108 protein-coding genes and 1 other RNA gene are annotated in these 112,426 nt (G+C 64.1%); 72 read left to right on the forward strand and 37 right to left on the reverse strand.

What is annotated here, in order from left to right; all coding sequences use genetic code 11:
- Nucleotides 1–1,998: Ig-like domain-containing protein (locus SJI00_RS19805; protein ID WP_322463371.1), on the reverse strand; the 1,998-nt coding region annotated here is incomplete at its 3' end.
- Between the two features lie 199 nt (nt 1,999–2,197).
- Nucleotides 2,198–3,748, reverse strand: a complete 1,551-nt coding sequence (gene norR / locus SJI00_RS19810; RefSeq protein WP_322463372.1) for a nitric oxide reductase transcriptional regulator NorR — start codon at nt 3,746–3,748, stop codon at nt 2,198–2,200.
- Nucleotides 3,749–3,904: 156 nt separating this feature from the next.
- On the opposite strand from norR, the gene hmpA reads away from it, so the two are divergent.
- Complete coding sequence (gene hmpA / locus SJI00_RS19815) at nt 3,905–5,083, forward strand: NO-inducible flavohemoprotein (RefSeq protein ID WP_322463373.1); 1,179 nt, start codon at nt 3,905–3,907, stop codon at nt 5,081–5,083.
- Nucleotides 5,084–5,486: 403 nt separating this feature from the next.
- Here hmpA and SJI00_RS19820 read toward each other — a convergent pair whose 3' ends face one another.
- Both SJI00_RS19820 and SJI00_RS19825 read right to left on the reverse strand, forming a co-directional pair.
- Nucleotides 5,487–6,443, reverse strand: coding sequence for an arsenic resistance protein (locus tag SJI00_RS19820; RefSeq protein ID WP_322463374.1), 957 nt, complete (start codon nt 6,441–6,443; stop codon nt 5,487–5,489).
- A 375-nt stretch (nt 6,444–6,818) separates the two neighbouring features.
- Nucleotides 6,819–7,997, reverse strand: coding sequence for an acetyl-CoA C-acetyltransferase (locus tag SJI00_RS19825; protein ID WP_322463375.1), 1,179 nt, complete (start codon nt 7,995–7,997; stop codon nt 6,819–6,821).
- Nucleotides 7,998–8,265: 268 nt separating this feature from the next.
- On the opposite strand from SJI00_RS19825, the gene fabV reads away from it, so the two are divergent.
- Nucleotides 8,266–9,477 carry an enoyl-ACP reductase FabV gene (fabV, locus tag SJI00_RS19830; protein WP_322463516.1) on the forward strand — a complete coding sequence of 404 codons (1,212 nt, stop codon included), beginning with the start codon at nt 8,266–8,268 and terminating at the stop codon, nt 9,475–9,477.
- A gap of 282 nt (nt 9,478–9,759) precedes the next feature.
- Here the strand turns inward: fabV and SJI00_RS19835 are convergent, their stop codons facing one another.
- From SJI00_RS19835 to folM, 3 genes are read right to left on the reverse strand one after another with little or no spacing between them, the layout of a single operon-like run.
- Complete coding sequence (locus SJI00_RS19835; protein WP_322463376.1) at nt 9,760–10,101, reverse strand: HopJ type III effector protein; 342 nt, start codon at nt 10,099–10,101, stop codon at nt 9,760–9,762.
- Nucleotides 10,098–10,391 carry a DUF1244 domain-containing protein gene (locus SJI00_RS19840; protein WP_322463377.1) on the reverse strand — a complete coding sequence of 98 codons (294 nt, stop codon included), beginning with the start codon at nt 10,389–10,391 and terminating at the stop codon, nt 10,098–10,100. Before SJI00_RS19840 ends, SJI00_RS19835 begins: the two co-directional genes overlap by 4 nt.
- 10 nt (nt 10,392–10,401) lie before the next feature.
- Nucleotides 10,402–11,088, reverse strand: coding sequence for a dihydromonapterin reductase (folM, locus tag SJI00_RS19845; protein WP_322463378.1), 687 nt, complete (start codon nt 11,086–11,088; stop codon nt 10,402–10,404).
- 220 nt (nt 11,089–11,308) lie between these two features.
- Between folM and SJI00_RS19850 the strand changes: the two genes are divergently transcribed.
- The gene (locus SJI00_RS19850; protein ID WP_322463379.1) at nt 11,309–12,238 is read left to right on the forward strand and encodes a MerR family transcriptional regulator; all 930 of its coding nucleotides are present in this window, start codon (nt 11,309–11,311) and stop codon (nt 12,236–12,238) included.
- Here SJI00_RS19850 and SJI00_RS19855 read toward each other — a convergent pair.
- Both SJI00_RS19855 and SJI00_RS19860 read right to left on the reverse strand, forming a co-directional pair.
- Nucleotides 12,223–12,840, reverse strand: coding sequence for a hypothetical protein (locus tag SJI00_RS19855; RefSeq protein WP_322463380.1), 618 nt, complete (start codon nt 12,838–12,840; stop codon nt 12,223–12,225). The genes SJI00_RS19850 and SJI00_RS19855 overlap by 16 nt on opposite strands.
- A gap of 54 nt (nt 12,841–12,894) precedes the next feature.
- Entirely contained in the window at nt 12,895–13,323 is a 429-nt protein-coding gene (locus SJI00_RS19860; protein ID WP_322463381.1) for a PAS domain S-box protein, read from the reverse strand.
- Nucleotides 13,324–13,428: 105 nt separating this feature from the next.
- On the opposite strand from SJI00_RS19860, the gene SJI00_RS19865 reads away from it, so the two are divergent.
- Both SJI00_RS19865 and SJI00_RS19870 read left to right on the forward strand, forming a co-directional pair.
- Complete coding sequence (locus SJI00_RS19865) at nt 13,429–13,884, forward strand: flavodoxin (RefSeq protein ID WP_322463382.1); 456 nt, start codon at nt 13,429–13,431, stop codon at nt 13,882–13,884.
- A gap of 191 nt (nt 13,885–14,075) precedes the next feature.
- A complete protein-coding gene (locus SJI00_RS19870) occupies nt 14,076–15,002 on the forward strand; it encodes an alpha/beta fold hydrolase (RefSeq protein WP_322463383.1) in 927 nt (308 codons plus the stop codon).
- 199 nt (nt 15,003–15,201) lie between these two features.
- On the opposite strand, the gene SJI00_RS19875 is transcribed toward SJI00_RS19870, so the two are convergent.
- Nucleotides 15,202–15,981 carry an IclR family transcriptional regulator gene (locus SJI00_RS19875; RefSeq protein WP_322463384.1) on the reverse strand — a complete coding sequence of 260 codons (780 nt, stop codon included), beginning with the start codon at nt 15,979–15,981 and terminating at the stop codon, nt 15,202–15,204.
- A 153-nt stretch (nt 15,982–16,134) separates the two neighbouring features.
- Here SJI00_RS19875 and hmgA point away from each other — a divergent pair, with 153 nt between their 5' ends.
- From hmgA to maiA, 3 genes are read left to right on the forward strand one after another with little or no spacing between them, the layout of a single operon-like run.
- Nucleotides 16,135–17,436 carry a homogentisate 1,2-dioxygenase gene (gene hmgA / locus SJI00_RS19880; protein WP_322463385.1) on the forward strand — a complete coding sequence of 434 codons (1,302 nt, stop codon included), beginning with the start codon at nt 16,135–16,137 and terminating at the stop codon, nt 17,434–17,436.
- A 3-nt stretch (nt 17,437–17,439) separates the two neighbouring features.
- Nucleotides 17,440–18,729, forward strand: coding sequence for a fumarylacetoacetase (gene fahA / locus SJI00_RS19885; protein WP_322463386.1), 1,290 nt, complete (start codon nt 17,440–17,442; stop codon nt 18,727–18,729).
- A gap of 14 nt (nt 18,730–18,743) precedes the next feature.
- Nucleotides 18,744–19,376: a maleylacetoacetate isomerase gene (gene maiA / locus SJI00_RS19890; protein WP_322463387.1), complete on the forward strand. Its 633-nt coding sequence runs from the start codon at nt 18,744–18,746 to the stop codon at nt 19,374–19,376.
- Here maiA and SJI00_RS19895 read toward each other — a convergent pair.
- Nucleotides 19,370–20,176, reverse strand: coding sequence for a SirB1 family protein (locus SJI00_RS19895; protein ID WP_322463388.1), 807 nt, complete (start codon nt 20,174–20,176; stop codon nt 19,370–19,372). The genes maiA and SJI00_RS19895 overlap by 7 nt on opposite strands.
- Before the next feature lie 137 nt (nt 20,177–20,313).
- On the opposite strand from SJI00_RS19895, the gene SJI00_RS19900 reads away from it, so the two are divergent.
- Nucleotides 20,314–21,345 (forward strand): Leu/Phe/Val dehydrogenase, encoded by a 1,032-nt coding sequence (locus tag SJI00_RS19900; RefSeq protein ID WP_322463389.1) that lies wholly within the window; start codon nt 20,314–20,316, stop codon nt 21,343–21,345.
- Nucleotides 21,346–21,592: 247 nt separating this feature from the next.
- On the forward strand, nt 21,593–22,792 hold the full coding sequence (locus tag SJI00_RS19905) for an MFS transporter (RefSeq protein ID WP_322463390.1): 1,200 nt from the start codon (nt 21,593–21,595) through the stop codon (nt 22,790–22,792).
- 53 nt (nt 22,793–22,845) lie between these two features.
- On the opposite strand, the gene SJI00_RS19910 is transcribed toward SJI00_RS19905, so the two are convergent.
- Complete coding sequence (locus SJI00_RS19910) at nt 22,846–23,106, reverse strand: YebG family protein (protein WP_322463391.1); 261 nt, start codon at nt 23,104–23,106, stop codon at nt 22,846–22,848.
- Nucleotides 23,107–23,438: 332 nt separating this feature from the next.
- On the opposite strand from SJI00_RS19910, the gene SJI00_RS19915 reads away from it, so the two are divergent.
- Together SJI00_RS19915 and SJI00_RS19920 are read left to right on the forward strand one after the other, a co-directional pair.
- Nucleotides 23,439–23,909, forward strand: coding sequence for a phosphate-starvation-inducible protein PsiE (locus tag SJI00_RS19915; RefSeq protein ID WP_322463392.1), 471 nt, complete (start codon nt 23,439–23,441; stop codon nt 23,907–23,909).
- 151 nt (nt 23,910–24,060) lie between these two features.
- Nucleotides 24,061–24,369 carry a hypothetical protein gene (locus SJI00_RS19920; protein WP_322463393.1) on the forward strand — a complete coding sequence of 103 codons (309 nt, stop codon included), beginning with the start codon at nt 24,061–24,063 and terminating at the stop codon, nt 24,367–24,369.
- Here the strand turns inward: SJI00_RS19920 and SJI00_RS19925 are convergent.
- Entirely contained in the window at nt 24,358–24,648 is a 291-nt protein-coding gene (locus SJI00_RS19925) for a DUF3509 domain-containing protein (RefSeq protein ID WP_322463394.1), read from the reverse strand. The two genes, SJI00_RS19920 and SJI00_RS19925, sit on opposite strands and share 12 nt — an antisense overlap.
- 134 nt (nt 24,649–24,782) lie before the next feature.
- The gene (locus SJI00_RS19930) at nt 24,783–25,133 is read right to left on the reverse strand and encodes an HPF/RaiA family ribosome-associated protein (RefSeq protein ID WP_322463395.1); all 351 of its coding nucleotides are present in this window, start codon (nt 25,131–25,133) and stop codon (nt 24,783–24,785) included.
- Nucleotides 25,134–25,415: 282 nt separating this feature from the next.
- On the opposite strand from SJI00_RS19930, the gene SJI00_RS19935 reads away from it, so the two are divergent.
- The 3 genes from SJI00_RS19935 to SJI00_RS19945 are packed head-to-tail and all read left to right on the forward strand — an operon-like array spanning nt 25,416 to nt 27,627.
- Nucleotides 25,416–25,721, forward strand: a complete 306-nt coding sequence (locus tag SJI00_RS19935) for a DUF3649 domain-containing protein (protein WP_322463396.1) — start codon at nt 25,416–25,418, stop codon at nt 25,719–25,721.
- Complete coding sequence (locus SJI00_RS19940) at nt 25,718–27,301, forward strand: PepSY-associated TM helix domain-containing protein (RefSeq protein ID WP_322463397.1); 1,584 nt, start codon at nt 25,718–25,720, stop codon at nt 27,299–27,301. The genes SJI00_RS19935 and SJI00_RS19940 overlap by 4 nt, the downstream gene beginning before the upstream one ends.
- Nucleotides 27,301–27,627, forward strand: coding sequence for a DUF3325 domain-containing protein (locus SJI00_RS19945; RefSeq protein WP_322463398.1), 327 nt, complete (start codon nt 27,301–27,303; stop codon nt 27,625–27,627). Before SJI00_RS19940 ends, SJI00_RS19945 begins: the two co-directional genes overlap by 1 nt.
- On the opposite strand, the gene SJI00_RS19950 is transcribed toward SJI00_RS19945, so the two are convergent.
- Nucleotides 27,624–28,499 carry an AraC family transcriptional regulator gene (locus tag SJI00_RS19950; protein ID WP_322463399.1) on the reverse strand — a complete coding sequence of 292 codons (876 nt, stop codon included), beginning with the start codon at nt 28,497–28,499 and terminating at the stop codon, nt 27,624–27,626. The two genes, SJI00_RS19945 and SJI00_RS19950, sit on opposite strands and share 4 nt — an antisense overlap.
- Nucleotides 28,500–28,643: 144 nt before the next feature.
- Between SJI00_RS19950 and SJI00_RS19955 the strand changes: the two genes are divergently transcribed.
- Complete coding sequence (locus tag SJI00_RS19955; protein ID WP_322463400.1) at nt 28,644–29,621, forward strand: DMT family transporter; 978 nt, start codon at nt 28,644–28,646, stop codon at nt 29,619–29,621.
- Here SJI00_RS19955 and SJI00_RS19960 read toward each other — a convergent pair.
- Together SJI00_RS19960 and SJI00_RS19965 are read right to left on the reverse strand one after the other, a co-directional pair.
- Complete coding sequence (locus SJI00_RS19960) at nt 29,509–30,483, reverse strand: 2-hydroxyacid dehydrogenase (protein WP_322463401.1); 975 nt, start codon at nt 30,481–30,483, stop codon at nt 29,509–29,511. The genes SJI00_RS19955 and SJI00_RS19960 overlap by 113 nt on opposite strands.
- Before the next feature lie 74 nt (nt 30,484–30,557).
- Complete coding sequence (locus SJI00_RS19965; protein ID WP_322463402.1) at nt 30,558–31,505, reverse strand: LysR family transcriptional regulator; 948 nt, start codon at nt 31,503–31,505, stop codon at nt 30,558–30,560.
- A gap of 139 nt (nt 31,506–31,644) precedes the next feature.
- Here SJI00_RS19965 and SJI00_RS19970 point away from each other — a divergent pair, with 139 nt between their 5' ends.
- From SJI00_RS19970 to SJI00_RS19985, 4 genes are all read left to right on the forward strand, one after another.
- The gene (locus SJI00_RS19970; RefSeq protein ID WP_322463403.1) at nt 31,645–33,213 is read left to right on the forward strand and encodes an efflux transporter outer membrane subunit; all 1,569 of its coding nucleotides are present in this window, start codon (nt 31,645–31,647) and stop codon (nt 33,211–33,213) included.
- Between the two features lie 217 nt (nt 33,214–33,430).
- A complete protein-coding gene (locus tag SJI00_RS19975; RefSeq protein WP_322463404.1) occupies nt 33,431–35,608 on the forward strand; it encodes an FUSC family protein in 2,178 nt (725 codons plus the stop codon).
- Nucleotides 35,598–35,798 carry a DUF1656 domain-containing protein gene (locus tag SJI00_RS19980; protein ID WP_322463405.1) on the forward strand — a complete coding sequence of 67 codons (201 nt, stop codon included), beginning with the start codon at nt 35,598–35,600 and terminating at the stop codon, nt 35,796–35,798. Before SJI00_RS19975 ends, SJI00_RS19980 begins: the two co-directional genes overlap by 11 nt.
- Nucleotides 35,799–35,808: 10 nt before the next feature.
- Complete coding sequence (locus tag SJI00_RS19985) at nt 35,809–36,669, forward strand: HlyD family secretion protein (RefSeq protein ID WP_322463406.1); 861 nt, start codon at nt 35,809–35,811, stop codon at nt 36,667–36,669.
- Between the two features lie 205 nt (nt 36,670–36,874).
- On the opposite strand, the gene SJI00_RS19990 is transcribed toward SJI00_RS19985, so the two are convergent.
- Nucleotides 36,875–37,330, reverse strand: a complete 456-nt coding sequence (locus tag SJI00_RS19990; RefSeq protein ID WP_322463407.1) for a universal stress protein — start codon at nt 37,328–37,330, stop codon at nt 36,875–36,877.
- A gap of 149 nt (nt 37,331–37,479) precedes the next feature.
- Here SJI00_RS19990 and SJI00_RS19995 point away from each other — a divergent pair, with 149 nt between their 5' ends.
- The 4 genes from SJI00_RS19995 (at nt 37,480) to SJI00_RS20010 (ending at nt 42,734) form a co-directional block, all read left to right on the forward strand.
- Entirely contained in the window at nt 37,480–38,403 is a 924-nt protein-coding gene (locus tag SJI00_RS19995) for a LysR family transcriptional regulator (RefSeq protein ID WP_322463408.1), read from the forward strand.
- 227 nt (nt 38,404–38,630) lie between these two features.
- Entirely contained in the window at nt 38,631–40,172 is a 1,542-nt protein-coding gene (locus SJI00_RS20000) for an MFS transporter (protein WP_322463409.1), read from the forward strand.
- Between the two features lie 22 nt (nt 40,173–40,194).
- Nucleotides 40,195–41,280 carry an HlyD family secretion protein gene (locus SJI00_RS20005; RefSeq protein WP_322463517.1) on the forward strand — a complete coding sequence of 362 codons (1,086 nt, stop codon included), beginning with the start codon at nt 40,195–40,197 and terminating at the stop codon, nt 41,278–41,280.
- Nucleotides 41,277–42,734, forward strand: a complete 1,458-nt coding sequence (locus tag SJI00_RS20010) for an efflux transporter outer membrane subunit (protein WP_322463410.1) — start codon at nt 41,277–41,279, stop codon at nt 42,732–42,734. Before SJI00_RS20005 ends, SJI00_RS20010 begins: the two co-directional genes overlap by 4 nt.
- 108 nt (nt 42,735–42,842) lie before the next feature.
- Here SJI00_RS20010 and SJI00_RS20015 read toward each other — a convergent pair whose 3' ends face one another.
- Nucleotides 42,843–43,667, reverse strand: a complete 825-nt coding sequence (locus SJI00_RS20015; RefSeq protein ID WP_322463411.1) for an SDR family oxidoreductase — start codon at nt 43,665–43,667, stop codon at nt 42,843–42,845.
- Between the two features lie 295 nt (nt 43,668–43,962).
- Between SJI00_RS20015 and ptaA the strand changes: the two genes are divergently transcribed.
- Nucleotides 43,963–45,066 carry a pyoverdine biosynthesis transaminase PtaA gene (gene ptaA / locus SJI00_RS20020; RefSeq protein ID WP_322463412.1) on the forward strand — a complete coding sequence of 368 codons (1,104 nt, stop codon included), beginning with the start codon at nt 43,963–43,965 and terminating at the stop codon, nt 45,064–45,066.
- 62 nt (nt 45,067–45,128) lie between these two features.
- Here ptaA and SJI00_RS20025 read toward each other — a convergent pair whose 3' ends face one another.
- Nucleotides 45,129–45,593, reverse strand: a complete 465-nt coding sequence (locus SJI00_RS20025; protein ID WP_322463413.1) for a multidrug transporter — start codon at nt 45,591–45,593, stop codon at nt 45,129–45,131.
- Between the two features lie 114 nt (nt 45,594–45,707).
- Entirely contained in the window at nt 45,708–46,487 is a 780-nt protein-coding gene (gene yaaA / locus SJI00_RS20030; RefSeq protein ID WP_322463414.1) for a peroxide stress protein YaaA, read from the reverse strand.
- Between the two features lie 136 nt (nt 46,488–46,623).
- Between yaaA and SJI00_RS20035 the strand changes: the two genes are divergently transcribed.
- The 5 genes from SJI00_RS20035 (at nt 46,624) to moaE (ending at nt 50,804) form a co-directional block, all read left to right on the forward strand.
- Nucleotides 46,624–47,757, forward strand: coding sequence for a polysaccharide deacetylase family protein (locus SJI00_RS20035; RefSeq protein WP_322463415.1), 1,134 nt, complete (start codon nt 46,624–46,626; stop codon nt 47,755–47,757).
- A 308-nt stretch (nt 47,758–48,065) separates the two neighbouring features.
- Complete coding sequence (locus SJI00_RS20040; RefSeq protein WP_322463416.1) at nt 48,066–49,460, forward strand: PhoH family protein; 1,395 nt, start codon at nt 48,066–48,068, stop codon at nt 49,458–49,460.
- A gap of 93 nt (nt 49,461–49,553) precedes the next feature.
- Complete coding sequence (moaC, locus tag SJI00_RS20045; protein WP_322463417.1) at nt 49,554–50,027, forward strand: cyclic pyranopterin monophosphate synthase MoaC; 474 nt, start codon at nt 49,554–49,556, stop codon at nt 50,025–50,027.
- Nucleotides 50,028–50,109: 82 nt separating this feature from the next.
- A complete protein-coding gene (locus SJI00_RS20050; RefSeq protein WP_322463418.1) occupies nt 50,110–50,355 on the forward strand; it encodes a MoaD/ThiS family protein in 246 nt (81 codons plus the stop codon).
- Between the two features lie 2 nt (nt 50,356–50,357).
- Entirely contained in the window at nt 50,358–50,804 is a 447-nt protein-coding gene (moaE, locus tag SJI00_RS20055; RefSeq protein ID WP_322463419.1) for a molybdopterin synthase catalytic subunit MoaE, read from the forward strand.
- A 51-nt stretch (nt 50,805–50,855) separates the two neighbouring features.
- Here the strand turns inward: moaE and rhlB are convergent, their stop codons facing one another.
- The 3 genes from rhlB to algW form a co-directional block, all read right to left on the reverse strand.
- The gene (gene rhlB / locus SJI00_RS20060) at nt 50,856–52,322 is read right to left on the reverse strand and encodes an ATP-dependent RNA helicase RhlB (protein ID WP_322463420.1); all 1,467 of its coding nucleotides are present in this window, start codon (nt 52,320–52,322) and stop codon (nt 50,856–50,858) included.
- A gap of 164 nt (nt 52,323–52,486) precedes the next feature.
- The gene (locus SJI00_RS20065) at nt 52,487–53,143 is read right to left on the reverse strand and encodes an alpha/beta hydrolase (protein WP_322463421.1); all 657 of its coding nucleotides are present in this window, start codon (nt 53,141–53,143) and stop codon (nt 52,487–52,489) included.
- 138 nt (nt 53,144–53,281) lie between these two features.
- A complete protein-coding gene (gene algW / locus SJI00_RS20070; protein WP_322463422.1) occupies nt 53,282–54,445 on the reverse strand; it encodes a Do family serine endopeptidase AlgW in 1,164 nt (387 codons plus the stop codon).
- 180 nt (nt 54,446–54,625) lie between these two features.
- On the opposite strand from algW, the gene SJI00_RS20075 reads away from it, so the two are divergent.
- The 5 genes from SJI00_RS20075 (at nt 54,626) to SJI00_RS20095 (ending at nt 60,413) form a co-directional block, all read left to right on the forward strand.
- Complete coding sequence (locus tag SJI00_RS20075; RefSeq protein ID WP_322463423.1) at nt 54,626–55,384, forward strand: Nif3-like dinuclear metal center hexameric protein; 759 nt, start codon at nt 54,626–54,628, stop codon at nt 55,382–55,384.
- A 167-nt stretch (nt 55,385–55,551) separates the two neighbouring features.
- On the forward strand, nt 55,552–56,469 hold the full coding sequence (cysD, locus tag SJI00_RS20080) for a sulfate adenylyltransferase subunit CysD (RefSeq protein ID WP_322463424.1): 918 nt from the start codon (nt 55,552–55,554) through the stop codon (nt 56,467–56,469).
- 16 nt (nt 56,470–56,485) lie between these two features.
- Nucleotides 56,486–58,387 (forward strand): sulfate adenylyltransferase subunit CysN, encoded by a 1,902-nt coding sequence (cysN, locus tag SJI00_RS20085; RefSeq protein ID WP_322463425.1) that lies wholly within the window; start codon nt 56,486–56,488, stop codon nt 58,385–58,387.
- A 333-nt stretch (nt 58,388–58,720) separates the two neighbouring features.
- Nucleotides 58,721–59,101, forward strand: coding sequence for a tail fiber domain-containing protein (locus tag SJI00_RS20090; protein ID WP_322463426.1), 381 nt, complete (start codon nt 58,721–58,723; stop codon nt 59,099–59,101).
- 115 nt (nt 59,102–59,216) lie between these two features.
- Entirely contained in the window at nt 59,217–60,413 is a 1,197-nt protein-coding gene (locus tag SJI00_RS20095; protein ID WP_322463427.1) for a methionine gamma-lyase, read from the forward strand.
- Between the two features lie 53 nt (nt 60,414–60,466).
- Here SJI00_RS20095 and SJI00_RS20100 read toward each other — a convergent pair whose 3' ends face one another.
- On the reverse strand, nt 60,467–60,904 hold the full coding sequence (locus SJI00_RS20100) for a Z-ring associated ZapG family protein (protein ID WP_322463428.1): 438 nt from the start codon (nt 60,902–60,904) through the stop codon (nt 60,467–60,469).
- A gap of 140 nt (nt 60,905–61,044) precedes the next feature.
- On the opposite strand from SJI00_RS20100, the gene SJI00_RS20105 reads away from it, so the two are divergent.
- The 3 genes from SJI00_RS20105 to zapE all read left to right on the forward strand — a co-directional run bounded on the left by SJI00_RS20105 (nt 61,045) and on the right by zapE (nt 64,233).
- Nucleotides 61,045–61,680: an alpha/beta hydrolase gene (locus tag SJI00_RS20105; protein WP_322463429.1), complete on the forward strand. Its 636-nt coding sequence runs from the start codon at nt 61,045–61,047 to the stop codon at nt 61,678–61,680.
- A gap of 25 nt (nt 61,681–61,705) precedes the next feature.
- Nucleotides 61,706–63,055 carry a tryptophan--tRNA ligase gene (locus SJI00_RS20110; protein ID WP_322463430.1) on the forward strand — a complete coding sequence of 450 codons (1,350 nt, stop codon included), beginning with the start codon at nt 61,706–61,708 and terminating at the stop codon, nt 63,053–63,055.
- 83 nt (nt 63,056–63,138) lie between these two features.
- Entirely contained in the window at nt 63,139–64,233 is a 1,095-nt protein-coding gene (gene zapE / locus SJI00_RS20115; RefSeq protein ID WP_322463431.1) for a cell division protein ZapE, read from the forward strand.
- Nucleotides 64,234–64,301: 68 nt separating this feature from the next.
- Here zapE and SJI00_RS20120 read toward each other — a convergent pair whose 3' ends face one another.
- Nucleotides 64,302–65,225 (reverse strand): GlxA family transcriptional regulator, encoded by a 924-nt coding sequence (locus SJI00_RS20120; protein ID WP_322463518.1) that lies wholly within the window; start codon nt 65,223–65,225, stop codon nt 64,302–64,304.
- Between the two features lie 217 nt (nt 65,226–65,442).
- The gene (locus tag SJI00_RS20125; protein WP_322463432.1) at nt 65,443–66,483 is read right to left on the reverse strand and encodes an NADP(H)-dependent aldo-keto reductase; all 1,041 of its coding nucleotides are present in this window, start codon (nt 66,481–66,483) and stop codon (nt 65,443–65,445) included.
- A gap of 258 nt (nt 66,484–66,741) precedes the next feature.
- Here SJI00_RS20125 and rplM point away from each other — a divergent pair, with 258 nt between their 5' ends.
- The 7 genes from rplM (at nt 66,742) to SJI00_RS20160 (ending at nt 71,617) form a co-directional block, all read left to right on the forward strand.
- Nucleotides 66,742–67,170, forward strand: coding sequence for a 50S ribosomal protein L13 (gene rplM, locus SJI00_RS20130; protein WP_312935517.1), 429 nt, complete (start codon nt 66,742–66,744; stop codon nt 67,168–67,170).
- A gap of 14 nt (nt 67,171–67,184) precedes the next feature.
- A complete protein-coding gene (gene rpsI / locus SJI00_RS20135) occupies nt 67,185–67,577 on the forward strand; it encodes a 30S ribosomal protein S9 (protein ID WP_312935518.1) in 393 nt (130 codons plus the stop codon).
- 263 nt (nt 67,578–67,840) lie between these two features.
- The gene (gene petA, locus SJI00_RS20140; protein ID WP_322463433.1) at nt 67,841–68,434 is read left to right on the forward strand and encodes a ubiquinol-cytochrome c reductase iron-sulfur subunit; all 594 of its coding nucleotides are present in this window, start codon (nt 67,841–67,843) and stop codon (nt 68,432–68,434) included.
- A complete protein-coding gene (locus SJI00_RS20145) occupies nt 68,434–69,645 on the forward strand; it encodes a cytochrome b (protein WP_322463434.1) in 1,212 nt (403 codons plus the stop codon). The genes petA and SJI00_RS20145 overlap by 1 nt, the downstream gene beginning before the upstream one ends.
- Nucleotides 69,645–70,424 (forward strand): cytochrome c1, encoded by a 780-nt coding sequence (locus tag SJI00_RS20150; protein ID WP_322463435.1) that lies wholly within the window; start codon nt 69,645–69,647, stop codon nt 70,422–70,424. Before SJI00_RS20145 ends, SJI00_RS20150 begins: the two co-directional genes overlap by 1 nt.
- 121 nt (nt 70,425–70,545) lie before the next feature.
- Nucleotides 70,546–71,169 (forward strand): glutathione S-transferase N-terminal domain-containing protein, encoded by a 624-nt coding sequence (locus SJI00_RS20155; RefSeq protein WP_322463436.1) that lies wholly within the window; start codon nt 70,546–70,548, stop codon nt 71,167–71,169.
- A gap of 10 nt (nt 71,170–71,179) precedes the next feature.
- Entirely contained in the window at nt 71,180–71,617 is a 438-nt protein-coding gene (locus SJI00_RS20160) for a ClpXP protease specificity-enhancing factor (RefSeq protein WP_322463437.1), read from the forward strand.
- Nucleotides 71,618–71,687: 70 nt separating this feature from the next.
- On the opposite strand, the gene SJI00_RS20165 is transcribed toward SJI00_RS20160, so the two are convergent.
- The 4 genes from SJI00_RS20165 to SJI00_RS20180 all read right to left on the reverse strand — a co-directional run bounded on the left by SJI00_RS20165 (nt 71,688) and on the right by SJI00_RS20180 (nt 75,130).
- Nucleotides 71,688–72,266, reverse strand: coding sequence for a BON domain-containing protein (locus SJI00_RS20165; protein ID WP_322463438.1), 579 nt, complete (start codon nt 72,264–72,266; stop codon nt 71,688–71,690).
- On the reverse strand, nt 72,263–72,856 hold the full coding sequence (locus SJI00_RS20170; RefSeq protein WP_312933092.1) for a phosphoheptose isomerase: 594 nt from the start codon (nt 72,854–72,856) through the stop codon (nt 72,263–72,265). The genes SJI00_RS20165 and SJI00_RS20170 overlap by 4 nt, the downstream gene beginning before the upstream one ends.
- Nucleotides 72,857–72,944: 88 nt before the next feature.
- The gene (locus SJI00_RS20175; protein WP_322463439.1) at nt 72,945–73,316 is read right to left on the reverse strand and encodes a YraN family protein; all 372 of its coding nucleotides are present in this window, start codon (nt 73,314–73,316) and stop codon (nt 72,945–72,947) included.
- The gene (locus SJI00_RS20180) at nt 73,316–75,130 is read right to left on the reverse strand and encodes a penicillin-binding protein activator (RefSeq protein WP_322463440.1); all 1,815 of its coding nucleotides are present in this window, start codon (nt 75,128–75,130) and stop codon (nt 73,316–73,318) included. Before SJI00_RS20180 ends, SJI00_RS20175 begins: the two co-directional genes overlap by 1 nt.
- Before the next feature lie 189 nt (nt 75,131–75,319).
- Between SJI00_RS20180 and rsmI the strand changes: the two genes are divergently transcribed.
- The 18 genes from rsmI (at nt 75,320) to lpxC (ending at nt 94,741) form a co-directional block, all read left to right on the forward strand.
- Entirely contained in the window at nt 75,320–76,195 is an 876-nt protein-coding gene (gene rsmI, locus SJI00_RS20185) for a 16S rRNA (cytidine(1402)-2'-O)-methyltransferase (protein WP_322463441.1), read from the forward strand.
- Between the two features lie 67 nt (nt 76,196–76,262).
- Nucleotides 76,263–76,622, forward strand: an RNA gene (rnpB, locus tag SJI00_RS20190) — RNase P RNA component class A.
- 308 nt (nt 76,623–76,930) lie between these two features.
- The gene (gene mraZ, locus SJI00_RS20195; protein ID WP_322463442.1) at nt 76,931–77,386 is read left to right on the forward strand and encodes a division/cell wall cluster transcriptional repressor MraZ; all 456 of its coding nucleotides are present in this window, start codon (nt 76,931–76,933) and stop codon (nt 77,384–77,386) included.
- A complete protein-coding gene (gene rsmH, locus SJI00_RS20200) occupies nt 77,383–78,330 on the forward strand; it encodes a 16S rRNA (cytosine(1402)-N(4))-methyltransferase RsmH (protein WP_416221070.1) in 948 nt (315 codons plus the stop codon). The genes mraZ and rsmH overlap by 4 nt, the downstream gene beginning before the upstream one ends.
- Nucleotides 78,327–78,620 (forward strand): cell division protein FtsL, encoded by a 294-nt coding sequence (gene ftsL, locus SJI00_RS20205; protein WP_312933082.1) that lies wholly within the window; start codon nt 78,327–78,329, stop codon nt 78,618–78,620. The genes rsmH and ftsL overlap by 4 nt, the downstream gene beginning before the upstream one ends.
- A complete protein-coding gene (locus SJI00_RS20210; RefSeq protein WP_322463520.1) occupies nt 78,620–80,353 on the forward strand; it encodes a peptidoglycan D,D-transpeptidase FtsI family protein in 1,734 nt (577 codons plus the stop codon). The genes ftsL and SJI00_RS20210 overlap by 1 nt, the downstream gene beginning before the upstream one ends.
- Complete coding sequence (locus SJI00_RS20215) at nt 80,350–81,837, forward strand: UDP-N-acetylmuramoyl-L-alanyl-D-glutamate--2,6-diaminopimelate ligase (protein WP_322463443.1); 1,488 nt, start codon at nt 80,350–80,352, stop codon at nt 81,835–81,837. The genes SJI00_RS20210 and SJI00_RS20215 overlap by 4 nt, the downstream gene beginning before the upstream one ends.
- Complete coding sequence (locus SJI00_RS20220; RefSeq protein ID WP_322463444.1) at nt 81,830–83,197, forward strand: UDP-N-acetylmuramoyl-tripeptide--D-alanyl-D-alanine ligase; 1,368 nt, start codon at nt 81,830–81,832, stop codon at nt 83,195–83,197. The genes SJI00_RS20215 and SJI00_RS20220 overlap by 8 nt, the downstream gene beginning before the upstream one ends.
- Nucleotides 83,197–84,279 (forward strand): phospho-N-acetylmuramoyl-pentapeptide-transferase, encoded by a 1,083-nt coding sequence (mraY, locus tag SJI00_RS20225; RefSeq protein WP_322463445.1) that lies wholly within the window; start codon nt 83,197–83,199, stop codon nt 84,277–84,279. The genes SJI00_RS20220 and mraY overlap by 1 nt, the downstream gene beginning before the upstream one ends.
- Nucleotides 84,280–84,285: 6 nt before the next feature.
- Complete coding sequence (gene murD / locus SJI00_RS20230; RefSeq protein ID WP_322463446.1) at nt 84,286–85,632, forward strand: UDP-N-acetylmuramoyl-L-alanine--D-glutamate ligase; 1,347 nt, start codon at nt 84,286–84,288, stop codon at nt 85,630–85,632.
- Complete coding sequence (ftsW, locus tag SJI00_RS20235; protein WP_409567166.1) at nt 85,629–86,843, forward strand: putative lipid II flippase FtsW; 1,215 nt, start codon at nt 85,629–85,631, stop codon at nt 86,841–86,843. The genes murD and ftsW overlap by 4 nt, the downstream gene beginning before the upstream one ends.
- Nucleotides 86,833–87,915: an undecaprenyldiphospho-muramoylpentapeptide beta-N-acetylglucosaminyltransferase gene (gene murG / locus SJI00_RS20240; RefSeq protein WP_322463447.1), complete on the forward strand. Its 1,083-nt coding sequence runs from the start codon at nt 86,833–86,835 to the stop codon at nt 87,913–87,915. Before ftsW ends, murG begins: the two co-directional genes overlap by 11 nt.
- On the forward strand, nt 87,905–89,359 hold the full coding sequence (gene murC, locus SJI00_RS20245; protein WP_322463448.1) for a UDP-N-acetylmuramate--L-alanine ligase: 1,455 nt from the start codon (nt 87,905–87,907) through the stop codon (nt 89,357–89,359). Before murG ends, murC begins: the two co-directional genes overlap by 11 nt.
- The gene (locus SJI00_RS20250; RefSeq protein ID WP_322463449.1) at nt 89,356–90,312 is read left to right on the forward strand and encodes a D-alanine--D-alanine ligase; all 957 of its coding nucleotides are present in this window, start codon (nt 89,356–89,358) and stop codon (nt 90,310–90,312) included. Before murC ends, SJI00_RS20250 begins: the two co-directional genes overlap by 4 nt.
- Before the next feature lie 6 nt (nt 90,313–90,318).
- Complete coding sequence (locus tag SJI00_RS20255) at nt 90,319–91,188, forward strand: cell division protein FtsQ/DivIB (RefSeq protein ID WP_322463450.1); 870 nt, start codon at nt 90,319–90,321, stop codon at nt 91,186–91,188.
- Nucleotides 91,189–91,202: 14 nt separating this feature from the next.
- A complete protein-coding gene (ftsA, locus tag SJI00_RS20260) occupies nt 91,203–92,459 on the forward strand; it encodes a cell division protein FtsA (RefSeq protein WP_322463451.1) in 1,257 nt (418 codons plus the stop codon).
- A gap of 55 nt (nt 92,460–92,514) precedes the next feature.
- Nucleotides 92,515–93,717: a cell division protein FtsZ gene (ftsZ, locus tag SJI00_RS20265; RefSeq protein ID WP_322463452.1), complete on the forward strand. Its 1,203-nt coding sequence runs from the start codon at nt 92,515–92,517 to the stop codon at nt 93,715–93,717.
- Nucleotides 93,718–93,829: 112 nt separating this feature from the next.
- Nucleotides 93,830–94,741 (forward strand): UDP-3-O-acyl-N-acetylglucosamine deacetylase, encoded by a 912-nt coding sequence (lpxC, locus tag SJI00_RS20270; RefSeq protein WP_322463453.1) that lies wholly within the window; start codon nt 93,830–93,832, stop codon nt 94,739–94,741.
- A 98-nt stretch (nt 94,742–94,839) separates the two neighbouring features.
- Here the strand turns inward: lpxC and SJI00_RS20275 are convergent, their stop codons facing one another.
- A complete protein-coding gene (locus tag SJI00_RS20275) occupies nt 94,840–95,295 on the reverse strand; it encodes a DUF721 domain-containing protein (RefSeq protein ID WP_322463454.1) in 456 nt (151 codons plus the stop codon).
- 334 nt (nt 95,296–95,629) lie between these two features.
- On the opposite strand from SJI00_RS20275, the gene secA reads away from it, so the two are divergent.
- The 4 genes from secA (at nt 95,630) to SJI00_RS20295 (ending at nt 101,422) form a co-directional block, all read left to right on the forward strand.
- Nucleotides 95,630–98,368 (forward strand): preprotein translocase subunit SecA, encoded by a 2,739-nt coding sequence (gene secA, locus SJI00_RS20280; protein WP_322463455.1) that lies wholly within the window; start codon nt 95,630–95,632, stop codon nt 98,366–98,368.
- A 150-nt stretch (nt 98,369–98,518) separates the two neighbouring features.
- A complete protein-coding gene (argJ, locus tag SJI00_RS20285; protein WP_322463456.1) occupies nt 98,519–99,736 on the forward strand; it encodes a bifunctional glutamate N-acetyltransferase/amino-acid acetyltransferase ArgJ in 1,218 nt (405 codons plus the stop codon).
- Between the two features lie 109 nt (nt 99,737–99,845).
- Nucleotides 99,846–100,478 carry a glutathione S-transferase gene (locus SJI00_RS20290; protein WP_322463457.1) on the forward strand — a complete coding sequence of 211 codons (633 nt, stop codon included), beginning with the start codon at nt 99,846–99,848 and terminating at the stop codon, nt 100,476–100,478.
- A complete protein-coding gene (locus SJI00_RS20295; protein ID WP_322463458.1) occupies nt 100,475–101,422 on the forward strand; it encodes a Nudix family hydrolase in 948 nt (315 codons plus the stop codon). The genes SJI00_RS20290 and SJI00_RS20295 overlap by 4 nt, the downstream gene beginning before the upstream one ends.
- A gap of 399 nt (nt 101,423–101,821) precedes the next feature.
- On the opposite strand, the gene SJI00_RS20300 is transcribed toward SJI00_RS20295, so the two are convergent.
- From SJI00_RS20300 to SJI00_RS20310, 3 genes are read right to left on the reverse strand one after another with little or no spacing between them, the layout of a single operon-like run.
- Complete coding sequence (locus SJI00_RS20300; RefSeq protein WP_322463459.1) at nt 101,822–102,385, reverse strand: cob(I)yrinic acid a,c-diamide adenosyltransferase; 564 nt, start codon at nt 102,383–102,385, stop codon at nt 101,822–101,824.
- A gap of 2 nt (nt 102,386–102,387) precedes the next feature.
- A complete protein-coding gene (locus SJI00_RS20305; protein WP_322463460.1) occupies nt 102,388–104,415 on the reverse strand; it encodes an ATP-binding protein in 2,028 nt (675 codons plus the stop codon).
- Between the two features lie 32 nt (nt 104,416–104,447).
- Nucleotides 104,448–105,365, reverse strand: a complete 918-nt coding sequence (locus tag SJI00_RS20310) for a putative 2-dehydropantoate 2-reductase (RefSeq protein WP_322463461.1) — start codon at nt 105,363–105,365, stop codon at nt 104,448–104,450.
- A gap of 123 nt (nt 105,366–105,488) precedes the next feature.
- Here SJI00_RS20310 and SJI00_RS20315 point away from each other — a divergent pair, with 123 nt between their 5' ends.
- The 3 genes from SJI00_RS20315 to SJI00_RS20325 all read left to right on the forward strand — a co-directional run bounded on the left by SJI00_RS20315 (nt 105,489) and on the right by SJI00_RS20325 (nt 108,318).
- The gene (locus SJI00_RS20315) at nt 105,489–105,974 is read left to right on the forward strand and encodes a YajQ family cyclic di-GMP-binding protein (protein ID WP_322463462.1); all 486 of its coding nucleotides are present in this window, start codon (nt 105,489–105,491) and stop codon (nt 105,972–105,974) included.
- 111 nt (nt 105,975–106,085) lie between these two features.
- Nucleotides 106,086–106,925, forward strand: coding sequence for a mechanosensitive ion channel family protein (locus tag SJI00_RS20320; RefSeq protein WP_322463463.1), 840 nt, complete (start codon nt 106,086–106,088; stop codon nt 106,923–106,925).
- Nucleotides 106,926–107,073: 148 nt separating this feature from the next.
- The gene (locus SJI00_RS20325) at nt 107,074–108,318 is read left to right on the forward strand and encodes an MFS transporter (RefSeq protein WP_322463464.1); all 1,245 of its coding nucleotides are present in this window, start codon (nt 107,074–107,076) and stop codon (nt 108,316–108,318) included.
- Between the two features lie 39 nt (nt 108,319–108,357).
- Here SJI00_RS20325 and SJI00_RS20330 read toward each other — a convergent pair whose 3' ends face one another.
- Complete coding sequence (locus SJI00_RS20330; protein WP_322463465.1) at nt 108,358–109,905, reverse strand: AmpG family muropeptide MFS transporter; 1,548 nt, start codon at nt 109,903–109,905, stop codon at nt 108,358–108,360.
- Nucleotides 109,906–109,948: 43 nt separating this feature from the next.
- Nucleotides 109,949–110,302 carry an MGMT family protein gene (locus SJI00_RS20335; RefSeq protein ID WP_322463466.1) on the reverse strand — a complete coding sequence of 118 codons (354 nt, stop codon included), beginning with the start codon at nt 110,300–110,302 and terminating at the stop codon, nt 109,949–109,951.
- A gap of 152 nt (nt 110,303–110,454) precedes the next feature.
- On the opposite strand from SJI00_RS20335, the gene SJI00_RS20340 reads away from it, so the two are divergent.
- Both SJI00_RS20340 and SJI00_RS20345 read left to right on the forward strand, forming a co-directional pair.
- Nucleotides 110,455–111,462, forward strand: coding sequence for a DUF481 domain-containing protein (locus tag SJI00_RS20340; protein WP_322463467.1), 1,008 nt, complete (start codon nt 110,455–110,457; stop codon nt 111,460–111,462).
- Between the two features lie 179 nt (nt 111,463–111,641).
- Nucleotides 111,642–112,373 (forward strand): HugZ family pyridoxamine 5'-phosphate oxidase, encoded by a 732-nt coding sequence (locus SJI00_RS20345; RefSeq protein ID WP_322463468.1) that lies wholly within the window; start codon nt 111,642–111,644, stop codon nt 112,371–112,373.
- Nucleotides 112,374–112,426: the final 53 nt, after the last annotated feature.

Here is a 112,426-nt window from a genome sequence, read left to right on the forward strand (position 1 = left end):
CGTTGGAATCGAGCTCTGGTTAGCGGCATCGATGGCGACTGCGTCGATAGTTTCGCCGTTGGCTTGTGTTGGTTGCAGTGTGATGGTGAACGAGCCGTCTGCGGCGGCGATAGCGCTACCTAGCAAGGTGCCGTCAGCCCCTCGGGCTTCAACGCGGTTTCCAGGCGTGGCAAGGCCGCTCAATTCCGAGCCATCGGCGTTCAGCGTCAACCCGGTCGGGCTAGCGGGCGCAGGGGTGGCCGGTACGGTGAAGTCGAAGCCAACCGAAGCATTACCGGCGGCATCGGTCTGGGTCAGGTTGATGGTTTCGCCAGCGATGAGCGCCGAATCGAGCGACAGCACGAAGGTCCCGTTGGCCGCGACGACCCCAGCGCCAATGACGGTGCCGTTTGCATCGCGCACCTCGACCGCCGCCCCGGCTTCGCCACGGCCTGAAACGCTCAGGCCATCGGCGCTCACGACTACACCTTGGATGGCATCGGGTGCGGTGATATCGGGCACTTGGAACGCGAGTGGCGAAGACGTATTCCCCGCCGCATCGGTCTGGCGAACATCGATGAACTCACCATTGGCCTGCGCCGGATCCAACGTCACGGTGAACCCACCGTCCGCACGAACCTGGCCTGTACCAATCACATTCCCAGCCGCATCACGAACCTGCACCGTGGCGCCTGGTTCGCCTGTACCCGTCAGCGTCACGCCATCGGCAACCGCCAGATCCGTCGGCTGAGCCGGCGCCGTGAGGTCCGGCGTCAGCACCGACGCTGCTGCAGAAACATTCCCCGCCGCATCGGTCAGGTCGACCTGCAGCGCGCTGCCATCGATCACCGCAGGGTTCAGTGAAACGCTGAAGTTGCCGTCTGCCCCTACCACTGCGGTGCCAATCACCGCCCCCTGGGCATCGCGCACCGTCACAGTCGTGCCCGGCTCACCGCGTCCGCCCAGTGCTCGCCCGCCTGCGCTCACCAGCAGGTCGGTCGGCGCATCAGGCGCCGTGGTGTCGGGTGGCGAAGCGGCGTCCGGCGCGGTCAAGGTCGTGGACGTAGAGGTATTGCCCGCCGCATCGGTGGCGCTGACCTGCAGGGGCTGTCCGGCGCTCTGCGGCGGCTGCAAGGTGACACTGAAGCTACCGTCAGTGCCGGCTACGGCGCTGCCCAGCAGCGTACCGTCGGGGCCGCGCACCTGCACGGTCGAACCGGCCTCTGCGGTCCCGGACAGCACATCACCCTGGGGCGTGATGCGCAGGTCGGTGGGCGGTTGCGGGGCGGTGACGTCCGGGGCCGTGACACTGGCCGGATCGGAAGTGTTGCCGGCTGCATCCGTCAAGCTGACGTCCAGTGGCTCGCCATTGAGCTGTGGTGGCTCGAGCGGCACCTGGAACACGCCGTCGCTGCCCACCGTACCGCTGCCGAGCACGTTGCCTGCCGCATCGCGCACGTTCACCGTAGCGCCGGCCTCGCCACGGCCACTGACACTACGCCCGTCGGCGCTTACCAGCAGGTCGGTTGCGCTGGCAGGCGCAGTGACATCCGGGTCGTTGCTACCGCCACCACCACCACCACCACCTCCGCCTGCGCCCGCCGCAGCGGCCGCGCCGCCTGCGCCGAGCAGGCTCAAGCCGGCAATGGCGAAGGTCGGCGTGGCGTTGCCGGCTTCGCCCAGCCCGGCCATCAGCTCATCGAGCGAGGCAACATCATCGAAGGTGAATCCGGTAAAGGCATCGGCATCGTAGATGGCGTGCCAAAGGGTGCCGTCGTCGCCGACGAAGACCAAATCGTTGCCCACACCGTCCTGATCGACGACGAAGAAGTTGCCAAGGGAGATCTTCTCCCCGGACCTTAGCGTCACCACCAGGTTTTGCCCGTCACGAACCACGTTTGCGACCTGATCGGGAGGAACAGGCAACTGCACCAGGCTGGCCTGCTTCAGGCTCAGGTCACCCCAGGCGGTTTGCGACAGTTGTGCGGTGGCTTTATCGGCGACGACGATGTTGTCCATACATGCTCCCTGCTGGATGAGGGGCCGACACCGTGCGTAGGTGCCAGCCAATCCTGCTTCCCCGTGCGCAGATCACTCCGCGCGCGCCGGGAAGCCCGTAACAGCCCTGTTACAGATCGTCTGGGAGGTATAGGCAGTGTTGACCGAACGGACCAGTTTGCGTGGCGCGCCAAATAATGGTGAGTCAGACTGTTGGCGTTCAGTCCAACTCGAGCCGCTTGGCCAGCCGGCTCAGGTTGGCGCGATCAATACCCAGCTCGCGCGCTACAGCGGCGCGGTTTTGCCCATGGCGAGCAAGCGATTGCAGCAGCAGTTGGCGCTGAAACTCGTCCACCGCCTGGCGCAAGCCGCCTTCGATCAAACCGACCGGTGGTAGTGCCGGATCAACGGCGCGGGGCTCGCTGGCAAGGCCGAGGGCGAGGTCCAGGTCCTTGGCCGTCAGGGTGAGGATGCGTGGGCGCGCGGGCTGTTTGCCCAGCGCTTTGAGTGCGCTGCGGCCGATCAAGTGCTCCAGCTCGCGCACGTTGCCCGGCCAGTCGTAGTGCAGCAGGGCGGTCTGCGCATCGGCGCTCAGGCGCAGGCTGTTCAAGCCCAGACGCGAGCGGTTCTGTTCGAGGAAATACCCAGCCAGTAGCAACACATCGCGGCCCCGCTCGCGCAGCGGCGGCACGTGCAGCGGATAGACACTGAGGCGGTGGTAGAAATCGGCGCGAAAGCGACCCTGGCGCACCTCCTCGCTCAAGTCGCGGTTGGTCGCGGCGATCAGGCGCACATCCACATGGTGCTCGCGGTCCGAGCCCAGGCGCTGCAACTGGCCGCTCTGCAGCACACGCAGCAGCTTGGCCTGCATCGCCAGCGGCAGTTCGCCCACTTCATCGAGGAACAAGGTGCCGCCGTGGGCCACCTCGAATTTGCCGCGTCGCTCCGCATGGGCACCGGTAAAGGCGCCGCGTACATGGCCGAACAACTCGCTTTCTACCAAGGTATTGGGAAGCGCTGCGCAATTGAGGCTGATCAGTGGTTTGTCAGCGCGGTGACTGGCCTGATGCAGCGCCTGGGCGACCAGCTCCTTGCCCACACCGGTTTCGCCGGTGATCAGCACGCTCAGTTCACTGTTCGCTACCAGGCGCACTTCTTCGAGCAACTGGCGGTGTACGTCGCTTTGGCCGATCAACTGCGGGGCTTGGTGCGTGGCCTGGCGATAGGTTTCGGCGCGTTGGCGCTCATGCTCGGCACGCAGGGCCAGGTGCTCGATGCGCTCGGCGGCGGTGACCGTGGCCGCTGCCAGGCTGGCGAACGCTTGCAGCGCGTCGAGCTCGACGCTGTGGAACTGCTCGGGGCGCAATGCATCAAGGGTCAGCAGGCCCCAGGGGCGCTCATCGATCATCAGCGGGCAGCCCATGCAGTCGTGCACGTGCAGGTCGACATCGGGAGCATTGACCAACCCGTCGTAGGGGTCGGGCAGGTCGCTGTCGCTGGCAAAGCGCGTTGGGGTGGGCTGGCTCAGCAAGATCTCGAAGCGCGGGTGTTCACTGACCCGGAAACGCCGACCCAAGGTGTCGGGGGTCAAGCCGTCCACCGCCAGCGGGACCAGCCACTCGCCGTCCAGGCGCAGCAGCGCCGCCGCATCACATGGCAGCAGCCCGCGCATGGCCTGCAGCAGGCGACGGTAACGTTCGTGGTCAGGCAGCTCGCGAGACAGATCGCTGACCAGCGGCCGGAGGGCGGTCAGCAGTGCGGTGGCGGTCATAAAGACTCCCCATGGTCATCATGACTAGACCGAACTGTAGGTCATTTCGACACGAAACGTAAGACGGTGCCCGAATTGCCTGGGTTTCAGGGTTGGCACGCTTCGTGAAATAGCACGGGGTATCTCGTTCAGAACCGTTGCCCAGGAGTTGCCTGCATGCTCACCGCCGACCAACGCGCCATCATCAAAGCCACCGTCCCGCTGCTCGAAAGCGGCGGTGAGACGCTGACCACGCATTTCTATCAGATGATGCTCAACGAGCACCCCGAAGTGCGGCCGCTGTTCAACCAGGCCCACCAGGCCAGTGGCGATCAGCCGCGGGCGCTGGCCAATGGGGTGTTGATGTACGCCCGGCACATCGATCAGCTCGAACAACTGGGTGGGTTGGTGGCGCAGATCATCAACAAGCATGTGGCCCTGCAGATCTTGCCCGAGCATTACCCGATCGTTGGCGGCTGCCTGCTGCGGGCAATCAAGGAAGTGCTGGGGGAAGACATCGCCACACCCGCGGTGATCGACGCCTGGGGCGCCGCGTACGGGCAACTGGCCGACATCCTCATTGGCGCTGAAGAAAGCCTTTACCAGGCCAAGGAGCACGCCACCGGTGGCTGGCGTGGCACGCGCGCTTTCCGGCTGGCGCGCCGCGAGCAGGAGAGTGCGGAAATCGTGTCGTTCTACTTCGCCCCGGCCGATGGTCAGCCGGTGCTCAAGGCCGAGCCCGGCCAGTACATTGGCCTGCAACTGTTCATCGACGGTAGCGAGCAGCGCCGCAACTATTCCTTGTCGGCGCTTTGCGATGGCCGTGAGTACCGCATCAGCGTCAAGCGCGAGGTGGGTGGCAAGGTGTCCAACTACCTGCACGATACCTTGCAGGTAGGCGATACCTTGCAACTGTTCCCGCCGGCGGGCGACTTCACCCTGACCGCGGGCGACAAGCCGCTGGTGTTGATCAGCGGTGGGGTTGGCATCACGCCGACCCTGGCGATGTTGCAGGCCGCGCTGCAAGGCGGCCGGCCCGTGCATTTCATCCATTGCGCACGCAACGGTGGGGTGCATGCCTTTCGCGACAGCGTGGATGCGCTGGCCGCCGCTCACCCGCAGCTCAAGCGTTTCTACTGCTACGCCGAAGACGATGGCAGCGCCCATGCCCATGCGCTCGGCCTGATGAGCCAGGACCTGCTCGGTGAGTGGTTGCCCGGTGAGCGGGACGTGGATGTGTATTTCCTTGGGCCCAAGCCGTTCATGGCGGCGATCAAGCGCCAGTTGAAGGGGCTGGGGGTGCCCGAGGAGCAAAGCCGGTTCGAGTTCTTTGGCCCGGCGGCGGCGCTGGAGTGAAAAAGAGGCGGTCTGCGTACTGCCCGATGGCTTGGCCAGGCAATGCACGCTGAGCGCGACGGGCTCGCCCATCCCGACCCGCCCTCCTGGCCGGGCAAGCCGCGCTGCTGCGATGAGCCCATGTTTGCCCGCCGTCAGCGCGAGCCCGCTCGCGAAAAATGACCAGGCATCGTGAGCGCTCGGCCAGGTAGGGTTTCGGTGGCCCTCTTGGCGAGCAGGCTCGCTGTCCTGGCACTCAACGGAACCTGTTGCCTGGGCAGGGCCCTGGGGCGCGGCGTCGTCCGGCGCTGCCGTTAGCCGCGATGGGCGGCAGGTTGGCGTTGCTCGTCAGCCGCGCGAAGCGTGGCGTGAACAACTGCGAGTGGTCTACCTGGCATAGCCCGGGGTCGCTTTACGGCAACCATCACCGGCGTATCAGCTTGGGCACCCAACGGACGTAGATCAGTTCGGCCACCAGTTCCACCAAGGTCTGGGTCATCACGGCAGCAGCCGCGTGGGTGCGCCATTGCGGCGGCAAGGCCAAGGCCAGAGGCAGCACCACCAATGAGTTGCGTGTGGCGGTGCTGAAAGCCAGCGAGCGGACCTGCGCGAGCGGCAGGCGCCACAGACGCGCCGTGAGCATGCCCACACACGGCGCCAGCAAGGCGAAACCGATGTACACCGGCAGCACCGGCACCCATCGCTGCACATCGCGCAGCACCTCGCCGATCTGTGAACCCACCACCAGCACCAACACCAGCGCCATGGCGGGCACCGGCAGCCAGGCGCAGGCATGGTTCCAGGCCGCCATCGCGGGCAGGCGCCTGGCGCTGGCGCAGCTCAGCACCGCGAGCAACAGCGGCAGGGCAATCAAGCTCAGAAACGCCTCGATGAACGGCGCCAGCGTCAGTTGCACGGTCAGGTCGTCGCCCATCATCAACGGCAGGTACACCGGCAACAGCAGCAACTGCGCGAGCAGCAGCACGGGTGTTGCGGCAAGGGTCGCTCGGGCATCGCCTTTGCCCAGGTGGGTGAACACCACCACGTAGTCGATGCACGGCGTCAACAGCACCAGCAGCGCGCCCAGCAGTAACCCCGGGTGCTCGACCAGGCCGCGCGTTCCTAGCCAGACCAGCGGGGGGATGAAGACGAAGTTGGCCAGCAGCAGCGCGCCCATGAAACGGCGCTTGGGCAGCGATGTACGCCTATCGAGAAAAGGCATTTGCAGAAACATCGCGTACATCAGCACGGCGATGGCGGGGCTGATCAGAACGGCCAGGCCAGCGCTGGCGGTGGGCGCCAGCAGGCCGCTGACGACCGCGATGGCCACTGCGGCGAAGTAGAGTGGGATCTGCTGCTGTTCGAGCTGGTCGCGGGTCAAGGTCGGGGCTGCCTGGCGTTGTGCATGGGGGCGAGTTTTGCGCCAGGTTCAGCAGGCGTCTGGCTGAAGGCGGCTGGCAGTATGCCTGAGGCTGGCGTGGGGAGGGGCTGGGCTGATCACGCTCGCAACGGCTCAGATGGCGTGTCGTCAGTGAGTCGGCGGGGGAATGGGTGGGGCGGCTTTGCCGCCCATCGCGACCCAGGTCGCTCCTGCAGGTGCCGATTGCATCAAGACGTTGCGTGTCGTTCCAGGTGGGTGTTGAGGGGGCATGGCCCCGACCTACCGTCAGGCCTCGATCGGGGTGTGTGCGCTCTGACGCCCCGCCGACCTTGGCCCGGCAGGGGCCGGGTATCAGCTCGAGCCATCGACCCGGCCCTAGCGCTCGATCGCCAAGGCCACCCCTTGGCCACCGCCAATGCACAAGGTCGCCAGCCCTTTGTGCGCATCGCGCTTGAGCATCTCGTGCAGCAGCGTCACCAGCACGCGGCAGCCCGATGCGCCGATGGGATGGCCGAGGGCGATGGCGCCGCCGTTGACGTTGACCCGCGCCGGGTCCCACTGCAGCTCCTTGCCCACGGCCAGCGCCTGGGCGGCGAAGGCTTCGTTGGCTTCGATCAGGTCGAGGTCCTGCAACTGCCAGCCGGCCTTGTCGAGGCAGCGGCGGGTGGCCGAGACCGGGCCGATGCCCATGATCGCCGGGTCCACGCCAGCGCTGGCATAGGCGGCGATGCGCGCGAGAATCGGCAGGCCAAGGGCCTGGGCCTTGCTCACGCTCATCAGCAGGACGGCGGCGGCGCCATCGTTGAGCGTCGAGGCGTTGCCGGCGGTCACGCTGCCGTCCTTGCGGAAGGCCGGGCGCAGCTTGCCCAGGGTTTGCGCCGTGGTGCCGGCGCGCGGCTGCTCGTCGGTGGCAAATACGGTGGGTTCGCCTTTTTTCTGCGGGATGTGGATCGGTGTGATTTCAGCGCTGAAGCGCGCGCTTTCGATAGCGGCCAATGCCTTGCGCTGGGAGTCGGCGGCGAACGCGTCTTGCTGTTCGCGGCTCAAACCATAGGCCTCGACCAGGTTCTCGGCCGTGATCCCCATGTGGTAGTCGTTGAAGGCGTCCCACAGGCCATCGGTGATCATGCTGTCGAGCATTTGCCCATGGCCCATGCGCTGGCCGGTACGGGCACTGGGCAAGACGTAGGGCGCCAGGCTCATGTTCTCCTGGCCACCGGCAATCACCACCTCGGCGTCACCGCAACGAATCGCCTGGGCCGCCAGGTGGATGGCCTTGAGCCCCGAGCCACAGACCTTGTTCAGGGTCATGGCCGGCACCGCGTGCGGCAAGCCGGCCTTGACCGCACTCTGGCGCGCTGGGTTCTGCCCGCTGCCGGCGGTCAGTACCTGGCCGAGAATCACCTCATCGACCTGGGACGGGTCGAGGCCGGTCTGTTCCAGCAGGCGGCGGATCACCGCGGCGCCCAGCTCAACGGCAGACACGTTGGCCAGCGCCCCCTGAAAACTGCCGATGGCGGTGCGGGTGGCGGCGACGATGGCGACTTCGTTCATTGCAGTGCTCCCTGGACAGGCTCTAAAGCCTGACAGCATCCACAGCCTGAGCCACATTGAGAAGTTTGTTTTTCTCGCCGATTGATCGCCTTTTCAAATCAATCATGGCGATTGAGGCTGATTGCCTGCGTGGTTGAAACCTCGGGCGCAGCCCTTAAGATGTGTCGCGACGCGCACGGGTGTAGTCTCACCTTCCCAGAAATCCCAGAAATGCATGAAGTCGCCACCGGGCGACTTACACCTGCTCAAACCTGACGAGGTACAGACATTGGCCATCATTCATCCTAAGGTTCGCGGTTTCATCTGCACCACGACCCACCCGAAGGGCTGCGAGCTCAACGTCCGTGACCAGATCGAAGCCACCCGCAAACAGGGTGTGCGCGACGATGGTCCGAAGAAGGTTCTGGTCATCGGTGCTTCCAGCGGCTACGGCCTGGCCGCACGCATCACCGCCGCCTTCGGTTTCAAGGCCGACACCCTTGGCGTGTTCTTCGAAAAGCCCGGCACTGAAACCAAGGCTGGCACTGCAGGCTGGTACAACTCCGCTGCATTCGACCAATTCGCCAAGGCTGAAGGCTTGTACAGCAAGTCGATCAATGGCGATGCGTTCTCCGATGAAGCCCGCGCCAAGGTCATCGAGCTGATCAAGCAGGACATGGGCGGCAAGGTCGATCTGGTCATCTATTCCCTGGCCTCCCCGGTGCGCAAGCTGCCCCAGAGCGGTGAAGTGATTCGTTCGGCGCTCAAGCCCATTGGCCAGCCGTACCAGTCGACCGCGATCGACACCAACAAGGACACCATCATCCAAGCCAGCATCGAGCCGGCTTCGGAGCAGGAAATCGCCGACACCGTGACCGTCATGGGCGGTCAGGACTGGCAGCTGTGGATAGACGCCCTGGCCGGTGCCGACGTATTGGCCGAAGGCGCGCGCAGTGTGGCGTTCAGCTACATCGGCACCGAAATCACCTGGCCGATCTACTGGGATGGTGCGCTTGGCCAGGCCAAGAAGGACCTCGATGCAACCGCCCGGCGCCTGGACCAGAAACTGGCCGCTACCGTGAAAGGCGGTGCCAACGTGGCGGTGCTCAAGTCGGTGGTCACCCAGGCCAGCTCGGCCATTCCGGTGATGCCGCTGTACCTGTCGATGGTGTTCAAGATCATGCAGGAAAAAGGCGTGCACGAAGGCACCGGTGACCAGCTCAACCGCCTGTTCCGCGATCGTCTGTACCGCGCCGACGGCCAGCCGGCCGAGGTCGATGAGCAGAGCCGTCTGCGTGTGGACGACTGGGAGCTGCGTGACGACGTGCAGAACGCCTGCAAGGCGCTGTGGCCGCAGGTCACTACCGAAAATCTGTTCGAGTTGACCGACTACGCCGATTACAAGAAAGAGTTTCTCAATCTGTTCGGCTTCGAGCGCAGCGATGTCGATTACAACGCCGATGTGGCCACCGATGTGAAGTTCGACTGCATCGAGCTCTGAGCCAATGCCGGGGGGCACTCGATTGACGAGAGTGCGCCCACCGCAAGACACCTGTCGCGTTGTCAGCGCTGGCGTGGGGTGCAGGTGTCGTTCGGCCAACTGCGATTTGCGCGGGGCTGGATGGGCAGGTTCGGCCCACTGAACCATTGCCGTCTGCGTCAGGCCGGTGCAGCCGGGCTGACGCAGACGCTGCGCACTGGCAGGGAAATGGTGGTGGCAGTGTTGGGCCGGCTTTGCCGGCCATCGCGGCTGATCGGGTTACCGGACCAGCCGCCACAGGCCTTACCCCAACCGCTGTAGCGGTTGCTCTGCGAACGTTACCGCCGTCAAACCCTCTTTCATCAGCGCGCGGATATTGCCGTGGTCGCTGCCTTCTGGCGTGTCCAACACACTGCGGTAATGCTCGCCGAAGGCCAGCAGGGCTTCTTCTTGGGTGAAGTTTTCCAGCAGCGCCAGGCCGAGGGTCTTGCACGAGCCTTCGTTCTGCCCGGCGATGCTCACCAGCCCGCCGTTGTCGAAGCCTTGCGGCGTGTAAGTGTAGTGCTCGGCAACAAAGGCGAGGGTGGTGGCGAAAGCGTGTTCGCCGCTGGTCAGCGACTGACGGAAATTCGCGAGGTCGGTCATGGTTGTTTCCCTTGGTCGAACGCCGCCTGTTGTTCGGCGCTGGCTTCTTTCTGGTACTGGGCTTTCCACTCGGCGTAGGGCATGCCGTACACCGCTTCGCGGGCGTCGTCGAGGCTGAGGTCGATGTGCTGCTCGTCGGCGGCGGCCTTGTACCACTTGGACAGGCAGTTGCGGCAGAAGCCGGAGAGGTTCATCAGGTCGATGTTCTGCACGTCGGTGCGCTGCTGCAGATGGCTGACCAAGCGGCGAAACGCGGCGGCTTCGAGTTCGAGCTGTTGTTGTGGCGTCATGGTTGGGGTCTCAGAGGATACGGTTTTTCAGGTGTCGGCCGCCGTTGATGGTGATCTGGCTACCGGTGCTGTACTGGCTCTGCAGCAAAAACAGCACGGCCTCGATCAGCGGCTCGGCGCCGGGTTCGAATTCCAGCAGGGCCTTCTGCAGGGCCTGCTGGCGATAGGCTTCGTCGCCTTCGGGCTTGAACATCAACAGGCCGGGCAGGATGCCGTTGACGCGCACGTGCGGGGCATATTTCTCGGCGAACGACAGCACCATGTTCTGCAACGCGGCCTTGGTGGCGGCATAGCCGATGTGGCTCTTGCTGCCGCGCGATGAGGTTTCATCGCAGATGTGGATGATGTCGGCCTTGCCGGCGTTCTTGAGCAGTTCGCCCAGGGCCAGGTTCAGGTGGTAGGGCGCTTCGACGTGCAGGCGGAACATCGTGTCGAGGTTGCCGGGGCTGTCATCGAGCCACAAGGACGCGTTGTGGATCACCGCGCGCAGGCGGGTACAGGTGCGCTGCAGGTGGTCGATCAGCGCTTCGCGGTCGGCGGCCTGGCACAGGTCTGCCTCGAAATGCTGGATGTTCGGGTGCGCCGGTGGCTGGCTGCGGCTGGCGCTGATCACGCTATGGCCGGCCTGCGCCAAGGCCTGTGCCAAGGCCAGCCCGACACGCTGGCTGGCGCCGGTGAGAAGGATTGGGCTGTTCATGTTCGGGCGGTCAACTTGTCTGTCCTTGCGAGAGGGCCAGCATACCCGAAGTGTTTCCTCCTGTGCTGCCACTGCCGGTTATCGCCGGGCAGCGCTCGATGCTGCGCCACGGCAGGTTGAATCGACGTCCAGCGCCCTGCAGCGCAAGGGGCTTTTTTTCTGATCGCCCGGGCGTACCCCACGTACACTGGCGCTTCATTTCAAGGCGGGCGTCGGGCACATGAATCAGCAGCACGAGGATTTGCAGGCCAGCGCACCCACGTACCATTCGATTGGTGAGGTGGCCCGCGACACCGGTGTCAACGCCGTCACCCTGCGCGCCTGGGAGCGCCGCCACGGCCTGTTGCAACCGACCCGCACCGACACGGGCCATCGCCTGTACAGCCAGGCGGACATCGACACCGTGCAGAGCATTCTCGGCTGGCTCGAACGCGGCGTACCGGTGAGCCGTGTGGCCCGCATTCTGGCGCGTGGCACAGCGGCTGCGCAGGTTCAGGCCGCGGCTGAGACGGCCCAGGCGCCGCGCTGGTGGCAAGCACGGGCGCGCGAGGCGCTGGCCGATTTCGATGACCAGCGCCTGGTCCAGCTGCATGAGCAGGCGGTCGCGGCCGTGGGCCTTGACGCGGTGTTCGAGCAGGTGTGGATGCCATTGTGGACGTCGCTGCACGGCGCCAGCGCGTTGTACGGCCAGGTCAGCGAACGCCTGTTTCTCGATCAGTTCCTGTGCCACCTGGTGTCGGGGTTGCTGCGCGGGCCTGGTGCAACCTGCGCTGCGCAGGTCTTGGTGGCGCCGCTCAATGAGGACGTGCGCATGCTCGAACTGCTGGTCGCTGGCCTGCTGCTGAGCAGCGCTGAAATGTCGGTCACGGTACTGCCGGTGGGCCAGCCTCTGGCCGAGCTGGCCTTGATCTGCGAGCGGCGTGCGGCCGATGCCCTGGTGCTGGTGTCGCATCACCATCCGCCGGCCGAGCTGGGCCGGCGTCTGGCTCAGGTGGCACGCGGCTTGGGCTGTCCGCTGGCGCTGGCGGGGGAAATGGCCGACTTGGCCGACACGCTGCTCGCGGGGAGCCCGGTGGCCTGCCTGGGCGCGCAGGCGGTGGGGATGCGCCAGCGCCTGCAGCGGTTTCTCGCCGGTCAGCTCGATACCTGAGTATGCAGCTCTGGATGGGCCTGGCGGTGGGCCTGCAGCACGTAATCGCGCAGCCGATCGATCTCGTCGCGGTCGCTGCCGCTGAGGTCATACGCGGCCAGGTCCGGGCCGATGCGCCGGCGCAGCTCGCCATGCAGCGTCATGGCGGCAATGCCCGTCGGGGCAAAGTCCAGATCGAACTGCGCCGGTGCCGGATGTTGCCCGCGCACTTCGACCAGCATGCCGTTGAACGAGAGGTCGCGTACCCACAGGGTACTGAGCTTGCCAAGCGGGTCGCGCAACGGGCTCGGCTGCTCGAGCGACAACCGCCAGGCGCGCAGCATGGGGCCGTCTTCATAGATTTCCGGTGAGCCCAGGTGCAGGTGCAGGGTATGGAATTCATCCTCGACCAGCTGCAGCGGAAAACTGATCTGCTGGTTGTCCACGGTGGCCTGCAAGGTCACCTGTTCCTGGCCGATCAGGTGCGTGAGCAACTCGCGGGTCACCTGCTGCCCTTGCACCCGCAGGCCCGCGGACGGTCCGCTGAGGTCCGTCTGCAGGCCCTGTTGCAGGTCCTGGATGAAGTCCAGTTCAGCCTGGCTGAGGAGTGGGTCTGGTTGCATGGCAATGCTCGTACGGGCTCGGGTGGTGACAGGGTGGCGGCGGCGCTGAGCGACTCAGCAACGCTCCCGTTCGGCCAGCGCCGCCTGGGCTTGGACCAACTGGCGCTCCAGCTCGACCTGGCGGGTGACGTCTTTCTGGATACCGATGTAATAGGTGCGCTGGGAAATCGGATCGTGCAGCGGCGTGATCGACAGCTCGTTCCAGAACACTTGGCCGTCCTTGCGGTAGTTGCGCAACACTTCGCGGCACGGTTGGTGCTCTGCCAGCGCGCGGCGGATGCGCGCGCGGGCCAGTTGGTCGCGGTCATCGCCTTGCAGAAAGCGGCAGTCCTGATACAGCACTTCAGTGGGCGAGTAGCCCGTGAGGCGCGCAAAGGCCGCGTTCATGTAAATCAGAATGGTGTCTTCACCTTCGCGTTCGGCGACCACGATGCCGTCGTTGGAGGCATCGACCATCGATTGCAGCAAATAGGCATTGATCATCGGCAGGACCTGGGGCGATGGAGGCGGCATTGGGGCGGGCTGCGCTTTCGTGCGCGGCGAAAGTGAGTATCCTACGTTTTCACTCAGCTTCGGAAATCTTTCCCGATGAAAATCGCCATCCTTTGCGGCTCGGTCTACGGTGCGGCCGAAGACGTCGCCCGCCACGCCGAAGCGGTACTCAACGCCGCGGGCTTTGAGGCCTGGCATGCGCTGCGGGCCGGTTGTGAAGACATCCAGCGCTTCGCGCCAGAGGCCGTACTGGCCATCACCTCGACCACCGGCATGGGCGAATTGCCCGACAACCTCATGACCGTGTACAGCGAACTCAAAGACACCTTGCCCGCTACCTGGCGCGGCCTGCCCGGCGGCGTCATCGGCCTGGGCGATTCGAGCTACGACACGTTTTGCGGCGGCGGCGAACTGATGGGTGAGCTGTTCGATGAGCTGGGGGTCCGGGCGCTGCTGCCGATGCTGCGCCTGGACGCCAGCGAAACCGTGACCCCCGAGACCGATGCCGAGCCGTGGCTGGCTCAGTTCGCGGCGGCATTGAAGGCCCGTTAAGCCTTGCCGCTGACCGTCCGGGCCAGTGTCCCGCACGGCCATCAAGCTGGCTGCCAACGCAACTTACCGCCTGTGGCGGGGTGGCTAGACTCACCTTGAGACCAAGAGCACACCCATGTGCCGAGAGGTGAATCCGCCATGTTCGCAGCCCTGATGACCCATCGTTGCGCACCCCGGCAGGGGCGCAGCTGATGCCCCTCGCCGAAATCCCGTTGTGTGTGTGGCGTACCCGGGGTCAACCCTTCACCTTCCGTGGCCAGAGCATTCGCTACTGGACGGCCGGGCAGGGCGAGCCGCTGCTGTTGCTGCACGGCTTTCCCACCGCCAGTTGGGACTGGCACTACCTGTGGGCGCCCCTGGCCCAGCGCTTTCAGCTGGTGGCCTGCGACATGCTCGGCTTTGGCGATTCGGCCAAACCGCTGGACGACAGCTACAGCTTGCTGAACCAGGCCGACCTGCAACAGGCGCTGTTGCAGCACCTGGGTATCGACCAGCCGGTGCACCTGCTCGCCCACGACTATGGCGGCAATGTGGCTCAGGAACTACTGGCCCGGCACCACGAAGGCCTCGCCGAGGTGGCCAGTTGCGTATTCCTCAACACTGGCCTGTTGCCTGAATGCCACCCGTTGCAGCTGGCGCACAAGCTCTTGCTCAGCCCGTTGGGCTGGCTAGTGGGGCGTGCCTTCGGGCGTGAAGATCTGGTGCGCAACCTGTCGCAACTCAACCGCCTCGACAGCCACCTCAACGAAAGTGCGCTGGACGACTACTGGAGCCTGATTCTGTCCAATCGCGGCACGCGCATCCTGCACAAGCTGATGGGCTTTGTGCGCGAGCGGCGTGTCCACCGCCCGCGCTGGCTGGAGGCGTTGCAGCGCGGCGGGGTGCCGGTGAGGCTGATCAATGGCGCGCAGGACCCACTGTGCAGCGCGCACGTGCTCGAACGCTACCGACAGTTGCTTCCCGAGGCCGAGATCATCTTGTTGCCGGATATCGGACATTTTCCGCATACCGAAGCGCCGGTACAGGTATTGGGTGAGTACCTGGCCTTTCGCGAGCAACCCTTGACGTACCTGCCGCAAAAGCCCACCTGGGGCGAGCTGCACGCGGCGCAGCCATAAAAAAAGGCCGCTGCATGCGCAGCGGCCAATGAAGACGGCAGATCAAGGAGCTTCAAAATCGGCCAGGGTACCTGGGCCGGCACCGGTCACTGGGGGTTCGCGCTGCCAAGGCCAGGGACGCCGAGCATAAGCCGTTGATCGCTTTGGAAATATACGACCTTCAGACAATCACTGTTACGCGTCCGGCAACAGTGCTGCCTCATCCCGCTTCATAGCCCATGCGCCAACTGGCCGCTTGCGTCGCCGCGCGCAGCCGCTCGGCCGCTGGGCCTTGGCTGTCGGCGTTGAACATCGAGGTCGGGCCAACCACGGTCATCACCGCAGCGACCTGGCCCAACGCGTTGAAGATCGGCGCCGACACGGCATCTACCCCCGGCATCAACAGCCCATGCACCGCATGCAGCCCCTCGGCGCGGATCGCTGCGAACGCCGCGCTGTAGTCACCGGCCTGGTGCTGCAGGCGTGCCAGCTCCTGATCGCGCAGGTCGCTGGTTTCACGCTCCGGCAGGTAAGCGGCGAACACCAGCCCGGTGGACGAACTGAGCAGCGGCAGCACCGAGCCGATCTGGGTCACCACCGTGACCGCGCGCACCGCAGGTTCGATGCTCACCACCGTCGCGCCCTGGTTGCCCCAGACCGCAAGAAAGCAACTTTCATTGAGCGTGTCGCGCAGCTGCGAGAGCGGCGCCGCCGCGACCTTCAGCACATCGATGCTGCCCAGCGCGGCCAAGCCTACCCGCAGCGCTTCGCGGCCCAGGCCGTAGTGGTTGGTGGCCGGGTTCTGCTCGGCGAAGCCGCTGGCGATCAAGGCCTGCAGGTAGCGGTGCACCTTGCTTGCGGGCATGTCGACGAACTCGGCCAGGCGCGACAGCGACGTGGAGGGTGCCAGTTGTGCCAGGGCCTTGAGAATGTCGGTGCCGACTTCCGCCGACCGGACCTTCTGCTTGCCGCTGTCGGCGGGCGAATTGACCTGGGTCATTGAGCTGTGATTCCGGAGGAGATGGCGACCTTATAGCTTGACGACCGCCATTGAGCAAATTACGTTAAGCGTAATCTGATTACGATAAATACAACTCGGCGAGGTTGCCGCAGCCACGACTGCCGGTGACCCGCGATCAGCCCGGAGGCCTCGATGCAGCGCACCCCTTGCGAAGACCTGCAGTACCTGAGCGGTTTTGCCAACGAATTTGCCAGCCAAGCCTTGCCGGGCAGCCTGCCGCAGGGGTGCAATTCCCCGCAGCAAGTGCCCTACGGGCTGTATGCCGAGCAACTGTCCGGCACGGCGTTCACCGTCCCGCGCCACGAGCAGCGGCGCAGTTGGCTGTACCGCATTCGCCCCAGTGCGCTGCACCCGCGTTTCGAACGCCTGGCGCGGCAACCGCTGACGGCCGCCGGGGCGGTGCCCACCCCCAATCGCTTGCGCTGGAACCCGCAGCCCATGCCCGCCGAGCCAACCGATTTCATCGACGGTTGGCTGCCCATGGCTGCCAACGCGCCGGCCGACGCGCCCAGTGGCGTGAGCATTTACCTGTACGCCGCCAACCGCTCGATGCAGCGGGCGTTCTTCAACGCCGATGGCGAGCTGCTGCTGGTGCCCCAACAGGGCAGGCTGCGCCTGGTCACCGAACTGGGCGTGCTGGAACTCGGCCCACTGGAAATTGCGGTGGTGCCGCGCGGCATGAAGTTTCGTGTCGAGTTGCCCGATGGCGAGGCGCGCGGCTATTTGGCCGAGAACCATGGCGCCTCGTTGCGCATTCCGGATCTGGGCCCGATCGGCAGCAATGGCCTGGCCAACCCGCGCGATTTCCTCACCCCGGTGGCCCACTACGAAGACATCACCGGACCTGTGCAGCTGGTGCAGAAATACCTGGGCCAGCTTTGGGGCTGCGAGCTGAATCATTCGCCGCTGGACGTGGTGGCCTGGCACGGCAACAACGTGCCTTACAAATACGACCTGCGCACCTTCAACACCCTCGGTACGGTCAGCTATGACCATCCGGACCCCTCGATCTTCACCGTGCTCACCTCGCCCAGCAGCGTGCCGGGCATGGCCAACATCGACTTCGTGATCTTCCCGCCGCGCTGGATGGTGGCCGAGAACACCTTCCGGCCACCGTGGTTCCACCGCAACCTGATGAACGAGTTCATGGGCCTGATTGCCGGCGCCTACGACGCCAAGGCCGAAGGCTTCCTGCCCGGGGGCGCTTCATTGCACCCGTGCATGAGCGCCCACGGCCCTGATGCCGAAACCTGCGAAAAAGCCATCGCCGCCCACCTGACGCCGCACAAGATCGACGGCACCATGGCCTTCATGTTCGAGACCAGCCAAGTGCTGCGTCCCAGCCAGCAGGCGATGAGCAGCCCGCAGCTGCAGGACCGTTATGACCAGTGCTGGGCAACGCTCGCCACCACCTTCAATCCGCAGCGGAGCTGACCGATGAACGCATCCACCCTGGCCCGCAGTTGGGTCGAACACGCCAACGGGCACGCCGATTTCCCATTGCAAAACCTGCCCCTGGGCATCTTCAGCCGGCCCGGTGAAGCACGGCGCTGCGGGGTCGCCATTGGCGATGCGATTCTCGACCTGCCGGCGGTGCTGGACGCCGGGCTGTTGGAGGGGCAGGCCAAGGTGGCCGCCGAGGCCGCCAGTGACGCCTTGAATGCCCTGTTCGCACTCGGCCGGCCGGCCCGCCTCGCCTTGCGCGAGCGCCTGCTGGCCCTGCTCGCCGAGGGCAGTGAACACCAGGCCGCGTTGCGCCCACTGCTCTATCCGGCGCACGCATGCCAGATGCACCTGCCGGCGCAGGTTGGCGACTACACCGATTTCTATGTCGGCATCCAGCACGCCAGCAACGTCGGCAAGCTGTTCCGCCCCGACAACCCGCTGCTGCCCAACTACAAATACGTGCCTATCGGCTACCACGGGCGTGCTTCCACCTTGCGCCCGAGCGGTGTCGAGGTGCGCCGCCCCAAGGGCCAGACCCTGCCGGCCGGCCACAGTGAACCGCGCTTTGGCCCTTGCGCGCGCCTGGACTACGAACTGGAACTGGGTATCTGGATCGGCCAGGGCAACGCCATGGGCGAGGCCATCGACATCCGTGAAGCCGGCGAGCATGTCGCTGGCCTGTGTTTGCTCAACGACTGGTCGGCGCGCGATATCCAGGCCTGGGAATACCAGCCGCTCGGGCCGTTTCTGTCGAAAAGCTTCATCACCACCGTGTCGCCGTGGGTGATCACTGCCGAAGCACTGGCGCCGTTTCGCTGCACGCAGCCGGCTCGTCCCGAGGGTGACCCGCAACCGCTGCCGTATCTGCTCGATGCGCAGGATCAAGCCCAGGGCGCCTTCGACATCGAACTGGAAGTGCTGCTGCTGACCCCCCAGATGCGTGAAGCGGGGGCGGCGCCTGAGCGCCTGGCCCTGAGCAACAGCCTGAGCATGTACTGGACCGTCGCGCAGTTGGTCGCCCACCACAGCGTCAACGGCTGCCAGTTGCAGCCTGGCGACCTGTTCGGCTCAGGCACGTTGTCTGGGGCGGGGCAGGGTGCCTACGGCAGCCTGCTGGAGATCACAGAGGGCGGCAAGCATCCGCTGCAACTGGCCAATGGCGAGCAGCGCAGCTTCCTCGAAGATGGTGACGAGATCATCCTGCGCGGTCGGTGCGTACGTGAGGGTGTGGCCAGCATCGGCTTTGGCGAGTGCCGCGGCAGGGTCGTGGCCGCCAATTGAGGAGGGCCGTGGTGATGGAACTGTTCACCTACTATCGCTCCACCGCTTCCTACCGGGTGCGTATCGCACTGGCGCTCAAGGGCCTGGAATACCAGGCCATTGCCGTCAATCTGCTGGGGGGCGAGCAGCTCAAGGCCGATTATCGCGCCCTCAATCCACAGGCGCGAGTGCCGACCTTGCGTACCGACGACGGCGAGCGGCTGATGCAGTCGTTGGCGATCATCGAGTACCTGGAGGAGGTGTACCCCACGCCGGCCCTGCTACCCGCCGATGCGCCGATGCGGGCAAGGGTGCGGGCGATTGCGGCATTGATCGCCTGCGACGTGCACCCGCTGCACAACCTCAGTGTGCTCAACCGGCTGCGTGGATTGGGGCACGACGAGGCCCACGTGACGGAGTGGACCTGCCATTGGATCACCCAGGGACTGGCGGCGGTCGAGCCGTTGATTGGCGATACGGGCTATTGCCTGGGCGCCGAACCTGGACTGGCGGACATCTACCTGGTGGGTCAGCTCTACGCAGCGCAGCGCTTCAACGTCGATCTCTCGTGTTATCCGCGCATTGCCCGGGTGGCGGCACTGGCCGCACAACACCCGGCGTTCATTGCAGCGCATCCCGCCAATCAGCCGGACACGCCTGTTCAATGAAGCGAGCGGGACGCGCTCGGTAGCTGGCCCAGGCGTTCGGTCAGCTTCAGGCGTTGCAGCGGATCGTCGCTGAGCAACAGCGCGTGTTGCAGGTCGAAACGCTCGGCCTGCGGGCAGCTCAGGCGCCCATACAGCGTGGCCCGGGCCAAGTAGTCGGCACTGCTCACCGGGCCCAGTTGCATGACCCGTTCTGCATCGATCAGGGCGGCCAGGTCGTTGTCGTGATGGGTGTGCAGTTGCCGCAGATTGCGGGACAGGCGCTGCAGCATCTGCGCCGGCGAAGCCACCGCGAAGTGCTCGGCGTTCAGCGCGGCATTGGCGCCGTACTGCCGGTGCAGCAGCTCGCGGCAGTCAGCGGGATACAGGCGGCGGCCGCCGCACGGGTCGAGCAGGTAGTCGGCGCCGGGCACGCGCAGCAGGAAATGGCCTGGAAAGTTCACCCCCTCCAACGGAATGTGCAAACGGTGCGCCAGCTCCAGCGCGAGGATGGCCAGCGCCAACGGCTGCCCGCGTCGACGCTGCAGGACGTGGTCGAGCAGTGCCGCCTGGGGGCGAATGGGTTGGTACTCGTCCTGCTGGAAACCCAGGGTGTTGAGCACGCGCAATAGAGGCTGGGCCAGTTCTCGAGGGGGCAATACCGGCAGGCTGTGGGCGATGTCCAGTTGCAGCGGGTGCAGCTGCGCCAGGGCGCTGGCAGGCACGACCGTGGGGTCATGTTCAGCGGCGATCCACAGCGCCGCTTCCAGCAGCGAGGCGGGGGTGCGTTGCAGGCACAGCAGGCAGTGTTGGCGTGGGTTCATCAGGGCCTCCACACAACGGTATCGTCCAGTCTAGACGTCCAGGCTCGGCGTGCGCGTTCGTCCAGTGGTCCGGCCGCAGCTCATGGCGCCGGGCGCTGCCTATACTGGGAATCTGCACCATTATCGGGAGCCCGTCGATGTTCGCGCTCATGCACGCTACGCGTACCCAATCGCTGCACCTGTGGCAAGACCCCGACACCGGCCTGCGCGCCGTGGCGGCCATCCACAGCGAGCAGTTGGGCCCGGCCATGGGCGGCTGCCGCTACCTGCCTTATGCGGATGACGAAGCGGCCATCACCGATGCGCTGCACCTGGCCCAGGCCATGAGCTACAAGGCTGCCTTGGCCGGCCTGCCTGTGGGGGGCGGCAAGGCGGTGATCCTGCGCAACGCTCAGGTCGAGGACCGAGCGGCGATGTTCGAGGCCTTTGGTCGCTTCATCGAAAGCCTGCGCGGCCGGCTGGTGATCGCGGTGGACAGCGGTACATCCCTCGCAGACATGGACTGCATCGCCCGCAGCACCGCACATGTCAGCAGCACCAGCGTAACGGGTGACCCTTCGCCGTTCGCCGCTCAAGGCGTGTTCGCTGGCTTGCGCGCCACGGCCCATGCGCGCTTGGGCAGCAGCAACCTGGAAGGTTTGCGGGTGGCCGTGCAGGGGTTGGGCAACGTGGGCTACGCGTTGGCCGAGCAGTTGCATGCCGCAGGGGCCGAGCTGTTGGTCAGCGACCTGGATGCTGACCGTGTGCGGCGCGCGGTGGAGCAGCTCAATGCCTGGCCGGTGGCGCACGATGCGCTGTTGAGTACCCCGTGCGACCTGTTCGTACCCTGTGGGGTCGGGCCCGTGCTCAATGCCCAGAGCGTGATGCAGCTGCGCTGCGCGGCGGTGGCAGGTTCGGCGAACAATCCGCTCACCACCCTGCAGGTGGCCGATCAACTACAAGGCCGCGGCATTCTTTATGCACCCGACACCATCATCAATGCAGGCAGCCTCATTTATGCCGCACTGACCCACCACGGCGAGACCGCAGGCACTATCGGCGCCCACCTTTCACGTATCCCCGCGCGGCTGACTGAAGTGTTCGCCCACGCCCAAGCGGAAAATCGTTCGCCCGCGCGGGTGGCGTTGATGCTCGCTGAGCGGATGCTGTATGGAGAAACGGGAACCTGAGCGCCGCGCCGGGCTCTGAGATGTGGTCCGGACAGCCCTGGGCGGGTTATAGGTGCGTTGAAAACCGCCTCGGCCGATCGCCGTCCAAGGCCGTCCAGACTGAGCCCGCAGAGCAATGGTCTTCGGTCAGGCACCACGGTTGCACGGCGCTAGGCGCCGCGCCTCAGCGCTCTGGCGCATGCGCTGGGTCACGCTTGCTCGACCGCGCCGCTGCAGGCAGCGCATCCTTCAAACGATAAGGTTTTCCATGACTTCACAACACACTGCACCTCACGCGGGCACGGCGTTGGTGCTGTTCGCGTTGGCTGTCGGTGGCTTTGCCATCGGCACCACGGAATTTGCCACCATGAGCCTGTTGCCGTTCTTCGCCCCGGACCTTGGCATCGACGCGCCCACGGCGGGGCATGTGATCAGCGCCTACGCCCTGGGCGTGGTGGTCGGCGCACCGTTACTGGCGGTGCTCGGCGCGCGCCTGTCGCGGCGCACCTTGCTGATCGGCCTGATGGCTTTGTTCGCGCTAGGCAACGGGCTGTCTGCGCTGGCGCCGGATTACCACTGGATGCTGGTATTCCGCTTCATTGCAGGCCTGCCTCACGGCGCCTATTTCGGCATCGCCTCATTGGTGGCAGCTTCTCTGGTGCCACCGAATCGCCGCACCTGGGCCGTGGGGCGGATGTTCTTCGGCCTGACCATCGCTACCATCGTGGGCGTGCCCCTGGCCAACTGGCTGGGGCAGCTGTTCGGCTGGCGCTACAGCTTTGCCCTGGTGGCCGTACTGGGCATGGGCACCATGCTCGCCCTGGCCCTGTACGCACCGCGCGACGCCGCCAACCCTGCGGCCAGCCCGCTGCGTGAACTCAGTGCACTGCGCAACACACAGGTGTGGCTCACCCTGGCCATCGGTGCCATCGGCTTTGGTGGGCTGTTCGCGGTGTATACCTACCTGGCCGACATCCTCGGCGCGGTGACGGGGGTGGGCCACGGCACCGTGCCGCTGATCCTGGCCGTGTTCGGCGTGGGCATGACCCTCGGTACGCTGATCGTGCCAATGTTCGCCGACCGTGCGCTGATGGCCACGGCCGGCGGCATGTTGGTGTTCAGCGCGGTGATGCTGGCGCTGTTCCCGTTTGCCGCGGGGAATATCTGGACCATTTCCCTGTGCGTGCTGCTGATCGGCTCGGGCGGCGCCTTGGGCACCGTGCTGCAGACCCGTCTCATGGACGTTGCGGCCGATGCCCAGGGGCTGGCCGCAGCCCTGAACCACTCGGCCTTCAACTTCGCCAATGCCCTGGGCCCATTCCTGGGCGGCCTGGCATTGACCGCCGGTTACGGCTGGACCTCACCGGCCTGGGTCGGCTGCGGCCTGGCGCTGGGCGGTCTGGCTATCTGGGCGGTATCAGCCGGGCTGGATCGCCGCAGCTCGAGCGCCGCCGCAGAGCGGGCCTGACGCGTTTGACCTGCCGGGAGGGGGCCAGACCGCGGCCTCCTTCCGCTGCAGCCTCACTCGCTGGGCGTGGCGTCCAGCTCTGCCAGGGCGGCGGCATTGCTCTTGAAGGCCGTGGCGAAGATCGCCCGGTTCTTGGCCATGAAGATGCTCGCTTCTTCGGCCAGGTTTTCATCCAGCCCAGCTACGTTTTTCACCAGTACCTGGGTGAGCACCTCGGCCAGTTCGAGCATCTGGTCATGGGCATCTGCAAGTTTGCGGTCCAAGAACGTCGTCTCCAAATCGCGAGTGCTGCGGTAAAGAATCTCAACAGCCATACGAGGCCTCTCAGTCAGTGATGTCAGGGCGCCGATGCGGCGCGGCCTGTGTCGCCACGATGAACGCCGTCAAGCAGGACGGCGTGGTCGTTCAAGCGGGGTGGTGGTTCGGCTACAGATTGACTGTATCGATATACAGTATACGCGCCGATTTCCTTCCTGCAACCGCCTTGTGCTCACCGGTTGCCTACAGTTCCGCGCAAAGGTGCGCGCTGGAGGTGCCCTGCGGCGTTCGGTCGCCTTCCAAGGTGCGGGGTTGGCCTTTTAACTGCATGGCACAAGCGTCACACCGTGAGTGCATGCTTGCTCTTCGACTGGGGGAAACCGTTACCGTGAACATCAAATGGGCTGAAAAACTGCGCAAGGGCCTGCATGGCTCGGCGGATTCGCTGGGTAACCTGTGCGTCGAGGGGTTCCACTACCTGGCCCTGTTCGGCATCGGCGGGATCACCGCCTGGGCTGCCGTGATGACGTTTCTGGAGATGCTGGGCAAGGGCGGGGTGAACGTCGATGACATTCTGCTGCTGTTCATCTACCTGGAGCTGGGGGCGATGGTGGGGATCTATTTCAAGACCAACCACATGCCCATCCGCTTCCTCCTGTACGTCGCCATCACCGCCCTGACGCGCCTGCTGATCGGCGATGTGTCGCACCACAAAGCCCCGGACGTCGGGCTGTTGTACGTCTGTGGTGGCATTCTGCTACTGGCGTTCGCCATCCTGGTGGTGCGCTATGCCTCGTATCGCTACCCCTCCACGCGGACGCTGGATGCGCATGGCAAAGAGGTCGATGAGGGCCGCTAGGGGCTAGTTCAACGGTCATGCTCAGCGCCGTCCAGGTGCTGATTATCTAGCGCCGATCCATCGGCTGCACACCCTTCAATGCGCGCTCTGCGGCCGCGGCGCGGATCACATCGATCTGCGCGCGGCCGGTGGTTGAATCGAGGAGAACACCATGAGCGCATTTGAACGAACCGAAGTCTTCGAGTTTCTGCAGGGCTACCTGCAACCCTTGGGGCTGGACTTGGAAAACACCCACATCAACGAGATCGGCAACCTGATCGAGGCGCAGGTCATCACCTCGCGCCCGCTGGTGGACGAGGTCATTCACTGGTTGGACGTGGGTGAGGAGCCGACCTATGACGTCGGTCTGGTCGGGGTTTTCCACGAGCCGCACAGCTTTGCCGACGAGCACCGCGAGACGCGCCTGCGCTTGAGCGATCTGGAGCGTGCGATCCGCGCGCTGCTCGACTCAGCAGGCTGACCACAGGCCGGGCTGTGCGGCGGCAGGGTGTTCGCTGAAGTTGGCGAGCGCTTGCAATGTCTCATCGCTGCCTGCCGCCAGCCCCGCCCGAATGCTGTCGATGACCCGCTGCAAGCGCTGTGGGTCATTGCGTTGGGCGGGGTCGATCAGGCGCTTGGCCGCGATGCCCGACGCGTCAGACAAGGTCAGCATGATGCTGCCATCGAGCCCGACGATACGCAGGTTGACGCAGTACTCAGGGGCGAACGCACGGTTGATCTGGTCGAACGGGTTGTACATGGTCGAGTTCTTTGCCGTGGAACATGCTGGAAAAGACTCGGGTTTACGCAGGAAGGTTCATTGATCCCAGCACCGGCGGCATACGAAAACGCCCGAGGCACAGGCCTCGGGCGTTGATCTGTGAAGCGGTGCGATCACTCTTCCGGGTCGCTCAGCTCCGGCACAGCGACACGTTTGCTGCGCAGCTTGCCGTAGAGGTGCTCAAGGGCGTGATCGAGCTTGGTGGCCGCGCCATCGACCGCCTGTTCAAGGGTGTTGGCGGTATCGCTGACTGAAATCGGCGGATGGCCTTTGGGGCGAGCTTCCAGCTGGCAGCGTTTGTCATGCGGGCCGGGCTTGGTGCCGTTCTCGTCGCTGAGATGAACTTCGATGCGGGTGATGTCTTCGGCGTATCGTTCGAGACCACTTTCCAGCGTGCTGCGGACCCACTCGTTCAAACGGGCACTGCCTTCGATCTGGTTGCTGCTGTTGACCTGGATTTGCATGATTCAATCCTTATTCAGCGGGCTCAAGTGGCATTTCCAGGGCATTGATACCCATGGAAATCTTCACCTCTTGACTCTAAGGTCAGGCAACCTGACAGCGATTTCAAGCCCTGCTGAAAAATAAATCTTCTGTAGCAATTGCCATCGAACCAATGCGCTCAGGCCCGCGATATAGACGCAGCGCTAGCACTTGGCAAGTGGAAAAGACGATTCATCAGGCAAACTTTGCTTGTGAGAATTGAAATCATTACTATTACAGCCCCGACACCCCGGATCACCGTCATGAAACCCAAAGCCCCGGGCCTGCCTGTGCCGTATCGCCTGGCAGTCGCCTCCCGTTGCCTGGCTGCACTGTTGGGCGGTTATTGGTTGGCCTCGATGACCAGCGTCTTCATGGCCCTGCTGGCGCCGCTGCGTCAGGTCGATGCCGCGCTACTGGGCATGATGCTGTCGTTCATCGTCTACCTGCTGGCCTTCATCTGGTGTTTCGCCTGTCGCAACGCTCGGCGCGCCTGGGCGGGGGTCCTGGCACCAGGGCTGGTGCTGGGGCTCATCAACGCACTGGCTTATTGGATGAACCTGCCATGAAAGAGGGCTTTCGTCAGGCCATGGCCTGGCTGCACACCTGGACCGGGTTGATCTTCGGCTGGTTGCTGTTCGCGATTTTTCTGACCGGCACGATGTCGTATTTCAAGGAGGAAATCAGCCATTGGAGCCAGCCTGAGATCCAGCGTCACGCGCTTGACCCGGCCAACAGCCTGGCACTGGCGCAACGCTATCTGCAGGCTAACGCCGGCCCGGCGAGCAGTTGGTTCATCCGCTTGCCCAGCGCGCGCGAGCCGGCGATCAGTGTCGGTTGGCGCACGCCGGGCGAAGGCCGCCGTGGCTTTGTCAGCAAGGACCTCGACGCCGCCAGTGGTGAAGCCGTGCAAGCCCGCGACAGCCGCGGCGGCGACTTCTTCTACCGCTTCCATTTCCAGCTCGAAATGCCTCACCCCTGGGGGCGCTGGCTGTCGACCTGGTGCGCGTTCATCATGTTCCTGGGGCTGATCACCGGGATCATCACGCACAAGAAGATCTTCAAGGAATTCTTTACCTTCCGCCCCGGCAAGGGCCAGCGGTCGTGGCTGGACGGGCATAACGCCATCGGCGTGCTGGTGCTGCCATTCCACCTGATGATCAGCTACAGCAGCCTGGTGCTGTTCATGTACATGGTCATGCCCGCGGGCATCCTTGCCAGCTATGGTGGCGAGACCAATCGTTATTTCAGCGACCTGTTCGGGCGCGATGTGGAGGTGACCCCGGCCGGTGTCGTCGCCCCGCTGGCGGCCCTGCCGGCGCTGTATGCCAAGGTTCAGGAGCAGGCGCCTGGGGCCAACATGGGCTCGGTGCAGATCCAGAACCCCAACGATCAGAACGCCCGCGTCACCTTCACCCGCGCCTCGGCCGACAACGTCGCCTACCGCCGCAGCCAGAGCTGGAGCTTCGATGGCGTCAGCGGCCAACCGGTGTCCGGCGGCGCGCCGGAGAGCGGCATGATGATGGCCGCCTTCAGCTTTGCCGGCCTGCACATGGGCAACTTTGCCGGGCCCTGGCTGCGCTGGCTGTACTTCGTGTTCGGTATTGCGGGTACGGCCGTGATCGGCACCGGGCTGGTGATGTGGCTGGGCAAGCGCCAGCTCAAGCATGCCAAGAGCGCGCGGATGCCCGGCGAGCTGCGCCTGGTCGAGGTGCTCAACATCGCCAGCATGAGCGGCCTGATGCTCGCTGTGGCCGCGTTCTTCTGGAGTAACCGCTTGTTGCCGGTGGCGCTGGAAGGCCGCGGCGAGTGGGAGGTGAATGCGTTTCTCGGGGTCTGGGCCTTGTCGCTGCTGCATGCACTGTTGCGCCCTGGCCGCCGTGCGTGGGCCGAGCAACTGGGGCTGGGCGCGCTGGCGTTCGCCCTGCTGCCACTGCTCAACGGCGTGACCACCGGCCAGGGCCTGAACCATTCGATTGCCGGAGGCGATTGGGTGATGGCTGGCTTTGACCTCACGGCCCTGGCGGTCGGGCTGTTCCTGGCCTGGGCCGCGAGGCGCATGCTGCGCACGCCCAAGCCCGCCGCCAAACGCTTGCCGCGGGTCGCCAAAGCCCGCGTCGAAGCGGTAACCGAAGTGGAGGCGCACTGATGCTGAGCATCGCTTTGATGGGTTACGCAGGCTTCGCTGCGCTGTGCCTGGCCATGGAAAAGCACTTCAAGGAACTGCTCAAGCGGCCACCGTCTGCCGCGCGCCTGCGCGCGTTGCGCCTGGGTGGTTGGGCGTTTTTGCTGGTCTCTCTGGTGCTGGCCGTGCAGGTGCGCGGCTGGGCACACGGCTTGGTGGAATGGATCGCCGTGCTGATGGCCGGGGTTACCTTGTGGGTGTTCGTGCTGCCGTATCAGCCCCGTGTATTGCTGGCGCTGGCGGCGCTCAGCGCGGTGCTCGGGCCGCTGCTGGCGATGCTCGGCGGTTAATGCACAAATGCCGCCCGGTAGGCCCCCGGCGTGGCGCCCAGCGCCTGGCGGAAACGGTTGCTGAAGTGGCTGGCGCTGGCAAAACCGCAACTCAAGGCGATATCGCCCAGGCCCACTCCACCCAGGCGCAACAAATCGCACGCGCGCTGCAAGCGCCGCGCAAGCACATACTGGTGGGGGGGAAGGCCGAAGCTTTGCCGGAACATCCGCGCAAAGTGGTACTCCGACAGCTGGCAGCGCTGGGCCAAGGTGCCCAATGCCAACGGCTGATCGAGATGGGCCTCGATGAACGCCCGCAGTGAGCGTCGTTGATACGGCGCCAGCCCACCTTTGAGACGCAGCCCCTCACGCATCCCCACCTGGCACAGCACGGCGTGGTCGACGATGGCATGGGCGATGCTGCTGGTCAGCAAGCGCTCCCCAGGCTCGTACCAATCCAGTGCGATCAACTGACGAAAGCGCTGAGCCTGCTCGGCATCGTCGAGAAAGGTGGCATCGTGCAACTGCATTTCGCGGGGTTCACGGTCGAGCAGACCAACGCAGCCCAGCGCGAACTGCGCTTGGCTGACGTAGAGATGGGCCAGCCGGATCGGCCCGTCGATCACCCAGTTCGACTCGTGCCCGGCCGGCAGCACGCACAGCTTGTCAGGCGCGCCCTTGAACAGCGGGCGTTGCCGACGAAACGTGCGGGTGCCGCCGGCGATGTAGCACGACAACGTGTGATGCCGGGGGGCGTGGTAATCGCGCGCGTCGTCGCGGTTGCTCCACAGCGCCGCCGCCAGGCCATCGCCCAGCTGCGCGCTGGCCTCCAGGCGCGCGTGGGGCGAGGCATGCAGTTCGTTGAACACTTCCAGTTGGGTGAAGCTGGACATGGGCCTTTCCTCTGAGCGCTCATCCTACCGCCAAGCGTTGCCCAAAGAAGCGCTGCCTGATGTAAAAGCGCAAGTTCTTGCAAGCGCGCGCACGGTCCGTGCGGCAACACTGGGGGCCTGCTCACTCGCCAAAGGCCCTGTGCCATGAACCTGTTTCTCTACGCCCTCACCGTACTCATCTGGGGCACCACCTGGATCGCTTTGAAGATGCAACTGGGCACGGTCGAGATTGCCGCTTCGATCGTCTACCGCTTCGCCCTGGCGGCACTGATCCTGTTCGCGGTGTTGCTGCTCAGCCGTCGTCTGCAGCCGATGAACCGTCGCGGCCACCTGATCTGCCTGGCGCAGGGATTGTGCCTGTTCTGCCTGAATTTCGTGTGTTTTCTCAGTGCCAGCCAATGGATTGCCAGCGGGCTGGTGGCGGTGGTGTTTTCCACCGCCACGCTGTGGAACGCGCTCAATGCCCGGCTGTTTTTCGGCCAGCGCATCGAGGCCAACGTAATGGCCGGCGGCGGCGTGGGGTTGCTGGGTTTGGGGCTGATGTTCTGGCCGGAACTGGCCGACCACGGCGCCGGCGCGCACACCCTGCTGGGCCTTGGCCTGGCACTGTGCGGCACGCTGTGTTTTTCCGCTGGCAACCTGTTGTCGAGCCAACAGCAGCGCGCCGGATTGAAGCCGCTGACCACCAACGCCTGGGGCATGCTCTATGGCGCCGGCATGCTGGCCAGCTACTGCCTGCTGGCGGGTGTGCCGTTCAGCGTGGACTGGAGCGCGCGCTACCTCGGCTCGCTGCTGTACCTGGTGATTCCAGGCTCGGTGATCGCCTTTACCGCCTACCTGAGCCTGGTCGGCCGCCTGGGGCCGCAACGCGCCGCGTACTGCACGGTCCTGTTTCCGGTGGTGGCGCTGAACGTCTCGGCCGTGGCCGAGGGGTATCAATGGACCGCGCCGGCGCTGTGTGGCCTGGTGGCGGTGATGGTCGGCAACCTGCTGGTGTTTCGCCGCAGGGTCAGCCCTTCCACACCTGCGGGTTCACCAGATCGCGCGGACGCTCGCCGAGCAGCGCTGCGCGCAGGTTGTCCAGCGCCCGATTCGCCATCGCTTCGCGGGTCTGGGCCGTAGCCGAGCCAACATGCGGCAGGGTCAGCGCATTGGGCAGAGCGAACAGTGGGGATTGGCCTAGCGGCTCTTTCTCGTATACATCCAGGCCCGCGCCGCGAATCGTGCCGTCGCTCAGTGCCTGGATCAGCGCGCCTTCATCGACCACCGGCCCACGGGAAAGGTTGATCAGAAACGCGCTGGGTTTCATCAGTTTCAGCTCGCGCGTGCCGATCAACTGACGCGTGGCCTGCGACAACGGGACCATCAGGCAGACGAAGTCCGACTCGCCCAGCAATTGCTCCAGGCTGCGGAACTGTGCCCCCAGCTCCTGCTCCAGCGCCGGCTTGCGGCTGTTGCCGGCGTACAGCACCTGCATGCCGAAACCCAACGCACCCCGACGGGCGATGGCTGCACCGATGTTGCCCAGGCCGACGATGCCCAGGGTCTTGCCATGCACGTCACTGCCAAACAGCGCCGGGCCGACAGTCGCCTGCCAGTTGCCGGCCTTGGTCCAGGCGTCGAGTTCGGCAGTGCGCCGCGCGCAGCCCATGATCAGCGCAAAACCCAGGTCAGCCGTGGTTTCGGTGAGCACGTCAGGGGTGTTGGTCAGGGCGATGCCGCGCTCGTTGAAGTAGTCGACATCGTAGTTGTCGTAGCCCACCGACACGCTGGACACCACCTCCAGCTTCGCCGCGCCTTCGAGCTGGGCACGCCCCAGCTTGCGCCCCGCGCCGATCAGGCCGTGGGCCTCGGGCAGCGCTTCGTTGAACTGGGCCGTGATGTCGCCCTGCTTGGGGTTGGGCACGATCACGTTGAAGTCCGCTTGCAGGCGTTCGGCCATGGCCGGGGTGAGGCGGCTGAAGGCCAGGACAGTCTTTTTCATCAGGCGGCGTCTCTGCGGTTAGGGGGGAAGGGGTGCACGCTACCATTGTCGCGCGCCGCCCCGCAGCCGCTTTTTCAGTGGGCGATCAGCAACTCGTGGATCTTCAGGTCAGCGTCGTGCGCCGCAAGAATTTCCGGCAGCGAGTTGCGCAGGTACTCGACCCAGGTCTTGATCTTGGCATCGAGGTACTGGCGCGACGGGTAGATCGCGTACAGGTTCAGCTCCTGCAGCCGGTAGTCGGGCAGCACACGCACCAGGCTGCCGTCGCGCAAACCGTCGATGGCGCTGTAGATCGGCAGCACACCCACGCCCATGCCGCTGCGGATCGCGGTTTTCATGGCATCGGCCGAATTCACCTGGAAGGGCGAGGAGGGCACATTGACCACTTCCTGGCCTTCGGGGCCATTGAAAAGCCATTTCTCCAGGGGGATCACCGGGCTGACCATGCGCAGGCAGGCATGCTTGGGCAGGTCAGCCGGCTTCTGCGCGAGGCCGTGGCGGGCCACGTAGTCAGGCGAGGCGCAGACGATGCTGTAGGTGATGCCCAGACGCTGCGAGACGAAACCGGAATCAGGCAGCTCGCTGGCCAGCACGATGGACACGTCGTAGCCCTCGTCGAGCAGGTCGGGCACGCGGTTGGCCATGGTCAGGTCGAAGGTCACGTCCGGGTGGGTTTCCCGGTAGCGGGCGATGGCGTCGACCACAAAGTGCTGGCCCACGCCGGTCATGGAGTGGACCTTGAGCTGTCCGGCCGGGCGCGCGTGGGCGTCACTGGCTTCGGCTTCGGCTTCTTCGACGTAGGTCAGGATCTGTTCGCAGCGCATCAGGTAACGCTTGCCGGCTTCGGTCAGGGCGATGCGTCGGGTGGTGCGGTTGAGCAAGCGGGTTTGCAGGTGCGCTTCGAGGTTGGAGACCGCGCGTGACACGTTCGCGGTCGTGGTGTCCAGTTGGGCGGCAGCGGCGGTGAAGCTGCCGAGCTGTGCCACGCAGCTGAACGCACGCATGTTTTGCAAGGTGTCCATGGGTCACTCTCGGGGTTGAGGGCGAAATTGTGACATGAAGCAACGGCTATGGGGCTTCGACCAAAGCCGGATTATCGCTCTTTTGGTAATAAAGATTCGCACGAATCTGCGCTTATCGCTTTGTGTGGCGCCGCCTAGAATGGCCCCGCCCACCCCACCTCTCGCCCCGGAAACCGCCGCTGTGCAGCGTCGCCCCATCAGCGCACGTCGTGTGCTTAGTGTTTGTGCCCTCAGTTCGATCCTGAGTGGTTGTATCAGTACCCATGGCATCGCCCCTTATCAGCAGCCGCTCAAACCCGACACGCTTGCCCTCGACGCCGCCATCGACACGGCGCAGGCCGACGCACACTGGCCGCAGCACGCCTGGTGGCAGGCCTACGGCGATGCCCAGCTCAATCGGCTCATGACCCAGGCTCAAGCCGGCAGCCCGGACCTGGCGGCGGCCCTGGCGCGCCTGCGTGAGGCGAAGGCGCTGGCAGGCGTTGCCGAATCGGCCGAGCAGTTGCAGGCCGAGGGTCAGGCGTCGCTGAATCGCCACGGTTGGCCGCAAGACCCGTTCTACGGCCCCGGGGCGTTGTCGGGCGCCAGCACCTGGGACAACCACGCCAGCATCGGCCTGAGCTACCCGCTCGACCTCTGGGGCCGCGAGCGCGCCACCAGCGAGCAAGCACTGGATGTGGCCCACCAGCGCGCCGCCGAGGCGCGCCAGGCACAACTCGAACTGCTGAACAACGTGGCCAAGGTCTATATCCAGCTGGCCCTGCATTTCGCGCAGCGCGACATCGTCGAGCGCGAACTGGCCCAGCAAACGCAGGTTCTCGCCCTGGCCCAGCGCCGCCTCGACGCGGGCATGGGCACCCAGCTGGAGGTCAGCCAGGCGCAGACGCCCCTGCCGCAAACCCACCGCCAGCTCGACAGCCTCGACGAAGCCATCGCCCTGACGCGCAATCAACTGATGGCCCTGGCCGGCCTCGGCCCAGGCTCGGGCAGGGCGCTGAACCGCCCGAGCCTGGCCCTGGCCGCACCCCTGCCGCTGCCCTCGCACCTGCCTGCCGAACTGATCGGCCAGCGCCCGGACGTGGTCGCCAGCCGCTGGCAGGTGGCCGCCCAGGCCCGGGGCATCGAGGTCGCCCACGCCGGGTTTCTGCCCAATGTCGACCTGCTCGGCAGCCTCGGTTTCATGGCCACTGGCGGCAGTGCGCTGAGTTTTTTCAGCGCCCGCAAGTTCACCTATCAAGCCGGTCCGGCCCTGAGCCTGCCACTGTTCGACGGCGGGCGCCTGCGCGCGCAGCTCGGTGCGGCCTCGGCGGGGTATGACCTGGCCGTGGCGCACTACGACCAGAGCGTGGTCCAGGCGCTCAAGGCCATTTCCGACCAGCTGATTCGCCGCGAATCGATGCAGACCCAGGCGCACCTGGCCGCAGAATCGGTGGCCACCGCCCAGCGCAGCTACGACCTGGCGAGCCTGGCGTTCCAGCGCGGGCTGACAGGCTACCTGGACGTGCTCAACGCGCAGACGCAACTGCTGCGCCAGCAGCAGATCCAGCAACAGGTCTGGGCTGCGCGCCTGACCGTGCATGCCGAGCTGGCCACCGCCTTGGGGGGCGGCCTGCAGGCCGGGGCCGATACGCCAGCGCCCGCCCGCCAGGCAGCGCCGCCGGTTCCCGCTGCGCTGCGCCTGATGCAGCCGGTCGAGCACCGTCGATGACCTGCCTTGACCCGGCCATGCGCCCCCTCAGGACCTGTGAGTCGCATCGCAGCCTGTTCGCCCGTCTTGCGTGCCGAGGCAGTGACGCGTTCGCACGAGCACGGTCGACGAGCCGCGCGCGGCTGGCCGCACATCCGCCTGAGAGCCTCAGGTCGTCGTACGGCCAGTGGGTGCGTGCACGCCGCGGTAAGAGAGCTGCCGCCAGCGAGGCCAGGCAATGAACCTGGCGAACCTGGCCTGGCGCCAGCTCCAGGCCCTCGAATGGCGCCGCGGCTTGAATGCCTGGGCACGCACCGACGGCGTGACCTGGGTGTACATCTGCAAAGTGCTGGCCGCCGCCTTTCTCACCCTGTGGCTGGCCATGCGCCTGGAGCTGCCGCAGCCGCGCACGGCGATGATCACCGTGTTCATCGTCATGCAGCCGCAAAGCGGGCACGTCTTCGCCAAGAGTTTCTACCGCGTGCTCGGCACGTTGGCGGGCTCGGCGATGATGGTGCTGCTGATGGCCCTTTTTCCGCAGAACACCGAACTGTTCCTGCCCAGCCTGGCGCTGTGGGTGGGGCTGTGTGCGGCCGGGGCGATGCGCTACCGCACGTTTCAGGCGTACGGGTTCGTGCTGGCGGGCTACACGGCGGCGATGACTGGCCTGCCAGTGCTGCAACACCCGGACCAGGCATTTCTGGCCGCCGTGTGGCGGGTGCTGGAAATCGGCTTGGGCATCGCCGTGTCCACGGCGGTCAGTGCGGCGATCCTGCCGCAATCGGCGAGCGCGGCGCTGCGCAACGCCCTGTACCAGCGCTTTGGCGTGTTCGCGGGTGTGGCCGTGCAGGCGCTGCGTGGCGGCAACACCGCAGAGCATTTCGAGGCCAGCAATGTGCGCTTCGTCGCCGAGGCCGTGGGCCTTGAAAGCCTGCGCAACGTCACTGCCTTCGAGGATCCGCACATGCGCCGGCGCAGTGGCCGCCTGGTGCGCATGAACAGCGAATTCATGGGTGTGACCACGCGCTTCAACGCGCTGTACCGGTTGCTGGAGCGCCTGCGCGCACGCGGCTCGGCGCAGATCAACGCCGCGCTGGCGCCGGGGCTTGCGACCTTGACCGAACTGCTCGAACCCTATGTCGACCGCCTGCTGACCGACGCCGATGCCCTGCGCCTGACCCTGGAACTGGCCGCCTACCGCGAGGGCCTGCAGCACCAGGTGCGCGAGCTGCGCGCCAGCTACCTGGCCAGTGCTCCGAGCGAGGCCGAGCTGCTGGATTTCCATACCGCCTTCGAGCTGCTCTACCGCTTCATCGATGACCTCTACAACTACGCCCAGACCCACGCGTCGCTGGCGGCGCACAAACACGTGCGCGAGCAGTGGGATGAACCCTACGTGGCCCTGACCAACTGGCGTGTCTCGGCCGCCGCCGGAGTGCGCTCGGCGGCGGTGCTGCTGTTGCTCGGCAGCTACTGGCTGCTCAGTGACTGGCCCAGCGGGGCCATGATGACGCTGATCGCCACGGTCACGGCGGGCCTCTCGGCGGCCTCGCCCAACCCGCGCAAGATGGCTTTTCAGATGGCCTGCGGCACGTTGTTCGGCGCCTTCGTCGGCTTTTTCGAGACCTTCTTCGTGTTTCCCTGGATCGACGGCTTCGCGTTGCTCTGCCTGGTCCTGGCGCCGGTGTTCGTGCTCGGCGCCTTCCTCGCTTCGCGCCCTGCGTATGCCGGTTATGGCATCGGCCTGCTGGTGTTCTTCGCCACAGGCTCGGTGCCCAACAACCTCACCGTGTACAACCCCTATGTGTTCATCAACGACTACCTCGGCATGATCATCGGCATGCTGGTGTGCGCTGCGGCAGGCGCGATCATCCTGCCGCCCAACAGCCGCTGGCTGTGGCAGCGCCTTGAGCATGACCTGCGCGGCCAGGTGCTGTTCGCCCTGGGCGGGCGCCTGCGCGGGTTGGGTTCGGCCTTCGAGAGCGGCACCCGTGACCTGCTGCACCAGGCCTATGGCCTGGCCGCCGGCAAACCACAGGTGCAGCGCGAGCTGGTGCGCTGGATGTTCGTGGTGCAGGAAATCGGCCACGCCATCATCGAGCTGCGCAAGGAGCAGGCACAGGCGCCGATCCATCCGGCCTATGCCCAGTCGCAGCCCTGGCGCCAGGCGATCCGCGTGATGGGCCGGTCACTGGCGCGGCTGTTCCTGCAACCGAGCGCCAGCAATCACCAGCGCGCGCTGGTGGCGGTGGACCACGCCATCAGCCGCGTGCAGGCCACCGACGAGCCTTTTGCTCGGCACTTCGACACCTCCGTGTTGCGCCGCGTGCAGAGCTACCTGCACTTCATCCGCACCTCCTTGCTCGACCCGCACTCGCCACTGGCCGCCGCCCAAGGAGCCCAGCATGCCTCGTGAAATCGCCTTCCACGGCCTGTACCTGCCGACCCTGACGCTGCTGTTCCTGCTCGCCGCCGCCCTGGCCTGGGGCCTGGACCGGTTCATCGCAAGCCTCGACGGCTACCGCTTCTTCTGGCACCCGGCGCTGCTGCGCCTGGCGCTGTTCGTCTGTCTTTTCGGCGCCCTGGCGCTGACTGTCTACGGGTAAGCCACGTTCGATGAAAAAGTTCTTCAGCCTGATCGCCACCTTGCTGGTGGTGGCCGCCGCCGTGTGGATCGGCCGCGTGTTATGGGTCGACTACATGACCACGCCCTGGACCCGCGATGGCCGCGTGCGCGCCGACATCATCAACGTCGCCGCCGACGTGCCGGGCTATGTCGTAGACGTAGTGGTGCACGATAACCAACGGGTGAAAAAGGGCGACCTGCTGATCCAGATCGACCCCGCGCATTACCAGGTCGCCGTGGACCAGGCCAAGGCGCTGGTGGCCGCCCGCAAGGCGACCTGGCGGATGCGCCAGGTCAACGCCAAGCGCCGCGCCGACCTGGACGACCGGGTGATCTCCCAGGAAAACCGCGACGACGCCCGCGACACCGCCGGCGCGGCATTGGCCGACTACCAGCACGCCCAGGCCCAGCTCGCCGCCGCTGAACTGGACCTGGCGCGCACGCGCATCCTGGCCAGCGTCGATGGCTACGTGACCAACCTCAACGTGCACCGCGGCGACTACGCGCGCACCGGCGAGGCGGTGATGGCAGTGGTCGATGAGGACTCGTTCTGGGTGTACGGCTATTTCGAGGAAACCAAGCTGCCCCACGTGCGGGTCGATGACCCGGCCGAGCTGCAGATGATGAGCGGCGAGCGCATGAGCGGGCACGTCGAGAGCATCGCCCGCGGCATCTACGACCGCGACAACCCGCAGAGCCGCGAACTGGTGGCCGATGTGAACCCGACCTTCAACTGGGTACGCCTGGCCCAGCGGTTGCCGGTGCGCATTCATATCGATGCGGTGCCGGAGGGTTTCCTGCTGGCTGCGGGGACGACCTGTACGGTCGTGGTTCACCCGCGCCAGCCCTAGGCTGAAGCACCGGCTCGCCGCGCCTGCTACCCGTCAGTCAAGCTGCGATGGCCGGCGCAGCCGGCCCCCGTCCACGCGCCGCGCACTTGTGGTAGATCGGGGTTTAAGCATTGGGCTGAACAGTGGCCCCGATCACTTGACTGACTGGCATCACGTGCCTGGCCTGGGTTGAGCGATTTCGCTCACAGCCCCAGCGGCAGACGTTTCAGTGAGCGGAAGTCGGGGCCACCAGCACCGGCCATTGTCCCTGGTCGATGACCTTGCTACTGACCGACGGATCGAGCAAACGCCCCAGGCGTGACAAGTGCCGGTGGCCCATGACGATCAACGTGCAGTTCAGCGCCCTGGCAGTGTCGAGAATGACATCGACAGGATCGCCTGGCGCGGTGCGCCCTTCGCAGTCGAAGCCGGCTGCGCGCAGCGCGTCGACTGCGCAGGCGACGGCATGCTCGGCCAATTGCTGTTCTTCACAGGCGGCGGGGTACTGGTCGCGCTCCTGATCGGTGTAATCGCTGGGTGCGCCATGCACCGCGAAACTGGGGTCGACCACCAGCAGTACGTGCAGCGCCTGTTCCGCAGGGCGGCAATAGCGCTTGGCAAGCTCGACGATGGCATGGCTGGCAGGGGAGGCGTCGATGGCAATCAAGACAGGGCGGGGCATGGCAATTCCTTCGCAGTGAATAGGCTAGTGCGCATTTTCGAGTGCCGCGTACGTGGAATAAAGCCCCTGGCGCGCACAAGCGGATTGCGTCTGGTGCAATGGTGCGAGCTGGTAAGCTTGCGTTTCGCACCTCTTTTTCGGAAAGCCCAATGCCACTGCCGGACATGAACCTGTTAGTTGCCCTCGACGCGTTGCTCGACGAGGGCAGCGTGGTCGGCGCGGCCCAGCGCATGAATCTCAGCCCCGCAGCCATGAGCCGTACCTTGGGGCGCATTCGCGAAGCGCTGGGAGATCCGATTCTGGTGCGAGCGGGCCGAGGTCTGGTGCCCACACCACGGGCGCTGGCCTTGCGCGAGCAGGTCGGCCTTCTGGTGGAGCAGGCCGGGCAAGTGTTTCGCAGCGCTGAAGATGTCGATCTGGCGAACCTGGACCGCGCGTTCAACATCCGCACCAATGACCTGTTCATTGCCTTGTACGGCGCGCAGCTGCTGCGCATGATGCATGAACAGGCGCCGCGCACCGTGCTGCGTTTCGTGCCGGAAAGCGGGGGCGATGACGATGCGGTGCTGCGCGATGGCCGTACTGACCTGCTGATCAGTTCGACCGTCGACCTGGGCCCGGAGATCAAGGTGCAACGGCTGTTCCATACCGTGTATGTAGGCCTGGCCCGGCGTGACCACCCCATTTTCGATGAGCCCATCACCCCCGAGCGCTTTGCGGCCTACCCACAGATCAGCGTGTCGCGACGCGGCCGCGCCAATGGCCCGATCGATGCCGAGCTCGCCGTGCACAAGGTGCAACGCCACGTGGCGCTGATCACCCCGAGCTTTCACTCGGCGATGTTCTCGCTGCCGGATTCGGACCTGATTCTGCCGATGCCGGCCAATATTCTTGCCAGCGTGCACAAGCTCGGGCTGCCGTTGCGGGCCTTTGATATTCCGCTGCCGATGGAACGGGTGACTGTGATGCAGGCGTGGCATCCGCGTTTTCACAACGATCCCGCGCATCGCTGGCTGCGCCAGACGCTCAAGGCCTGCTGCAACCTGGCGCCCTCCAGCACTGGCGACTGGTAGACGTCGTTTCGTCAGGGGCGAACTCGCCCCGATACAGCCTGCGGCGGCCCGCTCGGTCGGTCGCCGCCAGACAACGGCAAATGACGCCGGCTTCAACGCGGTCTGGTGCACACCAGTGCGCTGCGGATTGCGTCTGGCGCAAATTAGAACTTCCAATAAGTCAGTTTTCGTAAGCATTCGATCTTTTTAGACTCCCCAGCCTTAAATTATTGCTGGAGATGTCAGGCATGGCGGTGTCGTCTACCCCCTCGGCTGCGCTTGGCCCTGCGCCGTCGGTGGCCGCGCCTGCGCAGTCGGCCTTCGGTCTGCAGGTGGTGACCGGATTGTTCGGCGTACTGCTGGCCGTGCTGTGTGCCGGGCTCAACGAGGCGGTGACCAAGATTTCCCTGGCCGACATCCGGGGCGGCATGGGCATTGGCGCCGACGAAGGGGCGTGGCTGCTGGCGGTGTACAGCGCAGCGTCGGTGTCGGCCATGGCCTTTTCACCTTGGCTGGCCACCACGTTTTCCTTGCGCCGCTTCACCCTGTGCGCGATCGCCCTGTTTGCAATGCTGGGCCTGCTGCAGCCGTTCGCGCCCAATCTGCACAGCCTGATGCTGTTGCGAATCCTGCAAGGCCTGGCCGCCGGTGCCCTGCCGCCCATGCTGATGAGCGTGGCGCTGCGCTTTCTGCCACCGGGTATCAAGATCTACGGCCTGGCCTGCTACGCCCTGACGGCCACCTTCGGGCCGAACCTGGGCACGCCGCTGGCGGGGCTGTGGACCGAGTACGTGGGCTGGCAGTGGGCGTTCTGGCAGATCATCGCGCCCTCCGTGCTGGCCATGGCCTGCGTGGCCTGGGGCCTGCCGCAAGACCCGCTGCGTCTGGAGCGCTTTGGCCAGTTCAACTGGCGCGGCGTGGTGCTGGGCCTGCCGGCGCTCAGTGGCCTGGTGCTCGGGCTGTCGCTGGGGGATCGCTGGGGCTGGTTCGATTCACCGCTGATCACAGCCTTGCTCGGCGGTGGTGGGGTGCTGCTGGTGCTGTTCCTCTACAACGAATGGTCCGAGCCTGTACCGTTCTTCCAGCTGCGCCTGCTGTCGCGGCGCAACCTGGCTTTCGCGCTGGTGACCTTGGCGGGCGTACTGGTGGTGCTCTCGGGCGCCGGCAGCCTGCCCTCGGCGTACCTGGCGCAGATCCAGGGCTACCGGCCTGCGCAAATCAGCCCATTGATGCTGCTGGTGGCCCTGCCGCAACTGCTCGCGCTGCCGCTGACTGCCGCGCTGTGCAACCTGCGCGCGGTGGACTGCCGCTGGGTGCTGGCCTTGGGCCTGGGCTTGCTGGTGCTGTCGTGCCTGGGCAGCCATGGGCTGACCAGCCAGTGGATTCGCGACGACTTCTACCCGATCTACCTGCTCCAGGTGTTCGGCCAGCCCATGGCCGTGCTGCCGCTGCTGATGCTCTCGACCAACGGCATGAGCCCGCAGGAAGGCCCCTTCGCCTCTGCCTGGTTCAACACCGTCAAGGGCCTGGCCGCCGTGGTGGCCGCGGCCGTGCTGGAGCTGCTGGGCACCTGGCGTCGGCATTTTCATTCCAATCACCTGGTCGACCAACTGGGCAACGCGCCGCAACTCGATGACCGGGCCGCAGGGCTCGCCCAACGCATTCATGAACAGGCCCAGGTGCTGACCTCGGCCGACCTGTATCTGGTGATGGCAGCCGTCGGCGTCGCGCTGATCTGCCTGATTCCTTTCGTACCTACCCGGGTCTATCCGCCGCGTGCGGTGGCCTGAACCTGTGACCGAGACTGCTGCCATGAAGGACAACCGCAAGACCCTGATCATCGCCGGCGTGGTGGCCGTGGCCCTGCTGGCCGCCGTGGCCGGGCCCTGGCTGCTGGGCCGCGACCGCCGTCAGAGCACCCAGGACGCCTACGTGATTGCCGATTACACGGTGGTCGCGCCCAAGGTGGCCGGCTTCATCAAAGAGGTGCTGGTCGAAGACAACGCGTCGGTCAAGGCTGGCCAGTTGCTCGCCACCCTCGACGACCGTGATTACCAGACTGCACTGGAAGCAGCGCTGGCCCTGCAGAGCGTGGCCCAGGCGCAACACGCCAACGCCCAGGCGACCCTGGAGCGCCAGGTGTCGCTGATTGCTCAGGCCGAGGCGGCCGTCAAGGCGGCACAGGCCGAAACCGGCTTTGCCGAACATGAAGTGGGTCGCTACAAGCGCCTGGCCGAGCAGGGCGCCGGCACCGTGCAGAACGCCCAGCAGGCCAGCAGCAAGGTGGAGCAGGCGCGGGCACGGCAGGCCAACGCTCAGGCCGCGTTGCTCGCCACGCGCAAGCAGGTCGATGTGCTGGACGCTCAGTTGGCCAGCGCCAAAGGCCAGCTCAAGCAGGCCGAGGCCGGTGTGGCCAAGGCCCGTCTGGACCTGTCCTACACGCGCATCAGCGCACCGATCGACGGCATGGTCGGGCAGCGCGCCTTGCGTGCCGGGGCCTATGTCAGCCCCGGCACACGGCTGCTGTCGGTCGTGCCGCTGGACCAGGCCTACGTGGTTGGCAATTTTCTCGAAACCCAGCTGACCCACGTCCAGCCTGGCCAACCCGTCAGCTTGCGTGTCGATACCTTTGCCGAGCAGCCCTTGCACGGGCGGGTACAGAGCATTGCACCGGCCACCGGCGTGACCTTTGCGGCGGTCAAACCGGACAACGCCACCGGCAACTTCACCAAAGTGGTCCAGCGCATTCCGGTGAAGATCCTGTTCGATGCAGATCAACCAGGGCTGGCGCGGCTGCGCGTAGGAATGTCGGTCGAAGCCACGATCGATACCAAGAGCGATACCGAGCACCAGGCCGCTGGCGATACGCTCGACCGGCATGCGGTGAGTGCGCGATGAAGGCCTTGACGTGCATCAGCCCAGTCGTCTTTGCATTGACTGTCGCGGGGTGCAGCCTAGGCCCTGACTTTCACAAGCCCGACCGCCCGGCGCCCGCGCACTGGCCGGCACCCCAGGCTGACGTCGCGCCCAGCCAGCCCTTGACCGGCCCCCTGCAACGGCGTTGGTGGGACAGCTTTCACGATGCCCGCCTCAGCGCACTGGTCGAGCAGGTGGCGGCGCGCAATCTCGATCTGCAGATGGCCAGCGCCCGGGTGCTGCAAAGCCGCGCCGCGCGAAGTTCGGTGGCGGCCGACGAAGCGCCGAGCGTGGGCGCCGACGCCGGCTACAGCCGGGCGCGCAACAGCGCTGAAGGCCTCAACGACCCGTCCGGCCATGCTGGTAAATCCGCCTATGACGTGTGGCAAGGCGATCTGACAGCTGGGTGGGAACTGGACCTGTGGGGCCGCGTGCGTCGCCAGGTGGAGGCCGCCGATGCCAATGTGCAAGTCGCTGAAGACGACCGCCGCGGTGTGCTGCTGACCCTGCTCGCCGAAACCGCGCGCGACTACATCCAGCTGCGCGCCGTGCAGCGTACGTTGGGCGTTACCGAAGACAACCTGACACTCGCCCGCCACAGCCTGAAACTGTCGCAAGATCGCCAGGCCGAAGGCGTCGCCACCCGCCTGGACGTGGCCCAGGCCAGTGCGCAGGTGGCGTCCATCGAAGCGCGCCTGCCCACTCTGCAAGCGCGCCGCGACGACCTGATCAACGCTCTAAGCCTGCTGGCCGCCGAGCCGCCCGGGCGCTTGCAGGCGCAATTGCTGGCGCCCGGGGCGCTGCCCGAGCCGCAGCAGCGCTTTGCCATTGGCCTGCCGTCGGAGCTGGCGGCGCGGCGCCCGGATATCCGCCAGGCTCAAGCGCGTCTGCATGCCGTCACTGCGAGCATTGGCGTGGCCGAGGCGGATTTCTACCCGCGCATTCGGCTGTCCGGCAGTGTGGGGCTGCAATCGCTGCAACTGGCCGACCTCGGCAGCTGGAGCGCGCGGCGTTTTGCGCTCGGGCCACAGGTGTCTTTGCCGATCTTCGAAGGCGGGCGGCTCAAGGGCACGCTGCAACTGCGCGAAGCCCAGCAACGGGAGGCGGCCGTGAACTACCGCAAGACCGTGCTCGGCGCCTGGCATGAGATCGACGATGTTCTGCGCCTGTACAACGCCAGCCAGTTGCGCCGCGACCACTTGGCCGAAGCCGTGCGGCAGAACCGCATCGCCCTGGACACTGCCCAGCGCCAGTACGTGGAAGGCGCGGTGGATTTCCTCAACGTCCTCAGCGTGCAGAGCGCACTGCTGACCAGCGAGGAGCAATGGATCGACAGTTCTTCAGCCGTCGCGCAGGCCCTGGTCGGGCTGTACAAGGCGCTGGGCGGGGGCTGGGAGGCGTTCGAGACACAGCCACCTGGGGCTAGAGCCAGTTGAAACGGCTGTAGCTTGGTGCTTGCCAGCGTCGGCGCGGGTGCACGTCGTGACCTCGCAATGCCTGAATCATTGGAGGCGTGAGGCACGAGCGGTTTGCGCAAGATTGACCTACAGCGAACGCAGCAATCCGAAGCGTTTGCGCAGCGCCCAGTCCAGCAAGCGCCTGGGCAACAACCACGCCATCAAGGGCAACAGCCGGCTGCCGTTGCCTGCGCGCACCACGGCGGGCACCGTTCGTCTGCCGAGGGCGGCCAGCACCGTCTGGGCCAACTGCGCGGCGGGCGTAGGTCGGTCCAGCGAGGCACGGGCCCGTGCCTGGACCTGTTCGCGCAGCGGCCACCAGGGTGAATCCGCGTGCAGCACCTGGGCCGCCTCACGCTGGGCAGCGCTGGCGAACTGCGAGGCGATGGCACCGGGTTGCACCTCCATCACGCGGATGCCGAATGGCGCCAGTTCCAGGCGCAGGGCATCGCTGAGAGCATGCACTGCCGCCTTGGACGCGCAATAGGCGCCGGCGAAGGGCGTCACCAGTACACCCGATACACTGCCGATGTTCACCACCGTGCCGCGGCTGCGGCGCAGCAACGCGAACAGCGCGCGAGTCACCTCCACCCCTGAGAACACGTTGGTCTCGAACTGCGCGCGCAGGGCCTCGGCGCCGCCATCGAGCAGCGGCCCCATCGCGCCGAAGCCGGCGTTGTTGACCAGCACATCGAGCGTTGCGCCGCACGCTTGCAGCTCGTCAGCGAGCGTGGCCAGGGCCTGGGCGTCGTTCACATCCAGCGCGCGGGCGATGAACCCGTCACTGGCCAGGCGCTCGACGTCGCCGGCCTTGCGCGCCGTGGCCCAGACCTCGAATCCGGCATCGCGAAAGGCGTCGGCCAGGGCGCGGCCAATGCCGCTGGAACAACCGGTGATCAGAACAGTGGGCATGGCGGTAAACCGTGGGGCAGGGAAGGTGGCCAGTGTGGCAGAGCGCGGCGGGGAATGCGCTGCGGCCGGTCAGCCTGAGCGTTGCAGCGCACACGTCGCAGTGTCTGCGCAACGGCCCTGTTCCCTGACGGGCTGGCGGCGCGCTACTGGCACGGGCGCCTGGCGTGATCGCCTGGTGAGCTGCTGCCGTCTACCGCTGAGACGCGCAGCCAACTGCGATATGGCCGCTGGCCACCCTAAAGATTCTCGCGGCCACGGCGTCCTCCAGACATCCACACCAAGGAGGTAACGCACTATGGAAGGCCTTTCTCGTCGTCGCCTGGTCGGGTTGACGGCTGCGCTGCCGCTGCTTGGCCAAGTCAGCTGGGCAGCGCCTGCAGCGGCAACCGAAACCCTGAGCGCAGCCCAGTCGCCGGTGCGCCTGAATTTCAACGAAAGCCCTTGGGGGCCCAGTGCGAGCGCACGCACGGCCATGCACGAAGGGGTCGCCAGCTGCGGCCGTTACCCGTACCCACTGCAGTACGCGCTGATCGAAACCTTCGCGCGCCAGCAAGGCGTAGCCGAGGACCACGTGCAGCTGTTCTGCGGCTCGAAACTGGCGCTGCAATACGCTGTGCATGCCTTCACCGGTGCTCGCAGCCTGGTGGTGCCCGAGCCGTCCTACGAAGCGCCGGTCGACACCGCCCTGACGCGCCAGACCCCCGTGCATGCGGTGGCTCTGGATGCGCAACATGCCCATGACGTGGACGCCATGCTCGCCATCAGGCCGGCGCCGGGCATGATCTATGTCTGCAACCCCAACAACCCCACGGGCACGGTGACGCCAGCGGCCGCGCTCGAGCGGCTCATCGCCAAGGCGCCGAGCGACACCGTGGTGGTCGTCGACGAGGCCTACATCCACTTCAGCGATGCCCCCAGTTGCATCCCCTTGATCAAGGCGCACCCCAACCTGCTGGTGCTGCGCACGTTCTCGAAACTGTACGGCATGGCCGGTGCGCGCGTGGGCCTGGCCATCGGCCAACCGGCCTTGCTCGAAGCACTGGAGGCGTTCGATGGCTACAACGTTGCCGCCGAACCCAGCCTGCGCGGCGCCTTGGCCAGCCTTGAAGAGTCGGGCTTGGTGGCGCAGCGCAAGCGGGACAATCTGCGCCTGCGCGAGGCCACGGTGAGCCGCCTGAGCGCGGCCGGTTGGCGGTGCACGGCGTCCCAGGCCAACTGCTTCATGGTGGACGTGCGCCAGCCGGCGCAGGCGGTGGTCAAGGCGTTGGCCGATGCGCAGGTCAAGGTGGGAAGGGTCTGGTCGAGTTGGCCCACCTGGATCCGCGTCAGCGTAGGTGACGCCGCGCAGATGCAGCGCTTTGAAGCGGCGTTTTTCCAGGTCTTGGGCCAAGCGGCCTGAGAGGTCCAGGCGGTCTGAGTGCTGCGGTCGGACCCAGGTCAGCATCTAGCTTCGAGCGTGACTCAGTTGGCGAAGCTGCCCTGCAGGTGCTCGGCACGAAACGCCAGAGTCTGCGCGCGATAGCCTGAGCGCAGTGGCGGCAGCGGCAGGCAGTCGTGCCACTGGGCACCGGCCTGCAGCTCGCCAGGGCCGCGATAGCGCGGCGCGCTGTAGGTGCTTTCGGCGAGGTTGACAGTGTCGCCCGGCGCGTGGGCAGCCACGCGCCAGCGCAGTTCGGTCAGCGGCACTGGGTTGGCGTTGGTCAGTTGCACCTGCAGCGGACGATCGGCCGGACACTGCGCGGGGGCATAGCTCAGGCGCAGGTCGAGCCGCGCCAGTTGCGAGGCTTCACGGTTGTCCTGCCAGACCACCCACAGCGCCACCAGCCCGAGACCCGTGACCGCCGCCAGGGACAGCGGGAATGCCTTCTGCGGGTAACGCAACAGCAGGACCAACCAGGTGAGAAGGAGCAGCGCGCCGATGAGCATGGAGTGCGGGCCTAGGTGGAGGAGTGCTGGTCATCCTAGCGGCATTTGCGCCTGCGCTCAAAAGCGCTGGGCGCTCGGCCAGTGGGTGTGCGCCTGCGAACCTGCTCGTCTGCCTCAGGTCGGCGCCTCGTCGCGCAGAAACACCAGATGGTCCGGCCTGGACTGCTCGGCGCTGTAGTAGTAGCCCTGCTCGTCGAACTGCTGCAGGTGCCTGGGCTCGCTGATGCGCTGCTGGATCACGAAGCGGCTCATCAGGCCGCGGGCCTTCTTGGCGTAGAAGCTGATGATCTTGTGCTGGCCGTTCTTCCAGTCCTTGAAATCGACGTTGATCACCCGGGCCTGCAGCGCGCTGCGCTTGACCGCGCTGAAGTATTCATTGCTGGCCAGGTTCAACAGCAGGTCGTCGCCCTGTTCGGTCAGGGCCTGGTTGAGCCACTGGCTGATGCGCGTGTCCCAGAACGCGTACAGGTCCTTGCCGCGCGGGTTGGCCAGCTTAGTGCCCATTTCCAGGCGATAGGGCTGCATCAGGTCGAGTGGGCGCAGCAGGCCGTACAGGCCCGAGAGCATGCGCAGGTGGTCCTGGGCGTAGCTGAAATCATCTTCGCTGAGGGTCTGGGCATCGAGGCCGGTGTACACATCACCCTTGAACGCAAGCAGCGCCTGCTTGGCATTGGCCGGGCTGGACTCGGCGCTCCAGCTACCGAAGCGGGCAGCGTTGAGGCCGGCCAACTTGTCGGACAGGTGCATCAGGTCACTGATCTGCGCAGGGCTCAGCTCACGCAACTGCTCGATGAGCAGCTCGGAATGTTCGAGGTGCTGCGCCAGGGTGAAACGCTTGGTCACCGGCGGGGTGTCGTAGTCGAGGGTCTTGGCGGGGGAAATCACCGTCAGCATCGGTTGGGCTCCTGAAGTCAATCGAAGGATTCTACGGGCCTCGCGGTTTTAGTCCAGATCAGCGGTGCGACAAACGCAGACCCTGGCCGGGCCAGGCGCTATAGTGCGGGCCATGCTTTTTGCGGAGTGACTGATCGTGCGCATTGCCTTGGGCCTGCTGGCCGGCCTGTTGAGCCTGGCCGTTCCTGCCGCGCCTGCCTCGCCTTATGCCAGCCTGGATCGCACGGTGTGGCCCGAGCAGCTCGACAGCCCGGTGCTGTTCGATGTCGCTTCGCGCGCCGAAATCCTGTCCTTTGCCCGCGCCCTGCACGACAGCGAACAACTGGACGAGCCGGCCTTGGCGGCGCGCCTGGGGCTGCGGCAGATCAACCTGCAGAAGGTCCGCGCCGTGCGCGCGCGGCTGTGGTTGCGGCTGTGGGAAAACTACCAGCAGGCGCACCTCAGTTGCGAACAAGACGCCTCGTTCTGCTACCCGCTGCACAGCATGGCCGAGCTACGTGCCCAGGCCGCCGATTTCGCCAGCGATGTCGGCGAGTTCTACCGCGGCTGGGTCGAGCCGAGTTATCGCTTTCACCAGCGCTACCTCGACGAGCAATTGCGCAAGGCGGCGTTGTTGGGCCAGACCTCCAGTGAAGTCGAACGTTTGTCTGCGTCCGAGCGGGCCGGGGATGAGCTGAACGATCGCGTCTTCCTGTTGACCTTCGTCGGCGGTCCGGGGCCGGTAGGCGGCAGCACCGATGGCCTGACCGACTATTTGCGGCGCCAGCAGGTGCAGGGTACGTTCTTCGTGCTGGGCAACCGCCTGCAGCAACGCCGCGCCGCCACCTCGGTCGCGGCGCTGAGAACGCTGTACGCCAGGCAGTGCGTGGGCATTCAAGGCTGGGAGTACCGCTCGCATGCCCAATGGCAGGGCTGGCAGGACTCGTTGCGGCGCAGCCAGGCCCGTGTGCAGGCGGACTTGCCCGCGCACTACGTGCCGCTGTTCCGACCGCCTTATGGGCAGCGGCGCAGCGATGGCGAGGGCTTCATGCTCAGCCAGGGGCTGCAGGTGTCGTTGTGGGACATCGACGCCCAGGATGACGGCCCGCTAGACAGCGAAGCATCGGCGCAGCGGGTGCTGACCCTGATGCTGCTGTGGCGCAAGGGCGTGCTGCAGTTTCACGACACGCTGCCCAAGGCGCAGCCGGCCGTGCAGTGGCTGCTGGAGCACACGGCGCAGAGCGGGTTGGGCTGGGAGGATTGCCAAGGCTATGGCGCGCAAGGGCGTTGAACGGGGCGCCGGGGCGTTGCGCCGTGGGCACTTGACCTATCACTCTAGCCGTCTGCTGGCCGCGCGCAAGCCCGCTCAGCCAATCGGAAAAATAAACTTCATGTACGCGTAAAATTACTTTTTTCCGTCATACGTTTTGCGGTATGAAAGAAGCAGACAGCCGATTCCTGCAGCACAGGTGGCGTCATCCAGACCCTCCTTTGCCAGGATGTGCCCCCCGCCCGTAACGACGCGGATACGGGGAGAACGGCCGTCAACTTGCAGCGCAGCGGCACGCGCTACGTGGCTTCGATATAAGGTGACCGAGTATGGATGACCAAGGACGCACCCCTTCCTCCAGCAAGCCAATCCTGTATGTCCTCGATACCAATGTCCTGATTCACGACCCCAACGCTCTGCTCAATTTCGAGGAGCACCATGTCGCTCTGCCGATGACGGTGCTGGAGGAACTCGACAAGCTCAAAACCGGCAAACAGTCCGTGGCCGCTGACTGTCGCCAGGCCATTCGCCTGATCGACCAGACCCTGGGCGATGCGTCGCCCAGCGCTGTCGAGCAGGGCGTGCCGATCCAGCGCGGCAAGAGTGGGCCCAAGGGCTTCCTGTCGATCCTGATGAGCCCGCGCAACGAGCCCACGCGCCTGCTGCCTGAGCACCTCAACGACAACATCATCATCAACCAGCTGCTGGAGCTGCGCGCCAAACGCGCCGACCTGGACGTCGTGCTGGTCACCAAAGACATCAACATGCGCCTGAAGGCGCGCGCCTGCGGTATCGCCGCCGAAGACTACAGCACCGACCAACTGGTCGATGATGTGTCGCTGCTGTCCAAGGGCTATCACTCAGTTCCCGGTTCGTTCTGGGACCGCGTCAGCAAGGTCGACACCCGCCAGGAGCGCGGCCGTACCTGGCACCGGGTACAGCTGGCAGAGCCATTGCCGGCCGTGCACATCAATGAATTCATCATCGACGAACAGGGCTTCGTGGGCTGGATCAAGGGCACCCGCGACGGCGAACTGCTGCTGCTCGACCTGCACCAGGAGCCGTTGCTGCACCAGGAGGCCTGGGGCCTGAAACCGCGCGATATCCACCAGAGCCTGGCGCTACTGGCCTTGCTCGATCCGGACATCCATCTGGTCAACCTCACCGGCGCCGCAGGCTCCGGTAAAACCATCCTGGCCCTGGCCGCCGCCATCGAACAGACCATGGTCAGCAAGCGCTACCGGCGCATCATCGCCACCCGCAGCGTGCAGGGCCTTGACCAGGAAATCGGCTTCCTGCCGGGCACCGAGGCCGAGAAGATGGAACCCTGGCTGGGCGCCATCACCGACAACCTCGAAGCCCTGCACATGGACGACGAGAGCACCCACGGCAGCGTCGAGTACATTCTTGAGCGCGTACCGCTGCAGTTCAAATCCCTCAACTACATTCGCGGTCGCAGCTTCCAACAGAGCCTGATTCTCATCGACGAGTGCCAGAACCTCACCCCGCACCAGATCAAAACCATCATCACCCGTGCCGGCACGGGCTCCAAAGTGGTCTGCCTGGGCAACCTGGCGCAGATCGATACGCCCTACCTGTCGGCCCCAAGCTCCGGCCTGACCTACCTCACCGAGCGCTTCAAGGACTTCCCCCACGGCGTGCACATCACCCTGCAAGGGGTGCCGCGTTCGGTCCTGGCCGAATACGCCGAGTCGCACCTGTAGCGTCAGACATCGGGCGGTTCGCCGCCCGATTTTTCCCCAGCTCGACATGGCCCTTGGCGTTACACTGCAGGTTCCCTTTACAGGAGCAGAGCAGTGCTGACACACCTTGATTCCCAGGGGCGGGCCAACATGGTCGACGTCACCGAGAAAGCCGTGACCGCGCGTGAAGCCGTGGCCCAAGCCCGTGTGCGCATGTTGCCGCAAACCCTGCGCATGATCGTCGATGGCCAGCACCCCAAGGGCGACGTGTTCGCCGTGGCGCGCATTGCCGGCATTCAGGCAGCGAAGAAAACCAGCGACCTGATCCCGCTGTGCCACCCGCTGATGCTCACCAGCGTCAAGGTCGAGCTGAGCGCCGACGGCGCCGATGGCGTCCTTATCCGGGCCCGCTGCAAGCTGGCCGGGCAGACCGGCGTCGAGATGGAAGCGCTGACTGCCGCCAGTGTCGCGGCGCTGACGATCTATGACATGTGCAAGGCCGTGGACAAAGGCATGGTCATCGAGCAGGTGCGTTTGCTGGAGAAACGCGGCGGCAAGAGCGGCGATTTCCAGGCGCAGGTGTCATGAGCGTGCACGCGATGGACACGGAAATGCTCATCGGCCGGGTGAGCCTGTTCGAGACGCGCAGCGATTTCCAGGTGGAGGCGTCATGAAGGTGCAGGTGGTGTACTTCGCTCGCTACCGCGAGCAGTTGGGCGTCGAGGGTGAGGCCGTCGAAGGCGATTTCGCCGTCCTGGATGACGTGCGCCTGGCCTTGCTTGCACGGGGAGAGGCGTATGCGGTGCTGGGCGAGCAGAACCTGATGTGCGCACGCAACCAGGATCTGTGCCGCCTGGGCGAACCCCTCGCTGAGGGTGATGAAGTGGCGTTCTTCCCGCCGGTCACGGGAGGTTGAGCATGGCTGTACGGGTGCAGGAAACGGCCTTCGATCCAGGCCATGAGGTCAATGCCATGCACGCGGCCAACGTCGGTGTGGGTGCGGTGGTGAGCTTCGTCGGTTACGTGCGCGACTTCAATGATGGGCGCGAGGTCGCAGGGATGTTTCTCGAGCACTACCCGGGTATGACCGAGAAGGCCCTGGAGAAGATCGTCGTGGATGCCGAGGCTCGCTGGCCGCTGCTCAAGGTCCAGGTGCTGCACCGCATCGGCGCATTGGCGCCGGGCGAGCCGATCGTTTTCGTCGGCGTTGCCAGCGCCCACCGCCAGGCCGCGTTCGAGGCCTGCGATTTCATCATGGATTACCTGAAAACCCGCGCGCCGTTCTGGAAGAAGGAAACGACCGCAGAGGGACCGCGTTGGGTCGAGGGCAAGCAGAGTGATCAGGCGGCGGCCGAGCGCTGGTAGACGCTCGGACGGCTGCTCAAGGGCCTGCTGCTTGCAGGCCCTGTCGTGGCGTTACTGCGTCTTGCGCACCACCGGCTTGAGCAACGCTTCTGGCGGCATCTCGCACTTGATCTTGCGCCCCAGCAGTTGCTCGATGGCCGGCAACTGGTACGAGTCGTCTTCGCCGGCAAAGCTGATCGACACGCCACTGGCTCCGGCGCGACCGGTGCGGCCGATGCGGTGGACATAGTCGTCCGGGTCTTCGGGAAGGGTGAAGTTGATCACGTGGCTGATGCCGTCGATGTGAATGCCACGCCCGGCCACGTCGGTGGCCACCAGCACGGTCACGCGGCCTTCGCGGAAGTTTTCCAGCGTGCGGATGCGCTTGTGCTGCGGCACGTCGCCCGACAGCTGCGCCGCGTTGATGCCATCGCGCACCAGCCGCTCTTCGATGCGCCGCACTTCATCTTTGCGGTTGGCGAACACCATCACGCGTGGCCAGCCGCTCTGCGTGACCAGGTTGTACAGCAGCGTGTACTTGTCGCTGCCGGCCACGGCATAGACGTGCTGCTCGACCGTGTCGCTGGCGACGTTTTCCGGCTCGATCTCGACAATCGCCGGGTCGGTGGTCCACTGCTTGGCCAGGTTCATCACATCCTCGGTGAAGGTCGCGGAGAACAGCAGCGTCTGGCGTTCGGACTTGGGCGGGGTCTGACGGATGATCTGGCGAACCTGCGGGATGAAACCCATGTCGAGCATGCGATCGGCTTCGTCCAGCACCATCACTTCGACCATGTCCAGGTGCACCTCGCCGCGCTGGTGGAAGTCCATCAGGCGGCCCGGTGTGGCCACGAGGATGTCGCAATGGCGCGCTTCGAGGGCCTTGAGCTGCTTGTCGAAGTCCATGCCGCCGACGAAGGTCATCACGTTCAGGCCGGTGTATTTGGTCAGCGCTGCGGCATCCTTGGCGATCTGCACGACCAGTTCGCGGGTCGGGGCGATGATCAGCGCGCGCGGTTCACCCATGAAGCGTTCCTTGGGCGGTGGCGTCTGCTGCAACTGGGCGATGATCGAGATCAGGAACGCCGCTGTCTTGCCGGTACCGGTCTGCGCGCGGCCGATGGCATCCTGGCCGCGTAGCGTATAGCCCAGCACCTGCGCCTGGATCGGCGTGCAGTACGGGAAGCCCAGGTCGTGGATGGCATGCATCAGGGTGTCGGACAGCGTGAAGTCGTGGAAGCGCGTCTTGCCTTCTTGCGGCGCGACGGCGAAGTCTTCCAGCTTCCACAGTGAGGCCTGCGGCTTGGGCTTGCGTTCGCGGCGTGGCTTGGCCTTGCCAGCGGGCTCGTCCTGCGTGGCGGGCATGTCCGGCGCGACGGGTTCGACTGGCGCCGGCTGGGCTGCAGGAAGCGGCTGGGGGGAGCGCGGGGAAACCGGTTCAGAGACGGCCGGCGGCGTTTGTATCACGGGGGCAGCGGGCGCGACGGCCTGAGCGGCGGCCTCTTCCTTGCCAAATAGTTTTTTGAGTGCCTTGAGCACGATGGTCTCATCAACTGGTTAAGGAATGTACGCCGGGCAGTGTAAAGCAAGTTCCATGCGCGGCGTAGTGCAGGGCGGGAAGAACTACAAACCCCCGGTCGGGCGAGGGCAGGCTGGACGCTGCCCGCGCGTCGGCCAGCGCCGCGTGGGCGCGGCGCACGCGTTTAACGCAGGCGTGCGGCCAGCCAGGTGTAGATGTCCTGAATTTCCTTGGGCTGCACCTCGTGCTCCATCGGATATTCTTCCCAGCTCGCCTCGACGCCCCAGCGCTTGAGGTGCTCGAAGGCGGTGCGGCCCATGGACGGGATCACCACCGGGTCGTGCACGCCATGCAGGCACAGCGCCGGGGTGCGTTGCTGGCAGGCGCTGAGCTGGTGTTCGTCGCTGAACGTCGGCGCGTAGGTCGACAGCGCCAACACCCCGCCCAGGGCCTCCTGCCATTTCACGTAGGCGGTATGCAGCACCACCGCGCCGCCTTGGGAGAAACCGGCCAGAACGATGCGCGAGAGGTCGATGCCCTTGCTGCGTTCGGCTTGGATCAGGGCGATGACCTGCTCGGCGGACTCGTCCAGTTCAGCTTCATCGATCGCCCGTGCCGGGCTCATGGCCTTGATGTCGTACCAACTCGGCATGGCGTAGCCGCCGTTGATGGTCACGGCGCGGATGGGCGCCTGAGGCATGATGAAGCGGGTGCTGAGCAGGCCTTCCTGCAAGGCTTCAGCCACGGGCAGAAAATCGTAACGGTCGGCGCCCAGACCATGCAGCCAGATGACACAGGCATCGGCGGTTTTCTGCGGTTCAAGCATCAGCGGTTCAGTCATGTGCGCTCCAGGCGGTGGGCATTGTCCTGTTCAGGTGCAGGAAAGCGCCGGCCATTAGGTAAGTGGTGCAAAGCATGGCGCAACCCTACACGTTTTGTCGTCGGCACGTGCGCAGGCACGGCCTTGGCCTGTGCAAGGCTACTTGTCCTCTTTCTTGACCACAGGTGCCGGTGGCGGCCGAAACCCGACCTCGGCGATCAGCTTGAGCTGCTTGCCGTTGCGCATCACTTCGATGGCCACCTTGTTGTTCGGTTTGATCCGCGCCACCTGGTTCATCGACTTGCGCCCGTCGCCAGCCGGCTCGCCATTGATGTTGAGGATCACGTCGCCCACCTGCAATCCGGCACGCGCCGCGGGACCCTCGCGGAAGATACCGGCGATGACGATACCCGGGCGGCCCTTGAGGCCGAACGACTCGGCCAGCTCCTGGCTCAGCGGCTGCACCTCGATGCCCAGCCAGCCGCGAATCACCTGGCCATGCTCGATGATCGACTTCATTACCTCCAGCGCCAGCTTCACCGGGATGGCGAAGCCGATGCCCTGGGAACCGCCCGACTTGGAAAAGATCGCCGTGTTGATACCGGTCAGGTTGCCGTTGGCATCGACCAGCGCGCCGCCGGAGTTACCTGGGTTGATGGCGGCATCGGTCTGGATGAAGTCTTCGTAGTTGTTCAGCCCCAGCTGATTACGCCCCGTGGCGCTGATGATGCCCATGGTCACTGTCTGGCCGACGCCGAACGGGTTGCCGATGGCCAGTGACACATCGCCGATGCGCAGGGTGTCGGAGCGGCCGATGGTGATGGCGGGAAGGTCCTTGAGGTCGATCTTGAGCACTGCAAGGTCGGTCTCGGGGTCACTGCCGATGACCCGGGCCAGGGTCTCGCGGCCATCCTTGAGCGCCACCACGATCTGGTCGGCACCGCTGGTGACGTGGTTGTTGGTCAGCAGATAGCCCTCGCGGCTCATGATCACCGCCGAGCCCAGGCTCGACTCCCAGCGCCGCTGCTTGGGCAGGTTGTCGCCGAAAAAGCGGCGAAACTGCGGGTCTTCGAACAGCGGATGGGCCGCGTTCTTGTTGACCACCTTGGTGGTGTACAGGTTGACCACCGCCGGTGCTGCAGTGGTCACGGCGTCGGCATAGGACACCGGGCCCTGGACCATCTGCGTGGTCTGTGGCGCCTGTTGCAGATTGACGTCCTGGCTGGGCAGGCCCACCCATTGCGGAAAGCGCTGGATGACCAGCAGCGCGATCAAGATCCCGGTGAGAAGGGGCCAGCCAACGTAACGCAAAGCCTTGAGCATCGAATCGATCCTGGGAGTAGGGCTGTGGCCGCAGGGCCAGGGCAGGCGCGCCCAACCTTTTCAACCCTGCGGCGAGCGGCGACGGTCAGCGGTGTTCGCGCAGCGGTCGGCAGCTCATAATGGCCGGCATTATACGGGCACTCGGTCCGTCACCAATGCCGATTTGAAGGAGTTTTTTCCATGGCAGTTGCGCTCGATACGCTGGTCGCCGAAGCCGAACGCTACCTGGGCAGCAAAGGCTTTGCCGACTACTGCCCCAACGGCCTGCAGGTCGAGGGTCGCCCGCAGGTCAGGCGCATCGTCAGCGGCGTGACCGCCAGCCAGGCGCTGCTCGATGCCGCCGTCGAGGCCGAGGCCGACCTGGTGCTGGTGCACCATGGCTATTTCTGGAAAGGCGAGAGCCCGTGCATCACGGGGATCAAGCAGCGCCGGCTGAAGACCCTGTTCAAGCACGACATCAGCCTGCTGGCCTTCCACCTGCCGCTGGACGTGCACCCGGAGGTCGGCAACAACGTGCAGCTCGCGCACCAGTTGGGCATCGCCGTGGAAGGGCCGCTGGACCCGGACGACAAGCGCGTGGTCGGCCTGCTTGGTTCGCTTGCAGAACCGCTTTCGCCCCGCGACTTTGCCCGCCGCGTGCAAGAAGCGCTGGGGCGTGAGCCGTTGCTGATCGATGGCGAGCAGATGATTCGCCGGGTTGGCTGGTGCACAGGCGGCGGTCAGGGCTATATCGACCAGGCCATCGCCGCCGGCGTGGACCTGTTCATCAGCGGTGAGGCGTCGGAACAGACCTTCCACAGTGCCCGCGAAAACGGCATCAGCTTCATCGCCGCCGGCCACCATGCCACCGAGCGCTATGGTGTGCAGGCGCTGGGCGATTACCTGGCTCGGCGCTTCGCCGTGGAGCACCTGTTCATCGACTGCCCCAACCCCATCTGAAACCGCGCCACGCTAGCGCCGGCGGGCGCTTGAGGCCAAACCGACAGTCATATGGTTAGATTCTTTCGATCTAGCCCGGTGCCTAAATAGAAGCAGCCGCTGTGATAGAGTGCCTCGCTCGAACACGGCCCGCAGGCCGTCCATAAGATCGTTTTTCGTGAGTAGCCATGGTCGACAAACTGACGCACTTGAAACAGCTGGAGGCGGAAAGCATCCACATCATCCGCGAGGTGGCCGCCGAGTTCGACAACCCGGTCATGCTGTACTCGATCGGCAAGGATTCCGCCGTGATGCTGCACCTGGCGCGCAAGGCCTTTTTCCCGGGCAAGCTGCCGTTTCCGGTGATGCACGTCGACACCCAGTGGAAATTCCAGGAGATGTACCGTTTTCGCGACAAGATGGTCGAGGAAATGGGCCTGGAACTGATCACCCACGTCAACCCTGAAGGGGTGGCGCAGGGCATCAACCCCTTCACCCACGGCAGTGCCAAGCACACCGACATCATGAAAACCCAGGGCCTGAAACAGGCGCTGGACCAGCATGGTTTCGACGCAGCGTTCGGCGGCGCGCGTCGCGATGAAGAGAAGTCCCGCGCCAAGGAGCGCGTCTACTCGTTCCGCGACAGCAAGCACCGCTGGGACCCGAAGAATCAGCGCCCGGAGCTGTGGAACGTCTACAACGGCAAGGTCAACAAGGGTGAGTCGATTCGCGTATTCCCCCTGTCGAACTGGACCGAGCTGGACATCTGGCAGTACATCTACCTCGAAGGCATCCCGATCGTGCCGCTGTACTTCGCCGCCGAACGTGACGTGATCGAGAAGAACGGCACGCTGATCATGATCGACGACGAGCGCATCCTCGAGCACCTGTCCGAGGAAGAGAAGGCGCGCATCGTCAAGAAGAAGGTGCGCTTCCGCACCCTGGGCTGCTACCCGTTGACGGGCGCGGTCGAGTCCGAGGCCCAATCGCTGACCGACATCATCCAGGAAATGTTGCTGACGCGGACTTCCGAACGCCAGGGCCGGGTCATCGACCACGACGGCGCAGGCTCCATGGAAGACAAGAAACGTCAGGGCTACTTCTAATTTTCAGGGTCATTCCATGTCGCACCAATCCGATTTGATCAGCGAAGACATCCTCGCTTATCTGGCTCAGCACGAGCGCAAAGAACTGCTGCGGTTCCTCACCTGCGGCAACGTCGACGACGGCAAGAGCACCCTGATCGGGCGCCTGCTGCACGATTCCAAGATGATCTACGAGGACCACCTCGAAGCCATCACTCGCGACTCGAAGAAGTCCGGCACCACCGGTGAAGACATCGACCTCGCGTTGCTGGTCGATGGCCTGCAGGCCGAGCGCGAGCAGGGCATCACCATCGATGTCGCCTACCGCTACTTCTCGACCGCCAAGCGCAAGTTCATCATCGCCGATACCCCAGGCCACGAGCAGTACACCCGCAACATGGCCACCGGTGCCTCGACCTGCGACCTGGCGATCATCCTGGTCGATGCCCGCTACGGCGTGCAGACCCAGACCCGCCGCCACAGCTACATCGCGTCGTTGCTGGGCATCAAGCACATCGTGGTCGCGGTCAACAAGATGGACCTCAAGGGCTTCGATGAAGCCGTCTTCGAGTCGATCAAGGCCGATTACCTGGACTTTGCCGAGCGCATCAACCTGCAGCCGTCGAGCCTGCACTTCGTGCCGATGTCCGCGCTCAAGGGCGACAACGTGGTCAACCGCAGCGAGCGTTCGCCGTGGTACACCGGCCCTGCGCTGATGGAAATCCTCGAAACGGTGGAAGTGGCGGCCGACCGCAACTTCACCGACCTGCGTTTCCCGGTGCAGTACGTCAACCGCCCGAACCTGAACTTCCGCGGTTTCGCCGGCACCATCGCCAGCGGCATCGTGCACAAGGGTGACGAAGTGGTGGTACTGCCTTCGGGCAAGAGCAGCCGGGTCAAGTCCATTGTCACCTACGAAGGTGAACTGGAGAGCGCGGGCCCAGGCCAGGCGATCACCCTGACCATGGAAGACGAGATCGACATCTCCCGTGGCGACCTGCTGGTGCATGCCGACAACGTTCCGCCGGTCACCGACCAGTTCGACGCCATGCTGGTGTGGATGGCCGAAGAGCCGATGCTGCCGGGCAAGAAATACGACATCAAGCGCGCCACCAGCTACGTGCCGGGTTCGATTGCCAGCATCGCGCACAAGGTCGATGTGAATACCCTGGAAAAGGGCGCTGCCAGCGCCTTGCAGCTTAACGAGATCGGTCAGGTGAAGGTCAGCCTGGACTCGTCGGTGGCCCTGGATGGCTATGACAGCAATCGCACCACCGGTGCGTTCATCGTCATCGACCGGCTCACCAACGGCACCGTGGGCGCCGGCATGATCATCGCGCCGCCGGTGCTGCCGCACGGCGGCACTGGCCAGCATGGCAAGACTGCCCACGTGGCCACCGAAGAGCGCGCGCTGCGCTTCGGCCAGCAGCCGGCCACCGTCCTGTTCAGTGGGCTTTCTGGCGCGGGCAAGAGCACCCTGGCCTATGCTGTGGAGCGCAAGCTGTTCGACATGGGCCGTGCGGTCTACGTGCTCGATGGCCAGAACCTGCGCCACGACCTCAACAAGGGTCTCCCGCAAGACCGCGCCGGCCGTACCGAAAACTGGCGCCGCGCTGCCCATGTGGCGCGCCAGTTCAACGAAGCCGGCCTGCTGACCCTGGCCGCCTTCGTCGCGCCGGATGCCGAGGGCCGCGAGCAGGCCAAGGCGCTGATCGGTGCCGAGCGCCTGGTCACTGTTTACGTGCAAGCCTCGCCACTGGCGTGCCGCGCCCGTGATCCGCAAGGCCTGTACGCCGCCGATGGCGATAACATCCCGGGCGAGAGCTTCCCGTACGATGTGCCGCTCGATGCCGACGTCGTTATCGACACGCAGACAGTGAGCGTCGAAGAAGGCGTCAAGCAGGTGCTGGATGTGCTGCGTCGGCGCGGTGCGATCTAAGCGCTGAGCTGAAGCTGCATCGACCAACAACCCCGCTTCGGCGGGGTTGTTGGTTTTCGCAGGAGCGTTGTTCTGTGGTCAGCGAAGGCGCCCCTGCCGGCTCGAAGTCAGGGGCCATGGCAAGCGTTCACGCCTTGTAGCTGGGCGCTGAAATGGGCGAGCGGGTAAGGCAAAAAGTCCGGCTTGTGAACGTCCCTCGTACTATCAGAAAAATCCCCACCCCCTGTTACTGTATTCCTCACCCTACTGCGGTAAATACGGACGGTGCTGAACGGCTCGATTCTTACACTTGTAGTTGTACATTTCGTACGTATAACAACAGTGGAGTAGCGCATGAAGTTCGCCATCAACAAGACCCTGTTCGCAGCCTCTTTGGTTACCCTGACCCTGTCGGGCGCCGCTCACGCGGGCGGAGACGTTGGTCAGCCGTGCTGCCCGTTCAGTGACGAGACGTTGAAGAATTCGGTTCAGCCGGTGACAAATGCGACACAAAAAGTCTTGCAACTGCGCGGCGTCGAGTTCAAGTGGAATGATTCGGGCCGTGACGATGTGGGTGTGATCGCGCAGAACGTCAACGAAGTGTTTCCGCAACTGGTGCACAAGAAGCAAGGCCTGATGACGGTCGACTATGACAAGCTTGTTGCCCCGCTGATCGAATCGGTGCGTGAGCTCAACGCACGGATCGAAGTTCTGGAAAAAGCCAAGGCGCAGTAACACGCGTCTGCAGGGCAGCCCGGCTTAGGCCGCGTTGCCATTACGGCGCGAGGATTGGCAACGTGTCACCGGTGCAGTGGCTAAGCTTTGAGCAAACCACCGGAGGCACGATGCCATGCATGACGCCGACCAACGCCAAGGGTTCAACACGCGAGCCATCCATCTAGGCTACGACCCGCAATCCCATCAGGGCGCGCTGGTGCCCCCTGTCTACCAGACCACGACCTATGCCTTCCCGACCGTCGAGCAGGGCGCGGCGTGTTTCGCCGGGCAAGCTGACGGGTATTTCTACAGCCGTATCTCCAATCCGACCTTGGCCTTGCTCGAAGCGCGCATGGCGTCGCTCGAAGGCGGTGAGGCCGGCCTCGCACTGGCGTCGGGCATGGGTGCAATCACCGCCACGCTGTGGACCCTGTTGCGCCCTGGCGATGAAGTGATCGTCGGTCATACGCTGTACGGCTGCACCTTCGCTTTCCTGCACCATGGCATCGGTGAGTTCGGCGTCACGGTGCGCCATGTCGATCTGAACGACACCCTGGCGGTGCAAGCGGCCATCAGCCCTCGCACGCGGCTGTTCTACTTCGAAACCCCGGCCAACCCCACCATGCAGTTGATCGATATCCAGGCCCTGGTGCGGATTGCCCGAATGCATGATGTGCTGGTCGTGGTCGATAACACCTACTGCACACCTTACCTGCAACGCCCGCTGGAGCTGGGTGCCGATCTGGTCGTGCATTCGGCGACCAAGTACCTCAGTGGGCATGGCGACCTCAGCGCAGGCCTGGTGGTGGGGCGCAAGGCACTGGTCGACAGGGTTCGTCTGCAGGGGCTCAAGGACATGACCGGCGCCGTGCTCAGCGCGGCGGATGCCGCTTTGCTGATGCGCGGGCTCAAGACCCTGACCCTGCGCATGGATCGCCATTGCAGCAATGCCCAGGCCGTTGCGCAGTTTTTGCAGGTGCAGCCTCTGGTGGACGTGATCCATTACCCCGGGCTGCCCAGCTTCGCTCAGTACACGCTGGCTCAGCGGCAAATGCGCCTGCCCGGTGGCATGCTGGCGTTCGAGTTGAAGGGTGGCCTGGCAGTCGGGCGACGCTTCATGAACGCGCTACAGCTGTTCACCCGCGCGGTCAGCCTGGGTGATGCCGAGTCGCTGGCGCAGCACCCTGCAAGCATGACCCACTCCAGCTACACGCCCGAGGAACGCGCGGCGCATGGCATTTCCGAAGGTCTGGTGCGGCTGTCGGTAGGGTTGGAAGACATCGAGGACTTGATCGCCGATCTCAAGCAGGCGCTGGCAGTCTGCGCCTGACCACGGCCGGGCGCCGGCCATGAAAAAGGCCGCTTGCGCGGCCTCGTTCAAAATCAGTGTTTCAAGCCGTAGCTTTCATCCAGCATGCCCGGCGAGTTGGGCGCTTTGGGCGCGTAGTCGCGTGGCACTTCGGCGCTGTCGCGCGGCGGGGTCAGGCGGTCGCGGTGATGATGCGGCGCCTCGGCGTGCAGCGCGGCAAGCAGGCGCTGGCGGGTGAGGTCGTCGAGTGCCAGGCGGTCGGCACCTTCGGCCAGGTGATTTTGAACGTCCTGGTAGCTCTGCGTGAGGCGCGTGACCAGGGTCGCGGTGCTGTTGAAATGCGTTACCACTTCATTCTGATAACTGTCGAAGCGCTGCTGGAGATCATCCAGTTGACGCTGGGAACTGCTGGGGGCTGCGTTGGGCAGCAAGCGTGCAGCAACAAAGCCGGCGACGACGCCAACCACCAATGCCAGGGTCGGCAACAACCAAACAAGGAGCGAGAGTTCCACGAGTCCTTCCTCTATAAACGGCTTTGCTTTACGTTAACGGCTCAGACCTGCGCTGTATACCGCGAGCGATCGCAACTATCTCAGAACAGAATTCAATCCGCTAGACGAATCGACCCCTCCCCAGGTCACGGAGTAGTCCCTTGCTTGTCCGCGAAACCCCTTGTGTCATCGACGGTCCCGTCGGCCCCCTCGAAGCCCTGCACCTGAGCGTCGCCGACGCGCGCGGCGTAGTGCTGATCTGCCACCCGAACCCGGTTCAGGGCGGCACCATGCTCAACAAGGTGGTCTCGACCCTGCAACGCACCGCCCGTGACGCCGGCTACAGCACCCTGCGCTTCAACTACCGAGGCGTCGGCCAAAGCGCCGGCAGCCATGACATGGGCGCCGGCGAAGTCGACGACGCCCAGGCTGCGGCGCAGTGGCTGCGCAAGCAGCACCCGCATCTGCCGCTGGTGCTGATGGGCTTCTCCTTTGGAGGGTTCGTTGCCACCAGCCTGGCGGGGCGTCTGGAGCAGGCGGATATCGAAGTGGCACAACTGTTCATGATCGCCCCGGCGGTGATGCGCCTGACCGAGCAGTTCCCCCTGCCACAGCGCTGCCCGATTACCGTGATCCAGCCTGATGCCGACGAAGTCGTGCAGCCCCGGTTGGTTTACGATTGGTCTGCCGCACTGCCGCGTCCCCACGCCTTGCTGAAAGTGGCAGAATGCGGACACTTCTTCCATGGCAAGCTGACCGATCTGAAGGATCTGCTGTTGCCGCGCCTCTCGAACTGAGCCAAGCCTGACCAAGCGAACACCCATGACTACGCGCATCCTTACCGGCATCACCACCACCGGCACCCCGCACCTGGGCAACTTTGCCGGCGCCATCGGCCCGGCGATCCGTGCCAGCCAGCAGCCCGGCGTCGATTCGTTCTATTTCCTGGCTGACTACCACGCCCTGATCAAGTGCGATGACCCGCAGCGCATTCAGCGCTCGCGCCTGGAAATCGCTGCCACCTGGCTCGCCGGTGGCCTCGACCCGGACAAGGTCACCTTCTACCGCCAGTCCGACATTCCGGAAATCCCCGAGCTCACCTGGCTGCTGACCTGCGTTGCCGCCAAGGGCCTGCTCAACCGGGCACATGCCTACAAGGCCTCGGTCGACAAGAACCTCGAGCACGGTGAAGACCCGGACGCCGGCGTAAGCATGGGGCTGTTCAGCTACCCGGTACTGATGGCCGCCGACATCCTCATGTTCAATGCCCACCGCGTGCCGGTAGGCCGTGATCAGGTGCAGCACGTGGAAATGGCGCGCGACATCGGCCAGCGCTTCAACCACCTGTTCGGCCAGGGCAAGGAATTCTTCACCCTGCCGGAAGCTGTGATCGAGCAAAGCGTCGCCACGTTGCCGGGCCTGGACGGGCGCAAGATGTCCAAGAGCTACGACAACACCATCCCGCTGTTCTCCAGCGCCAAGGACATGAAAGACGCCATTTCGCGCATCGTCACCGACTCGCGCGCCCCGGGCGAAGCGAAAGATCCGGACAACGCCCACCTGTTCACCTTGTACCAGGCGTTTTCCACGCCAGTGCAGGCCCAAGCCATGCGCGACGACCTGCTGCAAGGGCTGGGCTGGGGCGAGGCCAAGCAGCGTCTGTTCCAACTGCTCGACCAGCAACTGGCCGCGCCCCGCGAGCGCTACCAGCAACTGCTCGCTCGCCCGGCAGACCTGGAAGACATCCTGCTTGCCGGCGCCGTCAAGGCCCGCAAAACCGCGTCCCCGTTCCTTGAGCAATTGCGCGAAGCGGTCGGCCTGCGTTCGTTCCGCACCCTCGTCGCCAGCACCACCGAGACCAGCAAGAAGGCAGTTAAAAGCGCGCGTTTTGTCAGCTTCCGCGAAGACGACGGCACCTTCCGCTTCCGCCTCCTGGCGGCCGATGGCGAGCAACTGCTGCTGTCGCAGCGCTTTGCCGATGGCAAGAGTGCAGGTGCCGTCAGCAAGCAACTGCAACAGAGCGATGACGCCGACGTGCGCGTCGAAGGCCTGGGCTTTGGCCTGTGGCTGAACGGTGAGCAGGTCGCCCAAGGGCCGTCGTTCACTGACGCCGCCGCCCGTGACGCTGCGGTCCAGCGCTTGCGCGCGGCGCTCAAGCCCGTCGAGAACTGAGGCACATTGACGCAAGTCTCATTGCCATTGCCCGGGGCCGTCGCTACAGTGACGGCCCGGTTTTGTTGCCTTGCTAACGAATTATGACGCCTCTAGAACGATACCAAGCAGATCTCAAACGCCCTGACTTCTTCCACGACGCGGCGCAGGAAACGGCAGTGCGTCACCTGCAGCGGCTGTATGACGACTTGATCGCGACGCAGAACAACAAGCCGGGCCTGTTCGGCAAGCTGTTCGGTCGCAAGGAGCAGACACCGGTCAAGGGTCTGTATTTCTGGGGCGGCGTCGGCCGCGGCAAAACCTACCTGGTCGACACCTTCTTCGAAGCGCTGCCGTTCCAGCAGAAGACGCGCACCCACTTCCACCGCTTCATGAAGCGCGTGCACGAAGAGATGAAGACCCTCAAGGGCGAGAAGAACCCGCTGACGATCATCGCCAAGCGCTTCTCGGACGAAGCGCGGGTCATCTGCTTCGACGAGTTCTTCGTCTCTGACATCACCGACGCCATGATCCTGGGCACCTTGATGGAAGAGCTGTTCAAGAATGGCGTCACCCTGGTGGCCACCTCGAACATCGTGCCCGACGGCCTCTACAAGGACGGTCTGCAGCGCGCACGGTTCCTGCCTGCCATCGCCATGATCAAGCAGCACACCGACGTGGTGAACGTCGACAGCGGGGTGGACTACCGTCTGCGCCACCTCGAGCAGGCCGAGCTGTTCCATTACCCGCTCAACGAAGCCGCCCAGGAAAGCCTGCGTCAGAGCTTCAAGGCGTTGACGCCCGATTGCACGCGGGCGGTGGAAAACGATGTGCTGATGATCGAGAACCGTGAAATCCACGCGTTGCGCACCTGTGACGATGTCGCCTGGTTCGACTTCCGTGCATTGTGCGACGGGCCTCGCAGCCAGAACGATTACATCGAGCTGGGCAAGATCTTCCACGCCGTGCTGCTGAGCAACGTCGAGCAGATGAGCGTCACCACCGATGACATCGCTCGACGCTTCATCAACATGGTCGATGAGTTCTACGACCGTAACGTCAAGTTGATCATCTCTGCCGAGGTCGAGCTCAAGGACCTGTATACCGGGGGCCGGCTGAGCTTCGAGTTCCAGCGCACCCTGAGCCGTCTGCTCGAAATGCAGTCCCACGAGTTCTTGGCGCGCGCACACAAGCCCTGAACCATTTCATGTTCATCGCCCCATGAAGAACCGGACGTTCGTCCGGTTTTTTTATGCGCGCTGCACGCTCAAGAGGCGCTTGCCGAGGCCAAGCGCTCGCTGTCCTGCATGAACTGCTGGCGGTACTGGTTGGGCGACAGCTCGGTGTGCTGGCGGAACAATCGCGCAAAGAAACTCGCATCGTCGTAGCCCACCTCGTAACTGATGGTCTTGATGCTCTTGCGGGTGCTCGACAACAGGCCCTTGGCGGTTTCGATGCGCAGGCGCTGCAGGTAGTGCAGCGGTTTGTCGCCCGTGGCGCCCTGGAACCTGCGCATGAAGTTGCGAATGCTCATGCCGTGGTTGCGGGCCACGTCCTCGAAGCGGAACTTGTCGGCGAAGTGGTCTTCGAGCCAGTGTTGGATCTGCAGGATGATTAGGTCCTGGTGCAGCTTCTGTCCACCGAAGCCCATTCGCCCCGGCGTGTAGTTGCGTTGCACTTCATAGAGGATGTCGCGCGCCACGGCCTGGGCGACATTGGCACCGCAGAAACGCTCGATCAGGTAGATGTACAGGTCGCAGGCCGAGGTGGTGCCGCCGGCGCAGTACAGGTTGTCGGCGTCGGTCAGGTGCTTGTCCTGATTCAAGCGCACCCGGGCGAAGCGTTCGGCAAAAATGTTGAAGAACCGCCAGTAGGTGGTCGCTTCCTTGCCATCGAGCAGCCCGGCTTCGGCCAGCCAGAACACCCCGCTGGCCTCGCCACACAGCACCGCCCCCCGCGCATGCTGCGCGCGCAGCCAGGGCAAGACCTGCGGCGCGCGGGCCAGCAGGGTGTCGAAATCGCCGGAAAACGCCGGGAGGATGATCACGTCGGCATCGTTCAGGCCGCCGTCGACCGGAATCCGTACCTTGCTGAAACTGTCCACGGGCTGGCCGTCGGGGCTGACCAGGCAGATGTCGAACATCGGCTGCTGGTTCAGGCCCAGCTGCTTGCTATAGCGCAGGCTGGCCAGGTGAAAGAAATCCTTGGCCTGCATCAGCGTCGAGGCGAACACGTGGTCGGTGGCCAGGATGCTGACCCGCTGCAAGTTCGCGCTGGAGGGAGTGAGCGTCATCGTCGTTATTCTTATAGGGGAAAGTGGTCAATCACTGGCTGGATCGTCTTATTTTTTTGCCGGCATGTCTAGCACGGGCCTGCAGGGAAGGGCGCCGCAGCGCCCGCCTGGAAGGTCAGGGTGCCGGGTTGGGCTGGTCCTGGTGGATGGCTTCGATAGCAGCCAGCAGTTCGTCGCTAAGGCGAATTTCGCTGCTGTCCAGGTTGCTCTTGAGCTGTTCGAGGGTAGTGGCGCCAATGATATTGCTGGTCACGAACGGCTGTTGAGTGACGAACGCCAGGGCCATGTGCACGGGGTCCAGGCCGTGCTTGCGCGCCAGCTCGACGTAGCGGCTGCAGGCGCTGACGGTCTGCGGGTTGGAGTAGCGCGCGAAGCGGCTGAACAGCGTCAAGCGAGCGCCTTCGGGGCGCGCACCCTGCTCGTACTTGCCCGACAGCATGCCGAAGGCCAGCGGCGAATAGGCCAGCAGGCCGCATTGCTCGCGGATCGCCACCTCCGCCAGGCCCACTTCAAAGCTGCGGTTGAGCAGGTTGTAGGGGTTCTGGATCGACACGGCACGTGGCCAGCCCCGGCTTTCAGCCAGTTGCAGGAACTTCATGGTGCCCCATGGCGTTTCATTGGACAGGCCGATGTGGCGAATCTTGCCCGCGCGGACCTGCTCGTCCAGTACCTCCAGGGTTTCCTCGATCGGCGTGAAGAGGTCGTTGGACAGGTGCTGGTAGCCCAGCTTGCCGAAGAAGTTGGTGCTGCGTTCCGGCCAATGCAGTTGGTAGAGGTCGATGTGAGTGGTCTGCAAGCGCTGCAGGCTGGCGTCGAGCGCCGCCACGATGTGCTGGCGGTTGAGCTTGAGCTGCCCGTCGCGGATATGGCTGATGCCGTTACCCGGCCCTGCGACCTTGCTCGCCAGGGTCCAGGCGTCACGATCGCCGTGCTGGCGGAACCAGTTGCCGATGATTCGTTCGGTGGCGGCATAGGTCTCCGGGCGAGGCGGGACCGGGTACATCTCTGCGGTGTCGATGAAGTTGACCCCGTGCTCGCGCGCCATGGCGATCTGCTCGAAAGCCTCGGCCTGGCTGTTCTGCTCGCCCCATGTCATGGTGCCCAGGCACAAGGCGCTGACGGTGAGGTCGGTACGACCCAGCTTGCGGTATTCCATGTGGCAATGTCTCCTGATGTGAATAGATGAGCGATGCGGGTTGAAATTCTCCGGGAAATCTGGATAATTATGCGCCTTCGTGCGCTGCGGAAGTGATGCACCGCGTTGTACGAGAAACCTTTGCCGAATCTGGACGCGCCGACCCGAGCCCCCTATAGCGTCCGTATGCGGCTGCGCGCTTGACTTGTCAAGTGATGCACTAACCAGTAAGATTCGCCGTCTTAATTTTCGCTGGGCGGCCTCTGAGGCTTTTAGAGAATGAAAACTTTTACTGCTAAACCGGAAACAGTAACGCGCGACTGGTTCGTCGTCGACGCCGCTGGCCAGACCCTGGGTCGTCTGTCCACCGAAATCGCTCGTCGTCTGCGTGGCAAGCACAAGGCCGAGTACACGCCTCACGTTGACACCGGCGACTACATTGTCGTCATCAACGCCGAGCAGGTACGTGTTACGGGTGCCAAGGCTACAGACAAAATGTACTACTCCCACTCCGGCTTCCCGGGCGGTATCAAGGAAATCAACTTCGAGAAGTTGATCGCCAAGGCCCCCGAGCGCGTGATCGAGACCGCGGTCAAGGGCATGCTGCCTAAGAACCCGCTGGGCCGCGACATGTACCGCAAGCTGAAAGTGTACGCGGGTGCTGCTCACCCACACACTGCACAGCAGCCTCAAGAACTGAAGATCTAACGGGATAGTACATTATGTCGGCGACTCAAAATTACGGCACTGGCCGTCGCAAGACCGCAACCGCTCGCGTGTTCCTGCGTCCAGGTACTGGCAACATCTCCATCAACAATCGTCCTCTGGACACGTTCTTCGGCCGCGAAACCGCTCGCATGGTTGTTCGCCAGCCGCTGGAACTGACCGAGAACCTTGAGAAGTTCGACATCTACGTCACCGTTGCTGGTGGTGGTGTCAGCGGTCAAGCCGGTGCAATTCGCCACGGCATCACCCGCGCTCTGATGGAATACGACGAAGCCCTGCGTCCGGCCCTGCGCCACGCTGGCTACGTTACCCGCGATGCTCGTGAAGTCGAGCGTAAGAAAGTGGGTCTGCGTAAAGCGCGTAAGCGTCCTCAGTACTCCAAGCGTTAATCGCGCTTCGGCAGTCGAGAAAAACCCGATTCCTTGGAATCGGGTTTTTTTTTGCCCGTCTACTAGCCTCTCAGCAAGCTCGCGGCCCATCTCCTTATAGACGCAGATCAAGCAATGCGAGGGTTGCAGCCGCCAGGCGGCTAATCACCTTGTCACTGTGTGGATTTGTTTCTTACCATGGCGGCCAAATTTTGGTGCCACAGACATTATCTAAATAGATGCCTGTTCAAACAGGTCATGACCGCTGATGGGGAGAGGACTGAATGAGTAATGACGGCGTCAACGCAGGGCGGCGCCGCTTCCTTGTAGCTGCCACATCAGTGGTGGGTGCAGCGGGGGCAGTGGGCGCTGCAGTACCGTTCGTGGGGTCGTGGTTCCCCAGTGCCAAGGCGAAAGCTGCAGGCGCGCCGGTGAAGGTCAATATCGCCAAGGTCGAGCCTGGCCAGCAGATGGTCGCCGAGTGGCGCGGGCAGCCGGTATTCATCGTGCGGCGCACCGAAGAGATCCTCGGCAATCTCAAGAAAGTTGTCGGTGACCTGTCTGATCCGGAGTCCAAGGCGTCGGTTCAGCCCACCTATGTCGATCCGCACGTTCGCTCGATCAAGCCGGAAATTCTCGTGTTGGTCGGTCTGTGCACCCACTTGGGGTGCTCGCCGACGTTTCGTCCTGAAGTGGCACCGGTAGACCTGGGGCCCAAGTGGGTCGGCGGTTATTTCTGCCCTTGCCACGGCTCGCACTACGACATGGCCGGCCGCGTGTACAAGTCGCAGCCTGCGCCGCTCAATCTGCCCGTGCCACCGCATGTTTATGAGTCGGACGACATCATCGTCATCGGCGTCGATCAGGAGAACGCATGATGAGCAAGTTCATGGAGTGGATCGACGCGCGCTTCCCTGCGACCAAGATGTTCGAAGACCACCTGAGCAAGTACTACGCGCCCAAGAACTTCAACTTCCTGTACTTCTTTGGCTCGCTGGCCTTGCTCGTGCTGGTCAACCAGATCGTCACCGGCGTGTGGCTGACCATGAGTTTCACCCCATCGGCCGAAGAAGCGTTCGCGTCGGTGGAATACATCATGCGCGATGTGGAGTACGGCTGGATCCTGCGTTACCTGCACGCCACTGGTGCATCGGCATTCTTTATCGTGGTGTATCTGCACATGTTCCGCGGCCTGCTTTATGGCTCTTACCAGAAGCCTCGCGAACTGGTCTGGCTGTTCGGCATGCTGATCTACCTGGCGCTGATGGCCGAAGCGTTCATGGGCTACCTGTTGCCGTGGGGGCAGATGTCCTACTGGGGTGCGCAGGTGATCATCTCGCTGTTCGGCGCGATCCCGGTGATCGGCGATGACCTGACCCAGTGGATTCGCGGTGACTACCTGATTTCCGGCATTACCCTGAACCGCTTCTTCGCACTGCATGTGGTTGCATTGCCTATCGTGATTCTGGGTCTGGTGGTGCTGCATATCCTGGCGCTGCACGAAGTGGGCTCGAATAACCCCGACGGCATCGACATCAAGAAGCACAAGGACGAAAACGGTATTCCCCTCGACGGCATCCCATTCCATCCCTACTACACCGTCAAGGACATCGTCGGCGTGGTGGTCTTCCTGTTCGTGTTCTGTTCGGTCGTGTTCTTCTTTCCGGAAATGGGCGGCTACTTCCTGGAAAAACCCAACTTCGAGCAGGCCAACGCCTTCAAGACACCCGAGCATATTGCCCCAGTCTGGTACTTCACACCGTTCTACGCGATCTTGCGCGCGGTGCCCGACAAGCTGATGGGCGTCATCGCCATGGGTGCAGCGATCGCCGTGCTGTTCGTGCTGCCCTGGCTGGATCGCAGCCCGGTACGCTCGATGCGTTACAAGGGTTGGCTGAGCAAAGTGTTCCTGCTGGAGTTCTGCGTGTCCTTCGTGATTCTGGGCGTGCTCGGCGTACTGGCGCCAACCCCAGGCAGAACGTTGCTCTCGCAGGTCTGCACCGTGCTGTATTTCGCCTACTTCCTGCTGATGCCGTTTTATACCCGGCTTGAAAAGACCAAACCGGTTCCGGAAAGGGTGACTGGCTGATGAATAAGCTGATTGCTGTACTGCTGCTGGCAATGATGCCGTTGTTTACCTGGGCTGCCGAGCATGGCGTTGCGCTGGACAAGGTCGATATCGACCTGACCGACAAAGCAGCCCTGCAAGATGGTGCGCGTACGTTCACCAACTACTGCATGGGCTGCCACAGTGCCAAGTTCCAGCGTTATGAGCGCGTGGCTGATGACCTGGATATTCCGCACGATGTCATGCTGCAGAACCTGGTGTTCACAGGGGCGAAGATTGGCGACCACATGAAGATCGGCATGCAGGCCCAAGATGCCAAGACCTGGTTTGGCGCTGCGCCGCCTGATCTGACCCTGGTCGCTCGGGTACGTGGGGAAGAGTGGTTGTACAGCTACCTGCGCAGTTTCTACGCAGATCCATCGCGACCCTATGGCGTGAACAACAAGGTATTCCCGAACGTAGGCATGCCAAACGTGCTGGTCGGTCTGCAAGGTAACCAGGTGATTGGTTGCAAACAGGTGCAGACCGAGGTCGACGGCAAGAAGCAGTTCGACCCATTGACGGGTAGCCCATTGACCCATGAAGCGTGCGATCAGCTGACCGTTGAGCCGAATTCCGGTACCCTTACGGCCGAGCAGTTCGACGAGAAGGTCAAGAATCTGGTGACCTTCCTGGCTTATTCGGCCAACCCGGTCAAGCTGGAGAGCCAGCGTATTGGCACCTATGTGTTGCTGTACCTGGCTTTCTTCTTCGTATTTGCCTACTTGCTCAAGCGCGAATACTGGAAGGACGTGCACTGATCACGCAGTCATAGCGGGGAATTGAACGCGCCCCGAGGCGGCCTGGCACTATGTCCAGTGCCGCCTCGGGGCGCGTTTGCGTTTACGGTTTTATACGCATTGATATGCGAGGAGTCATTTCATGGGCGTCACCAACAGGTTGGCCTGCTATTCCGACCCCGCTGACCCTTACTCTCATCGCGTGCGCCTGGTGCTTGCCGAGAAGGGTGTCACCGTACAGGTCATCGACGTCGATGCTGCGCATCCGCCGCCCAAGCTGGTCGAGGTGAATCCCTACGGCACGGTCCCGACCCTAGTAGATCGTGACCTGGCGCTGTATGAGCCGAGCGTGGTAATAGAGTACCTCGATGAGCGCTACCCACATCCGCCGTTGATGCCGGTCTATCCGGTGGCGCGCGGCAATAGCCGGTTATTGATGCATCGTATCCAGCGCGACTGGTGCGCGCTGGCCGATACCGTGCTGGATCCGCGGAGCACGGCGGCCGTCAGCGGCGAAGCGCGCAAGGCATTGCGTGAAAGCCTCACTGGGGTCTCTGCGCTGTTTGGCGAGTTCTCCTGCTTCATGAGCGAGGAGCAAAGCCTCGTCGATTGTTGTCTACTGCCTATCCTCTGGCGTTTGCCGATGATGGGCATCGAATTGCCGCGGCAAGCAAAGCCGCTGCTGGATTACATGGAGCGGCAGTTTGCTCGCCCGTCCTTCCAGGCGAGCCTGTCATCCGTTGAACGCGAAATGCGCAAAGTTTAAGGAGCCGGTGATGAACTCCAGTCGCCCCTATCTGGTTAGAGCACTGTACGAGTGGATCGTCGACAACGATTGCACGCCCCATATGCTGGTCAACGCCGAATACCCGGCGGTTCAGGTCCCGGATGGTTTCGCCAGTGATGGTCAGATCGTCCTCAACGTTTCGCCTAGCGCCGTGCGCAACCTGCACATGGATAACCAGGCGGTCAGTTTCGAGGGGCGCTTTGGTGGCGTCCCGCACAGCTTGTATGTGCCAATTGGCGCCCTTCTCGGAATCTATGCCCGGGAAAACGGCCAAGGGATGGTCTTCGAGCTGGAGCCGTCCATGGAAGAAGACGATGATCAGTTGCTGGAAGACGAAGGGTTCAGGTCAGACGACGATGACTCGCCCGACGGTGGTGGGCAACCGCCACGGCCGACTGGGCGACCCAGTCTGAAGGTGGTCAAGTAAGTAAAAAGGCGATCCGGTTGGATCGCCTTTTTTTGTAAAGCGCTGGGTGCATGGGTTGCGGCGCACGTGGTCAGTCGATGTACTCGAACAGCTTGACGATCTTCTGCACGCCGGAAACGCTCTGAACGACATTGGTGGCCGATGCAGCCTCGCCGTTGGTCACCAGGCCCAGCAGGTAGACAATGCCGTTCTCGGTGATCACCTTGATGCGCGAGCTGGGTACGTTCACGTCAGTCAGCATCTGCGTCTTGATCTTGGTGGTAAGCCAGGCATCGTTGTTGCGCGCCAGGATCGAGGACGGCTGCATCACCTGCAGTTCGTTGTGCACACGCTTGACCCGCTGCACCTGGCCAGCGGTTTGCTCGGCCAGCGCCTTGAGCTCGGCGCGTGGCGTTTGCCCGGCCAGTAGCACAATGCCGTTGTAGCTGCTGACGACAATGTGCGAGCCCTTGTCGAGGTCGGGGCTGGCCTTGCCGATATTGACCGCAACCTTGGTTTCGATCAGCGAGTCGTCGATCTTGCTGCCAATGGTGCGCGTGCCGCGATCATCATCAATCGGCGAATTGCGTGACGATGACACGATCGAGCTGCAGCCTGAGAGGCCCAGGCACAGGGTGAGGGCCATCAGGCCTAAACGCTTGGACATCATTCTTCACTCCCGAACAGTTGGCTGTCGATCAGGTCGCACAAGCAGTGGATCGCCAGCAGGTGGACTTCCTGGATGCGCGCGGTGACCGTGGAAGGTACGCGAATTTCCACATCCTCCGGCAGCAGCAATGAAGCCATGCCGCCGCCATCGCGACCGGTCAAGGCTACGACAATCATTTCCCGGTCATGTGCGGCCTGAATAGCCTGGATCACGTTGGCCGAGTTGCCGCTGGTAGAGATGGCCAGCAGTACGTCACCGGGTTGCCCCAGTGCGCGGATCTGCTTGGAAAAGATTTCGTTGTAGCTGTAGTCGTTGGCAATCGACGTGATGGTGGAGCTGTCAGTGGTCAGGGCGATGGCCGGCAGGCTTGGGCGCTCGCGCTCGAAGCGGTTGAGCAGCTCAGAGGAGAAGTGCTGGGCATCGCCTGCCGAGCCGCCATTACCGCAGGCAAGCATCTTGCCCTCATTGAGCAGCGCATTGACCATGACCAGACTGGCATGTTCGATGTGCGGCGCCAAGACGTCCATGGCCTGTTGCTTGGTGTCGATGCTGGCCTGAAAGAGGCGGCAGATACGGGATTGCATGTCCATCGGGTGAGACCTTAAAAGGAGCGGTAGCCAGCGCGGGGCGCAACCAAGACCCGCCCGCGAAGCATAGAGCCAAATAATCGGATCAGGTTCAGCAGTCGAAGGCGTTTTTCAGCCACTCGAGCGGCTGGCCGGCATGACCGCTGCCTTGCAGCGCGACGATGTCGAAGCGGCAGGGCCGATCAGCCCAGCGGGGTTCGGATTGCAGAAACAGACTGGCGGCGAGTGTGAGCTTTCGTTGCTTGCGTTCATCGATGCTGGCCAGAGCACCACCATAACCGGCGTGCAGTCTGTAGCGGACTTCGACGAATACTACTGTATCGGCGTCGAGCATGACCAGATCAAGCTCACCACCCCGGCATCGCCAGTTGCGCGTGACCAGCTGCAAACCTTGCCCTTGAAGGTGCCGAAGGGCTTGGCTTTCAGCAGCTTGGCCGGCGCGCGTTGGCGATGCCGTGGCCATCAGCGAGGCGTATCTGGCAGGCGTTTGACCTGACCGCCCACGAACTCGGCCCACGGCAATTGGCGCTCGATGCGCTGGTTGCCGTTGACGCTGAGGCTGCCGGACAGGCCGTCGATGCGGTTGTCAGGCAGGGCTTTCAATTGGCCAAGGCGCGGTGCCAGGGTATAGGCGTCCACGCCCATGGCGTACAGCCGGCCCAGGCTGCCGCCGGCTTGCGGCCATTGCTGGACCACTTGCTGGCGCAGTGGGTTGCTGGTGTCGAGCAGCCACGGCGTTTCACAGAAGCGAACGCCGGTGAGGTCGTTGTACTGATTCACATCACCGCTGGCGCTGTAGAGGTTGGAGGTGGCGTATACCGGAATGTCGCCTGCGTACTGGAAGTTCAGGGTCGGCTTGATCTGCTGAGCCTGCTGGGGGGTGGCGGCAAGGAAGATGAAATCGATGTCCTGACGGCGCGAGGGCTGTGCCGCTACATCGCCACCCACGGCCTTCTGCAGGCTCTGGGCGCGACCTTCGCTCTGGCGCAATTGCAGGAGGTCGGCGATCTGCTTGGCCAGCTCGACGGGCTGTGCGATGCGCTGGGCGGCCATCAAGGTGCCGCCGTTGCCTTCCCAATCCTGACGGAAGGCTGCCAGCACACGGTCACCCCACTCGCCACTGGGCACCAAGGCGACGGCACGTGTCAGGCCGTCGGCGTGGGCGCGGCGCGACACCTCACGGGCTTCGTCCTCAGCGGCCAAACCGAACTGGAACAACTGTGCGGGGGCTTTCTGGCCGGCGTCGGCATAGTTCAGGGCAAGGGTGGTGATGGGCAGTTGTGGGTAGCCTGCCATTTGCTTGACCAGCGCCTTTTCCAGCGGGCCGATCACCAGTTGCGCGCCGGCTGCCTGGGCCTGACGGTAGAAGTCGTCGAGCGAGGTCATGCGTGAGCTGTCGAACACTTGCACTTCAGGCACTGGTTTGCCGGATTGCTGAGCCTGGAAATGCGCGGCCATGAAGCCATCGCGTAGCGCCTTGGCCACGCCCGCCAGAGGGCCTTCCTGGGGCAGCAGCAGAGCGATCTTGGTCAGTGGCTGGCTGGCCAGTTCCTTGAGCTTGAGCAGTGGCGCAGGCAGCTGAACGGCGGCGGGGTGATCCGCGTGTTGTTTGCGCCAGGTATCGATCGCCGTCTGCTGCTGTTCCAGCGTGCCGGCTGTCTTGACTGCCAGGGCAAGGCTGGTCCAGCCCGATACGGTTGCGTTGGTGGTGGGTTGCAGCTGTTCGACCGGCAAGGACGCCACCAGATTCCAGAGGGCATCGCGGTTGGCGTCTGCAGCCTGGCCGCTCAGCAGTGGTGCGAGCAGGACCCGTTGCTCGACCGCGGCGAGGGTCTGGCCATCGGCCTCGAACGCTGCGGTATGCACAGTGTAGGTGCGCACCTGTTGGGCTTCAGGCAACTCGCCCAAGTGTTGCAGGCTTGGGTGTTCGAGGGCTTTGATCGCTGCCTTGGGCTGGTTGCGGCTCATGGCCAGTTCAGCGGCCAGGGTGCTGGCAAAAATCTGTTGCGCCGGCTTGAGTGGCTCCACAGGCACTTGTTCAAGGATGCCCGTAGCGCGAGGGTAGTCCCTCTGCTGATAGGCGAGGTCTGCAGCGCTCAGGCGCAGCAGTGCGGCATCCTCGGCAGACTTGCTGGCGGCAGCCTTCTCGAGCAGCTGCTCGATGCTGGCATCCGGCGTGCGCGGCAGTTCGCCCAGGCTGGATGAGGGCGAGCTGGCGCAAGCTGCGAGCAGGGCAGCAAGGCAGAGGGCTGTAAACAGCCGCAGGCAAGCGATCATGGAAGGGTCCTGTTTTCTTGGTCGAGGTGGGCGGCAATTGTACCCAAGCGCTGGCCGGGGCGCGATGTCGCTGACGTACACGCTGCAATATAGGTCGTGTGCGGTGCGATGGGTTCCAACTTCGTTGCGTGACGTTGCGCAGGCTCGCGCTACAATGGCCGCTTTGTTTCAGATCAGCAGGTGGATTCAGTGACAGACGCGGCAGGGGCTACGAAATCCGGGACGGGCACGCTCTATGTGGTCGCCACGCCCATCGGCAACCTCGATGACATCAGTGCGCGCGCTTTGAAGGTGCTGGCTGATGTGGCACTGATTGCGGCCGAAGATACCCGCCACTCCATTCGTCTGATGCAGCACTTCGGCATCAGCACGCCACTGGCCGCGTGCCACGAGCACAACGAGCGCAGCGAGGGCGGGCGGTTTCTCGAAAAACTGCTGGCGGGCGATGATGTCGCGCTGGTCTCCGATGCCGGAACGCCCCTGATCTCCGATCCGGGTTATCACCTGGTGCGGCAGGTGCGCGCGGCGGGTATCGCGGTGGTGCCGGTGCCAGGTGCCTGCGCGCTGATCGCGGCGCTGTCGGCCGCAGGCCTGCCATCGGATCGCTTCATCTTCGAAGGCTTTCTGCCCGCCAAGACAGTGGCGCGGCGCACGCGCCTGGAGCAGGTCAAGGAAGAGCCGCGCACGCTGATCTTCTATGAAGCCCCGCACCGGATTCTCGAGTGTCTTGAGGACATGCAGGCGATTTTCGGGGATGACCGGCCTGCAGTGCTGGCGCGCGAGATCAGCAAGACCTTCGAAACCATTCAGAGCCTGCCGCTCGGCGCGCTGCGCGAATTCGTGGCGGCGGACAGCAACCAGCAGCGTGGCGAGTGTGTGGTGCTGATCGGCGGGTGGGCAGCGCCGCAGGAGGGGGAGCAGGTCGATGGCGAGGCGCAGCGGGTGCTTGGCTTGTTGCTCGCGGAAATGCCGTTGAAAAGAGCCGCTGCGCTGGCCGCCGAAATCACTGGCGTGCGCAAGAACGTGCTTTATCAATTTGCGCTGGAGCTGCAGAAGGACAAGTAGCGGCAAAATCGCATCGCTCGATATGTTACTTGTTATGAGCGCGCGCTATCGGTAACCTTGTCGGCGGAGAGTCGGTTGGACAGTCGCTGCCTTCTTTTGTTCCGCAAAAGAGGGGGGAGGAAAGTCCGGGCTCCATAGGGCAGAGTGCCAGGTAACCCCTGGGAGGCGTGAGCCTACGGAAAGTGCCACAGAAAATAACCGCCTAAGTACTTCGGTACCGGTAAGGGTGAAAAGGTGCGGTAAGAGCGCACCGCACGTCTGGCAACAGTTCGTGGCTAGGTAAACCCCACTCGGAGCAAGACCAAATAGGGTTCCATATGGCGCGGCCCGCGTTGGAACCGGGTAGGTTGCTAAAGGCGTCCAGTGATGGCCGTCGTAGAGGAATGACTGTCCTCGACAGAACCCGGCTTACAGACCGACTCTCCACCTTCTTTTCCTGCTCTCGATCGATAGCAGATCCCATTTGGTAATACCGAAAAAATCTTACTCCTCATAAATCACTTTAACTCACGGGCGTAGGTCGTTGAGTTCGCCGCGATTTTGCATTTCTGGAGTTCCCCAGGTTGTTCTTCCCTCTTCTTTTTGTGCGCTAAATCGCCTTGCTCTAAGGGTTTTCCGTATGAACGTGCCTTGACGGTGCAGCGGACGGATTCCTATAGTGTGCGCAAGTGGCGAAAAGTGGGAGAAAGTGGGTTTTTTGCCATCATCTAGCCAAAAATCAGAGGGATCGCCACCGTGTTTCGCGGAGCCAATGCCGTCAGCCTTGATGCCAAGGGCAGGCTCGCCATGCCGAGTCGGTACCGTGACGAGTTGGATTCGCGTTGTAATGGGCAATTGATCATCACCATCGACGCTGCAGACCCTTGCCTGTGCGTCTACCCACTGGATGAATGGGAACAGATAGAAGCCAAGTTGCGCGCATTGCCGTCATTGCGTGAAGAGAACCGTCGCCTTCAGCGTTTGCTGATCGGCAATGCGGTCGATCTGGAGCTGGACGCAAGCGGGCGATTTCTGGTGCCCCCGCGGCTGCGTGAGTACGCCCGGCTCGACAAGAAAACGATGCTGGTAGGGCAACTGAACAAATTCCAGTTGTGGGAAGAGCAAGCCTGGAACGACGTTTCGGCAGCCGATCTCGCAGCTATTCAACAACCGGGCGCCATGCCCGACGATTTGCGTGACCTGATCCTGTGACTATAGATAGCGGCTTCAACCACATCACCGTGCTGCTCGACGAAGCTGTCGAGGCACTGGGCCTGCGCGACGAAGGTTGCTACGTCGATGGCACGTTCGGTCGGGGTGGACACAGCCGTCTGGTACTGAGCAGGCTGGGGCCGCAGGGGCGGCTGCTGGGCTTCGACAAGGACCCACTGGCCATTGCCACGGGACAAGCGCTGGCGGCCGAAGATGGCCGCTTCGTCATTGTGCAGCGCAGCTTCGCCGAGATGGCCGACGAGATCGCCACCCAGGGCCTCGCAGGCAAGGTGGCGGGAGTGCTGCTCGACCTGGGTGTCTCGTCGCCACAGCTCGATGACCCCGAGCGCGGTTTCAGCTTCCTCCATGACGGCCCCTTGGACATGCGCATGAATCCCGGGCAGGGTTTCAGCGCCGCCGAGTTCATCGCCAGTGCCAGCGAAGAAGAGATTGCCCGCGTCTTCAAGGAATACGGGGAAGAGCGATTTGCTCGGCGCATGGCCAGAGCCGTGGTGCAGCGCCGCGAAGAACAGCCATTCACGCGCACCGCAGACCTCGCCGAAGTGCTGAAAGTCGCCAACCCAGCCTGGGAAAAAGGCAAGAACCCGGCCACACGCGCCTTCCAGGGGTTGCGCATCCACGTCAACAACGAGCTGGGCGACCTCGAAGCAGGGCTGCAAGCGGCCTTCGATTCGCTGGAGATCGGCGGACGTCTTGTCGTCATCAGCTTCCACTCGCTGGAAGACCGCATCGTCAAGCTGTTCATGCGCAAGCTGGCCAAGGGCGAGGCCGACAACTTGCCGCGCAATCTGCCCGTACAGTACAAGGCCTTCGATCCGCGCGTGCGCCTGATCGGTAAAGCTCAATTCGCCTCCGAGGCCGAGCTCAAGGCCAACCCGCGTTCGCGCAGTGCTGTGATGCGCGTTGCGGAGAAGTTGCGGTGAGCAAGCTCTTCGCCAAACCGCTGCCTGGCGGAAGCTTTCTGATGCTCTTGTTGTTCATTGGTGTGCTGGTTTCGGCCATCGCCGTGGCCTATAGCGCGCATTGGAATCGTCAGTTGCTCAATACCCTGTACGGGGAGCTGAGCGACCGCGACAAGGCGCAAGCCGAGTGGGGCCGTCTGATCCTTGAGCAGAGCACCTGGACCGCCCACAGCCGTATCGAGAACCTCGCCAGCGAGCAGCTGAAAATGCGTGTGCCCGCCGCCGATGAAGTCCGGATGATCGCGCCATGATGAAACTCGAAGGTGCGCTCTACCCCTGGCGATTCCGCGTGGTCATCGGCTTGCTGGCCCTGATGGTAGGTGCCATTTGCTGGCGCATCATCGACCTGCAGGTGGTCGATCGAGACTTCCTCAAAGGTCAGGGCGATGCCCGTAGCCTGCGGCACATTCCCATTCCCGCTCACCGTGGCCTGATCACCGACCGCAACGGTGAACCGCTGGCCGTCAGTACCCCTGTCACCACCCTGTGGGCAAACCCCAAGGAAATGCAGGCCTACAAGGACCGCTGGCCGCAATTGGCGGCAGTGCTGGGGCAGAACCCGCAGCAACTGACCGAGCGCCTCACTCAGCAGGCCAGCAAGGAATTCATCTATCTGGTACGCGGCCTTACCCCCGAGCAGGGCCAGCAGGTACTCGACCTGAAAGTGCCGGGCGTCTATGGCCTGGAAGAGTTCCGCCGTTTCTATCCCGCAGGCGATGTGACCGCACACATGGTCGGCTTCACGGACCTCGACGACCATGGTCGTGAAGGGGTAGAGCTCGCCTATGACGAATGGCTGGCCGGTGTGCCGGGCAAGCGCCAGGTGATCAAGGACCGGCGTGGCCGGCTGATCAAGGACATTCAGGTCACCAAGAATGCCAAGGCCGGAAAGACCCTGGCTTTGTCGATCGATCTGCGCCTGCAATACCTCGCAACCCGCGAATTGCGCAACGCCATTGCCGAGCAGGAAGCCAAGGCGGGCAGCCTGGTGATCATGGACGTCAAGACCGGTGAAGTGCTGGCCATGGTCAACCAGCCCACCTACAACCCGAACAACCGCCGCAGCATGTTCCCCGCCGCCATGCGCAACCGGGCGATCATCGACGTGTTCGAGCCAGGCTCGACGGTCAAGCCGCTGTCGATGAGCGCGGCGCTGCAAAGCGGGCGCTGGAAGCCGACCGACAAAGTGGAGGTGTACCCCGGGAGCTTGCAGATCGGTCGTTACACCATCAAGGACGTGTCCAGAAGCGAAGGGCCGATCCTCGACCTGACCGGCATCCTGATCAACTCCAGTAACGTCGGCATGAGCAAGATCGCCTTCGACATCGGCGGTGAAGCCATTTATCGCGTCATGGCCCAGTTGGGCCTCGGCCAGTACACAGGCCTCGGCTTCCCAGGCGAGCGGGTCGGCAATCTGCCCAACCACCGCGAGTGGCGCAAGGCCGAGACCGCCACGCTGTCGTACGGCTATGGCGTGTCGGTCACGGCCCTGCAACTGGTGCATGCCTACGCAGCGCTGGCCAACGACGGCAAGATGGTACCGCTGTCGATCCTCAAGCTGGATAAAGAGCCGGAGTCTTCCCAGGTCTTGCCCAAGGACATCGCCGAAACCGTCCAGGGCATGCTTCAGCAGGTCATCGAAGCGCCACGCGGCGTGTTCCGCGCCCAGGTGCCGTTCTACCACGTGGCGGGTAAGTCAGGCACTGCGCGTAAGGCAACCGTGGGCTCCAAGGGCTACACCGAGAACGCCTACCGCTCGCTGTTCGCCGGTTTCGGGCCGATGAGCGATCCGCGCTACGCCATCGTGGTGGTCATCGACGAACCGAGCAAAGCCGGCTATTTCGGCGGCCTGGTATCGGCGCCGGTGTTCAGCAAGGTCATGTCCGGAACGTTGCGCCTGATGAACGTGCCGCCAGACAACCTGCCTGCGCCTAGCGATCCGCAACAAGCCAGTTCAGTACCCGCTAAAGGAGGGCGTGGATGATGACGATGCCATTGACCAAGCTGTTCGCCCACGCCAGCCGCGACCCACTGATCCGCGAGCTGACGCTCGACAGCCGGCAGGTCCGCCCTGGCGACCTGTTCCTTGCTGTGCCTGGTGCCAAGCTCGATGGACGCGCGCACATCGCCGACGCCCTGAAGCAAGGCGCCGCCGCCGTGGCCTATGAAGAGCAGGGCACTGTGGTGCTGCCGCTGACCGATGTGCCGCTGATTCCGGTCAAGGGGCTGATTGCCCAGCTGTCCGACATCGCTGGGCGCTTCTATGGCGAGCCCAGCCGCCAGTTGGTACTGGTCGGTGTGACCGGTACCAATGGCAAGACCAGCGTGACGCAACTGGTGGCCCAGGCCCTTGACCTGCTCGGCCAGCGCTGCGGTCTGATTGGCACCTTGGGTACCGGCTTCTACGGTGACCTGCAGAGCGGTCGCCTGACAACACCAGACCCGATCGCCGTGCAGTCGACCCTCAATGACCTGAAAAAGGCCGGTGCCCGGGCGGTGGCCATGGAAGTGTCGTCGCACGCACTCGATCAAGGCCGTGTGGCTGCGCTGGCCTTCGACATCGCCGTCATGACCAACCTGTCCCGTGATCACCTCGACTACCACGGCAGCATGCAAGCCTATGAGGCGGCCAAGGCCAAGCTCTTCGCGTGGCCGGGCCTGCGCTGCCAGGTGGTGAATCTGGACGATGAGTTCGGTCGGCGCCTGGCCGCCGATTTCGCCCGTCGTCCCGACAGCGACTTCAGCGAAACGCGATTGATCAGCTACAGCCTGGAAAACGCCGACGCTTCGCTGTACTGCCGCCAAGCGAGTTTTGGCGACGACGGCGTGCGCGCCACACTGGTGACGGCGCAGGGCGAGCGCACGTTGCGCAGCCAACTGCTGGGCCGTTTCAACCTCAGCAACACGTTGGCTGCCGTTGCCACGCTGCTGGCCATGGACTATGCGCTGGATGAAATTCTCAAGGTGATCGCGCACGTGCACGGCCCGGTCGGCCGCATGCAGCGCCTGGGGGGTGGGGACAAGCCGCTGGTCGTGATCGATTACGCGCACACGCCGGATGCGCTGGACAAAGTGCTGACCGCTCTGCGCCCGCATGCACATGGCAGGCTCCTGTGCCTGTTCGGCTGCGGCGGGGACCGCGACCGTGGCAAACGCCCGCTCATGGCCCAGGTGGCCGAGCATCTGGCTGACCGCGTGGTGGTCACCGATGACAACCCGCGTAGCGAACAGCCTTCGCGTATCTTCGATGATATCCGCCCGGGTTTCACGGGTGAGGGGGGCGAATTCATTGCGGGTCGCGGCGCCGCAATCGCTCACTTGATCGCCTCGGCCGGCGTCGATGACGTGGTAGTGCTGGCGGGCAAGGGGCACGAGGATTACCAGGAAATCGCGGGCGAGCGCCACGCTTTTTCCGATCTGATCGAAGCCGAAAAGGCCTTGGCCGCCTGGGAGAAGCCCCATGCTTGAAGCCATGAGCCTCAGCCAGTTGATCGAGCCGCTGCAGGCGTCTCTGCTGGGCGCCGATGCGCGCTTTGACGGTGTCAGCATCGACAGCCGTTCGGTCGGTCCGGGTCAGTTGTTCGTTGCCCTCAGCGGACCGCGTTTCGATGGCCATGACTACCTGGCTGATGTGCAGGCCAAAGGCGCTGTTGCAGCGCTGGTGGAGCGCGAGGTGCCAGGCATCGATCTGCCGCAGCTGCGCGTCGCCGATTGCCGTCAGGCCTTGGGTCAGTTGGGCGCGTTGAACCGGGCGGCGTTTACCCAGCCGGTGGCCGCCATCACTGGCTCCAGCGGCAAGACCACGGTGAAGGAGATGCTGGCCAGCATCCTGCGCACGCGCGGCGACGTGCTGGCCACCCGTGGCAACCTCAACAACGACCTCGGCGCGCCCTTGACGCTGCTCGAAATCGCGCCGCAGCACAGCGCCGCAGTCATCGAGTTGGGCGCTTCGCGCCTGGGTGAAATTCGCTACACCGTAGGGCTCACGCAGCCTCAGGTGGTGATCCTGAATAACGCCGGCACCGCCCATGTGGGCGAGTTTGGCGGCCCGGAAAAAATCGTCGAAGCCAAGGGCGAAATTCTCGAAGGCCTGGGCGAGGGGGGCACTGCCATCCTCAACCTGGACGACAAGGCCTACCCGATCTGGCACGCTCGGGCCGGTTCGCATCGGGTGGTCAGCTTTGCCCTGAGCAACCCGCAGGCCGACCTCCATGCCAGCAACATCGACCGTGATGCACGGGGCTGTCCGTCGTTCACGCTGCACAGCGCGCAAGGCAGCGCCACGGTGCAACTGAACCTGCTGGGGACGCACAACGTCAGCAATGCGCTGGCGGCGGCGGCGGCGGCGTTTGCCATGGGCGTGGACCTGGAACACATCGCCATCGGCCTGAATGCCGTGCAGCCGGTCAAGGGTCGGACGGTCGCGCAACTCGCGCCTGGCGGTGCCCGCGTGATCGATGACACGTACAACGCAAATCCCACCTCCATGTGCGCAGCCATTGATATACTCGCCGGCTTTTCCGGCCGCACTGTCCTGGTGCTCGGAGATATCGGCGAATTGGGGCAATGGGCCGAGGAAGGTCACCGACAGGTCGGTGAATACGCCCGCGGCAAGGTCGATGCCTTGTATGCGGTGGGTGCCCAGATGGCGCATGCCGTCGACGCCTATGGCCGAAATGGCCACCACTTCGCTTCTCAAGCCGAGTTGATCGAGGCCGTACGCGGCCAGGCCACCGGCAACACCACTATCTTGATCAAGGGCTCGCGCAGCGCTGCGATGGAAAACGTCGTGGCGGCACTGTGTGGTTCCAGCGGGGAGAAACATTAATGCTGCTGCTGTTGGCTGAGTATCTGCAACAGTTCCACAAAGGCTTCGCGGTCTTTCAGTACCTGTCCCTGCGCGGGATTCTCGGGGTGCTGACCGCGCTGTCGCTGTCGCTGTGCCTCGGGCCCTGGATGATTCGTACTCTGCAGATCCGCCAGATCGGTCAGGCCGTGCGTAACGACGGCCCGCAATCGCACCTGTCCAAGTCCGGCACGCCGACCATGGGCGGTGCGCTCATTCTCTCGGCCATTGGCATCAGCACCTTGCTCTGGGCCGACCTCTCCAATCGCTACGTCTGGGTAGTGCTGATCGTCACCCTGCTGTTCGGGGCCATCGGCTGGGTCGATGACTACCGCAAGGTGATCGAGAAGAACTCCCGGGGCTTGCCGAGTCGCTGGAAGTACTTCTGGCAGTCGCTGTTTGGTCTGTGCGCTGCGATCTTTCTCTATAAAACCGCGCCGACCAGCGTTGAAACCACGCTGATCGTGCCGTTTCTCAAGGACGTGACCATTCCCCTGGGGATCGGCTTCGTGGTCCTCACCTACTTCGTGATCGTCGGTTCCAGCAACGCCGTCAACCTCACCGATGGGCTCGATGGTCTGGCGATCATGCCGACTGTCATGGTGGGTGGTGCGCTGGGGATCTTCTGCTACCTGTCGGGCAACGTGAAGTTCGCCGAATACCTGCTGATTCCGTATGTACCGGGGTCGGGCGAGTTGATCGTGTTCTGTGGCGCCTTGATCGGGGCGGGGCTGGGCTTTCTCTGGTTCAACACGTATCCGGCCCAGGTGTTCATGGGCGACGTCGGCGCGCTGGCGCTGGGCGCAGCCCTGGGCACCATCGCCGTGATCGTGCGCCAGGAAATCGTGCTGTTCATCATGGGCGGGATCTTCGTCGTCGAGACCCTGTCGGTGGTGATCCAGGTCGCCAGCTTCAAGCTGACCGGCAAGCGCGTGTTCCGCATGGCGCCGATCCATCACCACTTTGAATTGAAAGGCTGGCCTGAGCCGCGGGTCATCGTCCGCTTCTGGATCATCACCGTGATTTTGGTGCTGATCGGTCTTGCCACTCTGAAACTGAGGTAGACGCGCGTGTCATTGATCGCTTCTGACCACTTCCGCATCGTTGTCGGCCTCGGCAAGAGCGGCATGTCCCTGGTTCGCTTCCTGGCGAACCGGGGCATCGCTTTTGCGGTCGCTGACACCCGTGCGCAGCCGCCAGAGCTGGAGACGCTGCGCCGCGATTACCCGCAGGTGGAAGTGCGCTGTGGCGAGCTGGACGTCGAGTTCCTGTGCCGCGCCGATGAGCTGTATGTCAGCCCGGGCCTGGCCCTGGCCACGCCTGCGCTGCAACAAGCCGCCGCGCGCGGTGTGCGCTTGTCGGGTGACATCGAGCTGTTCGCCCGCTACGCCAAGGCGCCCCTGATTGCCATCACCGGTTCCAACGCGAAGAGCACCGTGACCACGCTGGTGGGCGAAATGGCGGCCAAGGCCGGTAAGCGCGTGGCCGTCGGTGGCAACCTGGGCACCCCCGCGCTGGACCTGTTGGACGATACGGTCGAGCTGTATGTGCTTGAGCTGTCGAGTTTCCAGCTGGAAACCACCGACCAGCTCAACGCCCGGGTCGCAACGGTATTGAACATCAGCGAAGACCACATGGATCGCTACAGCGGGCTGCCGGCGTATCACCTGGCCAAGCACCGGATCTTCCGCGGCGCCGAGCAGGTGGTGATCAACCGCAACGACGCGCTGAGCCGGCCACTGCCGGTGGCGGGGCAGACCTCATGGAGCTTCGGCCTGAGTACTCCCGATTTCAAAGCCTTCGGCCTGCGTGAGCGTGACGGTGAGAAATACCTCGCTTACGAATTCGAGTGCCTGATGCCGGTACGCGCGTTGAAAGTCCGTGGCGCTCATAACCAGAGCAATGCCCTGGCTGCGCTGGCCCTGGGCCATGCGGTGGGCTTGCCGTTCGCACCAATGCTCGAGGCGCTGCGCGAATTCACCGGTCTGGCTCATCGCTGCCAATGGGTGCGCGAACGCAACGGTGTGCAGTGGTACGACGATTCCAAGGCCACCAATGTGGGGGCTGCACTGGCCGCGATCGAAGGCCTTGGGGCTGATGTCGACGGCAAGCTGGTGCTGATTGCGGGCGGCGATGGCAAAGGCGCGGATTTCTCGGCGCTGCGCGGGCCGGTTGCACGCTACTGCCGTGCGGTGGTGCTACTGGGCCGTGATGCCGAGCGCCTGAGGCAGGCGCTGGGCAATGACGTCCCGCTGATTCACGTCGCCAGCCTCGATGAGGCGGTCGAGCAGTGCGCGGTGCGTGCCGAGCCTGGCGATGCAGTGCTGCTCTCACCCGCCTGCGCGAGCCTCGATATGTTCAAGAATTTTGAAGAGCGCGGGCGCCTGTTCGCCCACGCTGCTGGGAGGCTGGCATGATCTTCGGCATCATCAAGCCTTATCCGTCGCCGCTGATCAGCGGGCGCGGCATCGATCTGGACTTCGCTTTCCTGGCAGGCTGCATGGCCTTGCTCGGCCTGGGCCTGGTCATGATCACCTCCGCCTCGTCGGAGGTGGCTGCCGTGCAGTCCGGCAATCCGCTCTACCACATGTTCCGCCACCTCATTTACGTGGCCCTTGGCCTCGTGGCCTGCGGCATGACCATGCTGGTGCCGATCGCCACCTGGCAGCGCATGGGTTTCACCATGCTGGTCGGCGCCTTCGCTTTGCTGGTGCTGGTTCTGGTGCCGGGCATTGGCCGCGAGGTGAACGGTTCGATGCGCTGGATCGGTTTCAGCTTCTTCAACGTTCAGCCGTCCGAGATTGCCAAGGTGTTCGTGGTGATCTACCTCGCCGGTTACCTGGTGCGTCGTCAGCAAGAGGTGCGCGAGAGCTGGATGGGCTTCTTCAAGCCATTCATCGTGCTGTTGCCGATGGCCGGCCTGCTGCTGATGGAGCCCGACTTCGGCGCCACGGTAGTGATGATGGGCGCGGCGGCGGCCATGCTGTTCCTGGGCGGGGTGGGGCTGTTCCGCTTCAGCCTGATGGTGGTGCTGGCAGTGGTCGCGGTGTTCGTGCTGGTGCAGGCGCAGCCGTACCGGATGGCACGGCTCATCACCTTCACCGACCCCTGGTCGGACCAGTTCGGGTCCGGCTACCAGCTGACCCAGGCGCTGATTGCCTTCGGCCGCGGTGAATGGCTGGGCGTGGGCCTGGGCAACAGCGTGCAGAAGCAGTTCTACCTGCCCGAGGCACACACTGACTTCGTGTTCTCGGTGCTGGCCGAGGAACTGGGCGTGGTCGGTACGCTGTGCACCGTCGCGCTGTTCGTGTTCGTCACGGTGCGTGCGCTGTACATCGGCCTGTGGGCCGAGAAGGCCAAGCAGTTCTTTGCGGCCTACATGGCCTTTGGTCTGGCGTTCCTGTGGATCGGTCAGTTCCTGATCAACATCGGCGTAAACGTCGGTCTGCTGCCCACCAAGGGCCTGACCCTGCCTTTCCTCAGTTACGGGGGCAGTTCGCTGGTGATCTGCTGCGCCTGCGTGGGCTTGCTGCTGCGCATCGAGTGGGAGAGCCGAACCCATCTGGGCAGCGAAGAACATGAATTCAACGAGAACGATTTTGCCGAGGAGCCTGCCCATGGCCGCTGACGGCAAGCACATCCTGATCATGGCTGGTGGTACCGGCGGCCACGTGTTCCCTGCGCTGGCCTGCGCTCGTGAGTTCCAGGCCCGTGGCTACACCGTGCACTGGTTGGGCACACCGCGTGGCATCGAGAACGAGCTGGTGCCCCAGGCGGGCATCGCGCTGCACCTGATTCAGGTCAGCGGGCTGCGCGGCAAAGGCAAGCTGTCGCTGCTCAAGGCACCGCTGACGTTGGTCAAGGCCGTGCTGCAAGCGCGGCGCATCATCCGTGAGCTGCAGCCGGTCTGTGTGCTGGGTTTTGGCGGCTACGTGACAGGTCCGGGCGGTGTCGCCGCGCGCCTGTGCGGTGTGCCACTGGTGATCCATGAACAGAACGCGCGGGCCGGCACTGCCAACCGCTTGCTGGTGCCGATGGCAGCGCGGGTCTGCGAAGCCTTCCCGGACACGTTCGCAGCCAGCGAAAAACGCCGCACCACCGGCAATCCGGTGCGCCCCGAACTGTTTCTGCAAACCCCGCGTGAACCACTGAGCGCACGCCGTGCACGGCTGTTGGTGCTCGGCGGTAGCCTGGGCGCGGAACCATTGAACACATTGCTGCCTAAGGCCCTGTCTGAAGTGCCCGCCGGCCTGCGTCCGGAGGTGTTCCACCAGGCCGGCAAGCAGCACGCGGAAGTCACCGGCCAGCGTTATCACGAGGTGGGCGTCACGGCTCAGGTCGAGCCCTTCATCAAAGACATGGCCCAAGCCTATGGCTGGGCTGACCTGGTGGTCTGCCGGGCGGGTGCGCTGACCGTCAGCGAGCTGGCCGCAGCTGGCCTGCCATCGCTGCTGGTGCCCTTGCCCCACGCGATCGACGACCACCAGACCCACAATGCCCACTACTTGGCGCAGGACGGCGCGGCCTTCCTGCTGCCACAAGCGACAACTGGCGCAGCGCAGCTCGCTGAACGCCTGAATGAGGTGCTGATGCAACCCGAGAAACTCCACGCCATGGCCGACACTGCCCGTCGCCTGGCCAAACCTGCAGCAACCAGCACCGTGGTCGATATCTGTCTGGAGGTGGCCCATGGTCGATAGCCAGAGCGCCATGCCTCATCCGAAAATGGGCCGCATCCGGCGCATCCACTTCGTCGGTATCGGCGGCGTGGGTATGTGCGGGATCGCCGAGGTGCTGCTGAACCTGGGTTACCAGGTATCGGGCTCCGATCTCAAGTCTTCGCCAGTGACCGAGCGGCTGCAGTCCTTCGGTGCGGAAATCTTCGTCGGCCATCGCGCCGAGAACGCCGTGGCCGCCGATGTGCTGGTGGTTTCCAGCGCCATCAATCCGGCCAACCCGGAAGTGGCGACGGCTCTGGAGCGGCGCATTCCGGTGGTGCCGCGGGCTGAAATGCTCGCCGAGCTGATGCGCTACCGCCATGGCATCGCCGTGGCCGGCACCCATGGCAAGACCACCACCACCAGCTTGCTGGCCTCGGTATTCGCCGCCGGCGGCCTCGACCCGACGTTCGTCATCGGCGGCCGTCTGACCGCGGCCGGCACCAATGCGCAGCTTGGCACCAGCCGTTACCTGATCGCTGAGGCCGACGAGAGCGACGCCAGCTTCCTGCACCTGCAACCGATGGTCGCGGTCGTCACCAACATCGACGCCGACCACATGGCCACCTACGAAGGCGACTTCAACAAGCTGAAGAAGACCTTCGTCGAGTTTCTGCACAACCTGCCGTTCTACGGCCTGGCCGTGATGTGCCTGGACGATCCCGTGGTGCGCGAAATCCTGCCGCAGGTCAAGCGCCCAACCGTCACCTACGGCTTCAGCGAAGAGGCGGACATTCGCGCCATCAACGTGCGCCAGCAGGGCATGCAAACCCACTTCACCGTGCTGCGCCGCGACCTCGCGCCGCTCGAGGTGTCGGTGAACATGCCGGGCAATCACAACGTGCTCAATGCGCTGGCCACCATCGCCATCGCCACCGATGAAGGCATCAGCGACGAGGCCATCATTCAGGGCTTGTCGGGCTTCCAGGGTGTGGGCCGACGCTTCCAGGTCTATGGCGAACTGCCGGTCGACGGTGGCAGCGTGATGCTGGTCGACGACTACGGCCATCACCCGACCGAGGTGGCGGCGGTAATCAAGGCGGTGCGTGGCGGCTGGCCGAGCCGTCGCCTGGTGATCGTCTACCAGCCGCACCGTTACAGCCGTACCCGCGACTTGTACGACGATTTCGTGCAAGTGCTGGGCGATGCCAACGTGCTGCTGCTGATGGAAGTCTACCCTGCCGGCGAAGAGCCGATTCCGGGCGCCGACAGCCGCCAGCTGTGCCACAGCATCCGTCAGCGCGGCAAGCTCGACCCGATCTACATCGAGCGTGGCGCCGAGCTGGCGCCGCTGGTCAAACCGCTGCTGCGTGCCGGTGACATCCTTATCTGCCAGGGTGCCGGCGACGTCGGCGGCCTGGCGCCACAGCTGATGAAAAGCCCGCTGTTTGCGGGTGCCAAGCCCCTGCAGGAGACGTTGAAATGAGCAGCGCCTACGACAAGCTGCACGCCAGCGTCGACCCCAAGGCCTTTGGCCGTGTCGCTGTGCTGTACGGCGGCAAGAGCGCCGAGCGTGAGGTTTCGCTGAAGTCGGGCAATGCCGTGCTGGGCGCGCTGCGTGAGGCGGGTGTGGACGTGGTTGGCATCGACGTCGGCGACGATCTGCTGCAACGTCTGCTCAACGAGAAGATCGACCGCGCCTTCATCATTCTGCACGGTCGTGGCGGTGAAGACGGCAGCATGCAAGGTCTGCTGGAGTGCCTGGGTATTCCCTACACGGGTAGCGGTATCCTGGCGTCGGCGCTGGCGATGGACAAGCTGCGCACCAAGCAGGTCTGGCAGAGCCTGGGGATTCCGACCCCGCTGCATGCGGTTCTGGCCAGCGAAAACGACTGTATTCGCGCCGCCACGGAACTGGGCTTCCCGCTGATCGTCAAACCCGCCCATGAAGGTTCAAGTATCGGCATGGCCAAGGTGAACAGCGCGCAAGAACTGGTCGCTGCCTGGCAAGACGCCGCTCGTTACGATTCCCAGGTCCTTGTCGAACAATGGATTCATGGTCCCGAGTTCACTGTCGCGGTTTTGCGCGGCCAGGTGCTGCCGCCGATCGCCCTCGGCACGCCCCATGTCTTCTACGACTACGACGCCAAATACGTCGCCAATGACACCCAGTACCGTATCCCGTGTGGCCTTGAAGCCGCCCGCGAGCAAGAACTGATCGACCTGACTGCGCGCGCCTGCGATGCCATTGGCATCGAAGGCTGGGGCCGGCTGGACGTGATGCAGGACGAGCAGGGCCGGTTCTGGCTGCTTGAAGTCAATACCGCACCAGGCATGACCGATCATAGCCTGGTACCCATGGCGGCCCGCGCGGCTGGCCTGGATTTCCAGCAGTTGGTGCTGGCAATCCTGGCCGCAAGCGTCGAGACGCGAGGTTAACGAGCCATGCAAGGCGCGATGGTACGTCATCAGCAACCCGCCACCGGCCGCAGCAAGCCGGTGCCGCGCGGTGCCAGCCGGCTGGAGGCCACCGAGCCGATGTCGGCGCGACTGCCCAAGGCCAGTTTTTCTGGCCTCAAGCGCTTGCTGTGGCCTGTGTTGCTGGTTGTGGCTGGCTATGGGGCTTATGAGGGCGCGATCCGCCTGATGCCCTATGCCGACCGCCCCATCAGCAAGATCGCCGTGCAGGGCGACCTCAGCTACATCAGCCAGCAGGCGGTGCAGCAGCGGATCGCGCCATTCGTGGCCGCCAGTTTCTTCAGTGTCGACCTCACCGCCATGCGTATCGAGCTCGAGACCATGCCTTGGATCGCCCATGCCGAAGTCCGTCGGGTCTGGCCCGACGAGGTGGTGGTGCGCCTGGAAGAGCAATTGCCGGTTGCCCGTTGGGGCGATGCGGCACTGCTCAACAACCAGGGGCAGGCGTTCACCCCGCGTGAGCTGTCCAACTACGAGCATCTGCCGCAGTTGGCCGGGCCGCAACGGGCACAGCAACAAGTGATGCAGCAGTACCAGGTCCTGAGCCAGATGCTGCGCCCTCTCGGTTTCTCCATCGCGCGGCTTGAACTGCGCGAGCGGGGCAGCTGGTTCCTGACCACCGGAGCCGTTGGCTCGGGTCCGGGCATCGAGCTGCTGCTGGGGCGTGACCATCTGCTCGAGAAGATGCGCCGTTTCATTGCCATATACGACAAGACACTCAAAGAGCAGATCAACAACATCGCCCGCATTGATCTGCGCTACGCCAACGGCCTGGCCGTTGGCTGGCGGGAACCGATTGCACCGACGACGGCCCAACCCGCCGTCGCGAAGAATTAGAGAGAGGCAGGACCATGGCAAACGCGCAGAGCGGCAAGATGATCGTTGGGTTGGACATTGGCACCTCCAAGGTGGTGGCGCTGGTGGGTGAAGTCGCTGCTGACGGCACCCTGGAGATCGTGGGCATCGGCACCCACCCGTCACGCGGCCTGAAGAAGGGCGTGGTGGTCAACATCGAATCGACGGTGCAGTCGATCCAGCGTGCCGTGGAAGAAGCGCAGCTGATGGCCGGCTGCCGGATTCACTCGGCATTCGTCGGGGTGGCCGGCAATCATATCCGCAGCCTCAACTCCCACGGCATCGTTGCCATTCGCGACCGTGAAGTCAGCGTCGCGGATCTGGAGCGGGTACTCGACGCAGCCCAGGCGGTGGCGATCCCGGCCGACCAGCGCGTGTTGCACACGCTGCCGCAGGATTACGTGATCGACAACCAAGAGGGCGTTCGCGAGCCGTTGGGCATGTCGGGCGTGCGCCTGGAAGCCAAGGTCCATGTGGTCACCTGTGCCGTCAATGCCGCGCAGAACATCGAAAAATGCGTGCGCCGCTGCGGTCTGGAAATCGACGACATCATCCTGGAGCAGTTGGCCTCGGCCTATGCCGTGCTGACTGACGACGAAAAAGAGCTGGGTGTGTGCATTGTCGACATCGGCGGCGGTACGACCGACATCGCGATCTTCACCGAGGGTGCCATCCGCCACACCGCCGTGATCCCGATTGCCGGCGACCAGGTCACCAACGACATCGCCATGGCCCTGCGTACCCCGACCCAGTACGCCGAAGAAATCAAGATTCGCTACGCCTGTGCCCTGGCCAAACTGGCCGGTGCGGGTGAAACCATCAAAGTGCCGAGCGTGGGCGACCGTCCACCGCGCGAGCTGTCTCGCCAGGCCCTGGCCGAAGTGGTCGAGCCGCGTTACGACGAGCTGTTCACGCTGATCCAGGCCGAGCTGCGTCGCAGTGGCTACGAAGACCTGATCCCGGCAGGCATCGTCCTGACCGGCGGCACGGCGAAAATGGAAGGTGCCGTCGAACTGGCCGAAGAAATCTTCCACATGCCGGTACGCCTGGGCGTACCGCACAGCGTTCGGGGCCTGAGCGATGTCATTCGCAACCCGATCTACTCCACCGGCGTTGGCCTGCTCACCTACGGCCTGCACAAGCAGACCGATGACATGCCGCTGTCCGGTAACAGCAACAACAACAGCTATGGCGATGAACCTAAAGCCCCAGTGCTCGAACGCTTGAAGCGCTGGGTGCAGGGCAACTTCTAAGTTTCAAAGCAGTAGTGGTAGGCGCAACAACTAGAGAACTGTAAGGAGAGGGAAAATGTTCGAGCTCGTAGACAACGTCCCGCAAAGTCCGGTCATCAAAGTGATCGGCGTCGGTGGTGGTGGTGGCAACGCCGTCAACCACATGGTCAAAAGCAGCATCGAAGGCGTTGAGTTCATCTGCGCCAACACCGATGCCCAAGCGCTCAAAAGCATTGGCGCGCGTACCATCCTGCAATTGGGTACAGGTGTCACCAAGGGCCTGGGTGCCGGTGCCAATCCGGAAGTCGGTCGTCAGGCCGCGCTGGAAGACCGAGAGCGTATCGCCGAGGTGCTGCAGGGCACCAACATGGTGTTCATCACCACCGGCATGGGTGGCGGTACCGGTACCGGTGCAGCGCCGATCATTGCTGAAGTGGCCAAGGAAATGGGCATCCTCACCGTTGCGGTGGTGACCCGTCCGTTCCCGTTCGAGGGTCGCAAGCGCATGCAGATCGCCGATGAAGGCATTCGCATGCTGGCTGAGAGCGTCGACTCGCTCATCACCATCCCGAACGAAAAACTGCTGACCATCCTCGGTAAGGACGCCAGCCTGCTGTCGGCCTTCGCCAAGGCTGACGACGTATTGGCCGGTGCCGTTCGCGGCATCTCCGACATCATCAAGCGTCCGGGCATGATCAACGTCGACTTCGCCGACGTGCGTACCGTCATGGGCGAGATGGGCATGGCGATGATGGGTACCGGCTGCGCCAGCGGTCCGAACCGTGCGCGTGAAGCCACCGAGGCGGCGATTCGCAATCCGCTGCTCGAAGACGTCAACCTGCAGGGCGCCCGCGGCATCCTGGTGAACATCACCGCAGGTCCTGACCTGTCGCTGGGTGAATACTCGGATGTGGGTAGCATCATCGAGGCGTTTGCGTCCGACCACGCGATGGTCAAGGTCGGCACCGTGATCGATCCGGACATGCGCGACGAGCTGCACGTCACCGTTGTGGCCACTGGCCTGGGTGCGCGCATCGAGAAGCCGGTCAAGGTCGTCGACAACACCCTGCAGACTGCGCAGGCCGTGTACGAGTCGTCCAATCCCGCGCCGGCCAGCCGTACAGCCGAGAAAGCGGAGATCAACTACCGCGATCTGGAGCGTCCAACCGTCATGCGCAACCAAGCGCACGCCGGGGCCGCCGCTGCCGCCAAGCTGAACCCTCAGGATGACTTGGACTACCTGGACATTCCTGCTTTCCTACGTCGTCAGGCCGATTAATGGAATTTATCAGGGGTATAGGGGTGATTGGTATTCATCAAAGGTTGGCTCTGGTATTATTTCCAGCCTTTGTTGATACCAGTTCGCAATTAGCGCTGAAGCGACCAATGCCATGATTAGACAACGCACCCTGAAGAACACCATCCGCGCCACCGGCATCGGTCTGCACTCCGGGGAGAAGGTCTACCTGACCCTCAAGCCTGCACCGATCGATTCCGGCATCGTCTTCCGTCGTGCCGATCTTGACCCTGTGGTCGAGATCGCTGCGCGTGCGGCCAACGTTGGCGAGACCACCATGTCCACCACGCTGGTCAACGGTGAGGTCAAGGTCGATACGGTCGAGCACCTGCTGTCCGCCATGGCGGGTTTGGGCATCGATAACGCCTACGTCGAGCTCTCCGCCTCGGAAGTGCCGATCATGGATGGCAGCGCAGGTCCCTTTGTATTCCTGATTCAGTCCGCCGGTCTCGAAGAACAGGACGCACCCAAGAAGTTCATCCGCATCCTGCGTGAGGTGACGGTGGAAGAGGGCGACAAGCGCGCCACCTTCCTGCCTTTCGAAGGTTTCAAGGTGAGCTTCGAGATTGATTTCGACCACCCGGTACTGCGTAACCGTACCCAGAGCGCCAGTGTCGACTTCTCGAGCACTTCGTTCGTGAAGGAAGTCAGCCGCGCACGGACATTCGGTTTCATGCGTGACATCGAATACCTGCGCAAACATAACCTCGCGCTTGGCGGCAGCGTCGAGAATGCCATCGTGGTGGATGAGGACGGCGTGTTGAATGAAGACGGCCTTCGTTATGAAGACGAATTCGTCAAACACAAGATCCTCGATGCCATTGGCGATCTTTACCTGCTGGGCAACAGCTTGATCGGCGAATTCAAGGGCTATAAGTCCGGCCATTCGCTGAACAATCAACTGTTGCGTAAGCTGATTGCCGAAACAGACGCTTGGGAAGTGGTCGTTTTCGAGGATGCCAGTACGGCACCGATCTCCTACATGCGCCCTGTTGCAGCCGTGTAAGTTCGAACACTCTCTAGTTCATTGAGGCCACCTTCGGGTGGCCTTTTTATTGCCCCTCATACCTGGATGCATAAGTAACAGAGGGCAGCGCTGGCACGTTATGTTCTGTTTTTTCCATGCGCGGCCAAGCGCTCCAGGGCTGCGCGCAGGTTCGGATCAGCAATGCCTTCAGCCGAACCGAGAATGCTGTCGGCGGCGACGGTCGACAGCACTGGGCCTTGCCCGGGGGGCCTGGGAGCCACCAGTGGCGGCTGCACCTTGAACAGAATCCGGCTGAGGTTGGCGAAGGCCTCCAATGCTTGCAACTGGCGCAGCAGGCGCTTCTGCTGGTAGCGCAGGCGTGTGGCCCAGTGGCCGTCGGTGACGATCAGCAGCAGTACCCCGTCGCGCCAGGACGCGATGTGGCAATGCGCGCGCGCAGCCGGCTGCAACTGGCTCTCCAGCAAACGCTGCAGGTGCGCGATACGTTCGGCCTGGCTGAGCAGGCGGCGCAATGGACGGGCCTGGCGCAGCAAGGCGGCAGGAGGCAGTGCGGGTGAAGGCTTGTAGGCCATGGATGCTGCCAAGAGTTGCGGAGTACCCAGTTTAACAGACGCACGATGCAGTGCCGTTGTGGTCAATGTTCGACGCTTGGCTGAACAGATTCAGCCGCTGTTGAAAACTGACCTGGATCACGGCTGCCAGCTTTCATGTTGCTGCGCCTTGAACTTGGCAATAATGACCTTATGTTACAAACGCCCCTGCCAAAGCGCTGTGCCAGCATCGTGGACATCGACCACTTTCCTCACCATCGTTTCCGGGTAGAATGCTCGTTCGCATGCGGCCTCTGGCTGCACGGGCGACTCACGGGGCCGCCCTCCATTCCCACGTGTGGAAGATCCTGCCTATATGTTTGCGCCTTTGTTAAAGAAACTTTTTGGAAGCAAGAACGAGCGTGAAGTCAAACGCATGCTCAAGACGGTCACCACCGTCAATGCCTTCGAAGAGAAAATGGTCGCCCTCTCCGACGAGCAGCTGCGCGCCAAGACCGCAGAGTTCAAAGAGCGCCTGGCCAAAGGCGAGACGCTTGATCAACTGCTGCCTGAAGCCTTTGCCGTGGCCCGTGAAGCCGGTAAGCGCGTGATGGGCATGCGTCACTTCGACGTACAGCTGATCGGCGGCATGACGTTGCACGAAGGCATGATTGCGGAAATGCGTACCGGCGAAGGCAAGACCCTGGTCGGCACCCTGGCCGTGTACCTGAATGCCCTGTCCGGCAAAGGCGTGCATGTGGTCACGGTCAACGACTACCTGGCGACCCGTGACGCCAACTGGATGCGCCCGCTGTACGAATTCCTTGGCCTGTCGGTGGGTATCGTTTCGGCGTTCCAGCCACCTGAAGTCAAGCGCCTGGCCTACGGCGCCGACATCACCTACGGCACCAACAACGAATTCGGTTTCGACTACCTGCGCGACAACATGGCGTTCAGCCAGGAAGAGAAATTCCAGCGCGAACTCAACTTCGCCGTGATCGACGAAGTCGACTCGATCCTGATCGACGAAGCGCGCACCCCGCTGATCATCTCCGGACAGGCCGAAGACAGCTCCAAGCTGTACATCGAAATCAACCGCCTGATTCCGACCCTGACCCAGCACATCGAAGAAGTCGAAGGCCAGGTCACCCAGGAAGGTCACTACACCATCGATGAGAAGACCCGTCAGGTCGAACTCAACGAAGCCGGTCACCAGTTCATCGAAGAAATGCTGACCCAGGCCGGTCTGCTGGCCGAGGGCGAGAGCTTGTACTCTGCGCACAACCTGGGCCTGCTGACCCACGTTTACGCCGGTCTGCGCGCGCACAAGCTGTTCCACCGCAACGTCGAGTACATCGTGCAAGACGGGCAAGTGCTGCTGATCGACGAACACACCGGCCGTACCATGCCGGGTCGTCGTTTGTCCGAGGGCCTGCACCAGGCCATCGAAGCCAAGGAAAACCTGAACATCCAGGCCGAAAGCCAGACCCTGGCTTCGACCACCTTCCAGAACTACTTCCGCCTGTACAACAAGCTGTCCGGCATGACCGGTACCGCTGACACCGAAGCGTTCGAATTCGCGCAGATCTACCAGCTCAACGTGATGGTGATTCCGCCGAACAAGCCGCTGGCGCGCAAGGACTTCAACGACCTGGTCTACCTGACCTCGGACGAAAAGTATCAGGCGATCATCGCTGACATTCGCGAGAGCATGGCTCAGGGCCGCCCGGTGCTGGTCGGTACCGCTACCATCGAAACCTCCGAGCACATGTCGCGCCTGCTGACCGATGAAGGCATCGAGCACAAGGTACTGAACGCCAAGTACCACGAAAAAGAAGCCGAGATCATCGCCCAGGCCGGCCGCCCAGGCGCGCTGACCATCGCCACCAACATGGCCGGTCGCGGGACCGACATCCTGTTGGGCGGCAACTGGGAAGCGGAAGTGGCCGCGCTGCAAGACCCTTCTGCCGAGCAGATCGCGCAGATCAAGGCCGACTGGCACAAGCGTCACCAGCAGGTCATCGAGACCGGCGGCCTGCATGTGATCGCCTCCGAGCGCCATGAATCACGCCGTATCGACAACCAGCTGCGTGGCCGCTCCGGCCGTCAGGGTGACCCGGGCTCCAGCCGTTTCTACCTGTCGCTCGAAGACAGCCTGATGCGCATCTTCGCCTCTGATCGGGTGAAGAACTTCATGAAGGCGCTGGGCATGCAGTCTGGCGAGGCCATCGAGCACCGCATGGTCACCAACGCCATCGAGAAGGCTCAGCGCAAGGTCGAAGGCCGCAACTTCGACATTCGCAAGCAACTGCTCGAATACGATGACGTGGCCAATGAGCAGCGCAAAGTGATCTATCACATGCGCAACAGCCTGCTGGCGGCCGAGAACATCGGCGAAACCATCATCGCCTTCCGCCAGGAAGTGCTCGATGCCACCATCAGCCAGCACATCCCGCCGCAGTCGCTGCCCGAGCAGTGGGACGTGGCGGGTCTGGAAGCGTCGTTGTCCAGCGACTTCGGCATGAAGCTGCCGATTCAGCAGTGGCTCGACGAAGACGATCACCTCTACGAGGAGACCCTGCGCGAGAAGCTGCTGGCCGAAATCACCACCGCCTACACCGAGAAAGAAGACCAGGCGGGCGAAGAGGCACTGCGCTCGTTCGAGAAACAGATTCTGCTGCGCGTGCTGGACGACCTGTGGAAAGACCACCTGTCGACCATGGATCACCTGCGTCACGGTATCCACCTGCGCGGTTACGCGCAGAAGAACCCGAAGCAGGAGTACAAGCGCGAGTCGTTCACCCTGTTCCGCGAGCTGCTCGATTCGATCAAACGCGACGCCATCCGTGTGCTGTCGCACGTCCAGGTCCGCCGCGAAGACCCGGTCGAGGAAGAAGAGCGCATGCGTCGTGAGGCTGAAGAGCTGGCCAGCCGCATGCAGTTCGAACACGCTCCGGCACCGAGCCTGGACGTCGACCCGAACGCGATCGAGGAGCAGACCGAAGTGGCCGTCGCCGCCGCTCCGGTGCGCAATGACCAGAAGCTGGGCCGCAATGAGCCGTGCTGGTGTGGCTCTGGCAAGAAATTCAAGCATTGCCACGGTCAGATCGAGTAACCGGGGCCGCGTGCCCCTCCCAGGCCAGGTCCAGCACCTGGCCTGACTGCTGTTTCACCGGGGCCGCTCAGCGGCCCTGGTCTTTTCTACCCCGCTGCGCCATTGACGGCGCATCACCACCCCACACATTTTTTGTCTAGGAGCGTTCACATGGCTGTCGGTCTCGGTCCTCTGCCCACCCTGCACCCGGTTCCCGGTTTCGAACTCGGCATCGCTTCGGCGGGCATCAAGCGCCCGGGGCGCAAGGACGTGGTGGTGATGCGCTGCGCCGAAGGCTCCAGCGTGTCGGGGGTGTTCACGCTCAATGCGTTCTGTGCAGCGCCCGTGATCCTCTGCCGCCAGCGCGTGCAAGGCACCGTGCGCTACCTGCTGACCAACACCGGCAACGCCAACGCCGGCACTGGCGCACCGGGCCTGGCCGCGGCCGAGCGCACGTGCGCCAAGCTGGCCGAGCTGACCGGCGTCGACGCCAGTGCCGTGCTGCCATTCTCCACCGGCGTGATCGGCGAGCCCCTGCCGGTCGAGAAGATCGAAGGTGCCCTGCAAGCGGCCCTGGATGACCTCAGCGAAGACAACTGGGCCGATGCCGCCACCGGCATCATGACCACCGATACCCTGCCCAAGGGTGCCAGCCGCCAGTTCCAGTTCAACGGCCAGACCATCACCGTCACCGGTATCAGCAAGGGCGCCGGGATGATCCGCCCGAACATGGCGACCATGCTCGGCTACATCGCCACCGACGCCAAGGTCGCCCCGGCAGTGCTCAAGGACCTGATCCTCGACGGCGCCAACAAGTCGTTCAACCGCATCACCATCGATGGTGATACTTCGACCAACGACTGCTGCATGTTGATCGCCACCGGCAAGGCCAATGTGCCGGAAATCAGCGAAGCCTCGGGCGCGCTGTTCGAGGCACTGAAGGCCGCAGTGTTCGAGGTGTGCATGGAAGTGGCCCAGGCCATCGTGCGTGACGGTGAAGGCGCCACCAAGTTCGTCACCGTGCAGGTCAACGGCGGCGGGAATCCTCAGGAATGCCTGGACGTCGGCTATGCCGTCGCGCATTCGCCGTTGATCAAAACGGCACTGTTTGCCTCCGATCCGAACTGGGGTCGCATCCTCGCGGCCGTGGGTCGTGCTGGCGTGCCGGACCTGGATGTCAGCCTGATCGACGTCTATCTGGGCGAGGTGTGCATCGCAAGCCAGGGCGGGCGCAGCGCCAGCTACACCGAAGAGCAAGGGTCAGCGGTGATGGCCGAGGCGGAGATCGGCATCCGCATCGAGCTGGGCCGTGGCTCGTGCAGCGAGACGATCTGGACCACCGACCTGTCCCACGAATACGTCAAGATCAACGCCGAATACCGCACCTGATCCAAGCCCGCCTGCCGCTTGCGCGAGGTCTGCGCCAGCGGCGCCTGGTGCCCTCGCAGGCTCGCAGATGCCTTCGGGCGCTGACATTGCCTCTGCACGGAGCCCCACCATGAGTTATCACCTGATCATCGGCGACAAGCGCTACTCTTCCTGGTCGCTGCGCGCGGCCCTGGCCCTGGATCTGGCCGGCGTCGGCTACGACGAAACCCTGATCAAGCTCAAGCAGGCCGACACCCGCGCGCGTCTTCTCGAGCAGTCGGCTACCGGCCTGGTGCCGCTGCTCAAGACCGCCCACGGCACCATCGCCGATACCTTGGCCATCGCCGAATACCTCGCCGAACAGCATCCCCAGGCGCACTTGTGGCCCCGCGACACCGCTGCCCGCGCCCAGGCGCGGTCGGTGTGCGCGCAGATGCACAGCGGTTTTGCGGCGCTGCGCGGGGCGATGCCCTTCGATGTAAGCCGTGATGAAGCGCTGGCGCCAATGCCTGTGGAGGTGCAGGCCGACATCGATCGGATCATCGCCTTGTGGTCCGAGTGTCTGCGCACAGGCCAGGCGCACGGGCCATTCCTGTTCGGTCCGATAAGCCTGGCCGATGCCTACTTTGCGCCCGTCGCTGTACGTCTGCGCACCTACCACGTCGAGGTGCCGAGCCACATCGCCACCTACATCGATGCCATCTATGCCTGGCCGGCGTTCCAGGCTTGGGAGCAGGCGGGGCTGGCGGAGTGTGCACGGTGAGCCGCGTGCATGTGGTGGCTGCGGTGATTCGTCGGCCAGACGGTCAGGTGCTGCTGGCACAGCGCGCTGCGCACCAGCACCAAGGCGGCCTCTGGGAGTTTCCTGGCGGCAAGGTGGAGGCGGGCGAGGCCGTCGAGGCGGCGCTGGCGCGTGAGTTGCGCGAAGAGCTGGGCATCGAGGTGCTGGCCTCGCGCCCTTTGATCAGGGTCAGCCATGACTACCCCGACAAGCAGGTCTTGCTGGAAGTCCGTGAAGTCAACCGCTTTACCGGCGAGCCTCACGGCGCCGAAGGTCAGCCGCTGGCCTGGGTGTCGCCGCGCGACCTGGCGCAGTACGACTTTCCCGAAGCGAACAAAGCCATTGTCGCCGCTGCGCGCCTGCCAGACCAGTATCTGATTACGCCGGGTGATCTCGAGTCAGGGCAGTTGTTGCGCGGCATCCGCCAGGCAATTGCCAATGGCATCGGGCTGATTCAGCTGCGTGCGCCCGAGGGCTATGACCCGAAATACCGTGACATCGCCGTCGATGCGGTGGGACTGTGCGCTGGCAAGGCGCAGTTGATGCTGAAGGGGCCATTGGAGTGGTTAGGCGATTTCCCCGCTGCAGGCTGGCACCTGACGGCAGCGCAGCTGCGCAAGTACGCTGCCAAAGGCCGACCGTTCCCCACTTCACGCTGGCTTGCAGCGTCCTGCCACAATGCCGAGGAGTTGGCGCTGGCGGCGCAAATGGGCGTTGACTTCGTGACGCTATCGCCGGTGCAGCCGACCCAGACACATCCTGACGCCACACCGCTTGGCTGGGATGAAGCGCAGCGCCTGATCGCAGGCTCCAACCATCCGGTGTTCGTGCTCGGTGGCGTAGGCCCGCAGGCGCGGGAACAGGCTTGGCAGATCGGCGCGCAGGGGGTGGCAGGGATTCGGGCGTTCTGGCCCGAGGTGGAGTAAGGCGCCTTTGCTGAGCGGTGGCCTGAAACCGGCCGCGGTTTGCGCGGTTCGGCAGCGCTGCCTTGCTCGCCTGCCACATGCTCGCTGTTCTGTCGCAGCAGGACCCACCGGACCGGCTCCGCCGTCCAGCGCAGTAATCCGGAGCGCCGAACCGGCCGCTCCACCCTGACCGCGCTTTCCTAAAGCGTCACCTCGGCAGACCAACGCGATCCCTGTAGGGGTGGCTATTGCCGCGATGGGCGGCGCAGCCGGCCTGATCCAGGCGCCGCGCACTGGCAGGGAAATCGAGGTGGCAGCCTTGGGTCGGCTGCGCCGCCCAGTGCTGCTGCCTCGACTGCCCTGACCATGTGCGGTCACTGAGGGGTGGGGCCGTCATCAGGCCGCGCCTCGGGACTGGGCTCATTCAGGCCGCTTGGCCGCTTCCCACAGCACTTCGTCGATCCCCTGGCGCCGCGCGATGATCCGCGACGCCACGAACAGCAAGTCCGACAACCGATTGAGGTACGCCAACCCCACCGCGCCCAGTGGCTCCAGCGCATTCAACTGCTGGCAGCGCCGCTCTGCCGTGCGCGCCTGGCTGCGGCACACATGGGCCTGGGCGATCAGCGCCGAGCCGCTGGGCAGGATGAAGTTCTTCAGCGGCCCCAGCTCCTCGTTCCAATGATCGATGGCGGCTTCCAGGCGCTCTACCTCCAAGGTGTTGAGCGCCTGATAACTCGGCATCGCCAGCTCGCCGCCCAGGTCGAACAGGCGGTGCTGACACGGCGCCAGCACCTCGCTGACCTCGCTCAGCGCCTGCTCGGCCAGGCCTGCCAACAGCAGCCCCAGCTGGCTATTGAGGGTGTCCACCTCACCGATGGCCTCGACCCGAGGGTGGTCCTTGGGCACGCGGCGGCCATCGCCAAGTCCGGTTTCGCCTTTGTCTCCGGTGCGCGTGTAGATCTTCGACAGGCGATAGCCCATGGTCATGACTCCGTGGTCAGCGACGGCGTGGCCGTCTGGTTCAAGGGCAGGCGCAGGGTGAAGCAAGTGCCTTGGCCCGGCGTGGAGTGCACCTCCATCTGGCCCTTGTGATTGTTGGTGATGATGAAATACGAGACCGACAGCCCCAGGCCCGTGCCCTGGCCGATGTCCTTGGTGGTGAAGAACGGCTCGAAGATACGCTTGCGCACCGCCTCGTCCATGCCGATGCCGTTGTCTTCGAGTTGAATTTCCGCCCACGGCGGGCTGAGCCGGGTACGCACGGTGATGCGCCCGGGTTCCTGGGGCGTTTCGCGTTGGTGGATCGACTGCGCAGCGTTTTTCAGCAGGTTCAGCAACACCTGCTCCAGCTCGTTCGCGGTACACGGCACGAGCCCCAGTTGCGGGTCGAATTCGCGCACGATGGCTTGGCCTTTGAAATCGAAGCCCACGCTCAGGTCGAAGTCGTTGCCGGCGATGTCCACCGCCTGGTCGATCAGCGCAGGAAGGTCGCACGGCACCAGTTGACGGTTGCTCAGCCGGCTGAAACTGAGCATGTGGGTGACGATCTTGGCGGCACGCCCACCGGCCTGCTGAATGCCATCGAGCAACTGCGGCACCTCGCGCTCATGCAGGTACTGGTTAACCGACTCCAGGTCGATGGCCAGGGCTTGGGCGGTCTGCTGATTGCGCGCAAGCTCCGCCGACAAGCGCCGGCGAATGTTCTGCACGTTATGCAGGATGGCGCCGAGGGGGTTGTTGATTTCGTGGGCCATGCCGGCAGCCAGGCCGCCGACCGAGAGCATCTTCTCGGACTGCACCATCATCTCTTCAAGCGACAGGCGCTGGGTGATGTCATCGATGCGAATCACCACGCCGCGCCCGCCACCGCCGGTCAGTGGGTAGAAGGTCAGGGCGTAGTGGCGGGGCGTGTCGCTCCGGCCCCAGGTCACCCGCTCGATCTTGGCCACGCGGTGTTTCTCGACGCTGTCCCTGAGCTGCGGCAGGAAGGGTTTGAGCGGCTCGAAAGCGAGAAAGATCGGTTGGTTGAGGGCCTCACTCAACGGCGTACCGGAGAGCATCGTGGCCTCTTGATTCCACTGCGTGACATACAGCTCTTCGTCCAGCGCGATCAGCGCAGAAGGCATCGAGTCGATGATGTTGTTGAGGTAATTCTGAAAGCCGGTGAGCTTTTTCTCGATCTTGCCGCGCACCTGCACTTCAAGTTCCAGCTTGCGGTTGGTATGGCGGGTTTCCTCGGCCAGGCCCTGGGCTTGGTCGAAGGCCGACTGGAATTCATCACGCGCACGCTTGAGCTGCTGTTCGCGCGCCTCGATGCGCGAGAGCATGGTATTGAAGGCCTCGGCCAGGCTGCCGATTTCGTCATCGTTGCCGCGCTGGGCACGCAGGGCATAACTCTCTTCGCGGGTGACCTGGCGGCTGAGCTCTTCAAGCTGGTTGATCGGCCGGGTGATCAGCCGCTTGATCTGCCGCGCCACCAGCAGCCACAGCAGAATGCCCAGCACCAGGATCACCAGGCTGGCGGTGAGGGTGCCGGTGTAGAACGCGCTGGGCAGCTCGCTGCTGGCCACCAGCAGCAGGTGCGCGGGCGGGCTGCCGGCGCGCGGCAGGCTGATCAGCTGGGTGCTGCGAAACTCCGTGAGGCGCCAGGCGTCGATGTTGCGATAGCGTTTGGGCAGGGTCAGCGGCTCGCCGTGTTGCAACTGCGCAAGCCTGCGTCCGTCGCTGCCATACACCGCAGCGGCGCGCAGCGGCGAGTAGCTGTCCAGCGCTTCGAGCAATTGCTCGGCTTGGGGCGTGGAGTCGCCTGCGCGGGCGGCCAGGGCCGGGTTGCCGATCAGGCGGCCAATGGTCTGCAGGGCCTGCGGCGCCATGCTCTCCTGGGTGATCCAGTAGGCGGCGCTGATGAAGGTGAGGTTGGCGACCACCAGAATGGTGACCAGCAGCACCAGCAGGGCGGCAAACAGTTTCTGCCCGACCGGCAGGTTGTCCAGGCGATGGCGCAGGTTCATGGGCGGGCGCGGTCCGTGTCGGGTGAATGGGCTCAGTCGCAGGGCAGGCCTCGGGCCCGCAGGCTATCGACCAGTCGCTGGTGCAGGTGTTCAAGGTGGGGCAGGGGCAACTGGTGGCGCGCCGCGCAGCGGCAGGCATGGCCGAGCAGGTAGTGGATTTCGGTGCGGCGTGCGGCGCGCACATCCTGGTACATCGAGGAGTAGTTGGCGGCGGTGGCGAGGATCACGCGCTGCACCTCATCGGCCAGGTTCTGCGCGGCCGTGGGTTGGCCGCAGCGTTGCAGCAGCTGCGCCAGTTCCTCACACAGCCGCTCGACCTCGGCGAGGTGGCCCAGCAGGCCACCGTTGCTGCAGTCATGCAGGACCGTCAGCGGGTTGATCGCGCAGTTCAGTGCGAGCTTTCGCCACAGGCGGGGGAGGATGTCGACCGTCCATTGCGCAGGGATACCGGCCTCGCTGAGGTCGTCCAGCCAGGCAGGCGGGGTCGGATTCAGCGGATCACCCAGCCAGTTGAAGCCCTGGCCAGCGAAGCGCACGGCAAACGGCGCTTGGAGGTAAGCGCCTTCGGTGCTGGAGGCAGAGATGCAGCGGGCCGCGGGCGCCTGCTCGGCGACCTCGTCCTGGCTGCCCAGGCCATTCTGCAACAGGATCAGCTCGGCATTGGCTGCCAGCCGAGGCGCCAGAGCGGCGATGGCCGGGGCGGCGTCGTAGGCCTTGCAGGCCAGCAGCAGGCGATGGATGGGCGCGGTGTGCGCGGCGAGTTGGGCGGGCACGGCGTAGTGACTGCACTGGTCAGGCTCGATCAGTGTCAGGTGACCCGCAGCCTGGTAGGCGTCGAGCGCGCGTTGATCGCGAAGAATCAACCGTACTGCCTTGCCCGCTCGTGCCAGGCGGCAAGCCCAGAGGCTGCCGAGGCTACCGGCGCCGAGAATATGCCAGGTGCTGCTCATCTGCGTTTCGCAACCCGTTATAATGGACCCGCATTTTAACCCTCAAGACACCCGCGCTCCATGGCCGTGCCACTGCTGGCAAAAGGCATCCGGAGCGCGCTTTGCATTTATGGAGAGTAACCCATGCCTTCGTTCGACGTGGTATCGGAACTGGACAAGCACGAAGTGCAGAACGCTGTCGAGAACGCCATCAAAGAGCTCGACCGCCGTTATGACCTCAAGGGCAAGGGCAGCTTCGAGTTCAAGGAAAAAGACAAGACCATCGTGCTGACCGCCGAAGCGGAGTTCCAGCTCGAAGCGATGATCGACATCCTTCGCCTGTCGCTGGTCAAGCGCAAGCTCGACGTCAAGTGCCTGGAGGTCAAGGACGCTTATGCCTCGGGCAAGGAAATGAAGCAGGAAGCACTGTTCCGCGAAGGCATCGACAAGGACCTGGCGAAAAAGATCGTCGCTGAGATCAAGGACGCCAAGCTCAAGGTCCAGGCCGCCATCCAGGGCGAGCAGGTGCGCGTCACCGGCAAGAAGCGTGACGACCTGCAAGAAGCAATGGCCTTGCTGCGTGCCAAGGAATTCGAGATGCCCTTGCAGTTCAACAACTTCCGCGACTGATCAGCCAGTCAGGAACCTCCCTGGGGCCGGCATGGTCCACCGCTTCCGCGTTCGCTGCGACCCAGCGGCCGGTTCCAACGTGTACATGCCGTTCGGCATCAGGAGAAAACTATGGATTTGAACGCTGAAGTCGATCAGCTGGTTCGCCAATCGCAGACCTGGATTCCCTTGATCATGCAGTACGGCAGCCGATTGCTGCTGGCGCTGCTGACCCTTGCCATCGGTTGGTGGCTGATCAACCGCCTCAGCGCCCGCCTGGGCAAGCTGGTCGGTATGCGTCACGCCGATCTGGCCCTGCAGGGTTTCATCGCCACGCTCGCCAACATCGTGCTGAAGATCCTGCTGATGGTCAGCGTGGCCTCGATGATCGGCATCGAGACCACCTCGTTCGTCGCCGCCATTGGTGCTGCCGGCCTGGCCATTGGCCTGGCGTTGCAGGGCAGTCTGGCGAACTTCGCCGGCGGCGTGCTGATCTTGCTGTTCCGCCCGTTGCGCATCGGTGACTGGATCGAGGCGCAAGGGGTCAGTGGCACGGTCGACAGCATCCAGATCTTCCACACCGTGCTGCGCACCGGTGACAACAAGACGGTGATCGTGCCCAACGGCAGCTTGTCCAACGGCATCATCACCAACTACAACCGCCAGCCAACCCGGCAAGTGGTGTTCAACGTCGGTGTGGATTACGACGCCGACCTGCAGAAGGCCCGCGAAGTGCTGCTTGAACTGGCCAAGGATCCGCGCGTGCTGCCCGATCCGACGCCTGCTGCCGTGGTGTCCGAGCTGGGCGACAGCTCGATCACCGTATCGCTGCGGGTGTGGGTGAAAACCTCGGACTACTGGGGCCTGATGTTCACGTTCAACGAACAGGCACGTGATCGTCTGCGCGCCGAAGGCATCGACATCCCGTTCCCGCAGCGGGTGATTCGTGTGGTGCAGGAAACCACGGCGTAACCGCAGCGCTTGGCGGTACCGACTGTGGGAGCATCGAAGGGTGCTCCCACAGTCGTTTTCACTGATGGCACTTACAGTTGTTCACAGCGCCTTCGGGGCGTTTGTGGCATACAGCCTGCCCCTCCGCTCCTCTCTACCGACATCGACCATGAAACCACTGCTGTACATCACCCCAGCCCGCGCGTTGCTGTTCGGGCTGACGCTGGCGCTGTTCGAGCTGCTCACGTACCTGGCCAGTGACGCGGTCATGCCCGCCATGCCCACTGTAGTCGCAGACTTGAAGGCCAGCCCGGCCTATATCCCTCACGCGCTCAACCTGTACCTGCTCGGCGGCGTGCTGCTGCAGTGGCTGATCGGCCCGCTGGCCGACCGCTACGGGCGCCGGCCCTTGCTGCTGACCGGCTGCCTGCTGTTTGGCGCCGCGTGCCTGGGCACCTACTGGGCGCATGACATCACGCTGTTCAACCTGCTGCGCCTGCTGCAAGGGGTCGGGCTGGGTTTTGTGGTGACGGTCAGTTATCCGGCGCTGAACGAAGCCTTCAGTGAGGCCGACGCGGTGCGCATGATGGCGCTGCTGGCCAACATCGCCTTGCTGTCACCCTTGCTCGGCCCGTTGGTAGGCACGCTGATGTTGCAGTGGCTCGACTGGCGCTGGCTGTTCGTGGCCTTTGCGCTGGGCGCGGTCATCACCTGGGGGCTGTTGTACCGTCTGATGCCTGAGACGCTTGGGGTCGAGCGCCGTGACGGATCGCGCCTGGCGTTTACACCGATCCAGCTGGGCCCGCTGCTGCAGGGCTATGGCCAGTTGCTGCGCAACCGACGCTTCGTGGCCGGCAGCGCAGCGCTGGGGCTGGTGGGCTTGCCGCTGATTGGCTGGATCGGCTTGTCGCCTGTGCTGCTGATCCACGACGAAGGCCTGAGTGCCATGGCCTATGCGCTGTGGCAGCTGCCGGTATTTGCCGGGCTGATCTTCGGCAACCTGGTCATCAACCACATCGCCGACCGTCATCCGCTGGCCACCCTGCTGCGCATCGCACTGGTGCCGTATCTGGCCGGTCTGGCGCTGCTGGTGCTGGCGACCTGGGCGTGGCCCTCGGTGTTGAGCGTGGTGCTGGGTCTGGCGCTGTATGCGGCGGGGCTGGGTATCGCCAATGCCGTGCTATACCGCCTGACGCTGTTCTCCAGCGAGCAGAGCAAAGGCCTGGTGTCGGCCATGCTGGGCATGATCACCATCGCGCTGCTGGGTGTGGGCGGTGCGTTGCTGGCATTGCTCGGCGCAGGCGCCAGCCTGCTCAGCTTTGCCGTGGCGGCCAGTGCGGCCGGGGCGTTGGCGCTGTGGCCGTTGTGGTCGATCGTGGGCCGGCGCGCAATGCGAAGCGTTGCGTTGCCATGACGCCGCGCAGGCCGATCCCAAGCCTGCGCCAGGTTGCCGTCAGGGCGCTTCCGGAGGCGGCTTGGTGGTCGATGTGAGGCTGCCCGGCCTGGACTCCTGGCGCCACTGCAGGGCGATCAGAATCAAGGTCGGTACCCCCAGCAGCGCGGTGATCATGAAGAAGTTGTGGTAGCCGAACTTCTCCACCATCACCCCCGAGTAGCCGCCGATCAATCGCGGCAGCAACAGCATGATCGAGCTGAGCAGGGCGTATTGCGTGGCCGAGAACTTGAGGTTGGTCAGGCTCGACAGATAGGCGACGAACGCCGAAGTGGCCAACCCTGAGCTGAGGTTGTCGAGGGAAATGGTCAGCACCAGCATCTGCAGGTTCGGGCCCATGTCCGCCAGCATCACGAACAGGATGTTGGTCGCGGCCGAGGTCACGCCGCCGACGAACAGGATCGGCAGAATGCCGAAGCGCACGATCAGCAGGCCGCCGGCGCCGGCGCCGAGCAACGTCATGATCAAGCCGAAGATCTTGCTGACGCTGGCGATTTCGTCCTTGGTAAAGCCCTGGTCGATGTAGAAGACGTTGGCCATCACCCCCATCACCGTGTCTGACATCCGGTACGTGGCGATCAGCCCCAGCAGCAGCAGCGCCTGCCAGCGGTAGCGGTGGATGAAATCGTTGACCGGTGTCAGCACCGGGGCCAAGCCGCGGCGGCCCAAGGACGACAGGCAGGCCCAGCTCAGCAGTGCGTAGAGGATCAGGCGCAGGAAGGCGCGGTCTTCGCGGATCAGGTCGAGCGGCGAGGCCGTGCCGAACACCACGCTGGCCCAGTCGGTGTTGTACATCTGGGTGAAACTGGCCGGCACCGACACCAGCAGGATGATCAGCACGAACACCGAGGCCAGTTGATGGCCCAGGCCGTAGCGTGCGGCCGACAGTTGCGTGCGCAGCGGCACCGGCGGTTCGCGCATGATCAGCGTGGTGAACACCGCCGGCAGCATGATCACCCCGAACAACACGTAGGTGCCGGTCCAGGCCTTGTGCAGGTAGCTGAAGCCGGTGGAGCCGAACCATTCGGCGAAGAACAGCGCGCCGGCCGTGGCCAGCAAGGCAGCGACGCGGTAGCCGGCCATGTAGCTGGCAGCCAAGGCAGCCTGGCGTTGGTCGTCGGCGATTTCCAGGCGGTAGGCATCCACCGCGATGTCCTGGGTGGCCGAGGCGAAGGCCACTAGCACCGCCAGGGCGATCAACCATGACAGATGCTGCTGTGGGTCGCACAGGCCCATGCCAACCAGGCCGATGACCACCAGCACTTGCGACAGCAGCAGCCAGGAGCGTCGGCGGCCCATGCCGCCGAGCAGCGGCAGGCGCCATTGGTCGAGCAGCGGCGACCAGACCCACTTGAAGGCGTAGGCCAGGCCGATCAGGCTGGCGTAGCCGATGGTTTCACGTGCGACGCCCGCTTCACGCAGCCATACCGACAGCGTGGAAAACACCAGCATGTAAGGCAGACCAGCGGCAAAGCCAAGCAGTAGAAGCACCAAAGTCGAGGGACTGGCGTAGGCAGCGAGCGCAGCGCGCCAGGTTTTACGGGACATGGGCCAATATCTGCCTCAAGGTTGCATGAACAAAGCGCGCACTCTAACCGCTGTGCTCCACCGGACGCCAGCCATGGCGGGCCATATCCACACGATCTGCACTGATCTGCACGCCCTCGGCACGCAGCCGTGCGCGTTGCTCCTCGCCCGACGGGGTGCCACTGGCCAGGCTCAGCCGACCGTTGGCGCCCAGCACACGGTGCCAGTGTAGGCGGCTGTCTTCTGGCAATTGGCTGAGGATGCGGCCTACCCAGCGCGCAGCGCGGCCCAGGCCGGCCAGTTCAGCCAGCTGCCCGTAGCTGACCACCTTGCCAGGCGGAATCGTCCCCAATACCGAATACAGTGCCGTTCGTCGGGCTTGGGCATAGCAGGGCTCGCAGAGGGGGTGGTCGGTCATGGGTACAAGCCACGCAACATGGGAAACCCTTCATCTGAATAGATGTAAATGAGAATTGAACTCGTCGGCGCAGCGGCGGTCTGTCCTTGCTCTGCGCGTGGGCATCTGGATAATGCCCGGTTTTTCTCCTTCCCGAGCCCTTTAGTCTGCTTATGTCCTCCAGAGCCTTGCTGTCTCTCGTTATCGCTTCCCTGTCCGCGCCTGCCCTGGCCGATACCGTCTGGATGAAGAACGGTGACCGCCTGACCGGCACCATCAAGGTGTTCGACGGCGGCAAGCTGCTGCTCGACACCAAGTATGGCGGCTCCATTGCGCTGGACTGGAAACAGATCAAGACCCTCGAAAGCGATCAGCAACTGCTGGTCAAGCAGGACGCCTATCACGGTGAGCATGCCAAGTCGCTGCAGCCGGCCGAAGACGGCAAGGTGATCCTGGCCAACGGCGAGGCGCCCAAGACCGTGGAGCTGGCCAGCATCGAGCAGATCATCAAGCCCAAGCCGGTGGTCGAAGACCTGGTGTGGAAAGGCCGCGTCGATGCCGCGCTGGATTACAAGCGCGCCGAGAAAGACACCGATAACTACGACATTGGTTTCAAGACCACTGCCCGCCACGGCCGCTGGCGGCACACCGCCGAAGGCGAGTACAACCGCGATACCCAGAACGACGTCACCACCAACGACAACTGGAGCGCCGAGTACGCCCTTGACCGCTTCCTGACCGACAAGTGGTTCTGGCAGGGCCGTCTGGACTATACCCGCGACCACATCGAAGACCTTGAGCGCCAGCGCACCGTCGGTACCGGCCCCGGCTACCAGTTCTGGGACGACGAGCTGGGCGCGTTCTCGCTCGGCAGCTTGCTCAACCGCACCGACTACAGCTACCGCGACGGCGGCAAGGACAACTTCTATTCCGCTGCGCTGAAGTGGGACTACAACCGCTACCTGATGGGCAAACGCGTCGAGTTCTTCACCAACGGCGAAGTGGGCAAGCCGTTCGGTTCAGTGGCGGACTACTCGCTCGACGCCGAAGTGGGGCTGCGCTACAAGGTCACCGAATGGGCGTCGTTGAACGTCAAGGCCGAAAAGAACGTCATCAGCGGCACGCAGGATAGCGATCTGGAGAAAACCCGTTACACCGCAGGCTTCGGCGTCAACTGGTAAGCCCGGTCTGGCCTGCCTGCAGGCCAGTGGCACCTGGCGCGGCAAGTGACTATCGTGTGCGCTGATGCCGGTCAGCCAAGGATGTTCTGGGCGAGCGCGGTCACGCTAGAATCGCTTGCGCCCGGCTGATCGGCCCCCCCTTTTGTCCACAGTCCTTCTCGTCGTCAGGAGCTGCCCCCGTGAGTACCAAAGCCCTTCGCCCCGCCCGGGAGCTGCTGCTCAAAGAATACCGAGGCGTGCTGTCCACCCTCTCCAAGTCCATGCCCGGTTATCCGTTCGGCTCGGTCGTGCCGTATTGCCTGGACGCGCAAGGCCATCCGCTGCTGCTGATCAGTCGCATCGCCCAGCACACCCATAACCTGCAGCAAGAGGCCAGATGCTCGCTGCTGGTCGGCGAGCGCGATGCCGAAGACGTGCAGGCGGTAGGGCGACTGACGGTGATGGCCCAGGCACGCAAACTGGTCGATGAAACGGCTGTTGGCGAGGCGGCCGAACGGTATTACCGCTACTTCCCCGACGCCGCTGGTTACCACAAGGCGCATGATTTCGATTTCTGGGTACTGGAGCCGGTGCGTCACCGCTATATCGGCGGCTTCGGTGCCATTCACTGGCTCGATGAAGTGACCCTGGCCAACCCGTTTGCCGGCAGTGTGGAAGCGCGCATGATCGAGCACATGAACAGCGACCATGCGGCGGCCATCGCCCATTACGTCGCGCTCAACGACCTGCCCACGGCAACGCCGGCGCAGTTGGTCGGGATCGACAGCGAGGGCATGCACCTGCGTATCGGCCAGGCGATCCACTGGCTGCCCTTTGGGCAACTTTGCAATAACCCGACACAAGTTCGCGAAGCCTTGGTTTTACTGGCCCGCGCAGAGCGGTGGCCCCCTGTCGAAACGGCCGTGGGTTGAAATGCGGAGTCGTCGTTACCATCTTGGAGTCTTACAGGAAGGCTGTCTTCCGC

The sequence above is a fragment of the Pseudomonas gebzensis genome, assembly GCF_034427815.1.
Taxonomy (GTDB): Bacteria; Pseudomonadota; Gammaproteobacteria; order Pseudomonadales; family Pseudomonadaceae; genus Aquipseudomonas.

Coding starts and splice junctions, on each gene's coding strand:
- norR (WP_322463372.1), bottom strand. CDS start 3,748: ATGACCGCCACCGCACTGCTGACCGCCCTCCGGCCGCTGGTCAGCGAT.
- hmpA (WP_322463373.1), top strand. CDS start 3,905: ATGCTCACCGCCGACCAACGCGCCATCATCAAAGCCACCGTCCCGCTG.
- SJI00_RS19825 (WP_322463375.1), bottom strand. CDS start 7,997: ATGAACGAAGTCGCCATCGTCGCCGCCACCCGCACCGCCATCGGCAGT.
- SJI00_RS19835 (WP_322463376.1), bottom strand. CDS start 10,101: ATGACCGACCTCGCGAATTTCCGTCAGTCGCTGACCAGCGGCGAACAC.
- SJI00_RS19840 (WP_322463377.1), bottom strand. CDS start 10,391: ATGACGCCACAACAACAGCTCGAACTCGAAGCCGCCGCGTTTCGCCGC.
- folM (WP_322463378.1), bottom strand. CDS start 11,088: ATGAACAGCCCAATCCTTCTCACCGGCGCCAGCCAGCGTGTCGGGCTG.
- SJI00_RS19850 (WP_322463379.1), top strand. CDS start 11,309: ATGAATCAGCAGCACGAGGATTTGCAGGCCAGCGCACCCACGTACCAT.
- SJI00_RS19855 (WP_322463380.1), bottom strand. CDS start 12,840: ATGCAACCAGACCCACTCCTCAGCCAGGCTGAACTGGACTTCATCCAG.
- SJI00_RS19860 (WP_322463381.1), bottom strand. CDS start 13,323: ATGATCAATGCCTATTTGCTGCAATCGATGGTCGATGCCTCCAACGAC.
- SJI00_RS19865 (WP_322463382.1), top strand. CDS start 13,429: ATGAAAATCGCCATCCTTTGCGGCTCGGTCTACGGTGCGGCCGAAGAC.
- SJI00_RS19870 (WP_322463383.1), top strand. CDS start 14,076: ATGCCCCTCGCCGAAATCCCGTTGTGTGTGTGGCGTACCCGGGGTCAA.
- SJI00_RS19875 (WP_322463384.1), bottom strand. CDS start 15,981: ATGACCCAGGTCAATTCGCCCGCCGACAGCGGCAAGCAGAAGGTCCGG.
- hmgA (WP_322463385.1), top strand. CDS start 16,135: ATGCAGCGCACCCCTTGCGAAGACCTGCAGTACCTGAGCGGTTTTGCC.
- fahA (WP_322463386.1), top strand. CDS start 17,440: ATGAACGCATCCACCCTGGCCCGCAGTTGGGTCGAACACGCCAACGGG.
- maiA (WP_322463387.1), top strand. CDS start 18,744: ATGGAACTGTTCACCTACTATCGCTCCACCGCTTCCTACCGGGTGCGT.
- SJI00_RS19895 (WP_322463388.1), bottom strand. CDS start 20,176: ATGAACCCACGCCAACACTGCCTGCTGTGCCTGCAACGCACCCCCGCC.
- SJI00_RS19900 (WP_322463389.1), top strand. CDS start 20,314: ATGTTCGCGCTCATGCACGCTACGCGTACCCAATCGCTGCACCTGTGG.
- SJI00_RS19905 (WP_322463390.1), top strand. CDS start 21,593: ATGACTTCACAACACACTGCACCTCACGCGGGCACGGCGTTGGTGCTG.
- SJI00_RS19910 (WP_322463391.1), bottom strand. CDS start 23,106: ATGGCTGTTGAGATTCTTTACCGCAGCACTCGCGATTTGGAGACGACG.
- SJI00_RS19920 (WP_322463393.1), top strand. CDS start 24,061: ATGAGCGCATTTGAACGAACCGAAGTCTTCGAGTTTCTGCAGGGCTAC.
- SJI00_RS19925 (WP_322463394.1), bottom strand. CDS start 24,648: ATGTACAACCCGTTCGACCAGATCAACCGTGCGTTCGCCCCTGAGTAC.
- SJI00_RS19930 (WP_322463395.1), bottom strand. CDS start 25,133: ATGCAAATCCAGGTCAACAGCAGCAACCAGATCGAAGGCAGTGCCCGT.
- SJI00_RS19935 (WP_322463396.1), top strand. CDS start 25,416: ATGAAACCCAAAGCCCCGGGCCTGCCTGTGCCGTATCGCCTGGCAGTC.
- SJI00_RS19940 (WP_322463397.1), top strand. CDS start 25,718: ATGAAAGAGGGCTTTCGTCAGGCCATGGCCTGGCTGCACACCTGGACC.
- SJI00_RS19945 (WP_322463398.1), top strand. CDS start 27,301: ATGCTGAGCATCGCTTTGATGGGTTACGCAGGCTTCGCTGCGCTGTGC.
- SJI00_RS19950 (WP_322463399.1), bottom strand. CDS start 28,499: ATGTCCAGCTTCACCCAACTGGAAGTGTTCAACGAACTGCATGCCTCG.
- SJI00_RS19955 (WP_322463400.1), top strand. CDS start 28,644: ATGAACCTGTTTCTCTACGCCCTCACCGTACTCATCTGGGGCACCACC.
- SJI00_RS19960 (WP_322463401.1), bottom strand. CDS start 30,483: ATGAAAAAGACTGTCCTGGCCTTCAGCCGCCTCACCCCGGCCATGGCC.
- SJI00_RS19965 (WP_322463402.1), bottom strand. CDS start 31,505: ATGGACACCTTGCAAAACATGCGTGCGTTCAGCTGCGTGGCACAGCTC.
- SJI00_RS19970 (WP_322463403.1), top strand. CDS start 31,645: ATGGCCCCGCCCACCCCACCTCTCGCCCCGGAAACCGCCGCTGTGCAG.
- SJI00_RS19975 (WP_322463404.1), top strand. CDS start 33,431: ATGAACCTGGCGAACCTGGCCTGGCGCCAGCTCCAGGCCCTCGAATGG.
- SJI00_RS19980 (WP_322463405.1), top strand. CDS start 35,598: ATGCCTCGTGAAATCGCCTTCCACGGCCTGTACCTGCCGACCCTGACG.
- SJI00_RS19985 (WP_322463406.1), top strand. CDS start 35,809: ATGAAAAAGTTCTTCAGCCTGATCGCCACCTTGCTGGTGGTGGCCGCC.
- SJI00_RS19990 (WP_322463407.1), bottom strand. CDS start 37,330: ATGCCCCGCCCTGTCTTGATTGCCATCGACGCCTCCCCTGCCAGCCAT.
- SJI00_RS19995 (WP_322463408.1), top strand. CDS start 37,480: ATGCCACTGCCGGACATGAACCTGTTAGTTGCCCTCGACGCGTTGCTC.
- SJI00_RS20000 (WP_322463409.1), top strand. CDS start 38,631: ATGGCGGTGTCGTCTACCCCCTCGGCTGCGCTTGGCCCTGCGCCGTCG.
- SJI00_RS20005 (WP_322463517.1), top strand. CDS start 40,195: ATGAAGGACAACCGCAAGACCCTGATCATCGCCGGCGTGGTGGCCGTG.
- SJI00_RS20010 (WP_322463410.1), top strand. CDS start 41,277: ATGAAGGCCTTGACGTGCATCAGCCCAGTCGTCTTTGCATTGACTGTC.
- SJI00_RS20015 (WP_322463411.1), bottom strand. CDS start 43,667: ATGCCCACTGTTCTGATCACCGGTTGTTCCAGCGGCATTGGCCGCGCC.
- ptaA (WP_322463412.1), top strand. CDS start 43,963: ATGGAAGGCCTTTCTCGTCGTCGCCTGGTCGGGTTGACGGCTGCGCTG.
- SJI00_RS20025 (WP_322463413.1), bottom strand. CDS start 45,593: ATGCTCATCGGCGCGCTGCTCCTTCTCACCTGGTTGGTCCTGCTGTTG.
- yaaA (WP_322463414.1), bottom strand. CDS start 46,487: ATGCTGACGGTGATTTCCCCCGCCAAGACCCTCGACTACGACACCCCG.
- SJI00_RS20040 (WP_322463416.1), top strand. CDS start 48,066: ATGGATGACCAAGGACGCACCCCTTCCTCCAGCAAGCCAATCCTGTAT.
- SJI00_RS20050 (WP_322463418.1), top strand. CDS start 50,110: ATGAAGGTGCAGGTGGTGTACTTCGCTCGCTACCGCGAGCAGTTGGGC.
- moaE (WP_322463419.1), top strand. CDS start 50,358: ATGGCTGTACGGGTGCAGGAAACGGCCTTCGATCCAGGCCATGAGGTC.
- SJI00_RS20065 (WP_322463421.1), bottom strand. CDS start 53,143: ATGACTGAACCGCTGATGCTTGAACCGCAGAAAACCGCCGATGCCTGT.
- algW (WP_322463422.1), bottom strand. CDS start 54,445: ATGCTCAAGGCTTTGCGTTACGTTGGCTGGCCCCTTCTCACCGGGATC.
- SJI00_RS20075 (WP_322463423.1), top strand. CDS start 54,626: ATGGCAGTTGCGCTCGATACGCTGGTCGCCGAAGCCGAACGCTACCTG.
- cysD (WP_322463424.1), top strand. CDS start 55,552: ATGGTCGACAAACTGACGCACTTGAAACAGCTGGAGGCGGAAAGCATC.
- cysN (WP_322463425.1), top strand. CDS start 56,486: ATGTCGCACCAATCCGATTTGATCAGCGAAGACATCCTCGCTTATCTG.
- SJI00_RS20090 (WP_322463426.1), top strand. CDS start 58,721: ATGAAGTTCGCCATCAACAAGACCCTGTTCGCAGCCTCTTTGGTTACC.
- SJI00_RS20095 (WP_322463427.1), top strand. CDS start 59,217: ATGCATGACGCCGACCAACGCCAAGGGTTCAACACGCGAGCCATCCAT.
- SJI00_RS20110 (WP_322463430.1), top strand. CDS start 61,706: ATGACTACGCGCATCCTTACCGGCATCACCACCACCGGCACCCCGCAC.
- zapE (WP_322463431.1), top strand. CDS start 63,139: ATGACGCCTCTAGAACGATACCAAGCAGATCTCAAACGCCCTGACTTC.
- SJI00_RS20125 (WP_322463432.1), bottom strand. CDS start 66,483: ATGGAATACCGCAAGCTGGGTCGTACCGACCTCACCGTCAGCGCCTTG.
- rplM (WP_312935517.1), top strand. CDS start 66,742: ATGAAAACTTTTACTGCTAAACCGGAAACAGTAACGCGCGACTGGTTC.
- rpsI (WP_312935518.1), top strand. CDS start 67,185: ATGTCGGCGACTCAAAATTACGGCACTGGCCGTCGCAAGACCGCAACC.
- petA (WP_322463433.1), top strand. CDS start 67,841: ATGAGTAATGACGGCGTCAACGCAGGGCGGCGCCGCTTCCTTGTAGCT.
- SJI00_RS20145 (WP_322463434.1), top strand. CDS start 68,434: ATGAGCAAGTTCATGGAGTGGATCGACGCGCGCTTCCCTGCGACCAAG.
- SJI00_RS20150 (WP_322463435.1), top strand. CDS start 69,645: ATGAATAAGCTGATTGCTGTACTGCTGCTGGCAATGATGCCGTTGTTT.
- SJI00_RS20155 (WP_322463436.1), top strand. CDS start 70,546: ATGGGCGTCACCAACAGGTTGGCCTGCTATTCCGACCCCGCTGACCCT.
- SJI00_RS20160 (WP_322463437.1), top strand. CDS start 71,180: ATGAACTCCAGTCGCCCCTATCTGGTTAGAGCACTGTACGAGTGGATC.
- SJI00_RS20165 (WP_322463438.1), bottom strand. CDS start 72,266: ATGATGTCCAAGCGTTTAGGCCTGATGGCCCTCACCCTGTGCCTGGGC.
- SJI00_RS20170 (WP_312933092.1), bottom strand. CDS start 72,856: ATGGACATGCAATCCCGTATCTGCCGCCTCTTTCAGGCCAGCATCGAC.
- SJI00_RS20175 (WP_322463439.1), bottom strand. CDS start 73,316: ATGGCCACGGCATCGCCAACGCGCGCCGGCCAAGCTGCTGAAAGCCAA.
- SJI00_RS20180 (WP_322463440.1), bottom strand. CDS start 75,130: ATGATCGCTTGCCTGCGGCTGTTTACAGCCCTCTGCCTTGCTGCCCTG.
- SJI00_RS20210 (WP_322463520.1), top strand. CDS start 78,620: ATGAAACTCGAAGGTGCGCTCTACCCCTGGCGATTCCGCGTGGTCATC.
- SJI00_RS20215 (WP_322463443.1), top strand. CDS start 80,350: ATGATGACGATGCCATTGACCAAGCTGTTCGCCCACGCCAGCCGCGAC.
- SJI00_RS20220 (WP_322463444.1), top strand. CDS start 81,830: ATGCTTGAAGCCATGAGCCTCAGCCAGTTGATCGAGCCGCTGCAGGCG.
- mraY (WP_322463445.1), top strand. CDS start 83,197: ATGCTGCTGCTGTTGGCTGAGTATCTGCAACAGTTCCACAAAGGCTTC.
- ftsW (WP_409567166.1), top strand. CDS start 85,629: ATGATCTTCGGCATCATCAAGCCTTATCCGTCGCCGCTGATCAGCGGG.
- murG (WP_322463447.1), top strand. CDS start 86,833: ATGGCCGCTGACGGCAAGCACATCCTGATCATGGCTGGTGGTACCGGC.
- murC (WP_322463448.1), top strand. CDS start 87,905: ATGGTCGATAGCCAGAGCGCCATGCCTCATCCGAAAATGGGCCGCATC.
- SJI00_RS20250 (WP_322463449.1), top strand. CDS start 89,356: ATGAGCAGCGCCTACGACAAGCTGCACGCCAGCGTCGACCCCAAGGCC.
- SJI00_RS20255 (WP_322463450.1), top strand. CDS start 90,319: ATGCAAGGCGCGATGGTACGTCATCAGCAACCCGCCACCGGCCGCAGC.
- ftsA (WP_322463451.1), top strand. CDS start 91,203: ATGGCAAACGCGCAGAGCGGCAAGATGATCGTTGGGTTGGACATTGGC.
- ftsZ (WP_322463452.1), top strand. CDS start 92,515: ATGTTCGAGCTCGTAGACAACGTCCCGCAAAGTCCGGTCATCAAAGTG.
- lpxC (WP_322463453.1), top strand. CDS start 93,830: ATGATTAGACAACGCACCCTGAAGAACACCATCCGCGCCACCGGCATC.
- SJI00_RS20275 (WP_322463454.1), bottom strand. CDS start 95,295: ATGGCCTACAAGCCTTCACCCGCACTGCCTCCTGCCGCCTTGCTGCGC.
- secA (WP_322463455.1), top strand. CDS start 95,630: ATGTTTGCGCCTTTGTTAAAGAAACTTTTTGGAAGCAAGAACGAGCGT.
- argJ (WP_322463456.1), top strand. CDS start 98,519: ATGGCTGTCGGTCTCGGTCCTCTGCCCACCCTGCACCCGGTTCCCGGT.
- SJI00_RS20290 (WP_322463457.1), top strand. CDS start 99,846: ATGAGTTATCACCTGATCATCGGCGACAAGCGCTACTCTTCCTGGTCG.
- SJI00_RS20300 (WP_322463459.1), bottom strand. CDS start 102,385: ATGGGCTATCGCCTGTCGAAGATCTACACGCGCACCGGAGACAAAGGC.
- SJI00_RS20305 (WP_322463460.1), bottom strand. CDS start 104,415: ATGAACCTGCGCCATCGCCTGGACAACCTGCCGGTCGGGCAGAAACTG.
- SJI00_RS20310 (WP_322463461.1), bottom strand. CDS start 105,365: ATGAGCAGCACCTGGCATATTCTCGGCGCCGGTAGCCTCGGCAGCCTC.
- SJI00_RS20315 (WP_322463462.1), top strand. CDS start 105,489: ATGCCTTCGTTCGACGTGGTATCGGAACTGGACAAGCACGAAGTGCAG.
- SJI00_RS20320 (WP_322463463.1), top strand. CDS start 106,086: ATGGATTTGAACGCTGAAGTCGATCAGCTGGTTCGCCAATCGCAGACC.
- SJI00_RS20325 (WP_322463464.1), top strand. CDS start 107,074: ATGAAACCACTGCTGTACATCACCCCAGCCCGCGCGTTGCTGTTCGGG.
- SJI00_RS20330 (WP_322463465.1), bottom strand. CDS start 109,905: ATGTCCCGTAAAACCTGGCGCGCTGCGCTCGCTGCCTACGCCAGTCCC.
- SJI00_RS20335 (WP_322463466.1), bottom strand. CDS start 110,302: ATGACCGACCACCCCCTCTGCGAGCCCTGCTATGCCCAAGCCCGACGA.
- SJI00_RS20340 (WP_322463467.1), top strand. CDS start 110,455: ATGTCCTCCAGAGCCTTGCTGTCTCTCGTTATCGCTTCCCTGTCCGCG.